Source organism: Telluria sp. LT1R51-2 (assembly GCF_059685775.1).
Map to the genome: position 1 here is coordinate 1 of NZ_JCASIM010000002.1, position 113,584 is coordinate 113,584.

The window sequence follows — 113,584 nt, forward strand, 5'->3', positions numbered from 1 at the left end:
TTGGCATTTCTGCCACCCTGCCTTGCGGCAGGGGTCGCTCACTCAAAATACTGACCGTTACTCATTGCTGAGCAACGTATTTCTTTTTTGTGAACATTTGATAATTTAAGTAATCAAGAACCGAAGTTCTTGGCACCTTCATCAAACGCCCACACTTATCGACTGTTAATTTTTAAAGAACTTATTCGGTACTGCCTTGCCGCATGGTGCGAATCGTTTTGTTCGCTGCAGCAGAGAAGAGAGATTATGCTGCAATCCTACAATCTCGTCAACCCCTTATTTTCGCTTCGTCCCGATTTCTCTGGAGACCTTGCTCCCGTAACCACTTGATTACGTTAACATTTTCGGTCAGTGCCGAAGCGGAGGCGAACTATACCAAACCTGTTACGCACTCCGCAAGGCCTACAAGAAAAAGAATTTGTCCTACAAGAGCCAGTCGATCGGTAGCCAGCCCAGGCCATGTACTGCAGCCCGCTTCCACCAGCTCGTCCCAGGCTCGACGTCGTGCCGGATGATCTTGCCGTCGCGTCCCTCCAGCCAGTAGACATTCCCCTTCTCATCCAGCAGCACTTCATAGGCGCGCATCGGCAAGGTCTCGTCCAGCGTCTTACTCAGCCGATCGGCCAGCTCGACACTGTCGATCACCATGCCCATTTCGGTATTCAAATGGATCGAGCGCTGGTCGAAGTTGAACGAGCCCACGAAAATCCGGTTGCCATCCACGCCAAACGTCTTGGCATGCAGGCTCGCATCCGAACTGCCAAAGCCGGCGCCGCTGCGTTTCTTCTTGCGGGATGGCTCGTCGGTCGATGCACGGCGCAACTCGTATAACGCCACGCCCGCCTCCAGCAGCGGCTTGCGCCACTTGGCATAACCCGCATGGACGGCAGCAACGTCGGTGGCCTCGAGCGAATTGGTGAGCACCCGGATTTTCGCGCCCTTTTTGGCCATCTCGACCATTGCAGCCGCCCCGTCCTTGCCTGGCACGAAATACGGGGACACCAGGTCCAGATTGCGTTCCGGCTGGCCGAACAATACCGCGAGCCTGGCCGCGATGTTCTCATCCGGCGACGACTGGTCCAGCACTTTGGCCGGATCGTCGCTCAGGAAACGCGCATGCGCCCATTCCAGGGGCAGCGTCCCGCTCATGACCTTATTCAGGAAGGCCGATTGGCCGATCGCATCCAGATACGCTTTGGTTTCGGCATCGACCGTGGCCGGCGGCGGTGCCTTGGCTTCTTTTACCATCAGCGCCAGCGGATAGGCCGACGGACAATTCCAGTACAGGTCGAAATCCGCAGAAACTTCTTTCACCACCGGGCCGGTAGCGATCACGTCGAGGTCGGCAAACGAGATATCGCCCGCTGCGCCGAAATACTCGTCGCCCACATTCCGGCCGCCGATGATCGTGGCCTTGTTATCGGCGGTGAACGATTTATTGTGCATGCGCCGGTTCATGCGCCAGAAATCGGCGACCATGCCGAGCGGACGCATCGAGCGAATACCATTCGGATTGAACAGCCGCACTTCGATGTGTGGATGCGCGTCGAGCTCCGACAAGATCGCATCCAGCCCACCCGTGTTGTTATCGTCCAGCAGAAGGCGCACCCGCACGCCACGATCAGCCGCCTTGCGCAAGGCGTTGAACATCAGCATGCCGGTGGTGTCGTGACGCCAGATATAGTACTGAACGTCGAGGCTGCGATCGGCCGCCTGCGCCAGCACGGCGCGCGCGGCGAACGCATCGCGCCCATCGGGCAGGCTGTGAATGCCGACCAGGCCGGGATGCGCCGTGGTCAACGGCAGCAGCGCCTTGCCGAGACGGGTGTTGTCCGTATCGGTCAAGGCCGTGCTGGCAACGCGGCCCTCCAGCGGTGGCAGCGTCGAGCAACTCGACAGCGTCAATGCGCCCGCAAGCAGCGCCGTTGGCAAGAGCAGCCACAATTTGGCGCGCTTTTTCATGGTTCAATGTCCTTCGAAGTCAGGTTTGCGCTTTTCAAGGAATGCCGACATGCCTTCTTTTTGGGCAGGCGTGCCGAAACCCGCATGGAAGTAGCGGCGTTCGTAGGCCACGCCCTGGCTCAGCGTCATCTCGTAGGCCTGGTTGACGCAATCCTTGATCTGCATGGCAACCGACACGGGCATCTCGGCAATCCCTTGGGCGATCTTGATTGCCTCGTCCATCACCTCGGCCGCCGGGTACACGCGCGACACCAGCCCGGTCCGCTCTGCCTCGGCGGCGTCGATCATGCGCGTGGTCAGCAACATGTCCATCGCTTTCGACTTGGAAATTGCGCGCGGCAAGCGCTGGGTGCCGCCGGCGCCCGGCGTCACGCCAACCTTGATCTCGGGCTGTCCGAACTTCGCGCTGTCCGCGGCGATCAAAAAGTCGCACATCATCGCCAGCTCACAGCCGCCACCCAGGCAATAGCCCGAAACCACGCCGATGACTGGCTTGCGGATGTCGAGGATGTGTTCCCAGTTGCGGCCAATATAGTTATTGCCGTAGGTTTCCTGGTAATCGTACTGCGCCATGGCCGCGATGTCGGCGCCGGCAGCGAAGGCTTTCTCGCTACCAGTTAATACGATGACATTGATGGCCGGATCCAGGTCGAACGCGCGCAGCGCCTTGCCCAGCTCGTTCATCATGTTGTCGTTGAGCGCATTCATCGCCTTTGGACGGTTCAGCCGTACCACGGCGACCTTGCCGTGGTTCTCGATCAACAGGTCAGCATATTCCATGGGACACCCTCATCTGGTTGGATAGTATCGTCGCGATTGTAGCGCTTTCCGTGCACGTCAAGTCGAGCGCGCCGATCGGTCGGCTGGCAGAAATGCGACGCGGCCACATCACGGCGCTGCGGGCGGCAGCACGACCGGGAATTCCGGGCAGCCCATGCCCTGACAACCATCGGGCCGTGTCCGCAGCCAGGTGACAATCGACTCCACCGACACGGTCTGGATCCGTCCCTTCCAGCGCAAGCTGGACGGATGATCGTCAAACGCAATATTCGCCTTCGATATCCGCGCGCCCAGGCGCGTCATTGTCCCCAATGCCAGCTCGGTTGGCTGGTAGCCATTCGAGGCCAGCCATGTCTGCGCCGTGGCGCGGGTCGTGGCCGCGCCCTCGGGTGCGATGGCGTAGGCCAGCATTTCCAGGACCCAGCCGTTTGAATTCTGGTAACGGGTGCTGAATGGATAGGCAGCCAGGCTGTATTGGGGCTCGTGGTAGTCGCGCGCCTTCGTGCCAAGCAACGCACTCTTGAGCCGGGCTTGCACGGCAGGCGCCAGGCGCCAGATCCCGGCCTGGTAACGCACCGGCGCGTCAGAGAAGAAATTGATCAGCCCTTCGTCGTACAGTGCCGACGTCGCCGTACCGCACGCATTGAGCTTGTGCACCACCGACCAGGCGCCGGCCGGATGTGCGCGCACGGCAAATGCCGCATGCGAATAGGTCAACCGGTACGCCGACAGGTCCTGCCCCACGCGCGCGATCAGCACGACCTCATCGCCGGTGCCTTCCAGCGCCGTGCGCGTGAGATCGGCCATCTGCATGCTGCGCACCAATAGCTCTGGAGAAGCGACCTGCTCCTCGCAGGGGGTGCCGGCGAAAGCCGTGGGCACCGCCAACGCCAGGGCGGCCGCAGCAACGGCGCGGCGCATCCTAGCTGCGCGGGCGCGAGTGTGCCATGCCGGTGCCTGGTTCCCCCAGCACGGCAATCGTCGACTTGCCTTTCTTGACGACGTAACCAGCTTTGCCGACCGCTTCAATGTCAATGCGATCGCCAACCTTGATTGCTTCGTTCTGCGCAATCCGGTTCTGGATCGCCATATCGATTTTCAACTGCTTATCGTCGCTATGCAGTTCCAGCGCAGTCTTGTCACCTTCGGGCCGCACTGCAGCGACGCTCCAGCGCTTGGAGACGTCGACTACGGCCGACGAGCCTTCCGCTAGTTTCGTTGCGCTCAGATAGACCACACTGAACGGCGCCAGCAGCACGATGCTGCCTACTGACAGTACGGTATCGGAGGGACCGGGCGCAGCAGCCTGGCTGGGCGCGGCGATGGCAGCGGCAAGGGTAATGGCAAGGAGGGAATGCAGACGCATGGATGAACCTGTCAAGAATGAGATCAGCGCCACGTCACCGCTGATCAAGCAGCGAACAATTGCAACGTGGAAATTGAAGCAAAAGGCAGAGTAGCCCGATTCCCCCATTTATGCAACGAAGGTTCACTTCGGCAACAACACCCACATCGTCCCGCTCTGCTTCATGAGCCCGGCATTTTCCGTCGCTTCCGGCCCGAAGCCGAAGAAGAAATCGGCCCGCACCGCGCCGCGAATCGCACCGCCCACATCCTGGCCCATGACCAGCCGTTGCAACGGCGCGCCATCCTTCGGCAGCGTCGTCGACAGCCATACGGGCGCGCCCAGCGGCAGGATCGTGCGGTCGATGGCAATCGAGCGGCCCGGCGTCAGCGGCACATTGAGCGCGCCACGCGGCCCGACGCCCGGGTCAGCCACCTTGGTCTCCGTGAAGAAGATATAGCTCGGGTTCACATTCAACAATTCCTGGCGCCGCGACGGATTCGCCGCAATCCAGGCCCGGATCGACTGGGCCGACACCTGGTCCGGCGTCATGATCCCCTGCTCCACGAACCAGCGCCCGATGGCTTTATACGGGTGACCGTTCTGGTCGGCATAGCCCACGCGCACGGTTTCGCCGGAATCGAGCTTGACGCGGCCCGAACCCTGCACCTCAAGGAAAAACGCATCCACCGGATCGCTCACCCACAGCAACTCCTTGCCGCTCAATGGCGCGCGGTCGATGTCGGCACGGCTCTGGTACGGAATCACGGTCTTGCCGGACAGCCGGCCCCGCAGGCGCCGGTTTTGCAGATCGGGATAGATGCTGCCCAGGTCGACCGTCACCAAATCATCCGGTACCCGGTACAGCGGCGTCTGGAACGCGCCGCCCCGCTTGCGCGCGCCAAACAGCATCGCTTCGTAATAGCCGGTAATCAACCCGGTCTCGGCGCCATCCGGATTGCGCACCTGGTTCGGCACGAAATACGTCTCGAAGAAGCGGCGCACGGCTGCGACGTCCTTCGCATCGATCGCGCCGGCCGCCGCACAGGGTGCCTTCCACGGCGCCTGGCGCGACGCCAGTACGCTGCACGATTGGAGGAAAGCCGGCCAGGCCTGACGCACGTCGTCCTGCTGCCAGCCCGGCAGCGCGGCAAAGGTGGTGGGTGTGAGGGGCGCGACCGGCGCTGGCGGCTGAACCGGCGGGGGCGCCACCACCACCGGCCCGACGGGCGGCGGCATCGTGACCGGCTGCGGCGCAGAGGGCGCCGTGGGCTTGGGCTCAGTCGAACAGGCGCTCAGCAGGCTGACGAGCGCGATCAGGACGGGTACACTGCGGCGTATTGTATACATGGGAACCATGGGGGCCGATATGTGGATCTTGATGGTGGAAGCCGGCGTGGCGCTGTTCCTGTTCGTGTTCATCGTCTGGTGGACCATGTTCGCCGGCCGCAAAGACAGCGACCGGGACGACGGCGACGACACCCCCGCCCCGTAGGATCAGTGCAGGGAGCGCGGCGGCGACAGCACGAATTCGGGAATGGTGGCCTCGAAGCGATGGCCATCCTCGGCCACGCAGAAGTATTCACCGCGCATCGTTCCCTGCGCGGTGCCCAGGTGCGTGCCGCTCGTGTACTCGAACTGCTCGCCCGGGGCCAGCAACGGCTGGTGGCCGACCACGCCCAGGCCTTTGACTTCCTGCATCTGGTTATTAGCGTCGAGAATTACCCAATGACGGGAAATGAGCTGGGCCGGAATGCTGCCGGTGTTCTTGATCGTGATCGTGTAGCTGAACACGAACTGGCTCCGGTCCGGGTCGGACTGCTCCGCCAGGTATTGCGTTCTGACGGTGACAGCGAAATCGTAGGCGGGCATCGAGGTTCCTTGCGTGATCGTGGACTCGGCCGCTGCGCCATTCGCAGGGGCCGGCGCGCCATGTGGCGCAAATAACAATCATACCGCCTGTGGCCGCCAAGCGCCGACGCGCCATGGCATCGCCAACGCTGGAGGCGCCAGCGCGACCGGCGTAGAATAGCGGATTCCCACCAAAACACGCATCGTCGCCCCATGACCACCTACCGCATCGCTCCCAGCATCCTGTCCGCCGATTTCGCCCGCCTCGGCGAAGAAGTGCGCAATGTCGTTGCCGCCGGCGCCGACATCATCCACTTCGACGTGATGGACAACCATTACGTCCCGAACCTGACCATCGGCCCGCTCGTCTGCCAGGCGATCCGCCCGCACGTGGACGTGCCGATCGACGTGCACCTGATGGTCAAGCCGGTCGACCGCATCATCCCCGATTTCGCCAAGGCCGGCGCCAACATCATCACCTTCCACCCGGAAGCGTCGGACCACATCGACCGCACGCTGCAGTTGATCCGCGATCACGGTTGCAAGGCCGGTCTGGTCTTCAATCCGGGCACGCCGATGCACTACCTCGAGCACGTGATGGACAAGATCGACATGATTCTGATCATGTCGGTCAATCCAGGCTTCGGCGGCCAGTCGTTCATCCCCGAAGCACTGAAAAAAATCGCCATTGCGCGCCGCCTGATCGACGAATCGGGCCGCGACATCCTGCTCGAAGTCGATGGTGGCATCAAGGCCGAGAACATCGCCGCCGCAGCAGCTGCCGGCGCCGACACGTTCGTGGCCGGCTCGGCCATCTTCGGCAAGCCCGATTACAAAGCCGTGATCGACGCCATGCGCGCCGAACTGGCCACGGTCGCGCGCTGATGCGGGCCGGCGCTGCAGGTATCCGGGCCGTCATCATCGACCTCGATGGCACCATGCTCGACACGGTGCCCGACTTCGAGGCGGCGCTGAACGGCATGCGCCACGACCTCGGCCTGGCGCCGATAAGCCAGGCCACAATCAAGCCGCTGGTCGGCAAGGGTTCCGAAAAACTGGTGCGCGACGCGCTGCTGCTCGACTGGGATGCCGCGCAGGTCGATGCGGCGTACACCGACGCGATGGCCGGTTACCAGCGGCATTACCTGGCCATCAATGGCGACCGCAGCACGCTGTATGACGGCGTGCTCGATGGCCTGGCGGCGATGCAGGCGCTGGGCCTGCGCCTGGTGTGCGTGACCAACAAGCCACTTGCCTTCGCACTGCCGCTGCTTGCCCAGAAAGGCCTCGCGCCGTATTTCGAGCACGTGTTTGGCGGCGACTCGTTCGCCAAAAAGAAGCCGGACGCCATGCCGATGCTGGGCGCCTGCGCGGCGCTGGACATCCCGCCAGCGCAGGTGGTGGCGATTGGCGACTCGTCGAACGATGCCGAAAGCGCCCGCGCGGCCGGCTGTTTCGTGCTCACAGTCCCGTACGGCTACAACCACGGCCGTCCTGTACAAGAAATTCAATCCGATGGTATAGTTGATTCGCTGCTGGATGCAGCACGCCGCATCGGCGCGCACAATACAACGGCCAGCTTAACCAACTAACTTCTCTCACCATGTTTTTCACCAAAAAACTCACTGTCAACCAAACCGGCGCCCCTGAGGCCTGGGTCTGGCGACGCTGGCAATCCTGGGCTGACTAAGCCGTACCGATTGCTGCCGGGTGTGCGCGCGACTGCGCGCCACCGGCGGGTTTTTTGAAGCACACCACCGCCCTCTTCCCCCGTGGCGGTCTGGAGAAAACATGACCGAACTCGAATTCAAGTCCCTGGCAAACCAGGGCTACAACCGCATCCCCCTGATCGCGGAAGCCTTCGCCGACCTCGAAACCCCGCTCACGCTGTACCTCAAGCTGGCGCAATCGCAGAACACCGGCAAGAATACCTTCCTGCTCGAATCGGTGGTGGGCGGTGAACGCTTTGGCCGCTACTCGTTCATCGGCCTGCCGGCCCACACGCTGCTGCGCACGACGGGCAACCTGACCGAGATCGTGAAAAACGGCGAAGTCATCGAATCGCACGAAGGCAATCCGCTCGACTTCATCGAGGCGTATCAGGCACGCTTCAAGGTCGCGCTGCGCCCTGGCCTGCCACGCTTCTGCGGCGGCCTGGCTGGCTACTTCGGCTACGACACGGTGCGCCACATCGAGCACAAGCTGGTCGCGAGCACCCCGCGCGATGAACTGGGCCTGCCCGACATCCATCTGATGGTGACCGAAGAACTGGCGGTGATCGACAACCTGTCGGGCAAGCTGTACCTGATCGTGTACGCCGACCCGGGCCAGCCCGAAGCCTATTCGCGCGGCCGCCAGCGCCTGAAAGACCTGCGCATGATGCTGCGCCGGAGCGTCGACGCGCCGGTCACGTCGGCCTCGGTGCGGACCGAATCGGTGCACGACTTCAGCAAAGAAGACTATCTGAAGGCCGTCGCCAAGGCTCACGAATACGTGATGGCCGGTGACCTGATGCAGGTGCAGATCGGCCAGCGCATCCGCAAGCCGTACGTCGATTCGCCGCTGTCGCTGTATCGCTCGCTGCGTTCGCTGAACCCGTCGCCGTATATGTACTACTACAACTTCGGCGACATGCAGATCGTTGGCTCCTCGCCCGAGATCCTGGTGCGCAACGAGTCGCTGCCCGAGGGCGGCCGCAAAGTCACGCTGCGCCCGATCGCCGGCACGCGCGGCCGCGGCGCCACGCCGGAACGCGACGCTGCCTTGGCGGCCGAACTGCTGGCCGATCCGAAGGAAGTGGCCGAACACGTGATGCTGATCGACCTGGCGCGCAACGACATCGGCCGCATCGCCGATACCGGCAGCGTCAAGGTCACCGATCGCATGGTCATCGAAAAATACTCGCACGTGCAGCACATCGTCTCGAACGTCGAGGGCAAGCTGAAAGACGGCATGTCGAACCTGGACGTGCTGCGCGCGACCTTCCCGGCCGGCACCCTGACCGGCGCGCCGAAGGTGCGGGCGATGGAAGTGATCGATGAACTCGAGCCGGTCAAGCGCGGCATCTACGGCGGCGCCTGCGGCTACCTGAGCTTCGGCGGCGAGATGGATGTGGCGATCGCGATCCGCACCGGCGTGATCAAGGACGGCAACCTGTATGTGCAGGCCGCCGCCGGCATCGTCGCCGATTCGATCCCCGAGATGGAATGGCAAGAGACCGAACACAAGGCGCGCGCCGTGCTGCGCGCGGCCGAGCAAGTGCAAGATGGCCTGGATGGAGAGTTCTGACATGCTGCTCATGATCGACAACTACGACTCGTTCACCTACAACATCGTGCAGTACTTCGGCGAACTGGGTGAAGACGTGCGCACCGTGCGCAACGATGACATCACGCTCGAAGAGATCGCGGCCATGAAGCCCGACCGCATCTGCATCTCGCCGGGCCCGAAGGCGCCGAAGGATGCCGGCATCTCGCTCGACGTGCTGCGCGAATTCGGCGGCAAGCTGCCGATCCTGGGCGTGTGCCTCGGTCACCAGGCCATCGGAGAAGCGTTCGGCGGCAAGGTCATTCGCGCCAAGCAGGTCATGCACGGAAAGACGTCGACCATCGCGCACATCGGCGAAGGCGTGTTCCAGGACCTGCCGAGCCCCTACACCGTGATCCGCTACCACTCGCTGGCGATCGAACGTGCATCCTTGCCGGCCTGCCTCGAAGTGACCGCATGGACCGACGACGGCGAGATCATGGGCGTGCGCCACAAGACGTTCGACATCGAGGGCGTGCAGTTCCACCCCGAGTCGATCCTGTCGGAACACGGCCACGCGCTGCTGAAGAACTTCCTGACGCGCTGATGCGCCCATGCATGCGCGCCGCATCCGGCGGCGCCATGCCCAAACCACGTTTGCACACTGGACCCATCATGGCGATCACCCCACAAGAAGCGCTGCTGCGCTGTATCGAACACCGCGAAATCTTCCACGACGAAATGCTGTCGCTGTTCCGTCAGATCATGTCGGGCGACGTGTCGCCGACCATGGTCGCGGCGCTGACCGTCGGCCTGCGCGTGAAAAAAGAAACCATCGGCGAAATCACCGCCGCCGCGCAGGTCATGCGCGAGTTCTCGACCAAGGTGCCGATGGCCGACACCACGGGCCTGCTCGACATCGTCGGCACCGGCGGCGACGGCGCCAACACCTTCAATATCTCGAGCGCGGCGATGTTCGTCGCTGCTGCCGCCGGCGCGCGCGTGGCCAAGCACGGCGGCCGCAGCGTCTCGTCGTCGTCCGGCAGCGCCGACCTGATTGAAGCCTTCGGCGCCCATATCGACCTGACACCCGAACAGATCGCGCAATCGATCGCGCAGACCGGCATCGGGTTCATGTTCGCACCAAACCACCACGCGGCGATGAAGCACGTGGCGCCGGTGCGGCGCGAGCTGGGCGTGCGCAGCATCTTCAACATCCTGGGCCCGCTGACCAATCCGGCCGGCGCGCCGAACATCCTGATGGGCGTGTTCCACCCCGACCTGGTCGGCATCCAGGTGCGCGTACTGCAGCGCCTGGGCGCCCAGCATGCGGTCGTGGTCTGGGGCCGCGACAATATGGACGAAGTCTCGCTCGGCGCCGGCACCATCGTCGGTGAGCTGGTCAACGGCGAGATCCGCGAATACGAAATCCACCCGGAAGACTTCGGCCTGCAAATGGTCTCGAGCCGCAACCTGAAGGTGGCCAACGCCGAAGAATCCAAGGCGCGCGTGCTCGAAGCCCTGCGCGGCGAGCCAGGCCCGGCGCACGACATCGTCGCGCTCAACGCCGGCACCGCGCTGTACGCCGCCGGCGTGGCCGACTCGATTGGCGCGGGCCTGGAGCAGGCGCGCGCCGCCATCGCCTCGGGCGCGGCGGTCGCCAAGCTCGAACAGTTCGTCCAGGTCACGCGCCAGCTCGGCGCGGCCAACTGATACCGAAAGCACCAGCATGTCCGACATCCTCGACAAGATCCTGGCCGTGAAGGCCGACGAAGTGGCCGCCGCGCGCAAGCACCGCGATTTGTACAGCCTGCGCCACGAAGTGGAAAGCGATGGCGATGCACGCCGCAGCCTGCGCGGCTTCGAGCAAGCGTTGCGCGCGAAAATTGCGGCAGGCCAGGCCGGCGTGATCGCCGAAGTCAAGAAAGCCTCGCCATCGAAGGGCGTGCTGCGCGCCGACTTCCAGCCGGCCGCGATCGCGCAGAGCTACGCCGAACATGGCGCCGCATGCCTGTCGGTGCTGACCGACGTGAACTTCTTTCAAGGTTGCGCCGACTATCTGCGCCAGGCGCGCGCCGCCTGCGCGCTGCCGATCCTGCGCAAGGATTTCATGGTCGACCTGTATCAGGTCTATGAAGCACGCGCGATGGGCGCCGATGCGATCCTGCTGATCGTGGCGGCGCTGGACCATGGCCTGATGGCCGAACTGGAAGCGTGCGCGCTGGAGCTGGGGATGGACGTGCTGGTCGAAGTGCACAACGGCGAAGAACTCGACGCAGCCCTGCAATTGCGTACGCCGCTGGTGGGCATCAACAACCGCAACCTGCGCACGTTCGATGTCACGCTCGACACCACGCTTGGCCTGCTGTCGGCGATCCCGCCAGAGCGCCTCGTGGTCACCGAATCGGGCATTCTCGGGCCGCAGGATGTGCAGCGCATGCGCGACGCAAACGTGCACGCCTTCCTCGTTGGCGAAGCCTTCATGCGCGCCGAAAATCCGGGTCAGGAACTCGCGCGCCTGTTCGCGTAAAAGATTGTAGGGTGGACGGGTTCCACGTCTACGCGTTTAACTAAACGGTATAAACAGTCAGCGATTGCACGGCGCAGCGGCTGCATGGCCGCCGTCATGCTGCGTACGCGTCGTGCAACGCTTGCAGAACCGGCGGTTGCGCAGGTGCGCGTAGAGCAGCATGAAACCACTGAGGACAGCGACGGCCGCTTCGGCATGCTCGCCCAGCAGCGGGCTGACAATGAACACGGCCGCCAGGAACAGCGCCAGACCGGCGCAGCCGACCAGCAGCGTCGTCTTGTCGCGGTGTCGCAGATAGCCGGGCACCAGCGCCAGCAGCACCGGCAGCGTGATCGCTGCGATCAGCGTGTCATGGAAGGTGTCGTGCGCGTGCGCGAGTCCCAGCATCGGAAACGCGAGGATCACGAGCGGCATTGCCAGGCAATGCAGCAGGCACAGGACCGATGCGGTCATGCCGGCGATATCGCCGAATTTGATCATTGCAGTTTTGGTCAGAGCGTTCTTGCCTGGGTGGTTCATAGCCCTGTTCCAATCATCATTAGAATATAATGATAACCCATTATCGTTAGCGATTCAACGCGCATGACGAATCGTGCGTGCGATACCAGAGCCCAAACGACAAACGGCGCACGGCAATATCTGCCGTGCGCCGCTGTGGGCATTGCAATCAGCGTCAGAACATCACGCGAATCCCTGCCGTGATATTGCGGCCGGTAAGGGGCGCCGCATTCTTGATGAACGACGTGTGGCTGAACGCCAGTTCGTCGGTCAGGTTGTTCAGGCGCGCATAGAACTGCGTCGGCACACCGCCGATGCGGGTCGAGTAATGGGTGCCCACATTGAGCATGTTGTAGCCACCCGTCTCAGTCTCGTATTCGGCCAGCTTGTCCTGCTTGCCGACGCGGTACAGCTCGACCATGCCATGCCAGCCGTTCCAGTCGCCATCGAACTTCACACCGATGCGGCTGGCCGGGATGCGTGGCAGGTTGCGGCTGCCGTCGCCACCATCGAAGCGGGCGCGCACGTAATCACCGAACACGGTCGCGCTCAGGCTGGACGACAGCTTCTGGCGGATTTCGCCTTCCAGGCCGGTGAACAGCGCGTCACGCTGCGTGTACTGCACCAGCTGGAAGCCGTCCTGGCTGTCCAGCGTGCGCGCATAGATGTAGTTGTCGACCTTGTTGCGGAACGCGCTCACCGAGAACGTCGTGTCGCCGTCAAACTTGCGCAGCGTGAGGTCGACGTTGTTCGAGGTTTCCTTGTCCAGGTCCTGGTTGCCGATCTCGTAGGTGGACGTGGCCAGGTGGGCGCCGTCCGCATACAGTTCTTCGGCGGTCGGCAGGCGATGGCTGCGCGAGAGCGACGTGCCCAGCGAATAGCCCGGCGTGAGCTTCCACACCGCGCCGACCGACGCCGACGTGCCGCGCGCATCGGTGTTGGCCAGACCCGGGGCATCGACCTCGATGTCCTGCCACTCGTGGCGCAGGCCGGCCTCGAAGCGCCAGTCCTGCAGCTTGTATTCCTCGGTCAGGAACGCCGCATGCTTTTTGGTGAGGGTCGGCGGCACGTACGCTTCTTCGCCCAGCGCCGAGAAATCGCGGCGCGTGGTTTGCAGGCCGAACACGCCGCGCACACCGGCAATCGGCGCATGCACCGCTTCGAGGCGGGCATCAATGCCCTTGTTGCGGAACGACGTCGAGACGACGTTCTCTTCCAGCTCGTCGTGTACGTACTCGGTGAACGAGGCGCGCATGCGCACACGCTCGATGCCGGCCACCGGATTGCGGTACTCGCCGCGTACATCCCAGCGCTCGCTGTCGAGTTTCACGACCGGCACGTCGCTGTGCTCGTGCTCATGCTCGTCGCCATGACCTTCTTCCTCGTGGTCATGACCCTCTTCTTCTTCATGACCGCCGCAGTGCAGCTGGACGCCATGCGGATGGCAGCCTTCGAATTCGTGGTTGTGGCCCGGGATGCCGTATTCGGTGCGCTCTTTGGTGAAGGCCGCGCCAAGGTAACCGTTCTTGCCGATCCACGACAGGCCGACGGTGCCGGTCTCACCTTCCTTGTAGCTGCCCAGCACGCGGCGGCCATCCACCCAGTCCTTGCCGACGCGATAGTCGCCCGCATCGCGCTTGACGCCTTCCAGGTGCAGCGCGACGTTGCTGCCGGCCGCCGTGGTGAATTCAAACGCGCCGGTCTTTTCGCGCGCGGCCGAATTGGCGCGGATTTCCGCGCTGCCTTCCAGGCCGTTTTCCGGCATCGCCGTCGGAATCTTGCGGTCGATGATGTTGACGACGCCACCCACTGCGCCGCCGCCGTAGGCCAGCGCCGACGGGCCGCGCAGCACTTCGATGCGCTCGGCCAGCACGGGCTCGAACGCAACGGCGTGATCGGGGCTGATGGTCGACGCATCCTGGATCTCGGCGCCGTCCGACAGGATTTTCACGCGCGGGCCATCCATGCCGCGGATCACCGGGCGGCTGGCGCCGGCGCCGAAGTGGCTCGACGTGATGCCCGGCTGGTGCGCCAGCGTTTCGCCCAGCGTCGATTCACGGGCGCGCACCAGTTCTGCGCCACCGAGCGACGTCACCGGCGTGATCATGTCGTCGTGCACCACGCCCAGCGCGCTGGCCGACACCACGACGGTCGGTACGCTGTCCGGATCCGCCGCCATACGGCCCGTCGTCGTCTGGGCATGGACGGCCAGCGGCGCGCCGAAGGCCAGCATCAGCGCCAGGGTCAGTGGCGTGCGCTTGCAGGTGAAATGCGACATGGTGAAATCCTTGGTGATGAGATGAACGGCAGGCGGCAGGTCACCGGGCGCGGACGCGTCTAGTGATAAGCCATTATCATTAACGCCGAGATGATAGGCCATTATCAATAAGGATTCAAGCCCCTTCTGGCCGAAGGGTCGCGCTTTCAGGTATTCTTCGGCTATGCAACGCAATACACGCCAAAAATCAGCCATCCTGCACGCGATCGAGCATGCACGCCGTCCACTGTCGCCACAGGAGATCCTGGCGGAAGCCAGCCAGGCCGTCAGCCAGATCGGCATGGCCACGATTTACCGCAATCTCAAGTCGCTGGTGGACGACGGCGCGCTGAAGGTCGTCACGCTGCCAGGCGACGGCGCCCGCTACGAATCGACCAGCGTGGCCGAGCACCATCACCACCACTTCCAGTGCACCAACTGCCAGCGCGTGTTCGACGTGCATGCGTGCCCGGGCGACATCGACCACATGGCCCCGAAAGGCTTCAGCGTCGAGCGCCACGAACTGACGCTGTACGGCCGCTGCGCCGATTGCATCAACGCCTGACGCCAACAGCAGCGCGGCCCGTCGAGGGCCGCGTCATCGTTCTTATTTACCCAGCACGTTCAGCACCGCCAGCGTCATCGCCTGGGCGCTCGTCTTGATCGACGGCTCCGGCACCGGCGCATAGAACGGCGAGTGGTTGAACGCGATCGGCTTGCCGCCGGCCTGTTCGGCTGCCGCGACATCCTTCGGGTCATACACGCCGGTAAAGAAGAACATCGACGGCACGCCTTCGTTCGCGTACAGCGAAAAGTCTTCGCTGGCCGTCATGGCCGGCATGCGATGGGCCTTGTCGGCGCCGAACGCTTCCTTGAATACCACTTCGGTCTTGTTGACCAGCTCCGTGCTGTTGACGATGGCCTGGCCACCGCCGCCGATCAGCATCTCCGGCTTCGGTGCGCCGGCCATCGCGGCCGACCCTTCCGCCACACGGCGCACGCCCTCAAGCAGCTTGGCCCGTACCTGCGGGCTGTAGGAGCGGATGGTGCCGCGCACCTGCACGCTGTCGGGGATGATGTTGCCCACCGTGCCGCCCTGGATCGAACCAATGGTGACGACGCCGAATTCCTTCGGGTCCTTCTCGCGGCTGACGACCGTCTGCACATCGACGACGAAGCGCGCCGCGATGGCGATCGGATCGACCGTCTTGTCGGGCGCCGAACCATGGCCGCCACGGCCCTTGAAGGTGATCTCGAGCGAATCGGAATTGGACGATACCGGGCCGTCGTTGTAGCCGATCGTGCCGTGCGCCAGCGGCCACGAATGCAGCGCGAACGCGTAGTCCGGTTTCGGGAAGCGCTTGAACAGGCCATCGTCCAGCATGGCCTTGGCGCCGGAGACGATTTCTTCGGCCGGCTGGCCGATGAACACGAGCGTGCCCTTCCACTGCCCTTTCAGTTCGACCAGCGTGCGCGCGGTGGCGAGCCAGCTGGTCATGTGGATGTCGTGGCCGCAGCTGTGCGTCACGAAGCTGTCGCGGCCTTCGCTGGTGGCGCGGGCGCGGCTGGCGTACGGCAAGCCGGTTTTTTCTTCCATCGGCAGGCCATCCATGTCGGTGCGCACCAGGACGGTGGGGCCGGCGCCGTTCTTGAGCACCGCGACGATGCCGGTCTTGCCGACCTTCTCGGTGACGGTGAAACCGAGTTTGCGCATCTCGGCGGCCAGCTTGCCGGCGGTACGCACTTCCTGGAAGGCGATCTCGGGATGCGCGTGCAGGTCCTTGTAGATCGTGTCGAGCCACGGATACATGGCGTCCACGCGCGTGACGACATCGCTCTTGAGCGGGGCGGCCGGTTGGGCCAGGGCGGATGTTGCGGACAGTGCCAGGAGCGGCGCACAGGCTGCGGCGGCGATGCGGGTCAGGATCGGCATGGGCTCTTGCGGTCGTGTTGAACAGGCCACAACGATAGCATGCTGCATTGCGATATGGTACGGGCGGCGGGTCGTACCCGCCGCCCGGTGCGACTAGACGGCGCTCGGCCGCTTGAGCGCTGCCGGCTTGCGCCCTGCCACTGCCTGCGACAGCGTGATCACCGGCACGCGGTCGCCCTGCAGCGTAACGTCGAACGCCATCAATTCATCGCGCCGGAACGCGTGGACGGGTACGCGGTCGCCGACGCGATAGCGCGCCAGCAGCGCATCGACATTCGATGGATTGCCATTGACGCGCAGTCCATCGATCGCAATGACCACGTCGAGCGCCGACAACCCCGCCAGGTGCGCGGCGCCGCCTTCGTGCACCTGCGTGAGCTTGGCGCCCAGCGGATCGCGCCCGATACCGGCGTCGAGCGAGGCCTTGCCGGTCTTGCGCTCGTCGACCAGCTTGACGCCGAACGGCGCGTACAGCTTGGCCAGCGGCAGGTCTTCGACGCCGCGCACATAGCGCTCGAACAGGTTCCTGAGTTTCAAGCCGCTGACTTCATCGAACAGCGCTTCGACTTCGTGCTCGGTCACGCCGCGCCCAACGCTCGGATAAAAGTCGCGCCCGTAACGGTCCCACAGCGCCAGCATCACGTCGTCGAGCGACTTCGCGCCGCCCGTCTTGGCGCGGATCGTCAGGTCGAACGCCAGCGCGATCAGCGAACCCTTGGTGTAGTAGCTGATGATCGCATTGGGCGAGTTTTCGTCCTGGCGGTAGTACTTGCTCCAGGCGTCGAAGCTCGACTCGGCCACGCTCTGCTTCAGGCGCCCGCTGCCGCGCAGCACGCCGCACACGGTCTTGGCCTGCAATTTGAAATACGTCGTTTCGCCGATGATCCCGGCGCGCACCAGCATCAGGTCGTCGTAGTAGCTGGTGAAGCCCTCGAACAGCCACAGGAGCGGCGTGTAATTCTCGACCTGCAGGTCGTACGGCGCGAACACGGCCGGCTTGATGCGCTTGACGTTCCAGGTGTGGAAGTACTCGTGGCTGCACAGGCCCAAAAACTGCAGATAGCCTTCGCCCGGCTCGCCGGATTTCTGGTTCGCTGTGGTGGGCAGGTCGGCGCGCGCGCAGATCAGCGCGGTCGAGGCGCGGTGTTCCAGGCCACCGTAGCCATCGCCCACGGCCATCGTCATGAACACGTAGCGCTCGAGCGGGGCGCGTTTGGTCAGCGGTTCAAAGAAAGCGATCTGGGTTTCGCAGATGGCTTTCAGGTCGGCCTGCAGGCGCGCCATGTCCAGATTCGGCACGCGGCCCGTGATGACGATGTCGTGCGGGATGCCGTGCGCCTCGAACGTCGCCAGTTCGAAGTTGCCCATCTCGACCGGATGGTCGATCAGCTCATCGTAGTTGGCCGCGCCATACGTGCCGAAGCCGTAGCGCTTGGCGCCCGCTTCCTTCATCGAGGTCGCCACGCGCCAGGTGCGGGCCGCCGCATCGCCCGGCCGCTGGATGTCAACCTGGTGCGCCGTTGCTTCCTGCCCCACCACGCGCAGGAACACGCTGGTGCCGTTGAAGAAACCGTGGGTCTGGTCCAGGTGCGCCGCGCGCACCGACAAATCCCACGCATATACCTCGTAGTGCAGCGTCAGCGGGCCGGCGCCTGATGCTGCGCGCCACGTGTGCTTGTCGAGTTTTGTCAGTGCCACCGCAGCACCGGCCCGCTCGGCGCGGATGCGCACGATATTGCGCGCGAATTCGCGGATCATGTAGCTGCCCGGGATCCAGGCCGGCAGCGCGAAGATCTGCCCGTCAGGATCGGGATTGGCCACCGTCAGCGTGACGTTGAACAGGTGACCGGCCAGGTCCCGCGGGACGATGGTGTAGAAAATTGCGCTCTGTTTTTTTTGCGATGGCTTTTTCATGATCTGGGGTTGGTCTCGGGTCGCGCCGTATGGACAATAGTGTAAGCGGATTCAGTCGGGCAGATCGCCCTGGGTATCGATGTCGCGCAGGATGCCGGGATCGGGCACGGCGATCGTGGTCACCGGGCTGCTCGCCAGCAGGCGCCGCGCGCCCTGGTCGCCGTCCAGCGCCAGCAAGGCCTCGTGATGGATCGCGCCAAACGCGACCGGATTGCCACGCTGCCCATCGAACAGCGGCGCCGCAATCCCGGCGCCTTCTTCAATCGCACGCACCAGCGCCTGCAGCGTGGCGTCGGCCACGAACGGCATGTCGCCCAGCGCCACGAGCCAGCCACTGGCGCCATGCGCATCAAGCGGCGCATGACGGATCGCATGCGCCAGCGACAGGCCCATGCCGCTGTCAGCATCCGGGCACACGGTGACAGTGCAGCCAAGCGCGCGCAGCGCATCGGCCACGCCACCATCGCTTGGTGGCACCACCGCCACCACGCGCGGCAGCACCGCAAGTAGCTTGCGGGCGCTGGCCACGACGACGAAGTCGCCGCCCGGCAGACGCTGGAGCAGCTTGTTGCGTACACCTGCCGGATCGAAACGCCGGCCGCGCCCTGCGGCCAGCAGGATGCCGGTGAGCGTGATGCCCTCGCGCAGCGGCACGCCGGTTACTTCCCGGCCTGGCCTTCGAGCGAATCGAACTTGCCTTCAAGCGCCTTGAGGTCGATCGCGCCTGGGATGCGCGAGCCGTCGGCGAAGAAGATCGCCGGCGTGCCCGTGATGCGCAGCTTCTGGCCCAGCGCGAGAACCTTCTCGTTCGGCGATTCGCACGCGGCCGGCGTGGTCGGCGGCACCTTGCCTGCGATCATCCAGTCGTCCCAGGCCTTGTTGCGGTCGGACGCGCACCAGATGTTCTTCGACTTTACCGACGAATCCTCGGACAGGATGTTGTACATGAAGGTGTAGATCGTGACGTTGTCGATCTCCTTGAGCGTGGTCTGGCGCAGGCGCTTGCAGTAGCCGCAGTTCGGATCCTCGAACACCGCGATCACGCGCTTGCCGTTGCCCTTGACCTGCTTGAGCGCCATTTCGAGCGGCAGGTCGGAGAACTTGATCTTATTGACTTCATCGATGCGCTCGCGCGTCAGGTTGCGCGAGCTTTTCACGTCGTACACCTGGCCGATGACGAGGTACTCGCCCTTTTTGTCGGTGTACAGGATGTCGCCCGCGACGCGCACTTCGTACAGGCCGGAATACGGGGTTTCCTTGACCGACTCGATCTTCGCGCCGCTCAGGCGTGGCTCGAGCGCCTTCTTGATGGTCGATTCGACGTTGGTCTGCGCATCGACGCACGAGGCGAGAAGGCCAGTCGCCAGCAGGACGGCGATCTTCATTTTAAGCATGCTTGTAATTCCTTAGATTGATGACTTGCCCATGGCATGAGCCATCAGGCGCCGCTTCAGTGCCGGCATGTTATTGAGCAGGTTCAGACCGATATTCCGGACCACGCGCAGTGGTTCCAGGTTCGCGCCGAACAGGCGTTCGAGTCCGTCGGTGGCCAGTTGCATCAGCAGCACCTCTTCCTTGCGCTTGCGGGCATAGCGCGCCAGCACCCGCTCGTCGCCGATGGCGCGCCGCTCTTCGCGGTCACGCACGATGGCCAGCAGGTCGACGATGTCGCCAAACCCCAGGTTCATGCCATGCCCGGCCAGCGGATGCACGGCGTGCGCGGCGTCGCCCACCAGCGCCACGTGCGGCGCCACCATCGCGTGCGGCTTGATCAGCGCCAGCGGCACGGCGGCCACGGCGTCGGGCTGCAGTGGCCGCAGCTTGCCCAGTGTCTCGTCGGCGTACGCGCCAAGCCGGATCGCCAGTTCGCCCAGCGACTCTTCCATCAACGTGGCGGCCAGGGTCTCCGGCGCCGACCACACGAGCGAGACGCGGTTACCCGGCAGCGGCAGCAGCGCGATGATCCCGTCCGAGCCGGTGAACCACTGGTGCGCGACGCCGTGGTGCGGCTTGTCGCAGGCGAAGTTGGTGACGATGGCGCTCTGGTGATACATGCGGTAGTCGACGCCGATATCGCACTGTCCGCGCACCCACGATTCGCGCCCGTCCGCGCCGACCAGCAGCGCGCACTCGACACGGCGCCCGTCTTCGAGGCGCACGGCGGCGCCGCTATCGCTGCAGGTCAGTTCGCAGGCGCGCCCCTCCACGCGCTGCACATTGTGCGCGAAGCGGAGCGCGGCATCGAGCGCGCCGTTCAAGTTCTGGTCTTCGACGATCCATGCGAGCGTGCCGACCCGGGCGCCGAAGGCATCGAAGCCCAGGTTGCCGCCATCAGCGCCGTCGCCGTGCACGTCCATCGCATCGACCGGGGCAACGCGCGCCATGTCGAGGGCGTCCCATACCTTCAGTGAGGCCAGCAGGTCGTGCGCTGTGTGGTTGAGCGCATACACGCGCACGTCCCACGGCCGCTCCGCCGCCGGTGCAGTGGCTGCAGCGGGCGCCGGCCGGGCCGGCGGCGCCAGCAGCGTCACGCTGTGGCCGGCCTGGGCAAAGCCGAGGGCTGCCGTCTTGGCGATGGCGCCATTGCCGACGATGCAGACGTCGGTCCGGATGGTAGAGGTCGTGGGCGTGGTCATGAAGGCATTATAGCGATATGCCGGTGCCGGGGGCCGGGCGGCGGGTTCGCGGCGGCGCAGGTGAGCGGGACAAGCGGCTCAGCCGGATAATCACGCACAGACCACGTTTGCGCTGCTACGCGCGCAAGAGCACTTGCGCAACTGAAAAACGCTGGCTATAATCGTGCCTCTCTTGGCCTGGTAGCTCAGTTGGTAGAGCAGAGGATTGAAAATCCTTGTGTCGGTGGTTCGATTCCGCCCCGGGCCACCAAGAATTCAGCAACACGCAAAAAACGCCACCACCGAGTGGCGTTTTTGCATTCCAAGGCCACTCATGCATACCCTTCCGCCCTGCCCCCTCTGCCAATCGGCCTACACCTATGACGATGGCGCCGGCCAGTACGTCTGCCCGGAATGCGCGCACGAGTGGCCGATCGCGGGCGCAGCTAGCACCGAGACCGCGCGCGTCTACAAAGATGCGTCGGGCAACATCCTCCAGGACGGCGACACCGTCACTGTGATCAAGGATCTCAAGCCAAAGGGCTCGGGCGGCGTGATCAAGCAGGGTACCAAGGTCAAGAACATCCGTCTGGTCGACGCCGACCACGATATCGATTGCAAGATCGATGGCTTCGGCGCCATGAGCCTGAAGACGGAGTTCGTGCGCAAGGTGTGATGGCGTTGTGCTGTAAACCATGCGACACCATGGCGGTTTTGTCATTATTCTGTGAACCTTGAAGATCACAAGAGGTTCCCATGTTTGCCAAGCCATCGTTCCTTGCCGCGTGCGCCACGCTCGCCCTGTCTGGCCTCTGCGCCGGGTCGGCATTGGCTGCTGACGCCGCCAAGCCATTGCAGCCGATCGAATCGCTCGCGGTGCCCCGCTATATGGGCGTCTGGTACGAAATCGCCAAGTTCCCGAACGAATTCCAGAAGAAATGCGTGGGCGACACCAGCGCGACCTATAACCTCGACAAGGACGGTCGGGTCAAGGTGATCAACCGCTGCCGCACAGCCGACGGCAAGGTCGATACCGCCGAAGGCGTCGCGCGCCAGCCGGGCGCGGCCACGTCGCCCAAGCTCGAGGTGCGCTTCGCACCGGCGATCCTGTCGTTCATCTCGATGGTGTGGGGCGATTACTGGGTGATCGATCTGGACAACAAGTACCAGCTCTCCGCCGTGAGCGAACCCAAGCGCGAATACCTGTGGATCCTGTCGCGTACACCGCAGGTCCCCGCGGCCGAATACAACGCCTTGCTGGCACGCCTGAAGGCCCAGGGCCTCGACACCTCGAAACTCGTGCTTACCCCGCATACGGTGGCGCCGCAAGCCGGGCAGTGACCGTTCGGTGAAGCGATCGGTCATGCGCGGTGCCCTCTTCGGGCTGGGCCTGCTGACAACGAGCGCACCGGGCTGGACCCAGCCCCTTGCTGCCGATCCACTGGCAGCACTGATCAATGCCTACCGCGCCAAACCGACCGACTGCGACGGCGCACGCGTCGCGCCGGTGACGCCGCTGGTCGCCGAACCGGTCCTGGCGCAGATCCGGATCGGTTTCGGGACCTTCATCGAATCAGCCCTGGCGCAGGCCGGCTACGCCGCCGATAACGCGGATTCCGTTGACGTCACCGGTCCGGAAGATGCCGTGGCCGCCATGAAGGTGCTGCAGCAGAGGTATTGCGAGGTGCTGCGCAGCGAACAATTCTCGGCCGTGGGCAGCTACCGTGAAGGCGCAACCTGGACCGTCGTGCTGGCCCGGCCGGCACCGCCCTTGCCCTCGACCACCTACCCGGACTGGCGCGACGCCGGCCGCGCCATCCTCGAGGCAGTCAATGTTGCACGCGCCAGCGCACGCATGTGCGGCGAGCGCGCATTTGCGGCGGCGCCGCCCTTGCAGTGGAACGCACTGCTGGGCGACGCCGCACTGGCCCACAGCCACGACATGGCCACGCGCCGCTACTTCAACCACTACGCGCAGGACGGCAGCAACCCGGCAGATCGCGCCACGCGCACCGGGTACCGCTGGGACCGGTTAGGCGAAAACATCGCCTTCGGCCAATATTCGCCACAGGAAGCGGTCGATGGCTGGATCGACAGTCCGGGGCACTGCGCCAATATCATGCAAGCCGACTTTACAGAAATGGGCGCGGCCTACGGCGTGACGGCCGACCAGCAGGCGGGCATCATCTACTGGACCCAGGTCTTCGGCACGCCGCGCCAAGGTGCCGCCAACCTTCCCCTGCCCCGGTTTCGACCCTGCCTCCGAACCCGCGCGCGCCCTGCGCCACCCTGCTTCGGCTAGACTTGCCTGCACCATGACCCTGATCGCCACGCAACCACACCTCGGCCTTGTCTGCATCACCGTCTCGAAAGAGGTGCGGTATCGCACGATCACGCGCAAGCGCCTGCTCGACCTGTCCGAAGACGGCCAGCAGCGCACGCTGGAAGACATCTACCGCGACAATATCCAGACGTTCGACAACGCCCTGCGCTACTGCGAGCGCGAAGGCATCAGGTTGTACCGGATGCCGTCGTCGATCTTCCCGTTCGCCGACGAGCCGTTCGGCCTGGCGATTCTGGAAAAATTCAAGGAAACCCTGGGCCGCTCGGGCCGGCGCGCGACCGAACGCGGCATCCGGCTCGTGATGCATCCCGACCAGTTCGTGGTGCTCAGCTCGGACTCGGAGAGCGTCGTCGCCAACAGCGTCAAGATCCTGCAGATGCACGCCGACATCATGGATTTGCTGGAGCAACCGCGTTCGCCCTGGGCGCTGCTGGAAATCCACGGCGGCAAATCCGACCGCGAAGACCAGCTGGTGGCCCGCATCGCTGAACTGCCCGAGGCAATCCGCAGCCGCCTGTGTCTGGAGAATGACGAATACGCCTACAGCGCCGACGAAATCCACGCCGTCTGCGTGCGCGCGGGCATCCCGATGGTGTTCGACGCCCACCACCACATCGTTCACGAAAAGCTCGACAGCTACGACCACCCGAGCGTCGCCGACACACTGACCAAGGCCCGCGCCACCTGGCCCGATCCCGCGCACCAGCTGGTGCATATCTCGAACGGCCGCGAAGGGTTCAACGACCGCCAGCACTCGGATCTGATTTCGGTGATGCCGTCGTCTTACCTGCAGGCGCCCTGGATCGAGATCGAGGCCAAGCACAAGGAAGACGCGATCCGCGGCCTGCACGGCTGGTGTGAGAAAGTCACGCCCGCCGCGGCGTAGTCATTCAGCTGGCGTGCAAGGCTGACACGCTTTCCAGCCACGGTACCAGCACCTCCGCCAGTGCCTGCGGCGCTTCGAGCGGGATCATGTGGCCGCTGTCGTCGATGACGGCAAACGTGGAGCCGGCAATCCCCGTATGCAGCTCCTGCGATTCGTCCAGGCTGCGCAGGCGATCGTGCCCGGCCGCGACGATCAGCGTCGGGCAGCGGATCTGGTCCAGCAGGTGCAGGTCGCCGGGCCGCTCGACCATCGACTGGTTGCGAAACGCCTCCGCCCCCAGCCGCACACCCATCTGGCGCACGCGCTCGATCAACGCGTCATCGCCCGCATTTTCAGGATGCAGCGATGTGGCAATCGCCGTGCGGCTCAGGCCCGCGAACGACACCGACGGCGCCGAGCGCGCCACAGAGCGTTTGCCCTGCTTGACCGCATCCGTATCGGGCCGGGTCGAGCTGGCGATCAAGGCCAGCGCCTCCACCCGTTCGGGCGCCTGGCGCACGATCTCGCGGGCGACATAACCACCCATTGAAAAGCCGACGAGGATGAACGACGGCGGCGCATCGCGCAGCACGCGTGCCGCCATTGCTTCGAGCGACGTGTCGTGGCGCAGGTCGGCATGCACGAGCGGGCCGAATGGGGCTAGTGGCGCGCGCAGGTCGTCCCATAACGTGTCATCGGCCATATAGCCGGGTACCAGCAGAATCGTCATCCTTGAGGCTCAGGTATTGCGCATCTGCGCCTGCGAGACATTGCTGCCCGGCGGGACGCTCTGTGTGAGCCACACATTACCGCCGATGGTCGACCCGGCGCCGATGGTAATCCGGCCCAGGATGGTGGCGCCGGCATAGATGACGACGTCGTCCTCGACGATCGGATGCCGTGCAATGCCTTTGACCAGGGCGCCGCTGTCGTCGACCGGGAAGCGCTTGGCGCCGAGCGTAACCGCCTGGTACAGCCGCACGCGCTCGCCGAGGATCGCGGTTTCGCCGATCACGACGCCGGTGCCGTGGTCGATGAAGAAGCTGCCGCCGATCTGCGCGCCGGGGTGGATGTCGATGCCGGTGAGCGAGTGGCCGATGTCGGCCACCACGCGCGCCAGGAACGGCACGCCCAGGCGCGTCAGGCAATGCGCGATGCGGTGGTACAGGATGGCGATGGTGCCGGGATAGCACAACATGATCTCGGCGACCGACGTTGCCGCCGGGTCGCCCGCGAGCGCGGCCTGCACGTCCGATACCAGCAATGCGCGCAAGGCAGGCAGCCTGGCCGCGAACTCGCGCGTGATCGCGCGGGCGCGCTCGGCCAGCACCAGGTCTTCACGCTGGGCGTCCGCACCGGTCAGTTCGGACGGCGCCGCCGGAGAAAACCGCAGCGCACGCCGCACCTGCTCGACCAGGCGATCGAGCGCCACGTTGAGCGTATCGGCGACGTAGTAATCGATGCTCTCGTCATTCAGGTCGGGGCGCCCGTAATGCGTGGGAAACAGCGCGGCCGACAGGCCATCGACGATCTGGCGCAGCACATCGCGCGACGGCAGCTCGCGCACGCGCCCTTGGTGCCGGATATTGTGGGTCGACTCGCGCGACGTGCGCAATGCATCGATGACGGGACCAAGGTGCCACTGCACCGATCCACCTTGGTATGGGAGTTCGCTGTTCATTTGCCGAGCCTAGCGGGTTTGCATGGTGATGCCACGATTTTATGGGTATTTCGGCAAGCGCGTTTGTCGGACTACTTTTTCGGCGGGTCAGCAGATCTCGGATGGCGGCGGCAGACCTTGCCGCGTGGCAGTTTCTAAGGCAACATCAGCACTCGCCCAGCCACTTGTATTGATTGCACCCATGAACCTGCCCTCCCACCAGCTCAGCATGACAGTGCTGATGACGCCCGACACGGCCAATTTCTCCGGCAACGTGCACGGCGGCACCATCCTGAAACTGCTCGACCAAGCAGCCTACGCCTGCGCCAGCCGCTACGCCGGGCGCTATGTGGTGACGATGAGCGTCGACCAGGTGACCTTTCGCCAGCCCATCCATGTCGGCGAACTGGTGACCTTTCTGGCCGCAGTGAACTTTACCGGCCGCAGCTCGATGGAAATCGGGATCAAGGTGATTGCCGAAGATATCCGCAGCAAGGCGGTGCGCCATGTGAACAGCTGCTTTTTCACGATGGTGGCGGTGGGAGACGACAAGAAGCCGGCCTCGATTCCGCCGCTGGTGCCGTCGACGCCGGATGAAGTGCGCCGCTTCGAAGAAGCCAAGGGGCGCCGCGACCTGCGTCTGGCGCTCGAGCGGGATCATGCGCAGCGGATCAGCAGCAAGGGTTGAGGTTCGGCGCGGGAGGATTGTCTGCTTGCCAAAAACGCTGCTATAATTGCGCGCTCTTGGCCTGGTAGCTCAGTTGGTAGAGCAGAGGATTGAAAATCCTTGTGTCGGTGGTTCGATTCCGCCCCGGGCCACCAAGAATATCCCTAACAAAACGCCAACCATCACTGGTTGGCGTTTTTGTTCGTCTAAGTCACAGTTCTTGTGTCTGGTCCATTTCTGGCCGCTCGTCAATTTCAAGGAACGAGGCGACACATGCCAGCACGAAGGACTTTTCCCCTCAGGCTCGAGCTCGTTGCTAAACATCGGATGTGTCTGCACTTCCTTAGCGTTGAACTGCTGAGACATTGAGCAGAGACCATCGTTTCCTAGAATCAGAATATTCTTCTAGATCAGCCTTTTGTAAGCAAACATTCTGTTCTAACGAACGTTTTACATTGTCACGTTTTTCCTTCGGTTTCCACCAACACATCCTACTAAAAATCACAACTCAGCCATAACCGCATATGGAATAATGCTTTGCTTCACTATGAAATATGGGTTTCGTACTGATACTCCAGAAAGCGGGCAATAAGTGGGATTTTTTGATAAGAAGCTGTCTTTTGGCGCACTCAGAGATGCGGTGGCAGACGCGGCAGCACAGGTCTCGGAAAAAGTAAAAAGCGTCGACGTGGCAGGCACAATCGCCAGCGCTAAGGAAACGATCGTCGAGGCCGGCGAACGGACGCTGGAAGTAACACATGCAGCGTACGAAATTACCAAAGAAAAGGCTGCCGTCGCATATGATTCAGCGGCCGAGGAGGTGCGCAATTTCGATTACACGCAGTTGAAGAGTGCCGAGTTCTACCAGGAGAATTTTAAGCATTACAAAGATCTCGGCCAGACAAGGTCTCTGAATACTTCCGCAGCACCTTCGAAATCGACAAATCGACTATGCAGATGGTCGACGACTTACGCAAACAGTTGCCGGTGCCAGCAACCACGGTCGACGATATTTTTGCCCAATGCAAGAAGGAAGCGATCCGCCGCGCAGTCGCGTCATTTGGGCTAGGCACCCTTGTAGATGATATCGACCAGCATAGCGCGGACAAGTACAACAACCTGTCTGAGAGTTACAAAAAATTCAAAGTTCGCTCCCCAGGCCTGAGCCTCCACGACAATTATGGAGAGATGCAAGACATTCGCGAGGCGGCTGCAATACGGGAAGGCATGCTTGGGACCGTGGAAAATGGCTATAACAAGGCGGAACCACTCATTATCAGCAATGCCGACATTGAACACGTCATCGCCAAGAAGGAATATTTCGATGACATCCTGATCCGCATGGGTACCACCGATGACCAGATGATCGACGCGATTAATTCGAAGGACAACCTGATCTTCGCCGATTCTTCGTTCAACAGCAGTTTGGGTGCAAAAAATCTGCTAGAGCACATCTCAGCCACAGGTAGGGAAGATGGCGACATCATCTGGATGACGATCGAAAGCACGGGCCAGGAAGTCGCGCTGAACAAGACCGACGTCCAGGAAGCTTACGAGCGCGCGAACGCCCAGCGTAACCAGCAACGGCTTGATGCGGCGGTTGAGGTTGGCACTACCGTCGTGAAAACGGGCGCGGCGCTGGCGGCCCAACAAGTGGTTGGGCTAATAGTCGTCGAAACTATCGACATTTTCGTAGACGAAATCCGCGACTTTGCCGCCAATGGCAAGCTGATCAATTCGGATGGCTGGCTGCAAAACACCAAAGATGCCACCGACAGGATCAGCCAACGCCTAGAACAGCGCTTTAAGGAACGCCATATCTGGGCACGCGCCAAGGAATTGGGCATTGAGGCAGGCGTGGCAGGTGCGCTGAGTGTGATTCCGCAGATTATTATTTCGCTGATCGTGCGAATGCCGGCTTTTGTGCTGGCGATCATTCGTGAATCCACATTGAGCGTCGTGCGTTGCGTACGCATCCTGGCAAGCAGCGACGCTAACAAACTTGCAAGCATCAGCGTTATCCTCGCTGGCACGGCGTCAGCGATTGTCAGTGTGTATGTCAGCCATGTTGTCAGCAAGGCCGTAATGACCGTACCACTGCTTAAAACTTTCGACCGCCAGGTAAGCGAAGTTTTTGCCGCATTACTCGTGACGGCTGTACCGCTGACCGCTATCTATACGTTCGATCAAAACAAGCGCAAAATGCAATTCATGCTCAACAAAGCTGCCTAACATATCGGTCACTGCTCTGTATCAGCAACAACCATAACGAACTGGAAGACAGGAGTACACCCTAGCCCGGCAATTCGACGTTGTGCTGTCAGGGGCAATGATTGAAATCTTTGTGTCGGTGATTCGATTCCGCCCTGGGACACCAAGAACTTCCCTTACAGAACGCCAACCGATCAGGTTGGCGTTTCCGCTTCTACTCCCAGGAAATCCACGCCTCCGATCAAGCCCTCATTTCTCCACAGGCTGGCGCCCGCACCTATGCGCAAAATTATAAGGACATGGTGCTGGCAACCTGTATGACACAGGCTTACCGGAATGACACGGGTGCGGCTAGTGATGCTGGAAGCAGTGCCAGCGCGTTGCGTGATTGGACCTACTTCGATATGGAGAAGAGTCCCGATGCGGTCAAGTTGCTGGTGAACCGCTATCTGGCACGGGACTATTCCAATCCGCTCGTCGAATCGGAAATCAAGGGAGTCAGGTTCGATTTTCTGAAATGCATGGACCTGTACCATAGCAAAGCGCTGGAAGACCTGGTCAAGCGGTTGGTCATTCACCCGAAGCGTACTTACAGGCAGGAAAACCCTTCGCGGGCAAGGGCTCCCGGCGCAGCCGCCAGGTAACAACTGGCTAGCTACGAACACCGTCATACCAAGGTCAAGTGCATGCGTTATCGCGGCGATGCTGGCCGCAAGGGTACTTACCGCATAGACTAGACCAAGCGGGCTTTCTGGCATCCGCTATCCTTGTGTCCGGTCTAGAAATAATTTCCCTGATTAGTTCCCAGGAGAAACAGCTGTGCTATCGTGAAATTTCAATGTCATTCCATCGCGCGACCGTCAACCTGTCGCAGCGGCGATGTTCTGTTGGAGAATTGCCATGAGCGAGTTATCGTCTTTTTTTCATGCAGTAAAATTGCCCGTCATTTCAGAAGTTGCCCATGCATTGATCAAAACCCTCGATGATGAGGATGCGTCGGCCACTCAAATCAGCGCGATCATCGCGCGCGATCCCGCCCTCACCGCCAAGCTGATGCGCCTGGCCAACAGCGCCCGCTTCGGCGCTGCGCGTGGCGTAACGTCACTCGACGATGCCATCGCGATGGCGGGCCTTGGGCACGTGCGCACCCTGGCCCTGGCTGCCTGCTTCGCCGAAACTTTCCCGGACCTGCCGGGCCTCGATAGCGACGAGTTCTGGAAAAGCAGCATGGCCTGCGCCGGCTACGCCAAGTGGCTGGCCGTCTGCCGGGGCGACGATGGCCAGGATGCCTGGCTCGCAGGCATGATGATGCGGCTTGGCGAACTGCTGATCTACCAGGCGGCGCCGGCAACGTTTGCCGAGATCGAGGAGCAACCCCACCTGCCAGGCGGACGGTGGGAACGCGAGACGCGACTGCTGGGCTTTTCGGAGGGGCACATTACCGCCGAACTTTGTCGTCGCTGGAATTTTCCTGTCGTCATTGTGAACGCATTACAAAGCGCATCCGATCCAATGGCGGCCCACCCGTTCAGCAAACTCGGGGCCATCATCCACCTGGCCAGCCTGCTGGCCGACACACCGAGCGACGATCCGGCCATTCTCGAGAGCTTGCCGCACGACGTCGTCACCGCTTTGCAGCTGAACCGCGAGTGGATGCACAAAAAATTTCCGTCCCACGCTTCCTTCTCGGCCGCGCCATGACGCGCCTGGTCGCGCTCACCGGCAAAGCCGTCTGGCGATGCGCGCGACCGGCAGCCTGGGCAATCAACTCACAAGCCTGCGTGCGACCGGCGTTATTCGGGTCATCGGCTACGCGGGACTGAAACGCCACGCCCCACATTCGAGATTCGCCAGTACGGGGCCTACACAGTCGCCGAGGTGGTGATGCCGCCCCACCGCCGAGGATGCGGGAAACCGCGCTTTTCCCATTTTGGCCGGCTATATCTTTGGCAAGAACAAGGGCGAACGCAAGCTTGCCATGACCTCCCGGTGACCCAGGCGCCGGTCCCGGCCAAGCTGGTCGTTTGTAGCCGATCGCCCCAGCTCGTCATCCCTGGCCAACGTCCCTACCGGACGCAGTCGTTATGCCCGTTGCGGTACGCTTATCGCATATGCACACCAGTGCGATGAGAGGATCAATCATGCATCACATTCGCTGCGGCGCAGGCAAGCCCTTGCTTCTGATTCATGGCCTGGGCGGCCATTGGCAGAGCTGGAATCCCATCCTGGCCGATCTCGCGACCCGGCGCGAAGTCATCGCGGTGGACCTGCCAGGCTTTGGCCAGACACCGAGACTCAATGGCGAAACCTCGATCCACACGCTGGCGGATGAAACAGCCGCCTTCCTGCACGCCCAGGGCTTGACCGGTATCGACGCCGTCGGCAGCTCGATGGGCGCGCGGCTGGTGCTGGAACTGGCGCGGCGCGGTGGCGTCGTTGGCGGCGTGGTGGCGCTTAATCCGGGCGGCTTCTGGCAAGGCTGGGAGCGGCACGCGTTCTTCAGTTCGATCTACCTGTCGATCCGGCTGCTGCGGCTGCTGCGCCGCGTATTGCCAGAAATCTGCGCCAGCCCGATTGGCCGCGCGCTGCTGCTGGCGCAATTCTCTTCCCGGCCAACCAAGCTGGCGCCGGACATCGTGACCGATGAATTGTGCAGTTACGTGGCCTCGCCGGTGTTTGACGAAATGCTCGCTCAGCTTGCTTATGGCGAAGAGCAGCAAGGCGCGCCCCGCAACAGCATCACGCAGCCGCTTGTCATTGGCTGGGGACGACGTGACCGGGTCTGCTTCCCATGGCAGGCCAGGCGGGCACTGGCTCTGTTCCCGGATGCCCGACTGCACTGGTTCGAGCGATGCGGCCATTTCCCGCATTGGGACGCGCCAGCGGAAACCGCACAGTTGATCCTCAGCGCACTGGCCGGCACGCACGCCACTGCTGCTGCCGGACTTGCCTATGCGGGCGATAGCCCCCATCTTGAACAATCCCTGAGTCTGCAACTGCCCGCCCGCTGATATTAACGGCCTGGCACGTTGATCGCCACGCAGCGTCGCCCGCATCGTTGCCCGGCTTGGTTGAATGCAACGATGCGGTGGGCTGCGAGACTGTCATGTGGCAAAAATAGGGCAGGTGCGACGACGAACGCGTCAACGTGGGAAGATAGACGCTATCGACTCACGACTTATTCAAGCAAAGGAACTCAATGACACAGCAAACTGAAACCGCGATCCTGGCCGGAGGCTGTTTCTGGGGCATGGAAGATCTACTGCGCCGCATGCCGGGCGTGCTGTCCACGCGCGTCGGCTACACCGGCGGCGACGTGCCCAACGCGACCTACCGCAACCATGGCACGCACGCGGAAGCGCTCGAACTGGTGTTCGATCCAAGCCAGATCAGCTATCGCCGGATTCTCGAATTTTTCTTCCAGATCCACGATCCGACGACCCCGAACCGCCAGGGCAATGACCGGGGCATGAGCTATCGCTCCGCCATCTATTATCTCGACGATGCACAAAAGCAGATGGCCGAGCAGACCATTGCCGACGTCGACGCATCCGGCCTCTGGCCCGGCAAGGCTGTCACCGAGATCGCTGCAGCAGGGCCTTTCTGGGAAGCCGAACCGGAACATCAGGATTATCTGGAACGCATTCCGAACGGCTACACCTGCCACTTCATCCGCCCGGACTGGAAACTGCCGGCGCGCCCGGAATCGACGTAATCCCGGCTCGGCCGGGTCATTGGGTGCCGGCCGAGGATGCAATATCCTCGGCCTGGCCGCTCGATGGAAAAGCGGATAGGGCGACGTCAAGTCAAACCACATCCGATTGATCCTGACCATCGGTTGCACGCTGAAGCGGAACTCCTACGGATGAACATCAGTCCAAAAGGACGTTCATCCGGAGGTGCAACCATGAGATCGATCCTGAAATGGCTTGGTGCGTTAAGTTTGGCAGTTCTTCTGTCGTCCTGTGGAAGCAGTGACGACGATCTCGGCAATGTCGCCGAGGTCGCTCAAAAGAATGGATTCACAGCATTGCTGGCAGCGGTCGACAAGGCAGGCATTGCCAGTACATTGACCGCCGCAAATGCCGACCTCACGGTTCTGGCACCCACCGATGCGGCCTTCGGCGCACTGGCGACACAACTCGGCTTTGCCAATGCCGGCGCCATGGTGGCGGCACTGCCGGCGGCCGACCTGGGCAAGATACTGCGCTACCACGTGATCCCTGGCGCCAGGTCCTCGGCGGCACTGGGCACCACCGGTGCGACCCTGGCGACAGCCTACTTCTTCGACGGCGCAGCTGCCCGACTCGCACTGAACACCTCTTCCGGTGTCGCGTTCACCGACGCCGTGCTGGCCAGAGCCAGCGTGACAACGGCCAATGTGTACGCCGACAACGGCATCATCCACGGGATCGACAAGGTCCTGATACCGCCCGGCGTGCTCAATATCGTGCAGATGGCCCAGGCCAATCCAGCCTCTTTCAGCTCGCTCGTCGCCGCAGTCGTGGCAACCGGCCTGGCGCCTGCGCTCAGTGCAAGTGGCCCATTTACCGTCTTTGCACCCAACAATGCCGCATTCGCCTCGGCGCCCACGGGCCTGACGACGTCACAGCTCACATCGGTCCTGACTTATCACGTGTTGCCGGCACAGGTCCTGTCTGGCGCCATACCGTTCGGCACGCCAGTGGCGACGCTGGCGACGACAGCCCTCGACGGATCGACGGTGCCGGCCCAGTCCATCACGATCAACCGCAATCTGACGATCACCGACACCACGGCAGCGCCGGCCACCATCCTGGCAACTGACGTACGCGCCAGCAACGGCGTCATTCACGTCATCGGAAAGGTGTTGATTCCCAAATAGGTACCGTCTGGCCATGACAACGCCGGCCGCCTCTCGCAAGCCAATATCGGCGCGGCAGCATCGGCGCCAGTGGTGGCCAGCGCCTTCCACCCGGCGCTCGCGCCGGTCGGCGTGTTGCTCGCCGTGCTGGGCTATGCCCTGGGCACCTATGGCGCCTACATCACGGGGATTTTCCTGCGCGCGATTGCTGGCGGGTAAACCTAGCCGCTGGCACACGCGGCTTAAGGGTGACCTCATCAGCGGGCTGTTAGAATTTGCGACAATCTTTCCCTATTTATTTGCAGGAGTATTCAAATCCTCGGCTTTCTCGTCAAACTGGCAATCGGCAAGCCAAAACTGGTGCTTGCCTTGGTGGTGGCGCTGCTGGCAGTGTTGGCTGGCACGATCACCTATACCGGCTACCTCGTGATCGGGGTCGTGGCCGAGTATCTCGGCACGGGCCGGTTCGCGGCCGGCTTTCTGCTTGGTATTCTGTTCGCCAGATTTCCTTCGGTTAGCCAGGGCAAGCTGCGCCTTGTTGGCCTGCTGCCCAAGCCTGTCCGTCGCCCGCTCATGGTGACCCTGGTCGCACTCTGCCTGCTGCACTTCGTGTGGCAAGGCGACTACGTGCCGGCTTTGTTCACCGGGTTTGTAACGACCTTTCTTGTTGCCTTTCCCTGGTTGCGCAAGACCCTGTTCGACCGGGTGTCCTCGTCGTTCTTCAAGTTCATGCCTGGCCGGCGCCCGCAAGAACGCAACGACGACATGGTGATCGAGGGTGAATTCAAGGAACGCAAAGAGTAAGGCCTGAGCGCCGTCGGCAATGGGCGACGACGCGTGCAGAAGGTGCAGCCGCATCCCTCTTGCATGCAAGCCGTATGGCGCTCAGTGGTATGCTGCGCCCTTAAACTCCGAAGCCAATGCCATGACCAATAAAAAACAGCCTTCCGCCCGTCAGCCAGCCGAGATGCCCGCCGGCCGGACTGAAAATCCTTTCCTCGACCTCGAGTTCTACCAGCGCATGCGCGACTACACCGAGCGCGATGCCGCCTTTTCGAAGGAGCTGAAGGCCATTGGCGACAGCGGCGCAGGCAAGCACAGCACCGACATTCGCGAGGCGCCGTCACTGGCATTGCTGCGCGCCGTCGTCAAGAAAGGCTTGTCGCTGGAAACCATGTTGGGCCGCATGACGCAGGGTGTGGAACTGGGCTTGTGGGAACCATGGATGAGCGCCTTCGGCATCGAGATCCGCGGCGTCAACTACGCAAAAACAGAGCAGCGCAATGCCCGCCTGGCGCTCGACATGAGCCTGGCGTGCAAGGTCAATTCGGTGTTTGCCAATGCAGGCGTCGTCAACTGGCGCAGCCTGGTGGCGCAGGATTGTGCGCAGATCCAGATCGACAAGCCGACCGAGAAATCCGGCGCCAAGGTGTACGCCATTTTCTTTCTGGATGCGCCAGCGAAATGATGTGTACCGGCGTGACGTGTAGCAGCGTGACGCCTGCCAGCTGATCATCCAAACCATCCAACGATCCCCGCCACCAGGAGCCCTCATGGACCGACGCCACTTTCTGGCCGCACTGGCGGCATGCGCAGCGCCCGTTGCCGGAGCCGCCACATCGCCTTGGTCGCTGCTCCAGCGCGGCGGCTACGTGATCCTGATGCGCCACGCCGCCACGGTGCCGGGCATCGGCGATCCGCCCGGTTTCAAGCTCGGCGTGTGCTCTACCCAGCGCAACCTGTCGCAGGCGGGTCGTGCGGATGCCACCAGGATCGGCGCAGCCTTTCGCAAGCATGGGGTGCCGCTCGGCCCGGTGCTGTCGAGCCGCTGGTGCCGCTGCGTGGACACCGCCCGGCTCGCGTTCGGCCGGGTCGAGCCCAGCGAGATGGTCGATTCAATGTTCCAGGACGACGACGCGGCGCGCGAGCGCAAGCTGGCGCAGCTGCGCACCTATCTGGCGGACTACAAGGATCCCGGTAACCTGGTGCTGGTGACCCATGACGTGAATATTCGCGCACTGGTTGGCAAATATGTCGAACAGGGCGACATCGTCATCGCTGCGCGCAGCCCCGATGGCGCCTTGCGCATCGAAGCGACGGTGCCGGTGGCGCAGCTCGCTAGCTGACCGGCTCGGTACGCGCTCCCATGGCGCGACCGGGCCTGCCGCTCTACCAGGGCAATTCAGCACCGTTATAGGATCTGAACGAACCGCTGTCGGCCGGCGTCAGCGCATCGAGTACCTGCAGCATGTCGGCGGCGGCGGCCTGGGCCGGTCGGCCGATGATCTCGCCACGAAACGGCTTCGACAGCCGTGAATTCACGGTCCCCGGATGCAGGGCGACCAGCACACTGTTCTTCTGCGTGCGCGCGACTTCGATCGCCGCGGTTTTCACCAGCATGTTCAGGGCCGCCTTCGACGCGCGGTAGCTGTACCAGCCACCCAGGCGGTTGTCGCCGATGCTGCCCACCTTGGCCGACAACATGGCCATGATGGCGCGCTCGCCTGCCAGCAACGGCGCAAAATGACGCATGACCAGCGCCGGACCGAACGTGTTCGCCATGAAGGTTGCCTGCATCTGCGGATAGTTCAGGTCGGCCAGGCGCTTCTCGGGCATCGTTGCGCCGTCGTGCAGCACGCCGGTTGCATTCACGATCAGGTGATAGCGCGGTCCGCTGGCGAGCGCATGTGCCGCAGCGGCGACACTGGCCTCATCCGCGAAATCGATCGCGGGCGCCGACTGGCGGTGCAGCCCCCGCACCGAGGCGCAGCGTGGCGACTGTTCCAGCAGATCGACAAAGGCCGCGCCGATCGTCCCCGAGGCGCCGATGACCAGCGCGTGAAATTGATCCGGCAAACTGTTCATCATGATGTCGTGCTCCGCGGTTGTACGTGCATCGAGTGTACCGAAGGCAGGTCGTGTCATCACTGTGCTGCGACGACAACGCCGGGTCAGTGCACGGGCTGACCCGTGCTGCTGCACGATCATTCCCCGGCAGCCCCATGCTATTCTTGCATCGCCCCGACCACCACGAGACCCCATGACCCGCTCGCTTTCCCTGCTCCTGTGCACGCTGCTGTGCGCCGCCCTCCCCGCCATGGCCCAGGTCAAAACGCCAGCCACGCCGGAAACAATGAACCAGCTGTATGCCGCCTACTGGGAAGACTACCTGCGCGAAAATCCGATCGCCGCGACTTTCAATGGCGACGCGCGCTACAACGACCGCTTCGGCCCCGTCTCGTCGGCCGAGGAGCGCAAGCAAAGCCGCGCGCTGTCGGAAAAATATCTCGCGGCCAGCGCCAAGTTCGATCCGGCGCCGCTGCCGGCCGAAGACCGCATCAGCTACGATCTGCTGCGCTACCGCCTGCAGCAGGTGCTCGACGGCCTGCGTTTCCCGTCCGACCTGGTGCCGGTGGACCAGTTCTCGGGCCTGCACCTGATGATGGCCCAGCTGGGTTCCGGCGCCTCGACGCAGCCGTTCCAGACGGTCCAGGATTACGACAACTGGCTGGCGCGCGCCGTCGGCTATGCCCCGGCCGTCGACAACGTGATTGCCGACATGCGCCTCGGTATCAAGCAGGGCATCGTGATGCCGAAGGCCTTGATCAGCCGCGTCTTGCCGCAGCTCGAGAGTGTCGGCAGCGACGATCTGGCCACCAGCACCTACATGGGCCCGGTAAAGAAGTTCCCGGCCTCGTTCAGCGCCGCCGACAAGGCGCGCCTGACCGACGCCTACGGCAAACTGGTGCGCGAACAGCTCGCGCCCGCCAACCGCAAGCTGCTCGCGTTCATGCGCGACACCTACCTGCCAGCCGGCCGCACCACGGCCGGCATCGGCGCCCTGCCCGGCGGCAAGGAATGGTATGCGTTCCGCGCGCGCCAGTCGACCACGACCGACCTGACGCCGGCGCAGATCCACGACATTGGCCTGTCGGAAGTGGCGCGCATCCGCACCCAGTTCGAAGAGGCCAAGGTGCGTGTGGGCTTCAAGGGCACGCTCAGGCAATTTTTCGACCACCTGAACAATGCGCCCGAGCTGCGCTTCAAATCGCGCGAGGAAATCCAGGCCGCCTATGAAGGCGTGCGGCCGCAGGTCGAAGCCAAGGTGGGCCAGCTGTTCGCGAATGTGCCGAAAGCGCCGTTCGAGATTCGCCCGGTCGAAGCGTTCCGCGAAGTGAGCGCGGCGCCGGCGTCGTACCAGCGCGGCTCGGTCGACGGCAAGCGGCCCGGCATCTTCTATTACAACGCCTACAAGCCCGAGACGCGCACGCGCTTCACCACCAATGCGTTCTTCCTGCATGAGGCGATTCCCGGCCACCACTTCGAGCGCAGCCTGGCGCAGGAAACGACCGGCCTGCCGGCCTTCCGCCGCTTTGGCGGCAGCACCGCTTTCTCGGAAGGCTGGGGCCTGTACAGCGAAATGCTGGGCCAGGAAATCGGCATGTACGACGATCCGTGGCAGTGGATCGGCCGCCTGACGGCCGAGATCTGGCGCGGCGTGCGCCTGGTGGTCGACACCGGCATCCACGAAAAAGGCTGGACGCGCGAACAGGCCATCGCCTACTTCATGGACAACGTGCCGCAGAACGAAGTGACGGCGGTGCAGGAAGTCGAGCGTTATATCGCGGTGCCGGGCCAGGCGCTGAGCTACAAGATCGGTGAACTCAAGCTGCGCGAACTGCGCTCCCGCGCTGAAAAGACGCTGGGCAAGGACTTCGACCTGCGCGCCTTCCACAACGAGGTGCTGTCGCACGGCGCGGTGCCGCTCGACGTGCTGGAAGCGGCGACCGACCGCTGGATTGCGGCGCAGAAGAAAGGCTGAACCGCAGCTAGTTACCGCCCTGCGCCTGCACCATCTCGATCGCGGGCAAGGTGACCGTCAGGAATGACGACACCTGCCCGATGAGTTCGGCAGCCTGCTGCCGGACTTGCCCCATCTGCAGAATCGACAGCTCGGCTTGGCGCACTGCCTGCTGGAGCAGCGTGCGGCGCTGCACGAGCGCGTCGAGCAAGGCGACATCGGCCGAATCGCCGGCCAGTGTCGAGACCACCGCCAGCGCGGCCGAATGCAGGCTCAGATTCTGCGCCGACGCTTCCAGGTCGCGCGTGGCGACATCGCTGTCGGCGATCAGCTGCACCAGTTGCGCGCGGGCAGACGTCAAGGCTGGCTTGAACTCCACGGGCGACGTCGCGCGCCGAAACAGCTTGCCGAACATGCCCGCCGGCGCGCGGGTAGTCTCGAGCGCCGCATCAAGCAACACTGGCACTGCCATCTGCGTGAACGTCAGCACCAGCTCGATCACGGGCCGCAGCAATGCAGCCTGCTCCATCAGCGGCGCCTCGCCCCATTCCGTTACCAGAGACAGCCTGACCGGCAAGATGCGGCGGAACAAGGCGGCAAAGCGTTGTTCGGCGTGCGCAAACAAGACTGGATAGTCGGCCCTGGCAATGGCCAGCGCATCACGCACCGCCGGATGATCTTCGCTGTCGAACAGCGCCCTGGGCGCAGCCTTCGCAGTAGCGCCTGACGCCGCCGGGACGGCTGGCAGGTCGTCGAATGACAGCGGCCTGGGCGGGCTGTGGCGTACGGGCGGCACCGCTTCGACATGCGCGTCGCCGAAATCGAGCGCGCGCGGCGTGGCCGGCGCCTCCACCGGATCGGGAGGCGCCTCGGCCGCCTCACCGAAATCAAATGGCTTGGGCATCAGCGAACGGTGGTCGACCAGCGCGCGTGACCGGCCTCAGACCGTGCCGCCCAGCTTGCGGATGAACGTCGCCAGATTGAGCTTGAAACCGGCGCCGACCGCCTGGAAGCGCCATTCGCCATCCCGGCGATACAGCGAGCCAAACTGCAGCGCGGTCTTGTCCGAGTAGTCTTCGTTCAGGTCGTATTGTGCGATCGTCTCGCCGGTGTCGTCGTTGTACACCTTCACGTAGGCGCCACTGACGCGGCCAAAATTCTGCTTGCGCACCTCGGCGTCGTGGATCGTGACGACGATCGGCATTTCCACCACGGCCGCTTCGACCCTGGCCAGGTCGACGATGATGACTTCGTCGTCGCCATCCTTGTCGCCCGTGCGGTTGTCGCCCGAGTGCACCACCGCGCCATCGGGCGACGTGGTGTGGTTGTAATAGACAAAGTGGGCGTTGCTGATCATGACCGGGTGGTCGTCCGCGTCCTTCTTGCACAGGAAGACAGATGAATCGAGGTCGAACGCCTGGCCTTCGGCCGCATTGACCTTCCAGCCCAGGCCGATACGAACGCGCTTCAGGCCCGGCGCCGTCTTTTCGAGGTTGATGCGGTGGCCGGTTTCGAGCGTGGTCGACATGGATATTCCTTTATGAATGTGATGGGTCGGGTCGTGATTACTGCGCGCCGGGCGTTGACGCCGACGAGAAGCGCGTGATCAGTTCGCGCTCGAGTTCCTGCAACTTCGGTAGCTCGTCCCTGCGGCGCTGCTGGCCTTCGTTCGAGATTTGCTCGAGCTTGTCGAATGCGGTCATCAGCTGCGTCTGCACGTGCTGGGCGGTTTCCAGGCTGACGATCGAACGCTGCTTGACGCGCGCCACGGTCTCGGTATTTTCCAGCAGCATGTCGGCCTGGGTGCGGAAGGCAGCGTCGGTCGCGTCGTAGGCGGCGTTGGCCACGGCTGCGCTCTGCTTGGCTTCGAGCTGCAGAAGGTACAGCGAGAACACGTTGCGCCAGGCCGGGATGGACACGTTGACGATATCGGTGAAGGTGTCGGTCAGCGCGCGCGCATTGTCTTGCGACAGCCGGATTTGCGGCACCATCTGCGTGGCCATCAGCATGGCGCGGCGCAGGTCATCGATGCGCTTTTCGAGCCGCTCCAGGCGCCGCCGCAGTTCGGTCGCCTGCTGCGCCTCGAACGCATTGGCGGGCGCTGCCTGCTGCGCAACAGCCTGCTGCAATTTGGCGGCCCATGCCTCGCCCTTTTTGACGTCGGCGTCCAGGCCCTGGTAGTAGATTTCCAGGCCCTTGTACATTTCGTCGAAATCGCTAATGCGGCCGCGGTGCACGTTGGCATGGCGCGTCATTTCGGCGACCAAGGTGTCCATGCGCGATTCGACCACCTGGTACTGCGACAGCATCTTCTCCTTGACCGAGCCAAACATGCCCGTCACGCGCGCCATCAGGCCACCCGAACGCAGCTTGGCCGGGTCGAGCCCCTTGGCAGTGGCGATCAGTTCGTTCAGCTGCGCGCCGAAGACATCGGCGTCGGATGCGCGCACGGTGCCCAGCAGCTTGGCCGACACCTTGGCCACGCTCGCACCGGTCGCGCCGCCCAGGGACTCGATGGCCTTGTCGTCAATGCCCGAGATATCGACGCGCACCAGCGGCGCCGCGCTTGCCTCGGGCCGCAATGCCGGCAGCACGTCGGTGCCGGCAGGACTGAACAAGGGCGGCAGCGCCGGCGCCGTGGTTGCCGGCACTGCGGTTGGCATTGCGCCCGGCGCTGCGGATGCTGCGTTCGCTTCTTCTTCGGCGGAGAACAGCGGCTTCATGGCATTCCTTCGGGTATGAGGTGACAATATTGATAGCTTACCACCGGTCAAACCGGCTGAGCGAGTGTCACCTGACGGCTGCGCCTGACGTCGTTGTCACGATACGGATGCCATGTGTCGGGGCGCGCCCGCAACCGCTACAATCCCTCCATGAAAATGCGCAAGAAATCCGAGCTGCCTACCAAGATCTGCGCCCACTGCGCGCTACCGTTTGCCTGGCGCAAGAAGTGGGCGCGCGACTGGGAGCAGGTCAAATATTGCTCGGAACGGTGCCGGCGTGCGGCGCCGCCGGACCGGTCACCACCACAGTCCGGCTGACGGTCGTCCTGCGCCCGTCGCGCCCCACCACCGTCGCCGTCACCGCATACACGCCGGGCGTTGAAAAGCTGTGACTGGCGCTCGCGCTGCCGACGCCACCGTCTTCCACGATTTTGCGCGCCGCCCCGCTACTGCCGTCACCCCACGCCCAGTCGACGCTGCGCGTGCCGGTCCGGTCGCCATCAACGAAGCTGACCGATGCCTGCAACGGCATGCCTGCCTCGACCTGCGCAGGCAGGATCAGCGGCCCCAGCGTGTGCCCGCACTTGCATTCCTGATCTGGCCTCAGCAGCACCAGCCCCGCATTCGATCCCGCCACGATCGCGCCGCTGTCATTGATGGCCAGCGCCTGGTCCAGCACGAGACCCGGCGGCGCATGGCGCAGCGCCCGGTTCAGGTCAAGCATGCCGCCTGCGGCGCTCCAGACGAAGGCGCGAGCGGTACCAAACCGGTCTTCGGCAAAACCGGCGATCTGGCCACGGGTGTTGACATCGAGCGCGACCGACGTCCTACCACCCAGTGTGCCGAGTTCGCGCATCCCGCGCTGGCGCGTCCACGACATCGCTCGTTGACGCCCATCCGGATACCCGATGCTCCCGGCGATGTGAAGACCGGGCGTCATCGCGTGGACCGATGCCGTGGAACCGCGGCCGGTGCCAAGGTCGACCATACCGGTGGCGCGCGTCCATAGAAACGGGCGCTCGCCGTCGTCGTCGAACGACGCGAGCCGGTTGCCGGCCACCTCGCCCCCTGCCCCGACGGCCACCGGTGACGATTCGACGCTGCCCAGCGTGTCGATGTCGATGAGCCCATCCGAACGTGTCCAGACGAAGGCGCGCGTGAACTCGTCATCGATCGTCGTCACGCCGGCAACCAGGCCGGCGTCGCCCAGCACACGGCCGGCCGCAGGTGCCGGGATGCCGGGCGTGACGCCCAGGTCTTCGACGCCGCTCGCAACGCTCCAGCGAAACGGATGCGCGGCATCGCCCATCGCACCGGTGACGACACCGCGGTTGTTGATGGCCCAGCCATACGAACGACCACGGGATGGGGCGGCGCGCAGGTCGAGCATGCCGCCGCGCATGCTCCAGACGAACGCATTCTCGACGCCAGCGTTATTGAGCGAGGTGCCGGCGACCTGCCCGGCATCGTTCAGGTCGTTCACATACACGGTGCGGCCGCCCAGTGAACCCAGTTCTCGAACGGCATTGCCATCGTAAAAGTAACCGTCCGTATGATCGCCATGGATCAGCGAGAACGCGACCTGCTCGGACGCATTGATGCGTGGATAGGCCGCGATCGCGCCCGTGCCCAGATTGATTACGCGGTAGGCGGCAGGCGATACGCGCGCGCTGCCATCGGCATGGATCGACGCTGGTGCCGACTGCGCCAGCGCGGGACTGGTTGCCGCGAGTACCAGCGACCCTGCCCGCAAGCCCATGCACGCCAGCCACCGCATGGCGCTGGCAACCGATACCACCTTCCCCCAAATCCAATGCATGATTTCTCCAGTCAATGTTAAGCAGCGCAAATCGGTCGAGACCCGGCACCATCGGCGATGTCGGGCAGCGCGCCAATCATGCACGGCGCCGCGCACGTACGGTACGGCGCGCGCCGGAATCTCGCGCTGGTTTGTGCAGCGCCAATGTACGCGCGGGCGGTCAATTTTCTGCAGACACGAGATGCACAGTCCGTGGAACCTCGGGTGGCGCACGGTGTCCTATCAACACCTGCGGCCGTCGACACTGCCACCATGTTCTCCACCGGTATCCGCTGGTGTCCGCTGCTGTCGACTGCTGCTGTCGGCTGCTGTCGGCTGCTGTTTCACATTGCAATAGTGATCCGAAGGAGACCACGATGAAAATCTACGGCGCCGAGTTTCTCGGCACATTCTGGCTGGTCATGGGCGGGTGCGGCAGCGCGGTGCTGGCTGCCGCATTTCCCGAACTGGGCATCGGCCTGCACGGCGTCGCCCTCGCCTTCGGTTTGTCCGTGCTGACGATGGCGTACGCGATCGGCCATATCTCGGGTTGTCACCTGAATCCGGCGGTCTCGATCGGCCTGTGGGCCGGGGGCCGCTTTCCCGCGCGCGAGCTGTTTCCTTATATCGTGGCGCAGGTCGCCGGCGGCCTCCTCGCCGGTGGCGTGCTGTATGTGATTGCCAGCGGCGCCCCTGGGTTTGACAGCGCCAATGGCTTTGCTGCCAATGGCTACGGCAATCATTCGCCAGGCGGCTATTCGCTGCTGGCGGGGCTGCTGAGCGAAGTGGTCATGACCACGTTCTTCCTGCTGATTATCCTGGGGGCGACCGACCAGCGCGCTCCCGCAGGTTTTGCGCCGGTTGCAATCGGCCTTGCGCTGACCCTGATTCACCTGATCAGCATTCCGGTCACAAACACGTCGGTCAATCCTGCGCGCAGCACGGCGGTCGCCGTGTATGCCGGCGACTGGGCCGTGGTGCAGTTGTGGCTGTTCTGGATCGCGCCCATCGCGGGCGCCTTGCTCGGCGCTGCGCTCTACCGCGTCATCGGTGCGCAGGCGCCTGTGCCGGAGGCAGCCGACGCGCGCGCCTACGGCCACGTGGAGCGACGCCAGCGACAGGTGCGCGGCAGCGGAGGCGGTCGCGAGCAAGGTCAACATCTGCGTCCAGGCACCTGATCGGCGCGGACTACCTGGCCGTCGGGCCAGCAGACCACGCCACTTTTTTGGCGTGATCTGTTGTTTTTTCTGCACATTTTTAATGCTTACACTATGCGTGTATCAGGCCTGTACCGTGGGCGTATGAGGGGGGCGCACACGATATGAGGCATTGTCTTACATGATGAAACCCACATTGCATTTACTGTTAGATTGTTAATACACCTTCACCTCCAACCTCTCTATCAGTGCTGCTATGAAAACCTTTCACTGCGACAAATGTTCGCATCAGATCTTCTTCGAGAACACCCTCTGCTTCAATTGCGAAAGTACCCTGGGCTACCAGCCGTCCCAGCGTTCCATCAACAGCTTCGAACAGGCTGAAGACGGCCTGTGGCGTAGCCTGAACCGCAAGGATGAAGGCAAGCTCTACAAGCAGTGCAGCAATTATGTGCAGCACAATGTGTGCAATTGGATGCTGCCGGCCGACGATCCGCATGAGTTGTGCGAATCATGCCAGCTCACGGTGGTGATCCCGGCGCTGACGTCGGAGAAGAACCGTGTCCTGTGGTCGCGTCTCGAAACCGCCAAGCGCCGCCTGCTGTTCTCGCTGGCGCAGCTGAACCTGACCCCGGCCTCGAAAGAAATCCAGCCGGATACCGGCCTGGCATTCCAGTTTCTCGAAGATGGCGTGACCGACCAGTGCGTGATGACCGGCCACGACAATGGCCTGATCACGCTGAACATCGCCGAAGCCGATCCGGCCGAGCGCGAGCGCACGCGCGAACAGATGCACGAACGTTACCGCACGCTGCTGGGTCACTTCCGCCACGAGAGCGGCCACTATTATTTCGACCGCCTGGTTGCCGATACACCATGGATCGACAGCTACCGCGCGCTGTTCGGCGACGAGCGCCAGGATTATGGCGACGCACTCAAGCGGCACTACGAGAACGGTCCGGTCGCCGACTGGGAAGAGCGCTTCGTCAGCAGCTACGCTGCATCGCACCCGTGGGAAGACTGGGCTGAAACCTGGGCCCACTACCTGCACATGATCGATACGCTGGAAACGGCCCACTCGTGCGGGCTGTCGCTCAAGCCGGCCAAGGCCGACGAACCGGAACTGGACAAGATCACGCTGCCGACGAAATCCGGCGCGTTCGAAGAAACGCTGAGCGACTGGTTCGCGCTGACCTACGTGCTCAATAGCCTGAACCGCAGCATCGGCATGCCGGATTCGTACCCGTTCAAGCTCAGCACGCCTGTGCTGGAAAAGCTGGAATTCGTGCACAAGGTCGTGCGTGATCAGATGGGCAAGCCGTCGCTGGCTGCGCAGGCGGCGCAAGCACCGGCGGCTGCACCTGCTGCACCTGCTGCACCAGTAGCACCTGCACCAACCGCACCAGCGGCCGTCTGACATTGCGTAGGGTGGACGGGGGCGCCGAGCCGGCGATGCCGTCCACGCGTTCGAATCAACGTGATTTTGTGGCGGTCCAAGGATTGTTGAATGCGTGGACGCGGAATCCGTCCACCCTACAGCCGGCATAAGCAAACACGGAGCGTCAACCCGGCGCTCCCTCCAGCATCTCTACCGTCACCTGCATCTCATGCAGCGCCAGCGCGGGCCCGAACTGCGTGAAGATCGCCACATCTGCTGCATCGCGCCCATACCCTATCGTCACCCGTCCACCACGCGGTCCATCCTGCGTCGCATCGAACGTGTACCAGCGCCCGCCCACATACGCCTCGAACCACGCATGCAAGTCCATCGGTACCAGCCCATGCAGATAACCAGCTACGATCCGCGCCGGAATGCTCAGCGCGCGGCACAACGCGATGCCCAGATGCGCCAGATCGCGGCACACGCCTTCGCGATATTCATTGACCTCGGTTGCTGCCATCTGCGTGTGATTCGCCGCCGGATTGAAGCGCACCTCGCGCCTGATCCAGTCGGTAATGCAGGCCACCTGGTCGTAGCCTGGCGCGACACCCGCCACGATCGCACTGGCCATCTCGGCAAACCGGTCGGATTCGCAATAGCGGCTTGGTAGCAGATACAGCAGCACGTCCGCTGGCAAGGTTGGCACCTCGTCAAACGGCGCACCGGGCGCAACGCTGATGACCTGGTCGGTCAGCACATCGGCCGACGTCTGGATCGAAAATTCGCCGGGCGGCGCCGTCAGGCGCTGACACAGGTTGCCGTACGCATCCGTGTATTCAAGCACCTGCACGCTCGGGGTGAGCGTATAGGATTCGCGCGCCACCCATTGCTGCGCACCGCTGCGGGGACGCAGCATCAGGATGAATGGCGTGGGGGTCTCGACGCTGAAACTGAGCTTGCAACCGGTTCGCAGCCACATCGCAGGCCCGCCTTCCTTCGTTAAAGTGAGCGCACCGCCATGGCGCAGGCTGGCCATGGCGGTGCGCCGCGCCACTGTTTGGTGCGCGGATTGGTCAACGCGTCTGCGACTGTGTTTGCGACTGGGTCTGCGTCTGTGACGAGGTCTGCGACTGCGTCTGCGACTGGGTCGGCACCGGCACTGGTACAACCTCCGGCAACTCCGGCGCCACCGGCAGCAGGAAGTCACGTCCGATGCCGTTACCCAGCTCGCCAATACACGCCAGGAACTTGGTCAAAAATTCGTGCAAACCTTCGTCGAGGATCTCATTGATCTCGGCCGACTTGAGCGATGCAAGCAGTTTTTCCGCCAGCCGCTCGGTATCATGCGACAGCTCGTTGCGCACGTCCTGCAGCACGGCGACGACGGCGGCCATGCAGGCCACCAGCGAGCGCGGCATCTTGCCCTGCAGGATCAACAGCTCGGCCACGCGGGTCGGCGTAATCGCGTGGCGATACACCTTGCGATACGTCTCGAACGCAGACACCGAACGCAGCAGCGCGGCCAGGTAATAGTATTCGCCCTGCGCGCCTTCCTGGATCGTGTCGGATGCCAGGAACCTGAACTTCACGTCGAGGATCCGCGCCGTGTTGTCGGCCCGTTCCAGGAAGGTGCCCAGGCGGATGAAGTTGAACGCTTCATCCTGGAACATCGTGCCCAGCGTGACGCCGCGCGACAGGTGCGAGCGGTACTTGACCCATTCCAGGAACTGGCCGGGATCGCGTTCGAACATGCGCTCGCTCAGGTGCTTTTGCAGCACGAGCCAGGTGGTGTTCTCGGTTTCCCAGACTTCGGTGGTCAAGGTGCCGCGCACGGCGCGGGCATTTTCGCGCGCGGCGCGCAGGCAGCTGGCGATCGACGACGGATTGTCCGGATCGCGCACCATGAAGTCGATGACGTTCTTTTGCGTCAGCGCGTCGTACTTGGCGTCGAACTGGGCTTCGAGTTCGGACACGCTCAACATCGTGCGCCAGCCCTGCTGCTCGGCCTGGACCGATTGCGGCATCAGCGAATACTGGACGCGCACGTCGAGCATGCGCGCCGTGTTTTCAGCCCGCTCGGTGTAGCGGGCCATCCAGAACAAATGATCTGCGGTGCGGCTCAACATGCTAGTTCTCCAGTATCCAGGTGTCCTTGGTGCCGCCGCCCTGCGACGAATTGACCACCAACGAGCCTTCTTGCAACGCCACGCGGGTCAGCCCGCCCGGCACCATCGACACGCTCTTGCCCGACAACACGAACGGGCGCAGATCGATGTGCCGCGGCGCGATGCCCGATTCCACATAAGTCGGGCACGCCGACAGCGCCAGCGTCGGCTGGGCAATGTAGCCGTCCGGATTGGCCAGCAGGCGACGGCGGAAATCTTCGATCTCGGCCGTAGTCGACGCTGGCCCGACGAGCATCCCGTAGCCGCCGGCGCCGTGCACTTCCTTGACCACCAGTTGCGGCAAGTTCGCCAGCGTGTAGTCCAGATGCTCTTTTTTGCGACATTGATAGGTCGGCACGTTGTTCAGGATCGGCTTTTCGCCGAGATAGAACTCGATCATGTCCGGCACGAACGGGTAGATCGACTTGTCGTCGGCCACGCCGGTGCCGATGGCATTGGCCAGGCCGACGCGGCCGGCACGCACGGCGTCGAGCAGGCCCGGCACGCCCAGCGTGGATTCGGGGCGGAACGCACGCGGATCGAGGTAATCGTCGTCGATGCGGCGATAGATGACGTCGACCTGCTTCGGGCCGCGCGTCGTGCGCATGTAGACAGTGTCGTTGCTGACATACAGGTCTTGCCCCTGCACCAGCGCCACGCCCATTTGCTGGGCCAGGAACGCGTGCTCGAAGTAGGCCGAATTATGCATGCCGGGCGTGAGCACGACCACGGTCGGATCGTCGCCGCCATGCGGCGCGACGGTGCGCAGATTGTCCAGCAGCAGGTCGGGATAATGGTCGACCGGTGCCACGCGGTTGCGCGCGAACAGCGCCGGGAACAACCGCATCATCATCTTGCGGTTTTCCAGCATGTACGACACGCCCGACGGCACGCGCAGATTGTCTTCCAGGACGTAGAACTCGCCCTCGCCGGCGCGCACGATGTCGACGCCGGCAATGTGGGCGTAGATATCCAGGGGCACCTTGACGCCTTGCATGGCCGGCCGGTACTGCGCGTTATTCAGGATCTGTTCGGCCGGGATGACGCCTGCCTTCAGGATGTTCTGGTCGTGGTAGACGTCGTGCAGGAAGCGGTTCAGCGCGGTTACGCGCTGCACCAGGCCGGCCTGCAGCTTGGCCCACTCGGCGGCGTTGATCACGCGCGGAATGATGTCGAATGGGATCAACCGTTCCTTGCCGGCGTTGTCGCCGTACACAGCGAACGTGATCCCCACGCGCTGGAAGTTCAGCTCGGCTTCTGCCCGCTTCTGATCGATCAGATTCGGGGGTTGCTGGGCGAGCCAATCCGCGAACGCCTGGTAATGAGGTCGTACGGTTGCTGCCGTGGAATACATTTCATCGTAAAAGTTCGACATCATTGCCTCCTGTGCCAGAATACTAACAAGAAACGTGCCAGCCACCCCGTCCGACTCGCAAGTCAAACGAACGCAGGTATGAATCATGCTTAAATGCTTCTATCTTGCGCACGCTTAGTTGCGCGCAAACCAATACGACCAAATTCAGAGCGCCGGCATCGATCGCGCCCCAATCGAAAGGCACCACCGCATGGCTATCCGCGTTGCGCTTCATCACAAGACCAGCTACCGTTACGACCGTCTGGTCAATCTGTCACCGCATGAAGTGCGCCTGCGTCCGGCGCCACATGCGCGTACACCGATCCTGTCGTACTCATTGGCCGTCCTGCCGAAAGAGCATTTCATCAACTGGCAGCAAGACCCGTATGGCAATTACATCGGCCGTTTCGTGTTCCCCGAACAAACCGACGTGCTCGAGTTCACGGTCGACCTCGTTGCGGACATGACGGTGATTAACCCGTTCGACTTCTTCGTCGAAAAATACGCCGAGACCTTCCCGTTCGCCTACCCGGACCTGCTGCAATCCGAGCTGAGCCCGTACACCAAATCGCAAGAGCCTGGCCCGCTGCTGACCGAGTGGGTCGCCAGCGCGCGGCGCGAACTGCTGGCGCAGCCGATGGGCACGAACGACTTCCTGGTAGCCATCAACCAGCGCCTGCAGCGCGACATCGCGTACCTGTTGCGGATGGAGCCGGGCGTGCAGGAGCCGGAAGACACGTTGCAGAAGCGCTCCGGCTCGTGCCGCGATACCGGCTGGCTGCTGGTACAGATCCTGCGCGAGATGGGCCTGGCGGCGCGCTTCGTGTCCGGCTACCTGATCCAGCTCACCGCCGACCAGGAAGCGCTCGACGGCCCGAGCGGCACCACCGTCGACTTCACCGACCTGCACGCCTGGACCGAGGTGTATGTGCCGGGTGCCGGCTGGATTGGCCTCGACCCGACCTCGGGCATGCTGGCCAGCGAAGGCCATATTCCGCTGGCCTGCACGGCGATGCCATCGTCGGCCGCGCCGGTGACGGGCTTTACCGACAAGGCCGAGGTCACGTTCGTCCACGAAATGACGATCACGCGCATCCACGAAGATCCGCGCGTGACCAAGCCGTACACGGAACACGACTGGGACAAGATCAACCGCCTGGGCCAGCAAGTCGATGCCGACCTGGTGAACCAGGACGTGCGCCTGACGCAGGGCGGCGAGCCCACCTTCGTGTCGATCGACGACATGGACGGCGCCGAATGGAACACGCTGGCGCATGGCGACAAGAAGCGCGAGCTGGCGGGCAACCTGATGCACCGCCTGAAGAACCATTTCGCACCGGGTGGCATGATCCATTACGGCCAGGGCAAGTGGTATCCGGGCGAGCCGCTGCCGCGCTGGGCACTGAACATCTTCTGGCGCGTCGACGGCCAGCCGATGTGGTTCGATCCGTCGCTGTTCTCGGACGAGCACATCGATGATGGCTACGGCAGCGAGGATGCCGGCCGCTTTGCTGCGGAGCTGGTGAGATCGCTCGGCCTGCCGGCCGGCAGCGCTATTCCCGCCTACGAAGACGTGCTGCTGCAAGCGCAGCGCGAGCAGGCGCTGCCGCGCAATCTCGATCCGCTGGACGCCGACCTGAAAGCACCGGAAGAGCGCCGCCGTCTGGCGCGCCTGCTCGAACGGGGCCTGGGCCAGGTGGCCGGCTACGTGCTGCCGCTGAAAGCCCGCGAACACGATCCGTCGGTCATGCTGGGCACCAGCTGGCGCACGTCGCCGTGGCCGCTCAAGCGCGAAAACCTGTACCTGATCGAGGGCGATTCGCCGATCGGCCTGCGCCTGCCGCTGGCCACGCTGCCGTGGGTGCTGCCCGAAGAGCGCGATCCTGATTTCGATGTCGACCCGTTCGCGCCGCGCGGTCCGCTCCCGGTTGGCAAAAAGGATAAGCGCCCGGTCCTGAGCGTGGCGCCTGGCAAGTCGGCGAACAAGACGGCATCTGCATCGGCCGACCCGGAAGCGCGCGAAGTCATTCACACCGCGCTGTGCCTCGAAGTGCGCGCGGGCCGCCTGTACATCTTCATGCCGCCGCAAAAGCGTATCGAGGATTACCTGGCGCTTGTCACGGCGGTCGAGAACACGGCCGCCAAGCTGAAGATGAAGCTGCGCATCGAGGGTTACGCGCCACCGCGCGACCCGCGCATCAAGCTGCTCAGCGTCACGCCCGACCCGGGCGTCATCGAGGTCAACATCCATCCGGCAGCAAGTTGGCATGAGCTGGTCCACAATATGACGACGCTGTACCAGGAGGCGCGCCTGACCCGCCTGGGCACCGAGAAATTCATGCTCGACGGCCGCCATACCGGCACGGGCGGCGGCAACCACGCGACGCTGGGCGGCGCCACGGTCGAAGACAGCCCGATGCTGCGCCGGCCCGACCTGCTGAAAAGCCTGATCACGTACTGGCAGATCCACCCTGCCCTCTCATATCTGTTCTCGGGCACCTTCATCGGCCCGACCAGCCAGGCGCCGCGCGTGGACGAAGCGCGCGACGACAATCTGTATGAACTGGCGATCGCGTTCCAGCAAATGGACAAGGTGCTGCCAACGATGCATCCCGGCGACAAGCCGTGGATGGTCGACCGCCTGCTGCGCAATATGCTGGTCGACCTGACGGGCAACACGCACCGCTCGGAGTTCTCGATCGACAAGCTGTATTCGCCCGACGGCCCGACCGGCCGCCTGGGCCTGGTGGAATTCCGCGCCTTCGAAATGCCGCCGCACGAGCGCATGAGCCTCTTGCAAATGCTGCTGCTGCGCGCCCTGGTCGCGCGCTTCTGGCGCCAGCCGCTGCAGGCCAAGCTCGTACACTGGGGCACGGCGCTGCACGACCGCTGGATGCTGCCGCACTTCGTCGCGCAGGATATCCGCGACGTGGCGAAAGACCTGCGCGCGGCCGGCTATGCGTTCGAGGATCACTGGTTCGAGCCTTTCATCGAATTCCGCTTCCCGCGTTTTGGTACCGTCGTCTACGAAGGCGTCGAGATGGAACTGCGCCAGGCGATCGAGCCGTGGAACGTGCTGGGCGAAGAAGTCAGCGCCGGCGGCACCGCGCGCTACGTCGATTCGTCGGTCGAGCGCATGCAGTTGCTGGTGCGCGGCCTGACCGACGGGCGCCACGTGGTGGCCTGCAATGGCCGCATGCTGCCGCTGCATCCGACCGGCGTGCCGGGCGAATACGTGGCCGGCGTGCGCTTCCGCGCCTGGAGCCCGTGGTCGGCGCTGCATCCGAGCATCCGGGTGCAGGCGCCGCTCGTGTTCGACCTGGTCGACACCTGGAGCGGGCGGTCGATCGGCGGCTGCACCTACCATGTCGTGCATCCGGGCGGGCGCAGCGAAACCGGCTCGCCGGTCAATGCCAACGCCGCCGAGGCACGCCGCTTTGCCCGATTCTGGCCACACGGTCACACGCCGGGCCCGTTCACGGTGTACAAGGAAGACCTCAATCCGAGCTTCCCGATGACCCTCGATTTGCGCTGGCAACCGATGTAACGCTGGCATTCGTTTCAACCGTAAAGCTGCACGCCAATGCCCAATCAACTGCTTGCCCCCTATCTGGCCGCGCCGGATGGTTTCGATGAAATGCTGGGCGCCGACAAGGCGCCACGCGCGCACTGGCGTGCGATGCTTGCCAACCTGGAGCACGAAGCACCGGACATGATGCGCCAGCGTCTGGAGATGGTGCAGCGCCAGGTGCGTGAAAACGGCGTCAGCTACAACGTGCTGGCCGATGCCGGCACCAGGCCGCGCCAGTGGGACCTGAACGTGCTGCCCCTGATCCTGCCGCACGAGGAATGGAGCGGCATCGAAGCGGCCGTGATCCAGCGCGCCACCCTGCTCAACAAGATCCTGGGCGACGTGTATGGCGAGCAGGCGATGCTGCGCGAAGGCTTGCTGCCGTCGGCGCTGATTCATGGTCACGCGGGCTTTCTGCGCCCGTGCCACGGCATGCGCCACCACGACGACGTGGCGCTGCATTTCTATGCGGTCGACCTGGCGCGTGCGCCCGATGGCCGCTGGTGGGTGATGGCCGACCGCACGCAGGCGCCATCGGGCGCCGGCTATGCACTCGAAAACCGGTCCATCATCGCCCCCACCTTCCCCGACCTGCTGCGCGAACTGAAGGTGCAGCCGGTGTCGCCGTTCTTCCGCACGATGCACGACAGCCTGGTGCACTGGGGCCGGCTGTGCGCGGCCCATGGCGACAAGCCGGCGCCGCTGCGCGAGGGCGAAATGCCGCTGATCGTGCTGCTCACGCCGGGTCCGCGCAGCGAAAGCTATTACGAGCAGGCCTATCTGGCGCGCTACCTGGGCCTGACGCTGGTCGAAGGGGGCGATCTGACGGTGCGCGACGGCGTCGTCTTCATCAAGACGCTGGCCGGGCTGCACCGGGTGCACGTGATCATGCGCCGGGTCGACGACGAATCGTGCGATCCGCTCGAGCTGCAAAATTCGCTGCTCGGCGTGGCCGGTCTGACCCAGGCCGCCATGCGTGGCAATGTGGTGGTGGCCAACAGCCTCGGTTCGAGCCTGCTCGAGTCGGGCGCCCTACTCGGCTTCCTGCCGGCGCTGTCCAAGCGCCTGCTGGGCGAGCCGCTCAAGATGCCCTCGGTGGCCACCTGGTGGTGCGGCGAGCCGGCCGCGCTCGAAACCGTCATCGCCCGGCTCGATCGCCTGGTCATCAAGCCAAGCGGCGCGATCCCCTTCCAGCCGGCCGTGTTCGGCCAGGATCTCGACGGCGAGGCACGCGCGGCGTTCATTGCCACTCTGCGCGCCAATCCCAACCATTACATCGCCCAGGAACTCGTGCGCCTGTCGCAGGCGCCGGTATGGAAGGATGGCCGCGCGCCCGGCCTGCAGGCGCGCGCAGTGGGCCTGCGCGTGTTTGCCTGCGCCACGCCGAATGGCTATGTCGTGATGCCGGGCGGCCTGACCCGCGTGGCCACCGGGCCCGATGCGCGCGTGCTGACGATGCAGATGGGCGGCGCCAGCAAGGACACCTGGGTCCAGGCGCGCGCCCGCGTCGAGACGCACCGCCTGCAAAAAAGCAGCATCACGGGCGAAGACCTGGTGCGCGAAGATAGCAACCTGTCGAGCCGCGTGGCCGAAAACCTGCTGTGGTTCGGCCGTCATGCCGAGCGCAGCGACAATATCTGCCGTCTGCTGCGGGTGGCACTGAATATTCTGTTCAATGTGCGCTTCGACCAGCGCGGCGCCGAGTGGCCGACAGTCGAGGCGCTGTGCATCTGGTTCGGTTTGCTGGATCCGCAGCGCAAGCCGGCCACGCCGGGCACGCCGGCCGTGGTGGGCTCGGCCAAATTACCGGGCACCGCCAGCGCCCTGCCGGCCCCGATCTTCACCGATGCCGAGATCGAATCGGCGCTGCTGCAGGCGGTGGTGTCGCCTGCCGTTCCGGGCCTCGCGCGCCAGCAGCAGCAATTGCACCGGATTGCCGGCCAGCTGCATGAGCGCTTCTCGGTCGACAACTGGCGCGCCCTGAACCGCATGGTGCAGCCGGTCGCGCCGCCCGGCGAGCGGCCATCGCAGTCGGGCGTGATGACGATTCTCGACGATGCCGCCGCGGCGCTGATGACGCTGGCCGGCTTTGCCCTGGACGGCATGGTGCGCGACCTCGGCTGGCGCTTCATGTCGATCGGCCGGCGCCTCGAACGCCTGCAGTTCCAGGCGGTCGTGCTGCAGCGCGCACTGGCGATGGACGAAAACGGCAATCTCGACTGGGTGCTCGAACTGTCCGACAGCATCATCACGTACCGCGCCCGCTACCGCGCCCAGCCCGAGTGGCTGCCGGTGCTCGACCTGCTGCTGCTGGACGAAACCAATCCGCGCTCGATCGTGTTCCAGTTGAATGGCATCATCGGCACGCTGGGCAAGGTCACGCAGGCGCAGGGCGCCGGGGGCCTGGACCTGCTGACGCCATTGAAGGCTGAGCTGACGGCGCTCGATCCGAACGTCGATCTGAACCACGGCAATGCGCTGCTCAGCGACCTGCTCAGCCGCATCGGGCAGGCCAGTGCGGCCTTGTCCGAGCAGATCGGCGTCCAGTTTTTCAGCTACACCGCCAACGGCCGGCAAAGGAACCGTACCTCATGACCGATTTGCTGCCGGGCGCCGTGGGCGCCGATGTGGTCGCGCGCTATCGCGTGGTGCACGAGACGCGCTACAAGTACAACAGCATGGTGACGCTGTCGCAGCAATACCTGCACCTGACGCCGCGCTCGTTTTCGTGCCAGCAAACTGAATCGCACCTGATCTGGCTCGATCCGGTGATCAACGACAGCAACGAGGGCGTCGATTACTTCGGCAATATCACGCGCCACGTGGCGCTGACGGTGCCCCATGACAGCCTGCTGGTGCACGCTGAATCGACGGTCTCGCTGCGCGCGCGCTACACGCTGGCGCAGATCGCCGGCACGTTATCGTGGGAATCCGTGCGCGACATGATGGGCAAGGAGAAAAGCGCAGCCACGCTCGAAGCCTGCCGCTACCTGTACGCGTCGCCCCATGTCGCCCTGTTCCCGGAACTGGAAGCCTATGCGCGCGAGAGCTACATCCCGGGCCGCCCACAGCTCGACGCGGCGCTCGACCTGACGCACCGGATCTTCGACGACTTCGAATTCGACAGCAAGGCGACCGACATCTCGACGCCGCTCGACCAGGTGCTGCGCGGCCGGCGCGGCGTGTGCCAGGATTTCGCGCAGCTCATGATCGGCTGCCTGCGCAGCATCGGCCTGCCGGCACGCTACGTCAGCGGCTACATCCTGACGCACCCGCCGGAAGGCAAGCCGCGCCTGATCGGCGCCGATGCGTCGCACGCGTGGGTCTCGGTGTTCTGTCCAGCGCTGGGCTGGGTCGATTTCGATCCGACCAACCGGTGCCTCGTGCAACATGAGCACATCACGCTGGGCTGGGGCCGCGACTTCAGCGACGTGACACCGATGCGCGGCATCGTGCTGGGCGGCGGCAAGCAGGAGCTCGACGTGCAGGTGACGGTCACGCCGCTGCCGTTGTTGGCTTGAACCGCAAGCGCTGGCAATCAATAGCGGGCCCGGAAATTTCGGTGACCGACAGGTAGCCAGGATCACAGCCGGCGTCAACAGCCGGGGTCAGGTCTGACATTTGGACACGGACTCTTCCTTAACCCATCTACCAGGCATTTCATAGACAGGTTTATGTCGAGCTCGTGTCTGAATGTCAGACCTGACCCCGATTGTGCGCAGGTTTATGTCGAGCTCGTGTCTGAATGTCAGACCTGACCCCGATTGTGTGACCCCGATTGTGCGATTGTGCGATTGTCGGCCATGCTGCTTGCGGCAGCATGGCCGGTGCAGCGTCGATTACATCGGCAATTCCGTGCTGCGGTAGCCGATCGCGCCTTCGCCGTTGTAGGTCATGCCGCCATGGAGGTTGTTACCGTGGTTGCCGGACGTGACATTGAGTGCCACGCTGTGCTGGCCAACACGGCAGCCGATCAGCCAGACGCCGCCCGGATGCCATGCCGACGACATATCGCCCCACTGGTTTTCGACCTGGTAGTTGTTGCCGGCGACCGCGGTGGCGCGCACGCGGATGGGGCCTTCGCCCGCATACGTCATGGTGCCGGTCAGGGTCTTGCCACCATCGGTCGAGCTCAGGTCGACCGCGAGCACCGCCTGGTCGCGGCAGCCGAGCACGGAGATGCCGCCCTGGTGCCAGGGCGCGAACGCGCCGCCCCACTGGTTTTCGACAGCGTACACGGCGCCATCGGTCGTCTGGCTCTGGAAACCGACCGGCCCTTCGCCGCTATAGGTCATCGTCCCCTTCAGCGTGGCGCCGTTGTCGCCCGATTCGACATGGATGGCGACCACGCTCTGGCCAGGGCGGCAGCCGATGACCCACGTCCCGCCCGGGTGCCAAGGCGCCGACGAACCGCCCCACTGATTCTCGACGGTGTAGGTGTTGCTCTGGGTCAGAGTGGCGCGAAAGCCGATGGCGCCTTCGCCTGCGTATTTCATTTGCCCGGTGAGCGTCTTGCCGTTGTCGCTCGAAGTGAGATCGAGCGCCACCACGTGCTGACCGGGCCGTGCACCGATGATCCACATGCCGCCTTCATGCCACTGCGCGGAAGTCCCGCCCCACTGGTTCTGCACGTGATGCAGATTGTTCGTGGCCTTGCTTGTTTTGGACATGCCTGACTCCTTCTTGACCTGCGCAGCAGAACGGCGCTGCCCCGATAACGCGCAGGCTGGCTGCGCCTGACGACCCTGTCGATGGTGTTGTTTTGAAGTAGATAAACGTCTTGAGCGAACTTTATTTTGCTCTAGTTATCCGGGTAAATTATTATCAAAACCGCAGGTTTTTCAAAACCGGAATCTTCCTACAGAGGTGCTTCGTGATTGCCTGAACCGATACCCGGTGGGCATCACGGGAGGCCTGTACTGACACACCGGATTTCCAAAGCAAATGTCATTTAGAATATGTTCATGGAATACACCGTCCGCGCCCCGATTGCCAACTTCACGGACCTGCTGCTCGACGCGGTCTGCATGGTCGATGCCGGCGGGCGGTTCGTGTACGTCAGCGCGGCCGGTGTCAATATCTTCGGGTATACGCAGCAGGAAATGATTGGCCTGCGCGTGATCGACCTGGTCGCCCCCGCCGACCGCGAGCGCACGCTCGCCGTGGCGCAAGACATCATGAATGGTCAGGCCCACACCAACTTTGAAAACCGCTACCTGCGCAAGGACGGCAGCATCGTCCATATCATGTGGTCGGCGCGCTGGTCCGAGGCCGACCAGCTGCGCGTGGCCGTCGCGCGCGACGTGACCGCCCTGAAGCAGGCCCAGGCGATGCAGTCGGTGCTGTACGCGATGTCGGAAGCGGCCCATGCAAGCGACGATCTGGCCGACCTGTTCGGGCGCAGCCATGCCATCGTCCGCGAGCTCTTGCCGGCCTCGTGCTTCGGGGTGGCCCTGTGCGACAAGGCAGGCCAGGACATGGAGTTTACGTACCTCGTGGACGATGGCGCCCCGTGCGACGCATCGCTGATGCCGCTGCTGTGCGAGACAGTGGCGCAGTGCGCTGCGCCGCTGCTGCTCGCACCGGGCGCAATGGACGGCCTGCCGGCGCCCTTGCGGGCGGCTGCGGCGACCATGGCAGGCGGCGCGCTGGCCGTACCGATCACCACGCCCGATGGCGTCGTCGGCGTCATCGCGCTGCGCAATGGTCCGGATGACACGCCGTACCGGACGCAGGACCGCGACCTGCTGGTGTTCGTGGCCGATCAGCTCGCCGCCGCCATCGGACGCCGGCAACTGCATGCGCAACTGCAGTTCATGGCCCTGCATGATGAGCTGACCCGCCTGCCAAACCGGCGCCTGTTCTATGACCGTCTCGACACCGCGCTGGCGCATGCCCGACGTCAGCAGGAGCGGTTGTCCCTGCTGTTCATCGACCTGAACCGGTTCAAGCAGGTCAACGACAACTTTGGTCATGCCTGCGGTGACCGGTTGTTGCAGGAGGTCGCGCGTCGTGTCTCAGCCTGCCTGCGCAACAGCGATACGCTGGCGCGCCTGGGTGGTGATGAGTTCGTCGTCCTGCTGGAAAACGTCACGCTGCCGGCCGATGCGGAGCTGGTGCTGGACAAGATTCATCTGGCGCTGGCACCGCCGGTCGATCTGGGCGAAGGACAGCGGCTGCAGATGTCGGTCAGTGTCGGCGTTGCGCACTATCCCGAGCACGGCGGCAACCGCGACGAACTTCTTTCGCACGCCGACAAGGCGATGTATGCCGCCAAGGCGGTCGCAGCGCTGGCCGGATCAGGTACGCATCAGCCGGCGTGATCGGCATCCTTGCGCCCCAACCCCGGCGCCAGACCCATCCCCATGCCGCCACCGCCGCCGCCGCCATCCGCATTGCCCCCGCCATTGCCCCCGCCATTGCCACCGCCCCGGTTACCGCCCGCCTCGCCCTTGCCGCGTGCCACGCCGCCCTGGGTACGCGTCGGTCCCTGCAGCGGAATCAGCACATCGGCCGGCATCGGCCCCAGGTCCAGTGCGCTGCGGATGAAGCCGCGCAGGCTGATCACCAGATCCGCCGTGTGGATCGGTCGGCCAGCCGCCATGTCGGCCGCAGCCTGCCCCGCAAGCCGGCAGTGCTCTTCGGTGCCCAGCAGCAGGATGTCCGCCAGTGCGGCCTCGACCGCATCGCGCATGCGGCGCGAGCGTTCAGAGCTGAAGGTTTCCTCGGCCACTGGCAGCGCACCCTCCCCGGCCCGGGTGCGCTCGTGCAGATCGCGCAAATGGGTCGGGTCGACCGTCAGCTGACCGGTGAACGAGCCGCCCAGCGTGCGGTAGGCCGCGATCAGCGTCTTGAGCCGTTCGTTGATCTGGCGGTTCATGCGCTCGCGCCGCTGCTGGATCGTCTGCATGATGATGAGGCGAATGCCCACCCCGAGCAGGGTAATGACGGCAAGTCCGATGATGGTCGTCATCGCACCTTGCCACGAGCTGAAATCCATGGAACGCATGCTTGCCTCGACAAAGTCCGGAGAATGCCAGTGTACCGATTCGGGGCTCGCCGCACGCTGGTCAGCAGTGCGTGCGTGTGAGACTATCGTCTTCGCGGCGCAACTATCCCGGGAGATGAGCGATGACGATCAAGCATGTTTTCATTGTCGGCGTTGCAAAATGTGGCACCACGGCGCTGTCGGAATGGATGGTCGTCAATGGCCTTGCCGAAGACCGCGTTCCCGGCGAAAAAGAGCCCTATCTGTATGCGAACGACGAGCCCCACGCAGCGCGCTCGCGCCGGGGCGATGTGCCGCTGCTCGATGCCAGCGCCGGTTACGCCTTCGATCCGGCTACCGTGCAGCGCCTGCCGCAATACGACACCCGCCTGGTCCTGTGCCTGCGCAATCAGTTTGAGCGGATGTGGAGCTTCTATAAGATGTTCAAGCTCGACTCGCTGGGCGGGGACCAGGCACGGGATTATTTTTCATCGTATCAATCCGAGGGCAGCGGGACAGGCCGCAGGCCGCGCGAGGCCAGCACGTTTTCGGACACCGTGATCCGTATCTGCCAGAGCTATTTTCCGAGACGCTCGCACCTGATCGTCGAAGGCTATGCGCGGCGGGAACTGGACCATCTTCGTACGCAGACCTTCATGCAGCGCATCGAGTACGAGCTCGCGTTCTACCTGTCGCGCAAGCAGTTTCCATTTTTTTCCATCCTCTCCAACAGCTTTTACTACACTCCGCTGCGCACGCTGCTGGAACGCTACCTGCCGTCCGACCTGTCCGTCATCTGCGTCAGCCGACTTGACGATACCGACGCGCGCCGCCGTTTCGTCGAGGCCGTGTTCGAGAAATCGGTCGACACGCCGCCGGTTCCCGTCGTCTTCAGCAGCACCGACATTGCCATCGACGAAGCACGGCCCGATTTCAACGACCGCGCATTCGACACCCTGCGCGCCTGTCTGCGCTACGACCTGCTCCAGGCACGCAGCCTGATCGCCTCAACACGCCTGGGCGACAGCCTGTTGGACCACGCAGAACTGGACCGTTACCTTGCGGCCACGTAAGCGCGCAAGCGCGCCGTTTGTCACACCCCTGTCATGACAGCGCCCGATGATGACGTACAGTGAGCACCGGCAAGGTTGGCATGCCGGTCCGGTCAACGGCATCGGGAGCGCTGCACATGTACAACAGTGATAAACGGCTTCTCATTCTCGACGCGGATGGCACCACCATCGATGCTTTTTCCGCGATCGCCATGGCCTTCAACCAGCACGGCTGCGTGCTCGGCGCCGAAACGGCATTCCAGAAACGGCACCACCTGCTCAAGTACGTGGGCGGTCTGAAGCAATTCCCGTCGATCATCAAGAAAAACCTGCGCAAGAACAGCCGCGCCAAACTGGTCGACACGCTGACCGACATTTACCGGCAAGAAGCCCGGCTGTATGACGGCATTCCCGACCTGATCCGCGAGCTGATCGCCGCGCCCGGCATCACGGTAGGCATCGTTACGCGCAATATCACGATCGAGCCGCTCGAAACGCTGCGCCAGCTGTTCCTGCGCCACGACATCGATATCGGCGCACTGGATTTTCTGGAGCATATTCCACTGAAGGACAAGAAGACGGTATCGTTTCGGGCCGTGCGCGAGCGCTTCGGCGTCAATCCGGCGCGTGGCTATATCTGCGGCGACGAGCACAAGGATTTCACGGCGGCGGCCCATACCGGCATGCACCCGTTCATGGTGTCGTACGGGTTCGAAGACTACGATCGCCTGACCAACAAATTCGCGATTCCCCCGGAGCTGATTTCGCGCACCTCGGGCGAGTTATGCGATCGCGTGCGCCATGCACTGGACCTGGCTCAGGCACCGTACCAGAACAGCAGCGCGCTGATGGCGCCGAACAGCCAGTAATCGATCGGCGCGCCCAGCGCCCAGCGCTTGTGCCACGCCACATGCACCTGCTTGAAACGGCGCCAGCCGAAGGCCGGATTGATGACGAACCACAGGTAATCCTCGACGATCCAGAACAGCATGATCGACGCCATGATCGTCGCCTCGAGCTGCCACGACCACTGGCCCATGACAAACAGCGGAAAGTGAAACACCAGCCCGATGAACGAAAACATCCACAGGTGGTAACCGGTCAGCGCGCGGCCGCCCCAGAAGATGTCGAGCAGCAGATGCTCCTCGATGCGCCAGGTCGGCAGATTCGCCGCCCAGCCGGCCTCGCCTTCGATTTCCACTTCCACGCGCGCAAACAGATACGCCAGTGCCAGCACGGCACACACCATCGCCACGAGCCTGGCGCCATCGGCCAATTCAAACATGGGCGGCATCCTGTTGGCGGGCGGCTTGCACCAGGACGGTTTCGACGACATGGCGCGCAGCCTGCGGGCGGCCAAGGGCGCGAGCACAGGCGGCCATGTCGGCCAGCTTTTCCGGATGCGCCATCAGGTAGCGGATGCGGTAGTCGAGCGTCGGCAGATCCACCGCCTTGAGCGCGGCGCCATGCTCGAGCAGATAATTGGCGTTGTGTTCTTCCTGGCCCGGGATCGGTGCATTGACGATCATCGGCACGCCCATCGCCAGGCATTCGGCCGTGGTCGCACCGCCCGGCTTGGTCACCACCAGATCGGCGCACGCCATCAGGCGTTCGACGTGGTCCGTGTACCCATGCGGCGCCAGCCGGCCCGGAAAGCGCACGGCCAGCCGCTGCAGCGCAGCCAGTTCGGCAACGTTCTTGCCGGCCAGCGCGATGAGCTGAAAATTGCCCGGAATCGCCAGCAACTGCTGCGCCACGCGGTGCAGGCCGCCCAGCCCGGCGCCGCCGCCCATCAGCAGGAAGGTAGGCAGCGCCGGATTCAGGCCCAGTGCGCGCGCACAGTCGGCGCGGTCGTGGGTAAGCGAAAATGCCGGCATCGTGGGAATGCCGGCGACATAGATGGCATGCGCGGCGACGCCCTGCCCGTGCATGCGAAACGCCACCTCGTCGTTGGCGGCAAAATAGCCGGTGACGTGCGGCTGCAGCCACATGCGGTGCAGGTCGAAGTCGGTGACTTGTACCCACAGCGGGCACGCGAGTTTTCCGGCGGCGATCTGCTGCGACAGTATTTCGGCCGGCTGAAAATGGGTGCAGATGATCGCGTCGGGTTTCAAGACCGCGATTTCATCGATTAACAAACGGCACGCATGCCGTTCGATCCGGCGCCGCAGCCGGCTGGTCAAGCCATCCGGTTTGGCCGCATCGGTCCAGCGGTAGATGTAGCGCCACAGGCCTGGCGCGCGGGTGATCAGGCGCAGATAGAAATCCGTGTAGACCTTGCGCAGCAGCGGCGTGGCAAACGCCATCGCATCCAGGTGGATGACGGTGGCGTCCGGGTGTTCGGCCGCAGCGCAGGCGCGGATGGCCTCGGCGATCCGGGTGTGACCGGCGCCAGCCGGGACGCTGAGCAGGACGATGGTCTTGCCGGCCATGCTGCGCTGGAGTTCGCCCTCTTTCACGAGGGGCGCTTTCCGGCCTGCGCCAACGCTGCCAGCCGGTCAGGCGAAGATTTCTGCTTCATGCACACTCCATCGCAAGGTGATGCGACGAAGTGTGAAGGCCGATTATGACCCGGCCATGACGCCTATGCAGTTAGACGACGCTGTTCCACGGCTTGGACAGGCGCATCGCGCAATTGATCAGGCCCACCATCGAATACGTCTGCGGGAAATTGCCCCACATTTCGCCGGTGTCCGGATGCGTGTCTTCCGACAGCAGGCCCAGGTGATTGCGCGCCGCCAGCATCGCCTCGAACACGACGCGTGCTTCGTCCTCGCGGCCGATCCGCGCCAGCGCATCGATACGCCAGAACGTGCAGATATTGAAGGCTGTTTCCGGCTTGCCAAAGTCGTCCGGCGCTTCATAACGGCGCATGTATGGCCCGTCGCACAGCGACTTTTCCAGCGCGTCGACCGTGGCGACGAAGCGCGGATCCATCGGATCGATGAAGTTGATCTCGGCCATCAACAGCACGCTGGCATCGAGGTCGCGTCCACCCAGGCTTTCGGCAAACGCCTGGCGCTCTTCGCTCCACGCTTCGGTCAACAGGCGATTGCGGATGATTTCCGCGCGTTCGCCCCAGAACGTCGCGCGCTCGGGCAAGTCCAGTTCTTCGGCGATCTTGGCCAGGCGGTCGCACGCTGCCCAGTTCATCAGCACCGACGAGGTGTGCACACGGGCGCGCGTGCGCAGCTCCCACATGCCGGCATCCGGCTCGTCGTACAGGCGGAACGCCTGCTCACCCACGGCTTCGAGTTGCACGAACTCGGCATGCCCCGCACGGCGGAACAGGCGGTGATCAAAGAAGGCCTGCGCCGCGCCGAGCACGATATTGCCGTACACGTCGTGCTGGAAGTGTTCCTGCGCCTGGTTACCCACGCGCACCGGCCCGTTGTTGCGGTAGCCGGGCAGGTGCTCGATGATCGATTCGGGCAGCTCTTCCTCGAGGCCGATGCCGTACAGCGGCTGGATATGCCCGCCCTTGGCGCGCGCCACGACATTGCTCAGCCAGCGCAGATAATCTTCCATCGTGCCGACTTCGGACAGGCTGTTCAGCGCGCGGATCACGAAGAACGCGTCGCGCAGCCAGCAATAGCGGTAATCCCAGTTGCGCTCGCTTCCCGGTGCTTCCGGGATGCTGGTCGTCATCGCGGCGATGATCGCGCCCGTGTCTTCGTACAGCGAGAGCTTGAGCGTGATCGCGGCGCGGATGACGACGTCCTGCCATTCGAGGGGCAGCGCCAGGCGGCGCGACCAGGTACGCCAGTACGAAATCGTCTCGAGCTCGAAGCGGTGCGCCGTGTCCTTGATGCCATCGGCCAGCGTTTCGTCCGGTCCGAGCATGAAGTTCAGCGGCCGGTCGAGCAGGAAGAACGACTCGGACATCACGTAATTGAGCGACGCGTCCGTGTTCAGGCGCAGCGTCTGGTCGGGACCGACGTAACGGATGTGGTGGCTGCCCTGCGTGATCTCGGGCGCCTTGGCGCCGTATTCGAAGCGCGGCCGCATGATCACGCGCACGCGCACGCCGCTGCCCAGCGGACGCACGCGGCGTACCAGCATCAGGGGGCGGAACATGCGGTCGCGGCTCAAAAAGCGCGGCGCGAAGTCGGTGATCTCGATGCCGTTGCCGCCGCTGTCGAACAGGCGCGTGCGCAGCACCGCCGTGTTCGGTTCGTACACCTGCTCGCTACGGGCGAAGTCTTCCAGCTCGACGCTCCACAGGCTGCCCTTCTCGCTCGGATCGAGCAAGGCATTGAAGACCGGGTCGCCGTCAAAGCGCGGCAGGCAGCACCAGACCATCCGGCCCATGCGGTCGACCAGGGCGCTGAAGGCGCAATTGCCGATCACGCCGCAATCGAGCGAACCGGTGGGGTCAATCGTGCCCCGTGCTTCGAGGGCGTTCGGTGGTGCTGTATTCATTGTCGACTCGTGGGAATCATCATTCATGGGGTATGTCCTTTCCAATGGTTGGCGCGGCGGCCGCTTGCGACAGTACGATGCGCAATTGTTCCGCCGACGCGATGCGGCACTGGGCCACGGTGGGGCCCGGGCCGACCTTCAGGCCGATCCCGCCAATACTTTGTACTTGTGCAAAACCTGCTTCGTCGGTCGTGTCGTCGCCGATGAACAGGGGCCGGTAGCCGGCGAACGGCGCGTCGGCCAGGAAGTCGCGGATCGCCGTGCCCTTGCTGACAGCGTTCGATTTGACCTCGACGATCATCTTGCCTTCCATCAGCAACAGACCCGGGCTGGCATCCACCGCCACGCGCATCGCGTCGGTGCACAGTGCCTGCAGCTCGGGCGCCTGGCGGAAGTGCAGCGCCAGCGCGCCGTGTTTTTCTTCGACCCACAGGTCGGGATGGCGCGCCGCCAGCCCCTGCGCGGCCTGGCGCACCAGGTCGAAGTCAGGCGGCGTCAGGCGGCGCACGACGCCGTCGACACCGCGCCGCTCCATCCCATGCACGCCGGCCGCAGGGAACGTCAGCGGCGCCAGCAGTTTGTCGAGCTCGTTGATCGGGCGGCCGGACACGAGGGCCAGCCGCCCTTCCAGGCGCGCCTGCAGCAGCGGCAGCGCGCTGCGCAGCACGTCGGTGACGATCACCTGGTCGGGCAGCGGCGCAATATCCACCAGCGTGCCGTCGAAGTCGAGAAACAGCGCGCAATCGGGCGCGGCCAGCAAATCGAGTGCGGCCTGCAGGTTGTCGGTGGCAGCGGTCATGCTTCCCCCCTGCGCACGCGATCCTGGCTGAGCGAGACGATGCGCGACTTCACGCGCTCGCGCTGGCGCAGGCGCGCTGCATCCTGCAGCATGCGCCCGGCCCAGCGATACACGTTGAAGTCGCGCACCCGGCGGCGCATGCTGCGCATCCGTTCGCGCTGCTCGTCGCGCGGCATGCGCAGCGCCTGGTACAGCGCTTCGGCGCCTTCTTCGATGTGGTACGGGTTGACGATCAGCGCTTCATGCAGCTCGCGCGCTGCGCCGGTGAACTGGCTCAGGATCAGCGCGCCGCCTTCGTCGTCGCGGGCAGCGATGAATTCCTTGGCCACCAGGTTCATGCCGTCGTGCAGACTGGTCACGCTGCAGACGTCCGACGCGCGGAAGTACGTGCGCAACTGGCGCTGTTCGTGGTGCTCGGTTTTCAGCACGATCGGCAGGTAGCTGCCGCTGGCATAGCGGTCATTGATCCGCTGGGCCAAACCGCGCACGCGCGTTTCCAGGTTCTGGTATTCGTCGAGCGACGAGCGGGTGGGCGCGGCGATCTGCACGAACGTGAATTTGCCGATCATTTCGGGATACAGCTCGAACATGCGCTCGACCGCTTCAAAGCGCTCGACGATGCCCTTGGTGTAGTCGAGGCGATCGACGCCGATGCCCAGCAACTGGTCGGCCGGCAGCGACAGGGACTGGCGGATTTCGGCGCGGCAGGCGGCGATATCGGGTTCGCCCGGGATCTCGTCAGGCCAGGCGATGGAAATCGGGTATGGCTTTACTTGCGTCAGTTGGTTGCCATAGCTGACGGTCGAAGCTTCGTCTTCGATGCGGGTTTCCAGATAGCGATCGACCGTGTCGAGGAAATTCTTGCGGTGGAACGGCGTGTGGAAGCCCAGGATCGTGCTGCCCAGCATGCCGTCGAGGATTTCTTCGCGCCATGGGCAGATGCCGAACGACTCCGGATTCGGCCATGGGATGTGCCAGAACGTGATGATGGTTGCCTTTGGCAGCACCGCACGCACCATGCGCGGCAGCAGCGCGAAGTGATAATCCTGCACCAGCACGACCGGGTTGTCGGAGCGCGCTTCGGCGATCACGGCGTCGGCGAAGCGCTGGTTCACGCGCACATATTCGGCCCAGTCGGTCGAGCGGAACACGGGGCGCACGTGGGCGATATGGCACAGCGGCCACAGGCCTTCGTTGGCAAAGCCATAGTAATAGCCCTGCTCTTCTTCCTTTGACAGCCAGACGCGGCGCAGGGTGTAGCTCGGGTTGTCGGGCGGGACCGGCACATGGTCGTTGGCGTCGACCGTCTCGCGGTCGGCCGAACCGGCGCCATGCGCGATCCAGGTGCCGGAGCAGGCGCGCATCACGGCTTCCACCGCCGTGACCAGGCCGCTGGCTGGTCGTTGCACTTTCACGCCATTGGGCGTGGCCACGTGGATATAAGGCTCGCGGTTCGAGACCACGAGGATCTGGTCACCGGCCAGGTCTTGGTTCAGCAGCAGCTTGAGCGTTTCGGGACTCCAGGTCGTTGACTCAACCGGGCTGGCGGCCAGCTCGCGCTGGTAATCGTTGAGCATGGCGCGGAACTCGCTGGCCAGCGGCGCCATGTCGCCTTCAACCGGCGCCGGCTGCACCGCACCGCGGCGTGGCGAGCGCGGCAGCAGTTCGCCGCGCAGCATTTCACGCATGCCGGCCACCCAGCCATGCCAGCTCAGGTGGGCGATGATCACGGTGATCATGGAAATCGCGCCAGCCATCAGCACGAACAGGCCGAGGATGTATTTCTTGGTATCGGCGCTGCGGCGCTCGATGAAACTCATGTCCTGCACGAGCACCAGGCGGCCGGCAGAGACACCATCCTGCATCAGTTCGCGTGTGGAAACGTGGACCGGCCCCTCGGCCAGGCGGACGACCGGATTGGACGTCGAACCATCCTCCTCGTTGCTGATCTGCCCGTCGCGGCAACCGAGCGTGGCCGGATAGGTCGAGGTTTTGTACAGCAGCATGCCGTCAGTCGAGCACAGGGCCAGCGCATACAGGCGCTCGTCCTGGATTGCGCGCTCGAACGCATCGTTGATGCGTTCACCCGAACCATCTTCGAGATAGGTCAGCAGGGGCTGTTGCAGCGTGCTCGACACGAGACGCGAGCGCGTGTCCAGGTCACGCACGAACCAGCGCTGGGTAAGATTTTCCATCCACGGAATGGCAAAGTACCCGAAGAGTGCCAACACGATGGCAAGGGGAACGATGAACCGCAGGGACAATTGAATGGATCTGAAGCGCATGAAGCTCTTTCAATAGGACGAAAACGCCGACCGATTGATTATAGCTATCTAAAAATTATCTTGTCGCTATGGCATGCAACGGTGTCGAACCGGGCGGGATTGGCTGGCAAAAGCGCCGCCACCTTCATGCATCACGCCGGGAAGACGATCTGGTCAGCAATCGCAGCAAGCGTGATACCGCGCATGCGCTCGAGCATGAACGCTTCTGTCGCCGCAAACAGCGCACCAAGTTCACCGACCACGGCATGTTCGACCGGACATACAGGATGATCGACCGTGGCCGCGATCGCGATTGCCTGCGGCGAGCCCAGCGCCTCATGGACATCGAGGACCGTGATGCTGCCGATGTCCCGCTGCAGCGACCAGCCGCCACCGGCACCACCATCCGAGCTCACCAGGCCGGCGTGCTTGAGGAAGCCCATCGTACGTCGCACAACGACCGGGTTGGTATTGAGCATCAGCGCGATCGTGTCGGACGTCGTCCTGCCACCGCGTTTGCTCATGTGAATCAGCACATGCAGCATGCGTGACAGTCTGGCGTCATATCTCATCATTACTCCACATCGCAATTTTCAAAATCCGTAACACATGATGTTACGCCACTTGACCCGATTCAATCCGAAACATATGATGTTACGCATCGATTGAACAATGGAGGGCAGCATGCGACGCAACTCGGCCAAGGTCAACGGCATCACGGTGTCTTATCTGGAAGCGGGCAACGGCCCAACCCTGCTGCTCTGCCACGGTTTTCCGGAAACCGGCGACACATGGCGCGCGCAGATCCCGGTACTCGCCGCGGCTGGGTACCGCGTGCTGGCGCCGGATCTGCGTGGGTTTGGCGCGTCATCGGCGCCATTGGCAATCGATGCTTATACGGTGTTCCATGCGGTGGGCGACCTGATCGGCCTGCTCGATACGCTGTCGATCGAACGTGCCATCGTTGTCGGTGCGGACTGGGGCGCGACGATCGCGTGGCAACTGGCCCTGATGCGGCCGGACCGCATTGCAGGTATCGTGGCCCTGGGCGTGCCGATGATGGCGCGCTCGCCCATCCCACCCACCGGCCTGTTTCCCCGCACGGATGACGCGCTCTTCTACACGCTGTATTTCCAGGAACCCGGTATTGCAGAGCAGGAACTGGAGCGCGACATCCCGGCCACCCTGCGCAAGATCTATTACGGCGCGTCGGGCGACGCCGGCCCGCGCTGTGCGGGCGACGGCACACCCAATCCGTTCGGCATGGTCGCGCCCGCGCGCGGCATGCTCCCTAATCTGCCCGACCCTGCCCAGGTGCCCGACTGGCTCGCATCCGGCCTGGATACCGCAGTTGCAGCCTTCCAGCAGGCCGGATTCCGTGGCGCTCTGAATTATTACCGCAATCTGGACCGCAACTGGGAGTTGCAAGCCAGCCTCGATGGCATGCAGGTCAGCGTCCCGGCACTGTTTGCCGTCGGGTCACGCGATCCTGGCATGGCCATACCGGGCATGGACCGCATCATTCTTGATATGCCCCGGCTGGTGCCGCAACTGCACGAGCCAGTGACCGTCGATGGCGCGGGTCACTGGCTGCACCGGGAGCAGCCCGGCATCGTGAACGATTTGATCCTGTCATTCGCTGACACGGTGCGGGCCGATACGGCGATCTGAGCGCTGGATTAACCCGGCACGCGTTTCATGACGAACTCGGCGCGCGGCCGGGCGTGTCGCTCCAGGCGGTAAGTGAGCACGGCGCCATCCTCGCTGACGGTCACGGTCCACAGATTGGTGTCCGCGCCGGGAACCAATCGTGCCGTGTAGGCGTCTGGCAGAAATGCCTGCGAGCGTGCAGTGCCGCCGGGCTGCGCCATGCCGCCGTACATCGTTACCCTGTCCGGCGTGCCGTCAGCGTGGCGATGGTCATGGCGCAATGCCAGCCCGGCTACAGGGCGCGTGAAAATCCATGTACGCGAGCGATCTTCACCCACCTTGACTGGCATGCGCACATCGGCCGTGTTGCAGATCACCTGGGTCGAGATGGTCTTGTTGGCAAACTCGCTGTGCGGATCGACGGCATAGGTCTGGCCACCTTCGAAGCGCTGGCCGCACATCGTTCTGAGTGTTGGCATGAAGCTGTCGGCAGCGACGGGCGCTGGTCCGGCAGCACAACCGGCCGCCAGGCATGTGACCGCCAATACAGGAAAAAGTGGATGCATCGTCGCTCCATCGCAAAAAAATCACTGTAAACACAGCAAGCCATCACACTGCCAAATCATTAACAAAACCTACCCAATGGCAACAAAATAGCGTCAGTGCATGAAATGGAAAATAAAGTGTCGTTATTTATGTGACAAACGTATGAAATTTGTCGGAAAATCTTACAATTATTTACGAACTTTTCATTTTGAAAAATATTCTTCATAGAAATCAACGCTCTGTTTTGCTGGCACGTAATATGCATTGACTCCCATAGTCGTCGAATGATCGTTACGACACCCGATACAGGGGCTGTGACACGAATGCAGCGCCGTTCATCGTAAACACTTGGAGCGCATCAGAATGAAGAAAGCACTTGTTGCATTGCTGGTTTCCGGAATGATGTCCTCGGCGTTCGCCGGGGTCGTGATTGAAGAAGGTTTTGATGATGTAAGCAGCCTGCAGGGCAAAGGCTGGGTTGTGGAGAACAAGAGTTCCCCGGCTGGTACCACCAGCTGGTTCCAAGGCAGTGTCGGCTTCAACGGCCAGGGCGCGGCTGCAGGCTCCAACGATTACAGTTATGTCGCGGCAAATTACAGCAGCGCTGCCGATGGCGGCACGATCAACAACTGGCTGTACACCCCCGAATTTTCGACCCTGATTGGCGCAACCGTCTCGTTCTGGCTGAATGCCGACGACGCCGCCACCTACGACGACAACATCGCATTTGGCTTTGTCAACGCCGCTGGCACCATGATCGATCTGATGCCGAGTATCAGTGTCGGCTCCGGCTGGACGCAGTATTTCGCTTATATCGGCCCAACTGCCGGCAGCGCCCGCTTCGCCTTCCAGTACACCGGTGACTATGCCAGCGCGAACTACGTCGGCATCGACTCCCTGGTCGTCGACGTACCTGAACCGTCGAGCATCATGATCCTGGCCGCTGGCGCCATGGGCCTGGTTGCCGCACGCCGCCGCAAACGCGCCTGAGCGCTCCACGCCACGTTGTCCGCCGAAGCGCGCTGCGCTTCGCACATTTTGCATCGAATATGTTTTTCCAGGAGATTGTCATGTTCCAGAAACAACAAACCGGCCTGCGCGCACTGCGCGCCGCCGGCATTGCCCTTGCCCTGATGGGTTTCGCCGGCCAGTCCGCCATTGCCCAGGAAGCTGTCGTCTCGAATGAGTCGCAGACCGTCGTGCGCGATGCCGAAACGGGCAAGCTGCGCGGCGCCACCCCTGCCGAAGCAGTCGCGCTGAAAGCGCAGTCCGTCAAGGCCAATGCACGCATCGCACCGAAAGCAACGCTGCAAAAATCCCACAGCAGTGGCGCGCGCGGCGCCCGCCTGACCGATGAATTCCTGACCTCGTCGGTAGCGGTTCGTAACGCCGACGGCAGCATCAGCGTCACGCACGGCGACACCCAGAATGCCGATTCGACCGGCCACGTTCACACCATTACGCCTGTCACGGAGTAATCATGCGCACCCCATCGTTCTCGCTCACCGCTGCACGCACCGTACTGGCCACCGCCAGCATCCTGACCTGCATCGCTGCGCAAGCTGCAACCATCACCATCCAGAGCCGCGATGCGGCCGGCTTTGGCTTCAACGATCCGACCCCGGTGGCGCCGGTTGGCGGCAATAACGGCACCACGCTCGGCCAGCAACGCATGAACGTGTATCGTTACGTTGCCGATATCTGGGAACGTAATCTCCAGAGTAACGTGACGATCACCGTGTCGGCCGGCTGGGAAGCACTGACCTGCACCGCCACCTCGGCCACGCTGGGCAGCGCCGGCGCCTGGAATATCTGGAATAACTTCCCAGGCGGCAAGCCAAACACCTGGTATCCAGCGGCACTGGCCAACAAGCTGGCCGGTGTCAACCTGACCAATGGCATCCCTGACGATGGCACCGGTTATGGCAACGTCGACATCAAGACCCAGTTCAACGTCAACCTCGGCCAGCCGGACTGCCTCGCAGGCAGCAGCTTCTACCTCGGCCTGGACGGCAATGCCGGCGGCCAGGTGAACTTCGCAGCAACCCTGCTGCACGAACTGGGCCACGGCCTGGGCTTCTCGGTCGTCAGCGTGCAGACCTCGACTGGCTACCGCATCAGTGCAACTGGCTCGGGGTATGTCGCCAATGGCGGCCTGCCAAGCGTCTGGGAAGAGTTCATGTACGACAACACGGCCAAGAAGAGCTGGCTGAACATGACGTCAGCCGAACGCCGCGTCTCGGCGATCAACCCGCTGGGCCTGGCCTGGACCGGCGCCAACTCGGTTGCCGGCGCCAGCATCCTGCGCTCGCAGCCAATCCTGAAAGCGGCAACGCCAACTGGCGTGCTGCCGGTCATCAGCTATACGGCTTCGACTTTCGGTCCGACCCTGCCTGCGGTCGCCTCGCTCGGCGCCCTGGCCACGATCACGCCACAAGATGGTGAAATCGGTCCTGGCTGCGACCCGTTCAATGCCGCCAACGCCGCAGCAGTCCGCGGCAAGGTGCCGATCATCAGCCGCGGCTCGTGCGGCTTCGCCGTCAAGGTGAAGAATGCACAGAATGCTGGCGCAGTCGGTGTTCTGCTGGCGAATAACGTTGCCGGCGACGTCGCACCGGGCGGCACCGATCCAACCGTCACCATCCCGTCGGCCGGTATCACGCAAGCTGCTGGCGATGCACTGAAAGCCGCTGTCGCCGCTGCCAAGCCGTACGGTACGCGTTCGCAGCCAGGCGTGGTGATCGCGTCGCTGGCCACCGATCCGACCCGCAAGGCCGGCGCCGACGCCCTCGGTCGTCCGCTGCTGTACACCCCAGCAGTGCTGGCGCCAGGTTCGTCGGTCTCGCACTGGGACGTGACGGCATCGCCAAACCTGCTGATGGAGCCAAGCATCAATTCGGACCTGACCCTGTCGGTGTCGCCACCGCAGGATCTGACGCTGCCACTGCTGAAGGATATCGGCTGGTAATTGACTGTCGACCAACACGGCGCGAAGGCGCCGTGATGTATGGATGCAAAAACGCCACCTCGCAAGGTGGCGTTTTTTTTGCTGCTACCGCGATCGTCGATTAGAAGATCAGATACAGGATGACCAGTACAACAACCGGGATACCCAGGAGCCAGCCAATGAAGAATTTACCCATGATAGTGTTCCTTCCGTGTTTGCAGTGTCGATGGGTCTATCTTGCTCTCCGCAGCGCCTCCGTTCGGTACGCTACTGCACGTCCACCAGAAAATTGATCCATTTGGTATCTCGCCACCTTCCCAGGCGCGCACGGCAGGAACGCGGTGCGACGTGGATTTTTTGACGGGGCTATACTAAATCATCACTTGTCGCCAGGCAGGGAACGCGGGCCGATGCTGTGCATTGCTCGTGTCCGCCACTGCCGGCGATGGCCTTCATGCGCATCGCGCCAGCCGGGGCCCAGGCTCCGCAGCGCCAGATGCGCCCACCCACCATTCAATCAGGGGACTCTATGCCTACAACCTGGATTATCGCGGCCAATGCCGGTCGTGCACGTATTTTTGCCGATGCCAAATCTGCCAAGTCGCTGCAAGAAGTGGAAGACATGGTCAATCCTGCTGCGCAGGGGCGCGTGAGCGACATCGTGACCGACCGCCTGAGCCCGCGCTCGGCCGGCAATAGCGGCCACAATATCGGCGGCGGTCAGGGCGGCGGCTTCGAGCACGCCACACAGGCAGGCGCGCCGGGCAGCGACTACCAGCCAGCCGTCACGCCGGCCGAGCACGAAGCGCAAAAGTTTGCCAAGGATGTTGCCGCGTACCTGTTGCAAGGCCAGCAAAAGGGCCAGTACCAGCATCTGATCGTGTCCGCATCGCCCGAGTTCCTGGGACTGCTGCGTTCGGCGATCGATCCGCAGGTCAAGGCGCTGATCACGCATGAGCTCAACAAGGATTACACGCACTCAAGCGGTCACGAACTGCGCGGCCAACTCGCAGCGCATCTCGAAAAAGCCTAAGGTCCAAAGACCGCAAGGTAGTTCCACTCCTGACAGGCCCGCCACTCTAGCGGGCCTGTTGCGTTATGGCCGTGTGTGTTCGACCGGCGAGAAGATCTCGCGCAGGTCGTCGGCCCCGATGGCCGGCGCCAGTTCGGTGTCCCCCGCCAGCAGGGCGTTGGCCAGATCGCCTTTGCGGCGCTGCATGTCCTGGATCTTTTCTTCCAGCGTGCCGCGCGCGATCAGCTTGTAGACGAACACCGGCTGCGTCTGGCCAATGCGCCAGGCGCGGTCGGTAGCCTGGTTTTCGCTGGCCGGATTCCACCAGGGATCGTAGTGGATGACGGTGTCGGCCGCCGTCAGGTTCAGGCCCACGCCGCCGGCCTTCAGGCTGATCAGGAACACGCCCACCTGCCCCGCCTGGAACGCAGCGACCGGCGCGGCGCGGTCTACCGTGCTGCCCGTGAGTTCGACATAGGCGATGCTGCGCGCGTTGAGTTCATCGGCGATCAGCGCCAGCATGCTCGTGAACTGCGAAAACACCAGCACCTTGCGCCCTTCGCTGATGAGCGTATCAAGCAATTCCATCAGCGCCTCGAGCTTGGCCGAACCGTCCGCCGCACCCGTTTTAAGCAGGCGCGGATCGCAGCACACCTGGCGCAGCTTGAGCAGCGCCTCGAGAATCACGATATGGCTGCGCGCCAGGCCCTTGCGGTCAATCTCGTCGCGCACCTTGCGGTCCATCGCCACGCGCACCGTTTCGTACAGGTCGCGCTGCACGCCACCAAGCTCGACCGGCAGGATGATCTCGGTCTTGGGTGGCAGTTCGGTCGCCACCTTGTCCTTGGTCCGGCGCAGCATGAACGGTTTCAGGCGCCGCACCAGCAGGTCCTTGCGGCCCATGTCGCCGCCCTGCTCGATCGGCTTGCGAAACACGGTGTTGAAGCCCCGCTCGTCGCCCAGCAGGCCCGGCATCAAAAAATGAAACTGCGACCACAGTTCGCCCAGATGGTTCTGCACCGGCGTGCCGGTCAGGCACAGGCGATGGCGCGCGTCGAGCAGGCGCGCCGTCTGCGCCGCCTTGCTGCGGCTGTTCTTGATGTACTGCGCTTCATCGAGGATCAACAGGTGATAGCGGTGACCGCGCAGCGCCACTTCGTCGCGCCCGAGCAGCGCGTAGGTGGTCAGGACCACGTCGACGTCGCCGATGCCATCGAACAGCGCCGTGCGCTCCTTGCCGTGCAACAGCAGCACGCGCAGGCCGGGCGTGAAGCGGGCCGCTTCGGCCTGCCAGTTGGGCATCAGGCTCGTGGGCGCCACGACCAGTGCCGGGCGATCGAGCCGCCCCGCTTCTTTCTCGACCAGGATGTGGGCCAGCGCCTGAATCGTCTTGCCCAGACCCATGTCGTCGGCCAGGATGCCGCCAAATTCGTACTCGCGCAGAAATTGCAGCCAGGCCAGGCCGCTGCGCTGGTAGGGCCGCAGGTCGGCCTGCAGGCCAACGGGCAGTTCGACGGGCCGGATGCCGTCGAAATCGCTGAGCTTGCGGCCCAGTACGCGCAGGCGCTCGCCGCCCATCCAGCGCAGGTGCGCGGCGCGCTCGAGTTCGGCCAGGCGCGCTGCATCCATCACCGGCAGGCGCACCCGGCTGCCCATGCGCTCGCTGAAATACAGCTCGCCCAGCGTAACCAGGATCGGCTTGATGCGGCCCCAGGTCACGGCCACGCGTGTTTCGTCGTCGAGCTCGATCACCAGGTCGCCCTCATCGGCGCGCGTGGCCAGGACCACCGGGTCGAACTCCTGCGGCGCGGCGCGGATCATCTTGAGCAGCAAGGGCAGCAGCGCGTGCCGCTGGCCGTTCACGACAATGCCCAGCTCGAGCGCGAACCAGGCTTGCCCGCCCTCGCCTTCTTCATCGAGTTCGGCGTACCAGTCATCCACCTCGGCCAGGTGGTAGCGATAATCGGCTTCGATCTCGACCTGCCAGCCGGCCGCCTCCAGGCGCGGCAGCGTATCGCGCACGAAGCCGACCCAAGCGGCCTCGTCGGCAAGCTGCAAGGCACCGGGCAGATCCAGCAGTGGCGAGTCGGATGGCGGTTCGGCAAACCCGAACCCGGTCAGCAGCGCCCGCGCCGCCGCCTCGAGCGCGGCATCGCGCACGATGAGCTGGACCCTGGTGTTCTCGACGCGGCGCAGCACCGGCCCGTCGTCAGGCTCCGCGATCCAGCCGTCGTAGTCGAACATCAAGGTGGCATGGTCGTGCCAGCGGTAGTCGCCGCGCTGCCTGGCCAGCATGCTGTCGAGCACCAGCAGGGGCACCGGCGCCACGTCGCTGCGCTCATGCGTTTCCAGCACCTGCGGCAGCGGGAACACGCCATCCAGGCCAAGCTCGGCCATGCGCGTCGCCACGCTGGCGCGGTGCTCCGGCCACAGCAGCGGCGCCTGCTCCACCGCGCCAAGCAGCATTTCCAGCGGCAAGGGCGCCAGCAGGGCCGGCAGCGTCAGTTCCCCGATCAGGTCGCCATCGATGTAGCAGGCCGGTTCGGTTGGCAATACTTCGTCGGGAATCTGCTGGTCGCGCGCGCCGCCACCGGCAAATTGCCAGCTCAGCTGAAGCGCATCGGGAGCGCCGTCCAGGGGATGCCAGTCGATCACGGCCGCGCGCTTCGGGCCGGCCAGCAATGGCGCGACCCGGCCGCGCGCCAGATCCTCTGGCGTGTGGGCGCGCAGCAGCCGGTCTTGCGCGACAAGCTGGGCCAGCAGGCGTGCGCCCAGCGCGCCTTGCGGCCGCGCAACGCCCAGGCCGCCCGAAGCTGCGGCCAAGCCGGCAAACTGCCGCAGCAGCTCGACGTCGCCGGTTGCGATCCAGGCGGGTGGATCGCGCAGCAGGCCATGATGGTTGACGTCGCCCGAGCTGGCGCCAATGCCGCCGCGCTTGCCCTGGCGGCCCTTGCGCAGATGCAGCCGGGAGTGGCCCTGCAGATCCGGCACCAGGACCCAGGCCAGGATGGTCACCGCGCCCGTGCCCGACAGTGCCGGCTGCGTGATCTGGCTCAGCTGCGAGAGCTGCATGAGCCAGTGCTGCGCGACGGCGTTGGCCGCGCCGGGGGCCTGCCGGGCTTCGCGTTCGCGGCACTCGATGTCCTTGATCAAAACCGATACCACGTGCTTGCAGTTGTAGCCCACCGGACAGGTGCAGCGACCGTCGAAGTTGACCTGCTCGCGGCGGGTGAACACGCGGATGGTCTGATGGTAAATCGCCCCGCCACTGCCGGCAACTTCGCCAATCAGCCGGTCGGCCTGCCACTGCGCGACCAGCACATGGCCATCATCGGCGTAATCGTGGCCACGCTTCATGGCGCCGGGGTCGAAGTTGTGCGTCAGGTCGGCGTAATCGTAATGCATGGGCGAATCGGACAATCATGGCGGCGAAGCCACCATTATCGCCCGAACACGTCCATTCTTACTGCGCGACGACCTTGATCTGCTCGACGTCCACGGTAGAGTCGCCGAACATTTCCTTGTCGAACTCGCCGGTGAGTTCCACCAGCGTGTTGTGATCGACCGTCACGCCGGCCGGAAATCGATCAGCGTCGATCTCGACCATGATCTTGCCGCTGGCGTCGGTGAACTCGTAGTTCTCGTCGCCCTTGTGGCTGGTGAGCTTGCCCTTGAGGCGCACGTACTGGTCATCCTTGCCATTGGCCAGCAAGTCCTTGGCGGTCATCAACGGCGCGCCCGATGGACCGGCATAGCCCGCTGGCGCGGCCTTGGTGGCCGGGGCGGCAGTTGGCGCTACGGTGGCGGTTGCGGCCGGCGTTGCAGTCTGGGTTGCCGGGGTCTGGGCGACGGCAGCGGCCGAACCGGTGATCAACAGGGCGATGCAGGCGATGTGCGAAATACGTTTCATGGTCAGTCCTCGGTAGTTGGTGGGTCATTGCCTGCACAGCGTTGGCAGGCACAGACGCATTACACCGGCGGGACATTAAACCGATCTTAAGGACGCATCGAAGTCGAGCGTGACACCGAGACCGCGCCCGTCCAGGCCGGTGCCGAAGGTCAGCGCGATGCCATGCAGATCGGCGATGCGCCTGACGATCGACAGCCCGAGCCCGCTGCCCGGCTGGCCCTGCCCCAACACGCGGAAGAAGCGCTCGCTCAAGCGCGCGCGGCTGGCTGCATCCACGCCCGGGCCGTTGTCACGCACGGCAATGCGGTCGAACCCGCCGTGCCGGCACGCATCGATTTCAATGCGGCTGCCGTCCGGGCAGTAGCGCAACGCGTTGTCGAGCAGATTGCGCAGCACGATGTCGAGCATCTGCGGGTCGGCTTCTACGTAGTCGAGCTCGCAGTGCACGGCGATCGTGATGCCTCGCGCCGCCGCCTCCTGCGCATGCGCGCCCACGAGGCGCTCAAACAGCGCCGGCAGAGGCACCGGCTGGCGCACGAGCTGTTCGCGCGCCAGCGGGTCCAGACGCGCCAGCGTCAAGAGGCTGTCGACCAGCCCGGTCGTGCGCGCAATATCGTGGCGCAGTTTCTGAAACGGCGCGGCCAGTTCCGGATGCTGGCGCTGCAGCAGCTGCACGTGCATGTGCAGGCCCGCCAGCGGCGTGCGCAGCTCGTGCGCGGCGTCGGCAGTAAAGCGGCGCTCGGCCTGTAACGCCGCTTCCAGGCGCCCGAGCACGCCATTGAGCGCCTGCACGATCGGCAGCACTTCGCGCGCCTGGCCGGCGGTGGGCACCTGCGTCAGGTCGTGCGGCGTCTTGGCCGCGATGCTTGCCGCCGTCTGGCGCAAGGGTTTCAGCACGCGCCCGGTCAGCACCCAGCACACGAGCGCCAGCAGCAGCAGGAAGCCCAGCACGGGCAGCCACAGCGATTCGGCCAGCTCTTCGAGAATATCGAAACGCTTGCTCTGCTGCTGGCCGACCTGGACCTCGACGCTGCGCGTCGCGTCGCGCACGACGAACACGCGCCACGGATCGCCGTTGTTGCGCACGTCGGCGAAGCCGTCCTCCTCATCGAAATCCGTCACGAACGGCTGCGCGGGCGCGCCGCCGGTGCGCTGGACGACGCGCCCGTCCGCCACGATCTGGTACTGCATGTCGACCTTGCGGCCAGGCCGGCTCTCGAGACCCGGCCGCAGCAACAGGCCGCGCTCGTTCCAGTCGGTGGTGGCAGCCATGATCATGTGGCCCGATTCCTCGAGCGCATCGTCGAACACGTCGTTGGTTTCCTGCCACGCGATGACGGTGACGATGCCAAGACTGGCCAGCCACAGCACGGTGCTGGCGGCAACGATCGCCGTCAGCAGGCGCCGGCGCAGCGACCATGGCTGCACAGGCGATTCATTCACCATCGGTCTTCAGCCGGTAACCCAGGCCGCGCACCGTGACGATGCTGTCGCTGCCGAATTTCTTGCGCAGGTTGTGCACGTAGACCTCAATGGCATTGCTCTCGACTTCGTCGCCCCAGCCATACAGCGTTTCTTCGATCTGGGCCCGGGTGACGATGCTGTTCTTGCGCAGCAGCAGCGCGTACAGCACGTTATATTCGCGCGCCGTCAGCGCGACGGGCACGCCGCGCAGGCTGGCCGCCTTGGTATCCAGGTTCAGGGCGATTTCACCGTGCATGAGGTCATTGCTCACCTGGTTCGCGCCACGGCGCACGGCCGCGCGGATGCGGGCCGACATTTCCTCGAGCTCGAACGGCTTGACCAGGTAGTCGTCGGCGCCCAGGTCCAGGCCTTCGACGCGATCGGCCAGGGCATTGAAGGCCGTGATCAGGATGACGGCCACGCCGTTGCCGGCGGCGCGCAACTGGCCGAGCAAGGTATCGCCGGACAAGCCTGGCAAGCCGCGGTCGAGCAGCACGCAATCATAGTGATGCGTCATCAGGGCCGTCTGCGCCGAGTCGCCGCGCTGGACCCAGTCGACGGCATGGCCATCAAGGCGCAACCAGGCCTGGATGGTGTCGCCAAGGGAGAGGTCGTCTTCAACGAGCAGGATGCGCATGGTGTGGAATCAATGAATGGAATGCCTTGCCATACTTGCCCGACAAGATGAACCGAATCTTAAGGCATGGGCGACGCGGATGAGAATGCGTGAGTTTTCAGCACGATCGATGCCGTAGACTGGCATTTTCCACGTTCGACTTCAAGCCATGACATTCCGACTTGTATTGACTCGCTTGTTCCCGCAAAGAGCGTCGCTGATTGCGTGCCTCGGCATGCTGGCAACCGGCCCGGCGCTGGCTGCTGACACGAATTTTTGTACCTCGATGTGCGAATCGACGCAGCGCGAATGCCGCGTCGAAGCTAGCTCGGATGTCAGGAAGCGCTTTGTCCCACCACCGGAGACCTCCGCCCGCAATCCGCTGGCGCGAACGGCCGAAAGTGAAGTGCCTGGACAAGGTGCGCGCGCACTGCAAGCAGCCGGGGACACACACCGCCGGCTGGACCGGACTGGCGCCTGTGACAACGCGTATCAGCAGTGCAAGCGCACCTGCATCATCCAGACCGCGACGAAACAGCAGGCTGCACCGGCGCAGCGCTGATCCTCAGACCAGTACGGGCAACTACGCTTTCTTCAGCGCCGACGCCTTGTGCGCCGCCTCGGCCCCGGTCTTGTCGCTGATCACCAGGTATTCCGGATGCTCTTTGGACGCCGCGACATGGTGACTCTTGATGTCGGTTGGCGCCGTCAATTTCTTCTTGATCTTGCCGGTGACCGTGCCCTGGGATGACTCCCACTCCACCTTGTCGCCGGCCTTGAACGTCGTCGTCATGGCCCTGCTCCTTTCAGCGATACGATAGACCGGGCTGGCCCGGTCCACGTTGCAACTTACTGGCCCGGCTTGAGGATCACCTTGGTCCAGCCATCAGCGCGCTCGTCGAACTTCTTGTACGCGTGCGGCGCTTCGTCCAGCGACAGCTCATGCGAGATGATCTGCGACGGCTTGGCGCGGCCGGCATGGATCAGCTTGGCGAGGCTGCGGTTGTAGGCCTTGACGTTGGCCTGGCCGTTGCCGATGCGCTGGCCCTTGAACCACAATTTGCCGTAGTCGAACGCCAGCTTGCCTTCCTTGGCCAGCTCGTCCTTCGCACCCGGATCTTCCGGCAGGAACACGCCCACCACACCGATACCGCCGGTTGGCTTGACTGCTTCGACCAGATTGTTCATCGTCAGGTTTGGCACTTCCTTGCCGTGCTTGTCGCAGCACTGGTAGCCCACGCACTCGCAACCGCAATCGGCGCCCTGGCCATCCGTCAGTTCCTTGATCTGCGCAGCGCCATCGCCTTCGATGTCATTGATGCCGATCGCGCCCATCTTCTCGGCCAGCGCCAGGCGATCCTTGTTCGGGTCCACGACGAACACGCGGCTCGCACCCTTGAGGAAAGCCGACATCGCCGCCATCAGGCCCACCGGACCGGCGCCATAGATGGCCACCGAGTCGCCCGGCTTCATCTGCGCCAGTTCGGTTGCGTGATAGCCGGTCGGGAAAATATCCGACAGCATCACGTAATCGTTTTCCTTTTCTTGCGCATCCTTTGGCAGCACCAGGCAATTGAAGTCGCCGTATGGCACGCGCAGCAGTTCAGCCTGGCCACCGCTGTACGGGCCCATGCCAGCAAAGCCGTAGGCCGCGCCCGCGTTGCCCGGGTTGCAGGTCAGGCAAAAACCAGTCAGGCCGCGCTCGCAGCTTTCGCAAAAGCCGCAACCGATATTGAATGGCAGGCAGACCATGTCGCCGACCTTGACGCGGTCGACGGCCTTGCCGACGGCGATGACTTCACCCATGTTCTCGTGACCCAGGATGCGGCCCGTTTCCATGCTGGTGCGACCTTCGTACATGTGCAGGTCGGAACCGCAGATGTTGGTGGTCGTGATGCGCACCAGCACATCGGTCGGCTTCTCGATCGTGGCGTCCGGCACGTTCTTGATCTGGACATCGCATGGTCCGTTGTAGACAAGTGCTTTCATTGGGTTCCCTTCGTGAGGCGTTCGGTGAATAAAACACCTACTTTGGGAGGCGCACGATTGATGCTCTGTTCGTTAAGTCACAGACCGGGCGGCAGCGGCGCATGCGCCTACGTGACATTGGCCATCAGCGCGCCAAGTCGATAACCACAGGAAATTTGACAGCGCGCCAGAGCACCTGCGCCCAAGAAAAACGGCCAGCCCGCAACTGCGGCTGGCCGTTCGTGTCGTACGAAATGAACGCTTACTTTTCGACGATCTGGCGCACGCGGCGGCGCAGTTCGCGTTCCTGCTTCTCGTGCGCTGCCCAGTCTTCGCGCACTCCGCGCCAGAGCGAGATCAGCATCAGAATAATCACCAGCGAGAACGGCACGGCAAACACGATGGTCGCTGTCTGCAGCGCCTTCAATCCCCCTGCCAGCAACAGGCTGATCGCAATACCGGCGATCAGGCCGCCCCACAACAGCTTGGTACGGGTCGACGGATTCGGATTGCCACCGCTGCTCATCATGCCCAGCACCAACACGGCCGAATCGCCCGACGTGACAAAGAACACCAGGACCAGCACCGTGGCCACGGCTGACATGATCATGCCAAACGGCAGCGCGTCGAACATTGCGAACAGCGCGGTGGCCGTGTCGGCGCGCACGGCGTCGGCGATCGGGATCTGCTGCCAGATCTGCATGTGCAGCGCGGTGCCGCCAAAGATCGAGAACCAGATGAACGCGGCCAGTGTCGGCGCCAGCATCGTGCCCAGGATGAATTCACGGATCGTGCGGCCACGCGAGACGCGGGCGATGAACAGGCCCACGAATGGCGACCATGAAATCCACCAGGCCCAGTAGAAAATGGTCCAGCTGCCAACCCAGGTGCTGTCGCGGAACGGTGTCGCGCGCAGGCTCATGCGAACGAATTCGGTGACGTAGTTGCCCAGCGTGCTGGTCAGCGTGTCGATGATCGCCACGGTCGGGCCAAGGATGAACACCGCCAGCGCCAGCAGCGCGGCCATGATCATGTTGGTGTTCGAGAGGATTTTCACGCCGCGCGTCACGCCGCTGACGGCTGAAGCCAGGAACATGATGGTGGCCAGTACGATGATGCCGATCTGGGCAGGCTCGCTCACTTGCAGGCCAAACACGGTATTCAGGCCATTGTTGATCTGCAGCGCGCCCACGCCAAGCGACGCCGCCACGCCGAAGGCAGTCGCGACCACGGCCAGTCCATTGAAGAACCCGCCCATGTGCTTGACGATCGGCCATGGCAGCGCGTCCGTCACGGTGCTGACCAGGGCAACACCGCCGCGCCGGTACTGGAAGAAAGCAATCGCCAGGGCCACGGCGCTGTACACGGCCCACGGGTGGATACCCCAATGGAAGAAGGTGTAGCGCATGGCAGCGCCCGCCGCTTCCGGCGTGTTCGACACGGTGCCGGGCGGCGCGTCGATGTAGTGCGAGATCGGTTCAGCCACGCCAAAGAACACGAGGCCGATGCCCATGCCAGCAGCAAACAGCATCGAGAACCAGCTGCCGAGCGCGAATTCCGGCTCGTCGTCATCGCCGCCGAGTTTCAGGTTGCCATAACGGCTGAAGGCCAGGAAGGCAACAAACACCACCATGCCAAGGACGACCCAGAGGTAGAACCAGCCGAAGTTGCGGGTGACGGTGGCAAGCGCGGTCTCAAAGATCGGGCCCATGGTGTCGGGCGAGATAACGCCCCACAGAACGATGGCGAGGATGAAGCCCGCCGATAATGCTGTCTGCATAATTTCTCCAGAGACAGAACGCGCGGGGCGTTGTGATAATCAAATGACCACGCAATTGTAAGTGAATTGCTAACTTACTGCGGCGCAACAATTCTCCCGTGCTGCCTGTCCATACGTGTCATTTTTGTATTTTCCAGGCTACACATAGTTCGCCACGGCAGCGGCTTTGGTCGCATAATTCATCAACGCTGTCATGACGATCTTCGATATGCCACTGACCCACGCCGCCCTTGCCCACTGTATGCCACCTGCCGCCCCCTGCGTGGCGCCCCGGGTGCCGGTGTCGCGTCTGTCGCGCCTGTACGAAGTCATGGACCTGATGCTCGATTCGGTCGGCGACCCGCTGGCCCTGGGCAGCCTGGCCGCATCGGCCAGCTATTCGAGCTACCACTTCGACCGCATTTTCCGAGAGCTGACCGGCTTTTCGGCGGTGGAATACCAGCGCAAGCGGCGCCTGCGCCGCGCCGCGCACCTGCTGCGCCACGAACCGGACGTGCCAGTCGGGCGCATCGCGCAGGATTGTGGCTTTCCATCCAACGCAGCGTTCGCCAAGGCCTTCCGCCAGCAGTTCGGCATGCCGGCCAAATCCTGGCGCGACGGCGGCTGGCGCATCTACATGGATGCCCAGGTCGGGCGCGAAAGCGATGTCAGTTTCTTTGTCGCCGAGCCGGGCGAACTCACCGCACTGAACGCCCCTTACTGCGCGCCCGCGCCTGGCAGCGTCGCCGCGCGCGTCACGCTGCGCCAGTTACCTGCCCTGCAGCTGCGCTACCAGCGCTTCTTCGGCCAGTCCGGCGCGGCGCTGTCGCTGGCCTGCAATGCCTTCATCTGCGCACAGGAAAGTGCCGGCATCCCACGCGGGGCGCCGTGGTACGGCGTGTTCGACGAAGATCCAGGTTTTACGGGCGAGCGAGAATACTGCTACGACTTCGGCTTTGACGCCGGCGTGCTGGCCGACCCGGGGCTTGGACTGCGCGTGCTGCCAGCCGGGATGGTGGCGATCCTCGAGTTTCGCGGCGAGTGGCCGCGCTTTCGGGCGATGTACGAAGACTGGCTCGAACACCAGAACGTGTGGCGGCTCGATGCGACGCGGCCCCATGTGCAAAAGGTCGCGCGCACCGAAGATGGCGGCTGGCAGGGCTGGCTGGCCCTTCCCGTCAAGCGGCGCTGATTTCGCCAGGCGCTTCGATACGCATGAAGCGACTGAGCACCAGCACCGGCAGCGCCGCCACCAGCACCCACAGAAAGAAATCCCGATAACCCAGCGCCTGCTGGATGTCGCCGCTGATCGTGCGAAACAGGACAAACCCCAGTTGCATGAAGCCGGTGCCCAGCGCGTAGTGCGCCGCCTGGTACGGGCCGCTGGCGACCACCTGCATGATGAACAGGATTACGCCGACAAAGCCGAAGCCATAGCCGAACATCTCGAGCCCCAGCGCGCTGACGATCAGCGGCATCGAGACGGGCTGCGCATCGCTCAGGTACCAGAACACGGCATTGGGCACGTTCATCGCCAGGATCAGCAGCGGCAGCGCGCGCTTGAGGCCCAGCCACGCCGTGAAATATCCACCGGCAATGCTGCCTATCAAAAATGCCGCCGTGCCGACCGTACCGTACACCCAGCCCACCTGGGCGGTGCTCAAGCCCAGGCCGCCGGCCTCGCGCGCGTCGCGCAGGAACAGCGGGCCGATCGACTGGATCTGCCCTTCCCCGGCGCGAAACAGGATGATGAACAGGATCGCCAGCCAGATCCCGCGCTTGGCAAAGAAGGTCTTGAACACGTCGACCAGCGTAGCCTTGACGTCGCGCGCATGACGGATCCGCCCCGCGAGCTTGGGCGTGGCGGGCAGCGCGTGCCAGTGGTACAGGCCCAGTGTCACCATCAGGCCACCGAGCAGCAGGAACACAACGGTCCAGGCAGAAGCGATGCCGAAGCGTTCCTCGAGTTCGCCCGCCAGGATCAAGAGCCCGCCAAGCGAGAGGAATTTGGCGGCATTGAAGAAGGCACCCTGCCAGCCCGCATACGCCGCCTGCTCGCGCGATGTCAGGCTGCTGATATAGATGCCGTCGGCGACGATGTCATGGGTGCTCGAGGCCAGCGACACGATCGCCAGCAGCGCCAGGCACACCGCAAACCACATCGGCAGTTGCAGGGCCAGCGCAACCAAAGCAAGGCAGGCGCCGCCGAAGATCTGGCAGGTGACGACGGCCATGCGCGGGCTCGGCGCCAGTTCCAGGAACGGACTCCACAGCGCCTTGAAGGCCCAGGCCAGGCCCAGCAGGCCCGTCCAGCGGGCGATCTGGTCATTCGGTACGCCCATGCTCTTGAGCATCTGGCCGGCGACCAGCGCCACCGCATAGAACGGCAAGCCCTGCGCCAGGTACAGCGTGGGCACCCACGACAGCGGATGGCGCCGTGGCGCATGGTGGACCGGGGCAGCGACCAGCGTCTCGTTCATGGCGATTCCAGATGTAGGGTGACGATGCGGCTCACGCGACCGTGCGTGTCGATGCTGGCCAGTTTCACGATGCGCACGCCACGCACAGGCACCGGGTCGGCGTAGCGCGGGCTGGTGGTATCAGGGTCGCGGCCATCGACAGTGTAATGCAGGCCCAGGCCGGGAAAGGCAGTATTCGCCTGCAGCATGCCGTTCTCCACCAGCGCGCCCGGCGGCGGCAGGCGGTAGTGCCAGCCGTGGCGATCGAGGCGCGGCAATTCGCGCCGGCCAAGACGGTTGGCGAATTCATTCCAATCCGGGGCGCTGTCCGGTGGCGACCACGCGCGTTCAGCCAGACCGAGCAGGCGCGGCATCGCCAGATACTCGAGCCGCGCGCGTGAGCACACGTTCTCGCCCCAGAGCTGGCCCTGCAGGCCCGTGACGCCGGCGCTCGGCGCCAGTTCGAACGCATCGCGCGTGCCGACGAAACCGGCCCAGTAGTAGCCCGGTTCCAGCGGATGCTTGGCGTGGGCAAAATCGAAATACAGGCTGGTGGCATTGGCCAGCACGACGTCGAAACCGGCGGCGGCCAGCTCGGTGGCGCAATCGCGTTCGTGCGGCAAGCCGCCGTTGTTCCAGACGTAGACGTGAAAATCGCGCCCGGCCTGACGCCGGTCGGGCGCCAGCACGCCATCGGCGCGGGGTGTCAGCGCCGTTTCCTCCCAGCCGGCGAACGCGATGCCGTGACGCGCCAGGATCGCGCGGCAGCGCGCCTGGAAGTCGTCGCGCAGCTCGCGCACATCCGTCCAGCCATGCGCACGCATGCTGGCCTGGCAGACGGGCGAACCGACCCAGGCGCCGCCAGGCACTTCGTCGCCGCCGGTGTGCAGCACGGTCAGCGGCACCTCTGCTTCCCGGTACAGCGCGGCCACCGCAGTGACGACGGTGTCGATGAAGCGATCGACCGACGGCAGCGCAATGCACATCACATTGTCGTGCCACAGCTGCACCGATTCGTAGGCCGACGTGTCGGCCGGGTCGCTGAGCAGATATTCTTCGGCGCCGGCAAGGTCACCTGCCGCCACCAGGCGCGCATGCCGCACGCGCATCGCTTCGACCGCCGCGCGTGCGTGGCCCGGCAGATTGAATTCTGGGATGACGTCGATGTGGCGCGCTTTCGCATGGCGCAGGATCGTGACGAACTGGTCGGCCGTATAAAAGCCACTGCCGCTCGATGCATCGACGGCGGCGCCGGAGCCGAACGACGGTGGTAAACAATCTCCGACGCCGCGCTGCGCGCCAATGGCGGTCAATTCGGGCAAGGCGTCAATCGCCAGGCGCCAGCCCTCGTCATCGGTCAGGTGAAAATGAAAGCGGTTGAGTTTATACGCGGCCATGCAATCGAGCAGGCGCAGCACGGTGTCGACGCTGGAGAAGTGGCGGGCAACGTCGAGCATCATGCCGCGGTAGGCGAAGCGCGGTGCATCCTGCACGACTCCCAGCGGCAGCGCGCCATCGGGTGAGACCAGCTGCGCCAGGCTTTGCAGGCCGTTGAAGACGCCGTGCGAGCTGGCGCCCGTGAGCACCACGCGCTGCGCATCAATGTCGAGCGAATACGCTTCATCGCCGGCTTCAGTCACCGGTCCGACGGCGAGCGTCACCACGCCCTCACCCGGCGGCAGGTCGGCCAGCAGCGCGCGCAAAAACCGCACTTCGTTGTCCAGCCCTGTACCGTGCACGACCGCCGCGTCGCGTCCCAGCAGGCACTGGCCGCCCGTGAAGCATGCCGAGCGTGGACGCGGTGTGATGCGCCCGACCTCGGCCTCGGGCAGGTATGACAGCGCTGCGTTCTGCGCAAAGCGCCACGCCGCATCGGCGGTGGGCACCGCGTCGCTCCGGTTGCGGTGCCGCTGCTCTGGCCGCACGAACGGCGCGATGACCGGGTCGCCCAGATTCACGGCCGCCCCGCCTTGCGCCGGCAGCAGGTAAAAGCCCAGCGGCGCATCGGTGATGCTGATCGCCCAGTGCAGCGCTTCGTAGTCGAGCGTGTGTGTCTGCCCCGGCAGCCAGGCGTCGCCCCCCGGCATCGACAGCGCGAACAAGTCGCCATTGACGTGCGCGATGGCGTAGCCGGCGCTGACCGTCTCGGCCAGGATCTTGCGGCAGGTGTTGAAGCACAGCGTCCAGCCGGGCGCGATGGGCGCACCGCCATCGTTGCGCAGCACGAGGCGCGCGGCAAACGCGTCGTCGCGGATGAAATTGCTCAGGCATTCCCAGGCGATGTGGATCGCCGGGCCGCCATCGGATCGGTCCGTCATGGGTGTCCAGTTGAATGCGGGGCGGCCGAAGCCGCCCCTGGGCTGATTACAGCTTGCCGCGCAGGCCGAGATAGAAGGTACGACCGTTCGAGTAGAAGGCGCGTGGCCGGTCCTTGTTTTCGGCGTACATCTTGATGGTCTCGTTGGTGAGATTGAGCGCGTCGAACGTGAGCGTGAAGCGTTCACTCAGCTTGACGTTGATGGAGCCGGCCAGCGACGGCATGTCGTCCACGTGCTGGCTTGCGCCACGATCCACGCCGGCCTTGTACTTCGAGCGCCAGTTGTAGGCCAGGCGCGCCGAGAAGCGTTCGTTCTCGAAGTAGCCGGTCACGTTGTAGGTGTTGCGCGACGAGTTGATGAGTTCACCACCATCGTCGAGTTCACCATCGGCGAACGTGTAGTTGACCAGGAAGCCGAAGTCACGCGCCACCGGCTGCTGCCAGCTCAGCTCCACCCCGCGATTGCGACCGCTCGTGTTGTACGGCGACGTGATCTGGTACTCGGTCAGTGTGCTGCGCTTGTTGTTGTAATAGGTGCCGGTCGACGTGCCCTGCGCCACGATCGAGCGCAGGTCCATGTAGAACAGGCCTGCGGAGAGCAGCGCCTTTGGTGCGTAATACCACTCGGCGCCGATGTCGAAGTTGGTCGAGCGCACCGGCTCCAGATTGACGTTGCCACCGTTGCCGCTCAGCGCGTCGTCATTCAGCGACACCGAGCCGCCCAGCGCGCTGTAGTCGGGGCGCGCGATGGTCTTGGCCAGCGCTGTGCGCAGGACCAGGTCGGGCGTCACGTTGTACTTCAGGTTGGCGCTTGGCAGGTAGTCGCGGTAGGTGCGCTTGAACATCGTCGGGGTGTAGGCGCCGAAGGCCGAACCGGTGATCGGCGCCGGGCCGCCCGGCAGATTGACGATCGTGTTCTGGCGCGTCTCCACGGCGCGCAGGCCGACGTTGCCGCTCCAGCCGTCGCCACCGAAGTCGACCATGCCGTACAGCGCGGCCGTCTTCTCAGCCACCTCGAATTCGTTCATCCAGTTATGGCGCAGCACGTAGTCGAGCAGGCGGTTGCCGGGGATCGCGCCCCAGGCGCCCAGCGCCGCGCCGTCGTACTTGAAGTAGTTCGATGCGACATTGCCGCCCAGGTCATTGCCGAAGTCGCTCGGGTACAGCTGGCCGTTCCAGGCCGGGCCCGGATTGGTAAAGCCCAGCGGACCCGGACGGGTTTCCAGCGGATGCTCGGCATTGCGCTGGTGATCGGTCCAGCGCGCGCCGAAGCGCACGGCCTGGAAGGTCGGATTGTCCAGGCGCAGCTCGCCATCGAGCTGTGCGTACTGTTCCTTGTCCACCGACTGCGATTCGCCGCCGCCGGCCCAGGCGGTCGAGCCGGGCGAGACCGTGTTGCCGCCGGGGTAGCTGACCGATGCCGGCGACAGACCGTTCAAGCCATACACCATGCGGCCATCGACATTGTTCTGGTAGTAGACGTCGTCGCGGTCCCAGCCCACGCCGTGGGTCTTGCCAAGCTTGCCCGAGAGCGAGAACCGCTCGTTGACGCGCCATTTGCCGTTGAAGTCCAGATACCACGATTCGCCGCCCGCATCCGGACGGTAGATGTTGTCGACCTCGCCCGCATTGCGCGTGAACCCGGCCCCCACCAGCGTGTTGTTGCGCACGACCGGGTTAATGGGAATCAGGTTCAGGCTGTTGATCGAGTTGGCCGGCGCGGCCAGCCAGTTGGTGTTCTGGTGCGGCGCTTCGAGCTTCGAGTAAAAGCCGTTGACATCCAGCGTCAGGTCGCGGTTCGGGCGCACCTCGATGTCGAACGCGCCGCCTTCGCGCTTCTTCTCCTGTTCGAACAGCGCGGCGCCGATGAAGGTCGGCACGACCACGCCGGCCAGCGCCGGGTTGGCGAGCGCCGCGGCGCTGGTCGCGCTGATCGGGGTGTAGCCGAGGATTTCCTGGCCATCGCGCCGCACGGACGATTTCTCGGAGAATCCCTGGATCAGGATGCCGGCCGTGTTGGCGGCGTTCTTCCAGTTCACGAGGCCCGACAGATGCGGCTTGGTCTCGCCCGACAAGTCGTTGTAGTTGGCCTGGACCGAGCCTTCGACGGTCAGTTGCTGGCGGAAGTCGAGCGGGCGACGCGTGATGACGTTGATGGCGCCGGAGACACCGCCTTCGACCAGATCGGCGGTCGGGCTTTTCTGGACCACGATCGAGCCGACCAGCTCGGACGGCAGCAGCGAGAAGCTGCTCGAGCGACCGACATTGCCGCCGATCTGGTTCAGCACGAACCAGTCGCCGGTGCTGATCGCGTGGCCGTTGAACAGCGTCTGCTGCAGGCTCGGGCTGGTGCCGCGCAGGCTGACGCGGTCGTTTTCGCCGAAGCCGCCTTCGCCGCCGGCGGACGATTGCGTGTTCACGCCGGGCAGGCGCTGGATGGCGTCGGCCACGTTTTTATCAGGCATCTTGCCGATGTCTTCGGCCGTGACCACCTCGACGACGGCGTCGCTGTCGCGCTTCTGGCGCAGCGACTGTTCGAGCGCGGCGCGCACGCCCGTCACCACCACGGTCTGGGGCGCCAGCACCGGCGCCTCCTGCGCGCCGGCCCCGCTCATCGCCAGGATTGTCACCGCCGCTGCGATCGCGGTCCGCTGATACTGCCGTGCCTTCAACTCATTCATGTGCGCTCCAAACCAGGTTGGCCAACGGTTGTTAGTGAGCGCATTGTGGTGGCATCCGGGATGCCGTGTTTGTCAAATCTTGCTATCCGGCAGAGGAATTCATCATGGTGACATGTGACTGTGGCAGCGAACGCTTCACCTCAGGGCGCCGGGAACGGCACCAGCGCTAACCCGCGCTTGAGCGCATCGAAGCAGGCCGGGTCGAGCGCAGTGCCCACGGTCTTTTCCATCATCTCGAGCGCCTGCGGAATCGGGATCGCGCCGCGGTACGGGCGCTCGGCGGTGATGGCGTCGAAAATGTCGGCCGTGGTGATGATGCGCGTCTCGAGCCGGATGTCGTCCGCATGCAGGCCGCGCGGATAGCCATTGCCGTCGAGGCGCTCGTGGTGGGCGCCGGCAATCGACGCCAGTTCGGCAAACGCCGCAATGCGGCCCAGGATCGTTTCGGTGTACTCGGCGTGCTGGCGCACGGCGGTCCATTCGTCGCGGTCGAGCGAGCCCGCCTTGTCGAGTACGCTGTTGCTCACGCCCAGCTTGCCGACGTCGTGCAGCAGCGCGCCACGCTTGAGCCAGCGGCGGCGCTGCGCCGACAGTCCGAGCGCCTCGCCGATCATGTCGGTGTACAGCGCCACGCGTGCGCTGTGACCGCTCGTGTACGGGCTCTTGGCGTCAACGACCTGACCAAAGGCAGTGGCGATATCGTCGAGGTAATCTTCGTCGAGCGCGACTTCGTGGCCGGCCGGCTCCAGTGCGAACACGGCGCGGTCCAGGTCGGGCGCGGCGAGCTTGCGCCAGAAGGCATCCTCCAGCGCGACCTGCTCGAACGCCGCAACCAGCTGCGGATCGAACCAGCTGCCGGCGCGCGCGGTGGCTTCGTGCAGCGCAGCCTCGCGGCCGCCATCGGTGTGGAACACGTCGATCACCTGCGCCAGCAGCGCGATGCGCGCATACACGGGGATCGCGTCGCCCACGAGCTGGGCCGGTTTGCCCTTGCCATTCACGTGTTCGTCGAGTGAGTAGATGCCTTCGGCCACGCCTTCGGGGAAGCGCAGCAGGCGCGCGATGTCGGCGCCGCGCTGGCACCGGGTGGCGATCAGGCCCTGCGCGATCTCGGGACCATCACGCAGGATCGTCATGACGCTGCGGAACCGCTCGGCCAGGCCCGCTTTCAGGCCGGTATGCTTGAGCACGAAACCGAGCACCTGCGGCAGGCTGTCGCCCACCGTCTTGAAGCTGCGCTTGAAGTCGAGATCGTCCGTCATATACAACTCGCAGATGCGGGCCGCGTTGCTGCTGCAGCCAAGGTCCTTGAGCAGCAGCGTGTAATACAGTTCCCACAACTGATCTTCGTTCAGGCCAGCGACGCGGCCGATATGCATTCCGATCCAGCAGCAGCGCACGCAGTGGCCAGCCGGCTGGCCTTCGGTGATGTCGAGCGCATAGCTCAACGCGCCAATCAGCTCGGAGAGCTTCATGGCGCTGGGGGCCAGCATCTCCTGCGGCGCGTCGGGGTGCATCATAATTAGTTCCCTATGGCAATAATTATGAATGGTACGCCACAACCCCCGTGGAAAATCACCCGCGCCATAAAATTGACCACGGATGCGGCGCCGATACCACAGACAAAACGACAACACCGGCGCGAGGCCGGTGTTGTGCTGGTGGCGACTAAGCCACCCTTATTGCTGACGCATTGCTGGTGCTATCAATAACCGCGGCCGGTGGTGCCGGTGGTGCCGGTGGTGCCCGTACCAGTGGTGCCGGTACCGGTGCCAGTTGCACCCGTGGTGCCGGTGCCTGCTGCACCGCTGGCGCTGCCGGTCGTACCGTTACCCATCGTACCGGTCGTGCCGGTGGCACCGCTGGTGCTGCCCGACATGCCGGTGCTGCCACTGGTACCAGTCGCACTGCCGGTCGCGCCGGTCATGCCACTATTACCCATCGAGCTGCTGGCGCTGCCCGTCACGCCGGTGGTGCCGGTAGTGCCGGTGCGGCCCGTAGCGCCGACCGTGCCTGCACGGCTGTCGACAACGCCTGCGGAGCCGGTGGTACCGGTCATTGGCGTGGCGCTGCTGCGACGGTCGGTTTGCGGATTCATCGTGCTGGTGCCGGTGGCGCTCATCGACGAGCGGCCTGTCGCATCCTGCATGCTGCTGCCGGTCTGGCTACCGACCTGGCCCGACGCGCCTGCCATGCCAGTGCCCGTCGCGGTACCGGTACGGCCCGTGGCGCCTGCCGTCGTGCCCGTTTGTGCATGGACCGCAGTCGCGCCCAGCATGGCAACCGTCAGTGATGCGCCGATCATTCCTTTGAGTAGCTTGTTCATGGTGTTCTCCTCAATATGTTTTTTGTCGCGTGCCCGACACATCATTGCGTCAAGTCATGAATTGAGTGTACGGGCAGCGCAGATATAGGCGCGCACAATACCGCTTGGAAATATTAAATCGTCGCCCAACATCATGCAATGTGCGGCCATCTGCACGCATTTTTTTGTTTATTGTTGAGCTGATAATACGGCTTCCGCCGACAGCGTACCGATCTCGGCGTAGAGCGGCAGGATACTGTTGCGATCGTCCGGATACACCCGGTTGGACAAGAAGACATAGAAGCTGCCGGACACCGGATCGATCCACAGGATGCAGCCGGTAAAGCCCGTGTGCCCATAGCTGCCGAGCGGGTAGTGCCGGCCGCGCGGCCGCCGCGCAAACGGCGAATCGATGTCCATCCCCATGCCGCGCAGCGCGGTGATGCCCGGTGGCGACTGTGCGGTGCACAGCAGGCGCACGCTGTCGGCATGCAGCACGCGCACGCCATCGAGTTCACCGCCCGCGAGCAGCATGCGGGCAAAGCGCGCGACATCCCGCGCGGTCGAAAATACACCGGCCGAGCCGGCCACGCCGCCCATCCGGCGCACGGTCGGATCATGCACGTGGCCTTGCAGCACGGCGCCGGGCGCCAGGCCACGCTGTGCTTTCGACAGCACCGCGTTTGCATCCACCGCACCACGCTGGGTCGGTGCGATCGGCCGCCCGTCGCCGCGCGTCAACGGCCGATAGCCGGTGTCCTGCATGCGCAGTGGCGCAAAGAGGCGCTGCCCGGCAAACACGTCCAGCGGCACGCCAGCCATGCGTTCGATGAGCAGGCCAAGCAGGATGTAATTGATGTCGGAGTAGCGAAACAGACTGCCCGGCACGTGCGTCACGCGCTCGAGCGAGGCCAGCAGCAACGCCGCTTCCCTGCCCTGCCACGCCGGACTGGCAGGCAACCCGGCCAGCAAGCCCGACGTGTGGGTCAGCAACTGGCGCACCGTGATCGCATCCTTGCCGCCGCCCGCGCACTCGGGAAGGTAGCGCAGCAGCGGCGCTTCGAGGTCGATCTCGCCGGCCTCGTGCAGCAGCAGGATCGCCGGCGCCGTGACCAGCACCTTGGTCAGCGAGGCGACGTCAAATACGGTGTCGAAGCTGACGGGCGCGGCATCCGTCCCGAAGTCGAGCCGCCCGTACGCGCGCTCGGCATGCGCGGCGCCACGTTCGAGCCAATACACGGCGCCGGGCAGCGAACGGGCCGTAATGGCAGCGCCGATGGCAGCGTCGATTGCGGCCAGATGATGCGCGTTGAAGCCACGTTGCACGCTCATGACGACAGACTGTACTGACAAGCGGCCAGTGCAGTTTTGGGCACTCTCGCACGCGTTTTTTCGCATCGGCGTATCATTGTTCCATGATCCCTTTATCGATACTCGACCTCTCGCCGATCGTTCAAGGCAGCGATGCGGCAACTTCCTTCAAAAGCTCCCTCGACCTCGCCCAGCATGGCGAACGCTGGGGCTACAACCGTTACTGGCTGGCCGAACACCACGGCATGCCGGGCATTGCGAGCGCCGCCACCGCGGTACTGATCGCCCATGTCGCGGCCGGCACGTCCACGATCCGTGTGGGCGCCGGCGGCATCATGCTGCCGAATCATTCACCGCTCGTGATCGCCGAACAATTCGGCACGCTCGCGTCGCTTCATCCGGGCCGGATCGATCTGGGCCTGGGCCGCGCGCCTGGCTCTGACCATACCACGGCGCGCGCGCTGCGCCGCAACCTGGCGTCGGACGCCGACGAGTTCCCGCAGGACGTTGTGGAACTGATGGATTACTTCGCCGGCTCGAGCCGCCGGCAGGTGCTGGCCGTGCCGGGCGCAGGCCTGGACGTGCCATTGTGGATTCTCGGTTCGAGCCTGTTCGGCGCGCAACTGGCAGCGCACCTCGGCCTGCCATATGCGTTCGCGTCGCACTTCGCGCCGCAAATGATGATGCAGGCGATCGACATGTACCGCAGCAACTTCCGTCCATCGGCGCAGCTGGCCGAGCCGTACGTCATGCTCGGATTCAATGTCTTCGCGGCCGACACCGATGAAGAAGCGCATCTGCTGGCCACGTCAATGCAGCAGGCGTTTGTCGCACTGCGCACGGGCAATCCGGGCAAACTCAAGCCACCTGTCAGCGGCTACCTGGAAGCGCTGGACACGCCCGAGCGCATGATGCTCGACAGCGTGCTGGCCTGCTCGGCAATCGGCTCGCGCGACACTGTGGCGGCTCAACTGCACGCATTCATCGACAAGGCCAGGCCGGACGAGATGATGATCACGTCGCAGATCTACGACCATGCGGCCCGCCTGCATGCGTACGAGATCACGGCCGACATCCGGCGCAACAGCTAACGTCAGCACTGATGTTTCAACGATAAAAAAGCCCACCCGGCGCATGCCGGGTGGGCTTTTTTACGTTCGTGCCACGTGATTACAACGCCTTGCCATCCGCATCGATGCGGCGCACCTCGCCCAGGTTCAGCGCGCGCACGTCCTTCTCGACCTTGCTCATGTCACCGACGACGACCCACACCAGGCGATCGGTCAGGAAGCTGCGCGCGGCCAGGGTGTTGGCCTGCTCGGGCGTGAGCGCCAGCGCCTTCTCGGTGTAGGTGTTGTAGTAGTCGTCCGGCAGGCCGTATTGCACGATGGTCGTGTAGGCGCCGCCCAGCTGGCCAGCCGTCTCGAAGCTGCCCGGCAGGCGCAGCGTGCGGTTGTCCTGCGCGAACTTCAGCTCGGCGCCGGTGATCTGGCGCTCACCCGCAACGCCCTTGTATTCGCGCACCAGTTCCTTGAGCGCATCGCCCGTCTTGTCGGTCTGCACCGGCGAGATGCTCATGAACGTGCGCTGGCCGACGGCCGGCTGCACCAGGCTGCGTACGCCATACGACCAGTGCTTGTCCTCACGCAGGTTCATGTTGATGCGCGAGCTGAAGGTGCCGCCGAACACGTCGTTGACGATTTCCAGCGGCAGCGACTCGGGGCTGTTGCGCGGCGGCGCCAGTTGCGCGCCGACGATCACGCTTTGCAGCGCGCCCGGCCGGTCGACCAGGTACACGAGGGGCTTGCCTGGTGCGGGCACGGTGGCGATCACCTTCTTCGGCACCGCGCCGCCCTTCCAGCCGCCGAACGTTTTTTCGAGCAGCGGCGTGATCTCGGCCAGCGTCGTGTCCCCCACGACCAGCAGCGTCGCGTTGTTCGGCTTGAACCACGTTGTGTGGTAATTGGCCAGGTCGGTCCGGGTCATGCGGCCCACGGCGTCCTCGGTGCCGTTCGCCGTGCGCGCATACACGTGGCCTTCGCCATACATCAGCGCCGGCACGACGCGCAGCGCGATGCCCTGCGGATCGACCTTCTCGCGTGCGATCGCGGCCAGGCGGTCTTTCTGCAGGCGCGCGAATTCGTTCTGCGGGAACGCCGGATTGCGCACCAGGTCCGCGTACAGGCCGAGCGCCTGCGGCAGCGTCGCCTTGAGCGCATTCATGCCGACAAAGGCGCCATCGAGATTGATGCTGGCGCCAAAGGTCGCGCCCAGGCGTTCGAGTTCTTCGCCGATCTCGAGCGACTTGCGCGTGGCCGTGCCTTCTTCGAGCATGCGCAGTGTGAGGCTGGCCACGCCCGGCAAGGCGGTGCTGTCGGCGGCGTAACCACTATCGACCAACATCTGCAGATTGACGACCGGCGCCTCATGGCGCTCGGCCAGCACCACCTTCAGGCCGTTGGTCAACGTCATGCGCTGCATCGGCGGCAATTTGAGCGACATCGCCTTGCCGGCGACCGGTTCCTTGCTGCGATCGAGCCCCGTATCGGTGGCGGCCAGGCCGGTCGGGAACGGATCGATCTGCAGCACGTAGTCGCCGTCGCTGAGCCAATCGTTCATCGCCTTTTTCACCGTGGCCGGCGTGGCGTCCTTGATGCGCTGCAGGTAGACCTTGTAGCAGTCCGGATTGCCGGTGAAGGTCTGGCACGAGGCCAAGAGGTCGCTCTTGCCGCCGAAGCCGCCGACGCGCTCGATCATGCGCGTGTACTGCGCCAGGATCGTGGTCTTGGCCAGGCGCAGCTCGGCGTCTGTCGGACCGCTCTTCATCAACGCGCGCAATTCCTCGTCGGCGGCCTGCTCCATCTTTTTCACGTCGGCACCGGGGCGGGCCGTCAGCGTCAGGTCGAACTGGCCGCCGATTTCCGACGCATCGTCGCTCGCGGTCGCGCTGGTGGCCAGTTGATCCTTGTAGACCAGGCGCTTGTACAGGCGCGAGGTCTTGCCGCCACCCAGCACACGCGCGCCCAGGTCGAGCAGCGCTTCTTCGGGCGTGTTCGCGCCCGGCACGTTCCAGGTGCGGTAGATGCGCGTTTGCGGCACGCGGTCCTGCGCCAGCGTGCGGTGCGTGCCGGTGCGCTTGGCGATCCACGCATCGTGCTTGGCCAGCGGCGGGCCTGGCGGAATCGCGCCGTAGTATTGCTCGACTTTCTTGCGCGCTTCTTCCGGCGAGATGTCGCCCGACAGCACCAGCACCGTGTTGTTCGGGCCGTAGTTCTGCTTGAACCAGTCCTGCACGTCCGTCATCGAGGCCGCATCGAGGTCAGCCATCTTGCCGATCACGGTCCAGGAATACGGGTGGCCGACCGGATAGGTGTTTTCCACCAGCAGCTCGTAGGCGATGCCGTAGGGCTGGTTCTCGCCCTGGCGCTTTTCGTTCTGCACGACGCCGCGCTGGATGTCGAGTTTCGTCTTGTCGACCGTTCCCAGCAGGTAACCCATGCGATCGCTCTCGGCGAACAGCGCATAGTCGAGCATCGAGGTCGGCACGTTCTGGAAGTAATTCGTGCGGTCCTGGCTGGTGGTGCCGTTCAGATCAGTCGCGCCAACCTGCTCCATCGCATTCAGGTAAGTTTTTTTGAAGTTGTCGCTGCCGCTGAACATCAGGTGTTCGAACAGGTGCGCAAAGCCGGTCTTGCCCCGCTGCTCGTTCTTCGAGCCGACGTGGTACCAGGTATTGACGGCCACCACCGGTGTCTTGCGGTCTTCGTGCACCAGCACGGTCAAGCCGTTCTTGAGCGTGAACTTGGTGTACTTGATGTCCGGGATCGGGATGTCGGGCGTGCTGGCAGGGGCGACGGGCGCAGCCTGCAGCGTCGATACGCCGAAGATCAGTGCAAGTGCTGCCGCGAGATGGGTAATGCGACGAACGGGAACTGCCATGCTGCGCCTCCTGAATGGTTCGGGAAAGAACCATTCTAGGCAGGTTTCAGTTAGTCAACAAACAAAACAGCGTATGCATGTCTCGATGAGCGCCAAACCATGCATGGCGCATGCGCTGCTGAATTACTTTGGCACGATCCGCAGCAGCGTGCCCTTGGCTTCATCGGTCAGCACATACAACTGGCCATCCGGCCCCTGGCGCACGTCGCGCACGCGCTGGCCAACCGGGATCAGCTCTTGCGCCGTGACCTTGCCGGCAGCGTCAAACCCCACACGGCGTACGTCCTTGCCGGCCAGGCTGCCGCTGAACAGGCTGCCCTGCCATTGCGGGAACGCCTTGCCGGTGTAGAACGCCAGGCCCGACGGCGCCGGCGACGGGGTCCAGACAACGATCGGCTGCACCGTGCCCGGCACGACTTTCTTGCCGATCGGCTCACGCGTCGTGTAATCCAGCGTGTAGCTCTGCAGCGGCCAGCCGTAGTTATTGCCCGCTTCGATCAGGTTGATCTCGTCGCCGCCGCGCGAACCGTGCTCGCTGGCCCAGACGCGGCCGGTTTTCGGGTCGAGCGCCAGACCCTGCACGTTGCGGTGGCCGTGGCTGTGGATTTCGGCCAGGCGGTTCGGCTGCGCTTCGGCTGCGCCGGTGCCGACCGGCTTGCCGGCATCGGTCAGGTGCAGGATCTTGCCCTGGTGCGTGGCCAGGTTCTGCGCCTGGTCGCGCGCAAGCATCTTGCCCACGCGCTGGGGCGTGTTGCCGCCATCGCCAATGCTCATCAGTAGCGTGGTATCGGGCAGGAACAGGATGCGCGAGCCGAAGTGCTCGCCGCCGTTCTTGGCTTGCCTGACGGAGAACACCTTCCTGATGCCGGTGACGCGCTTGCCGTCGAACGTGCCCATCACCAGCGCCGTGCGGTTGCTGGCGTCGGTGCCGCTGGCCATCGTCATGTAGATGCGGGGATTGGTCTTGTCGCCGGGGTGGACCGCGATGTCGAGCAGGCCGCCCTGCCCGCCCACGAACAGGTTCGGCAGCGGGTCCATCTTCACCTGCCGGAACGTCTTGCCATTGAGCATATGCAGCGTGCCGCCCTTGCCCGTGACGAGCATGCGGCCATCGGGAAGCCAGGCCATACCCCAGCCTTGTGGCACGCCGATGGCGACGGTTTCCAGTTGCCAGCCGTTGGCCAGTGGCGGCTTGTCGACGGGTGTGACCTCCTGGGCCAGCGCAGCGCTCGCCAACTGGACCAGTACAAATACGAGCGTGGCCTGCAAAACCCGGTTTTTGCGCATGAATTTTGCGTCCGTACTCGGCATAAGCAAATCTCTCAAAAACAGTTAAATACTTGACATCGTAGCTGAAATGTCGCGATTTTCTGCACATTGTCTGCACGAATGCGGCAAATGGCGTATCATCGATTGCTCACTGAACCAGCGCAAGGACTCCCTTCAATGATTCAACGACGTACCATCCTCAAAAGCGGTCTCCTCCTCGCAGCATCCTCCCTCAGCCTTCCTACCCTTGCCAAAAATTCATCGATTGCCACCGGCGATTGCTGTCTGCGTTTCTACAATACGCACACGGGTGAAAAGCTGACGAGCACGTTCTGGGCGCAGGGTGAATTCATCCCTGATGCGCTGGGCGACATCAACAAGGTGCTGCGCGACCACCGCACCAACAAGATTGCGGACATCGATCCCGAACTGCTGCTGCTGCTCGGCCAGCTCAATGGCAAGCTCGGCAACAGCAAGGAATTGCACATCATTTCGGGCTACCGCGCGCCAGAGTCGAATGCGTTCCTGCGTGGCCATGGCAGCGGCGGCGTCGCCAAGCGCAGCCTGCACATGGAAGGCAAGGCCATCGACATCCGCCTGCCGGGCACCGACCTGCGCAATCTGCAAAAAGCGGCCATGTCGCTCCAGGGCGGCGGCGTCGGCTATTACGACAGCTCGCAGTTCGTCCACATGGATACCGGCCGCGTGCGGTATTGGTAAATCCATTGATGCGGCCGTCCATCGTCCGTGTCGTTGCCGGACTGGCCATGAGCGGCCTGTTCATGGCTGCGGCTGCAGGCCTGCCGGCGCACGCCGCTGGCCAGAGTACCGTCACCGTCAAGTCCACCCGCGACCCGGTCGACAAGTCGTATCGCAAAATGATCCGCGGCATGGAGCGCTTCGAACGCGAGCGCGCCTTCGCGCCGAACGCGACCCTGCGCTTCCAGCTGCTGCCGCGTCTGCCGAACGTCGACATGCGCGGCATCACGCTGCGCGTGGCGGGTGATACCGTGTCGGTGCCGGTCCCCGTCGACGACAACAATTTCTTTGTCCTGCCCCGCAACGCGCAAGCGTTGCAGGAAGACGCTGCCGTGCTCGCCAGTCGCAAGACGGCCAGCATGACCTGGCGTGCACGCATCGAAACGCCGAGCGTCCCGGTGGGCATGCGCCGCCTGGGTGACCTGCGCCTGGAATGCCGCGTGGGCAAGGAGGCTGGCCTTGTCTCCAACAGCTCGCCGCTGTTCGGCTGGATCTCGGATGCGCTCGACTCGCCCGAGGGTGTCTGCACGAGCCCGGATGGCAATTACCTGTTCTTCGCCGAGCGCCCGATCTTCGCGGTCACGCTGCGCGCCGGTGAACGCAGTGAAACGCTGCCGTTTTCGATGCTGTACGCGGGCGGCGACCAGACGCCCGACATGTTGCCGTTCTGCGATTGCCAGGTGCTGCTCGACCGCACCTATTACGTGCCGTTGTGGGACGCCAGCTGGCCGGACGACACGCTCGTCGAATTTACGTACATGGTCGATCCACCAGCGGGGGTGACGCCATGAGGGCGCTTCCACTCCTTTTCGCTGCGCTGCTGGCCGGCTGCGCCACGCAGAATGCCGTGCCGCCCGGCGCGCAAGTGCCTGCCGAGCGGCTGCAACAGACCGTCATTGCCGGCCAGACCACCAAGGCGCAATTGCTGGCCGCGTTCGGACCGACGAAAAACGTGCGCTTCGACAGCGGCTTTGAGGCCTGGGTCTACCAGTCGCCGGCGGGTGACGGCCAGTTTGCGGAGTTCGTCGTGCTGATCGACCAGGCGGGCGTCGTCACAAAAACGCGAACACGCGCCCCTACTCCGGCACGCTGATCCATTTTTGTTAACGACTGACGCGCAAATGTGTCATAGCTAACAAACGGTACCCATCAATTCTGCCATTCTGGTTGTACCTATTCACCAGCGGAGAAACTCATGGCAACTGCAATCGACGACAATCTGAACGACTGGCTACGTGACGCTCATGCAATGGAAGAGCAGGCAGACAAGATGCTCAACGCGCAGGCGGACCGCCTCGAGCACTATCCGGAACTGCGCGCGCGCATCGTCCAGCACATCGAAGAAACGCGCTGGCAGCGTGGCGTGCTGGACGAGATCCTGGCGCGCCGTGACATCAGCAACTCGGTCGTCAAGGATATCGGCGCCAAGCTGATGGCCTTTGGCCAGGCTGTTGGCGGCATGACCGTCAGCGATGAAGTGGTCAAGGGCGCGATGGCCGGCTACGTATTCGAGAACCTCGAAATCGCCACCTACACGTCGCTGATCGCAGCGGCCAAGGCGGCTGGCGACAGCGCCACTGCAGCTTCATGCGAACAGATCCTGGCGCAGGAAAAAGCGATGGCGGCCTGGCTGCTCGAGCATCTGCCGCAAGTCACGCAAGCCTTCCTGACTCGTTCGGCAACGCCGGGCGTGGAAGCGAAAGTCTAAATCCGTACCACCCGCGGTCGGCGCGGCGCAACATGCGTGCGCCGTCCTGTATCCTGTCCTGCATCCCCTCCCGTATTCCGTCCATCTTTCCCGCCCATGCCCCGCGTACAACTCGACTTTCCCGACGACCAGTTCTACTTTTCGACCGTGCTCACGGTGCGGGCCACCGATATCAATGCCGCGAACCACGTCGGCAACGAATCGATGATCGCAATGGTGTCCGAGGCCAGGTCGCGTTTCCTGTTCGAGTTCGGCGTGCCGGAAACCAGCCTCGATGGCCCTGGCATCATCGTCACCGACCTGGCCACCATCTACCGCGCCGAGGCGTATCGCCGCGACGAACTGCTGTTCGACGTGGGCGTCATGGACTTCAACAAGTATGGCGGCGACCTGATCTACCGTGTCACGCGGCCGCGCGACCAAAAGCTGATCGCCATGGCCAAGACCGGCTTCGTGTTCTACGACTACAAGGCGGGCCGGGTATGCCCGATGCCGGACGACTTTCGCGCCAGGTTCGAGCGTGTCAACCGGGTCGACTGAGCCACAATGAAACGGCGCCCCGCAGGGCGCCGTTTTGTTACACACGCGACAAAAGTAACTTAACCGCCGCGCTTTTTGCCGATGATCGTTTCATCGAACCACTCATCGATCATGCGCTTTTCGGCGCGCAGGCTGTCGCTGTCGCTGAAGCGCCCGATGCGCTGCATATAGTTCATGTCTGCCAGTCGTGCATCGCCGCCCTTGAGCACCTGGCCGTTTTGCGTCAGCGAATAGCGCAGATTGATGATTGGCCAGTCGGCCATGCCTTTCAGGATGCGCAGATCGCGCCCGTTGCTGACATTCGGATATTCGCGTCCGGCCAGGTCGATGTCCGTGACCTCGATCGCCAGGTCCTGGCCTGCGGGCAGTTTCTCGCCAAGCTTGGTGAAATAGGTGCTCAGTTCTTCCAGCACCTGCTTGCGCTCCCATGGCGCAAATGGCAGGTCGGCGAACTTGTCGGACTCGATGTAATTGACGGTCACGCCCGCCGAGGCGGCACCAGCAGATAGCGCGAACAGGCCAGCCAGAGCAGTTTTTATCAATATGGATTTCATTGCTGGAACTCCTTCTCAATGCATCTCGTGTGCGATCTTCGCTTACCAATATACGCCGCTTCGCCTTGCTCTGCTCGTGGCGAAACGTTGGAACTTGTATCCAAATGTTAGGTCCCGAACATGACCAAAAGATGGTGCCATATAAGAATGCATCAAGGAGGCCACCATGCCAGAAGGTCCAACGCTGTACATGCTCAAGGAACAGACGACGCGCTTCGTAGGACAAACCATCGTGCGCGCCAGCGGCAACCTGAAGACGCTCGATCCGGCGCGCCTGGTGGGCCAGCGCATCACCGGACTGCACACCTGGGGCAAGCACTTCCTGATCGAGACGCCCGACGTCATCCTGCGCGTCCACTTTCTGCTGTTCGGCACCTACCGCATCGACGAGGACCGCGACAAGCCACCGCGCCTGTCCATCGGCGTGGAAGACGGCGGCGCCATGAATTTCTATGCCTGCGCGATCCGCGAGATTGACCGCGCCACCTTCGACGCCTACGACTTCAGCGCCGACGTAATGGGCACAACCTGGGACCCGGTCAAGGCGCGCAAGAAGCTGCGCGCCGCACCGGACATGCTGGCCTGCGACGCCCTGCTCGATCAGGAGATCTTCTCGGGCGTGGGCAATATCATCAAGAACGAAGTGCTGTTCCGGATTCGGGTCCATCCCCTGTCGACGATGGGCGCGCTGCCCGCGCCCAAGCTGCGCGCACTGGTGGACGAAGCGCGGCAGTACAGCTTCGACTTCCTGGGCTGGAAAAAAGCGTTCACGCTCAAGGAGCACTGGCTGGCCCACGCCAAGAAGATCTGCCCGCGCTGCGACATCCCCTATTCAAAAGCCAAGCTCGGCACCTCCGACCGGCGCAGCTTCTACTGCGAGCGTTGCCAAAAACGCTATACCTGACGCGTTCTGTAACGCTGCTGCAACATCATGACCAGCCCATTGGGCCAGTTGTTACATCCCCCTCTCACAATTTAATATTGCTTCTTGTTAAGGGTCATGCGCCGTACTACAATCGGCTTGACTCCAGGCTACTTTTGTTGTGAAAAAAATAGTCTGTTCGCTTAACTTCGACCCCTCCCAAAATCGGAATCGTCCATGTCCTTCTTGTCGTCCGCTGCGCCCAAACTCGCACCCTGGAAAGTCTTGCTGGTGGACGACGAACCCGATATCCACGACATCACCAAGCTGACGCTGACGCGCTTTCGCCTCGACGGGCGCGCATTGTCGTTCGTGCATGCCTACAGTGGCGCCGAGGCCAAGGAAATCCTGGCGCGTGAAAAGGACATCGCGCTGGTGTTTCTGGACGTGGTGATGGAGCGCGAAGACAGCGGTCTGGAAGTGGCGCGCTGGATGCGCCAGGACCTGGACAACCAGTTCACCCGCATTGTGCTGCGCACCGGCCAGCCCGGCCAGGCGCCGGAAGAACGCGTGATCGTCGACTACGACATCAACGACTACAAGGAAAAGACCGAGCTCGATCGCACCAAGCTGTTTACGACGACGTTCGCCGCACTGCGCGCCTACCGCGACATCATGAAAGTCGAGGAATCGCGCCGCGTCCAGCAAACCTACCGTGAGGGCCTGGAACGCGTGATCGCCGCGTCCGCCCACATCTTCCAGCAACGCAACCTGAAGGACTTCGCCAACGGCCTCTTGCTGCAGGTTGTGGCGCTGCTGCGCTTGGAACAGAGCATGCTGCTGCGCCTGAAAGCGGCCAGCGTGATCACCGGCCAGAGCCAGTACGAAGTGCTGGCCCAGATCGGCGACATGGAAGGCGACGAGATCGGGCCGGAACTGGTGGCCCAGCTGGACGATGCGCGCCACAACCGCATTTCGCGCCTGCACGGCGACACCTATGTCGGCTACTTTCCGAACAACAGCGGCAAGGCGTCGCTCCTGGTGCTCAAGGGCGTGGATGAGATTTCGGACATCGATGCACAAATGCTGGAAGTGTTCTGCTCGGGCGTGGCCATCGCGTTCGACAATATTTTGCTGAACCAGGAAATCACGGATACGCAGGCCGAGCTGATCCTGCGCCTGGGCGACGTCGTCGAATCGCGCTCGCACGAGGCGGGCAACCACGTGCGCCGCATGTCCCAGGTCTGCTACATGCTGGCCCAGGCCTCTGGCATGCCCGAAGACGAGACGGCAGTGCTGATGCACGCCGCGCCGATGCACGACATCGGCAAGATCGCCACGCCCGATGCGGTGCTGCTCAAGCCCGGCAAACTGACCGATGCCGAGTGGACCATCATGAAGCAGCACCCGACCGTGGGGCTGCAGATTCTGGACGGCTCGCAGCGCCCAATCCTGAAGGCGGCGGCGGTGATCGCGCACCAGCACCATGAAAAATTCGATGGCACCGGCTACCCGCAGGGGCTGCGCGGGCAGGACATCCACCCATACGCGCGCATCGTGGCGGTGGCTGACGTGTTCGACGCCCTGAGCCACGCGCGCTGCTACAAGGAAGCGTGGCCGGCCGCGAAAGTGACCGAGCACCTGCGCGAGGTGGCCGGGCACCACCTCGATCCGACCTATGTCGACCTGTTGATCCGGAATATGGACAAGGCGTTGGCGATCAACGCGCAGTGGCCCGACTGAGCGGCGCGCCGGATCGCCTCCTGGTTACTTGAACGCAGCGCGCAGCGCCGACGCATCGAAATAGATTTGACGGATCACCGGATGCTCGGCGGCCACCGCAGCCTCGATGCGGCCGATCGCCGCCTCTACCTTGTCAATCGACAGCCCCCGGCGAAACTGGACCGAGGCGGCCAGCAGCACTTCTTCCGGCCCCAGCTGCATCGTGCGCAGGCTGGCCACGCTGTCCAGCGCCGGCTCGCGCAGGAACAGCGCCTTCAGTGCGGCCAGCTCGTCGTGGTCGATCGCTTCGCCCACGAGCAGGCCACCGGTCTCGCGCGCCAGCATGAAGGCGGCGCCGATCAAGAGCAGGCCGATCACGATCGAGGCGGCCGGATCGATGTACGGGTTGTTGAAATAGTGGCCCAGCGCGATGCCGGCGGCGGCGATTCCAAGGCCAAGCAGCGCCGCGGAATCCTCGATGAAGATCGTGAAGACCGATGCATCCTTGCTCGCACGGACGGCTTGCCACAGCGACGTACCGGGTTTGCGGGCCGTGTTGAGTTCCTTGCGCGACACGTTCCAGCTATACCCTTCGAACAGGGCAGCCACGCCAAGCACGACGTAGCTCCACATCGGATCTTCCAGTGGCGGCGGGTTTTGCAGCGCGTCGACGCCGTGGTAGATCGATAAGCCGCCGCCCAGCGAAAACACCGACAGCGCAACGATCAGCGCCCAGAAATACAGCGACTTGCCGTAACCGAACGGATGCTTGCGGTCGGGTTCGCGGGCGCTGCGGCGTTCGCCCAGCAGCAACAGGAATTCATTGCCGGTATCGACAGCCGAGTGGATGCCCTCGGCCACCATCGCCGCACTGCCGGTGATGCCGGCGACGATGAATTTGGCCACCGCGATGCCCAGGTTGGCGGCGATTGCCGCATAGATGACTTTTTGCGAGCCCTGGCGTGGCGCGTCTTGCTTGTTTTCGTTCATGGACTCTCCAAATGGGGAGCCAAGCGTAGAGAACCTTCAGCAACCTATCTGTACGGCGACGCACGTGCCCGCTCGATCGTGGCACTAGGCCGCGAGTTTTTCCTTGCGCTGCGAACGGGGAAAGCGCATATGGTACGTCAGCCCCTGCCCCGGCGCGCTCGTGGCCCGTACGGTCCCGCCCAGCGCGCCGGTCACCAGGTTGTACAGGATGTGCGCGCCCAGGCCACTGCCACCGGTCCCGCGCCGCGTGGTAAAGAACGGATCGAACAGTTTGTCGAGCGTCGCGGCATCCATCCCTGCCCCGTCGTCGGCGTACTCCATCACCACCCAGCCGTCGCTGCCGAGCGCGGCGCGCAGCGTGATATTGCCGGCCTGCTCGTGCTCAAAGCCGTGCACGAGCGAATTCATGACCATATTGGTGAGGATCTGCGACACGGCCCCGGGGAAGCTGTCGAGCATCAGGTCGGGCGGGCAATCGACCGCCACCTTCACCGGACGGCCCTTGAGCTTGGGGTGCAGCGACAGGAGCACCTCGTTCAGGTATGCGCCCAGGTTGAAGCTGCGGATATCGTCCGACGACTGGTCCACCGCCACCTGCTTGAAGCTGCGCACCAGGTTCGCGGCGCGCTGCGTGTTGGTGGTCATGATGCGCAGCGACTGGTCGACGATGTCGAAGAAACTCTCCAGGCTCTCTGCGGTCATCTCGCCCGCTGCCAGTTCTTCGCGCGTGAGTTTCAGCTCCTGTACCAGGTGGCTCGTGGCCGTCACGCAGATGCCCAGCGGCGTGTTGATCTCGTGCGCCACGCCAGCCACCAGGCGGCCGAGCGAGGCGAGCTTTTCCTGCCGCACCAGTTCGGACTGCGCCTCTTGCAGCGCGTGCAGCGCGTCGTTCAGCGCCGCGTTCTGCTGCTCGAGGGCTTCCTTGGTCTTGCGGATCCTGCGGTCGGCCTGCATGCGCGCAATCGCCACGGCCACGTGGCTGGCCATGAACGCCAGCAGGTCGAGGTCGGCCTTGCTGTAGACGATGGCCGGGTCGTAGCTCTGCACCACGATCACGCCATACGGCTGGTCGTTGACCAGCATCGGCGCACCCATCCAGCTCGCGATATCGGTGCTGCCCATTGGCTCGGCCACGGTGCCGGCATCAACGAGCGCCCTGAAGCTGGCCACGTCGTGCAGCTGCGCCTGCTTGGTCGTCAGGATGTGCGAACACATCGCCTTGCCGAACGGGAAACGCAGCAGCGGCGGCGCGCTGTCCTTCTGGTCGACGAAGTACGGGATGCTGATCTCTTGCGTGCGCTGGTGGTACAGCCCGATCAGGAAGTTGTCGGCCACCATCAGCTCGCCGATGATGCGGTGCAGGCTGGCGCTGAGCTGGTCGGTGTCGAGCGCCTGCGCCGACAGGTCGGCGATCTCGTACAGCGCATGCTGGATCTTTTCGGCGCGGCCACGCTCGGCCACCTCGTGCGCCAGCGCAGCCGTGCGCGCCGACACCGCGCGTTCCAGCCGGTCCATGCTCTGCAGGCCCTGCAGCGCGTTCGAGACGTGGTTGGCGATCAGCCCGAACAGCGCAATGTCTTCCTCGCTGTAGGTCTGGTCGGCACAGTAGCTCTGGATGACGATCGCACCCAGCGCCTGGTGGTTCTGGTCGAGCAGCGGACAGGCGACGAAATGCTCCGGCGTGCTGCCACTGCCCCAGCGTCCGGCCGCCTTGCGGTGGCGCTCGTTGAAATCGGCTGCCGTCAGCACCAGCCTCTGGCGGTTGAGCAGTACCCAGGCCGTGGGCGACTGGTCGGGCGAGGCGAGCTGGATGCGCTCGAGCGGATCTCGCGCGCCGTCGGCTTCGTCGACAAAATAGGGAAAGCGCACGGTGCCGTCTTCGCGGTCGGCCAGCGCTACATAGAAGTTGGCCGCATACATGATGCGGCCCAGCGCGCCGTGCACGGCCCGGATGAATGCGGTGATGTCGCTGCAGCTGGTCGAGAGTTGCCCGATATCGAGCAACATCGATTGCACCGCTTCCAGCCGGTCAAGACGTTCCATACTTTCCCCCACCTGTTCGCAGAATGCATCCAAAGATGCGCAGGGGAAATAGTAGCAGCTTGGGACCGGGCGCAGCGGCTTGCCGCGCCCGGCTGTGGCTTTTTAGCGCGGTGCGCGGAAGTCGTTCTCGACCCAGGCCTGGGCCGAGCTTGGCGTAAGCTTGAAGGTGGGCGCCACGCGCACGCGCGCCACCTGCTCGCCCATCTCGTCGGTGGCGGCCAGCATCGCGTACGGGTCGTCGTCGTCCGGGACGATATCGAGCGTCACCTTCAGTTCGCCCTGCTCGGTGAAGATGTACAGGTTCTTGTGCAGGATCGCGTGCATGTGCTGCTCGTGGCGGCGAATGACTTCGGACGCCGTCTTGATCAGCGTGTTGAAGGCATTGGTGTCGAGCGGCTTCGGGTTCTTCTTGTCGCGGCCCATGGTCCAGGGACCGACCAGCGCCGGTTCGGGCTCGCCATCCTTGTACATTGCCACGGCCCAGCCTTCATCGTCGTCGTTCTTGATCACGCGCGCGGTCCAGCCATTGCCCTGCCACAGCCGGGGTTGCTGCACGGGGCCGGTGTCCTCGGTGCCGTCGTCGCTATCGGGGTCCAGCATCTGGTCGTTCATGGGTCGGTGTCCTCGGCGCTTGCGCGCCCAAAACCACGATCATAGAGGAAACCGGCCCCATGAAAAAGGCCGCACGCCACTGCTGCGGGCGATTGGCTGAAATAGTCTGGAATCAGGCTGGAAATCGCTAAGCCGGACAATCGTCGACAATGCGCGGACAACGCCACGACGGGCCGGGTGGCGGCACGATCGGCGGACCGACGGGAATCGGTCGCGGATCGCCGTTGGGCGCCGGCGTATCGCGGTTGAACGGCGTGATGATGATGGGCGGAATGGCCGGTGGCGCCGAGGGCGGATCCTTCGGTCCACCGGACGCGCGGGCCAGGTCGTGGAAGGCGTTGGGCACAGCGTACATGGGGTCCCCCTGAAACAGAGCAGGCTGTCAGTATAGGAAACGCTGCCGTGATTACAAGGACGGATTTGGCAGCGATTCTGCCCGACCCGACACATGCACATTTCATCCCGTTAAACATGCAGCCTGTCGCACGCGGCTGGCTGCGTGTGTACGCCGCGCTTACAGTTCGAGCATGCAAGACCAAACAGCTCAACCCAACCATTCGCGAGGACTGTCATGAAAAAATATGCCCCCTACGTCATCCTGTTCCTGTTTGCCGCCATGCTGTGGAATCTGTTCGACTGGAACGGCGACATGACGGTCAATCTCGATGGCGACCAGATCGACGGCCCGCTGGGCTTCCTGCTGGCCACGCTGTTCACGGGCGGCGGCATGCTGCTGGCCGTGTTCATCTCGGTGATCACGGTGGCGGTGCTGGCGGTGGTGTTTGCCGGGGTCGGCGTGATCCTGATCGGCTCGCTGGCGATCGGCGCCCTCGTGCTGGCGCTCGCGATGTCGCCGCTGCTGCTGCCGCTGGTACTTGTCGTGGCGCTCGTGTGGTACGCGATGCGCCGGCCGCGCCCTGTCGTGCTGGACAAGGCCGCGGCAGCGTAAAAACTTAGCGCGCCACGTACTGCGCGTAACCCCGCGCACGCAGGGCGCACGCCGGACACGTGCCACAACCGTGGCCCCAGGCGTGCGCCTCGCCCCGCTCACCCAGGTAGCAGGTGTGCGTATCGAAGCGAATCAGATCGACCAGCGCTGCGCCCCCCTCCTGCTCCGCCAGTTCCCAGGTCTGGGCCTTGTCGATCCACATCAGCGGCGTTTCCACCTTGAGCCGTGTGGCCATGCCCAGGTTCAGCGCCACCTGCAGCGCCTTCATCGTGTCGTCGCGGCAGTCCGGGTAGCCCGAGAAATCCGTCTCGCACATCCCGCCCACCAGCACATTCAGCCCGCGCCGGTACGCCACCGTCGCCGCCACTGTCATGAACATCAGGTTGCGGCCCGGCACGAAGGTGTTCGGCAAGCCGTTTTCCTGCATCTCGATCGCGACATTGCTGGTCAGTGCAGTGTCGGAGATTTTGGAAATCAGGGACAGGTCGATCATGTGATCCTCGCCCAGGCGCGTGTCCCAGTCGGGATTGAGCGCGCGCAGCTTGGCCAGCACGCCGGGGCGCACCGCCAATTCGATCGCATGGCGCTGGCCATAATCGAAGCCGATCGTCTCGACCCGCGCATAGCGCTGCAGCGCCCAGGCCAGGCAAGTGGTGGAGTCTTGGCCGCCACTGAACAGGACGAGCGCGGTATCGGTAGAGAGGATGGTCATGGTGGTAAAAAGAGGTAAAAAAACAGGGGTCAACCGTCAATTCTGGCACAGATTCCGGGCACCGTGGCCGATAAAGCCCTGTTTGTCCAGACGCGCGCGCGCAACATTTCACATCCGCCATCGACTTTGCCAATCAGTTAAGATGCGAACGAGTCACCCAATGGAGCGTCACGTTGTCACGATCGAATCCCCACCCGCGCAAGGGTCCCCGCCAGCGCACACTTCCTCCGCTGTTGCAACGCTCCCTGCTGGGTGTCGGCGCATTCGTGTTTGCCACCACTGTCTATGCGCAAAGTACGACGGGCGTCGATTACACGGTGCGCATCGATGCGCCGCGCGCGCTCGAGACACTGCTTGAAGAGAACCTCGACCTGATGCGCTGGCGCGGCAATTCGCGCGTCGACATCGACCAGCTGCAGCGTCTGGTCAAAGAAGCGCCGGCGCAAGCCACCAGCCTGATCGCCACCGAAGGTTATTATTCACCGAAAATCTCGGTTGGCCTGGATACCAGCGGTGCCCGTCCGGTCGCGCGCGTGATCGTCGATCCGGGCCAGCCGGTGCTGGTCGGCGACGTCGACCTGGTGTTGCAGGGCTTCGCAGCCTTTGAAGAAGGCGGCGCCCCGTTCGACGCCGGCGCCCTGCGCAACCGCTGGACGCTGCCGGTGGGCAGCCAGTTCCGCCAGTCCGACTGGGAAGGCGCCAAAAAAGGCCTCGTGCGCGACATCGCACAAAGCCGCTTTCCCCGTGCGCGCCTGGTCGAGACCAGTGCGACCGTCGACCCGGATTCGCGCCGCGCGCTGCTGCGCGTGGTGATCGATTCGGGCCCCGAGATGCGCTTCGGGAACCTGCGCATCCGTGGCCTGAAGCGTTACCCGGCCGAAGTCATCACCAACCTCAACAAGATCAACCCGGGCGACCAGTACAGCGAGGCCGCGCTGCAGGCGCTGCAAGCGCGCGTGCAGGAGACCGGCTACTTCGCCAGCGTCGAAGTGAGCGCCGACATGCGCGCCGTGCTGAACGCCGAAATCGCCGACATCAAGGAAGACGCCGACAGCGACGCCAATCCGGCCACGCCCGAACCGGCGACCGGCCCGACCACGCTGCCGGTGATCGTCAACGTTACCGAAAACAAGCAGAAGAACGTCGAGGCCGGCGTGGGCTTTTCGACCGACACGGGCGGCCGCGCGCAGCTGAGCTACGACGACCTGAACGTGTTCGGCAAGCGCTTCAAGAGCGACCTGATCTACGAACAGAAGCGCCAGACCGCCAAGGGCGAACTGTTCTGGCCAACCACGGCCAAGGGCTACAACGACAGCATCAGCGCCGGCGTCACACGCGAAGACCTGCGCGGCGAACTGACTACGCTGGCCAGCGTCGCCGCGCGCCGTGCCTGGGGCTCGCCGCTGCTGGAACAAAGCGTCACGCTCGAAGCGCTGACCGAAGAACGCGAAGTGCAAGGCCTGGAGCCCACCCGCGCCAAGAGCCTGCCGCTGACCTACAGCGTCACGCGCCGCAAGCTCGACAGCCTGATCCTGCCGACCAACGGCTATGTGGTCAACGCACAGTTCGGCGGCGCCGTGCTGCCGATCCTGACGGACGAAAAATTCCTGCGCATGTACCTGCGCGGCATCTACTACAAGCCGCTGGGCACGGCCGGCACGCTGATCCTGCGCGGCGAAACCGGCGCCGTGGCCTCGAAAGAGAAGCTGGGCGTGCCGAGCACTTTCCTGTTCCGCGCCGGTGGCGATCAGTCGGTGCGCGGCTACGGCTATCAGGAACTGGGCGTGCAGGAAAACGGCGCGACCGTGGGCGGGCGCTACCTGGCCACCGCCAGCGCCGAGTACCAGTACTGGTTCAAGCCGCCCTGGGGCGTGGCCGTCTTCTATGACGTCGGCAATGCCGCCGACAAGTTCGGCGACCTCAATCCCAAGTCGGGCTACGGCGTGGGCGCGCGCTGGCGCAGCCCGGTCGGTCCGATCAATGT

Annotated in this window: 103 protein-coding genes and 2 tRNA genes (1 of these 105 cut by a window edge); 52 read left to right on the forward strand and 53 right to left on the reverse strand. The window is 63.9% G+C overall.

What is annotated here, in order from left to right; genetic code table 11:
• Positions 1–423: 423 nt before the first annotated feature.
• The 5 genes from AC56LH_RS18180 to mltA all read right to left on the reverse strand — a co-directional run bounded on the left by AC56LH_RS18180 (position 424) and on the right by mltA (position 5,437).
• Positions 424–1,962, reverse strand: a complete 1,539-nt coding sequence (locus AC56LH_RS18180; RefSeq protein WP_499648555.1) for a phospholipase D family protein — start codon at positions 1,960–1,962, stop codon at positions 424–426.
• Positions 1,963–1,965: 3 nt separating this feature from the next.
• Entirely contained in the window at positions 1,966–2,742 is a 777-nt protein-coding gene (locus AC56LH_RS18185; protein WP_499648557.1) for an enoyl-CoA hydratase, read from the reverse strand.
• Positions 2,743–2,850: 108 nt separating this feature from the next.
• A complete protein-coding gene (locus AC56LH_RS18190; RefSeq protein ID WP_499648559.1) occupies positions 2,851–3,663 on the reverse strand; it encodes a DUF2145 domain-containing protein in 813 nt (270 codons plus the stop codon).
• A 1-nt stretch (position 3,664) separates the two neighbouring features.
• Entirely contained in the window at positions 3,665–4,216 is a 552-nt protein-coding gene (locus AC56LH_RS18195; protein ID WP_499648561.1) for a hypothetical protein, read from the reverse strand.
• A gap of 15 nt (positions 4,217–4,231) precedes the next feature.
• Positions 4,232–5,437, reverse strand: coding sequence for a murein transglycosylase A (gene mltA / locus AC56LH_RS18200; protein WP_499648563.1), 1,206 nt, complete (start codon positions 5,435–5,437; stop codon positions 4,232–4,234).
• Positions 5,438–5,456: 19 nt separating this feature from the next.
• On the opposite strand from mltA, the gene AC56LH_RS18205 reads away from it, so the two are divergent.
• Positions 5,457–5,582, forward strand: a complete 126-nt coding sequence (locus AC56LH_RS18205; protein ID WP_258837389.1) for a hypothetical protein — start codon at positions 5,457–5,459, stop codon at positions 5,580–5,582.
• Positions 5,583–5,584: 2 nt separating this feature from the next.
• Here AC56LH_RS18205 and apaG read toward each other — a convergent pair whose 3' ends face one another.
• A complete protein-coding gene (gene apaG, locus AC56LH_RS18210) occupies positions 5,585–5,959 on the reverse strand; it encodes a Co2+/Mg2+ efflux facilitator ApaG/CorD (protein ID WP_482897252.1) in 375 nt (124 codons plus the stop codon).
• A gap of 192 nt (positions 5,960–6,151) precedes the next feature.
• Between apaG and rpe the strand changes: the two genes are divergently transcribed.
• From rpe to trpC, 6 genes are all read left to right on the forward strand, one after another.
• The gene (gene rpe, locus AC56LH_RS18215; RefSeq protein ID WP_499648565.1) at positions 6,152–6,823 is read left to right on the forward strand and encodes a ribulose-phosphate 3-epimerase; all 672 of its coding nucleotides are present in this window, start codon (positions 6,152–6,154) and stop codon (positions 6,821–6,823) included.
• Positions 6,823–7,530 (forward strand): phosphoglycolate phosphatase, encoded by a 708-nt coding sequence (locus tag AC56LH_RS18220; RefSeq protein WP_499648567.1) that lies wholly within the window; start codon positions 6,823–6,825, stop codon positions 7,528–7,530. Before rpe ends, AC56LH_RS18220 begins: the two co-directional genes overlap by 1 nt.
• Before the next feature lie 199 nt (positions 7,531–7,729).
• Entirely contained in the window at positions 7,730–9,226 is a 1,497-nt protein-coding gene (trpE, locus tag AC56LH_RS18225) for an anthranilate synthase component I (RefSeq protein WP_499648569.1), read from the forward strand.
• Position 9,227: 1 nt separating this feature from the next.
• Positions 9,228–9,791, forward strand: coding sequence for an anthranilate synthase component II (locus AC56LH_RS18230; RefSeq protein WP_499648571.1), 564 nt, complete (start codon positions 9,228–9,230; stop codon positions 9,789–9,791).
• Positions 9,792–9,859: 68 nt separating this feature from the next.
• Positions 9,860–10,897 (forward strand): anthranilate phosphoribosyltransferase, encoded by a 1,038-nt coding sequence (trpD, locus tag AC56LH_RS18235; protein ID WP_183553784.1) that lies wholly within the window; start codon positions 9,860–9,862, stop codon positions 10,895–10,897.
• A 16-nt stretch (positions 10,898–10,913) separates the two neighbouring features.
• Positions 10,914–11,714 (forward strand): indole-3-glycerol phosphate synthase TrpC, encoded by an 801-nt coding sequence (gene trpC / locus AC56LH_RS18240; protein WP_499648573.1) that lies wholly within the window; start codon positions 10,914–10,916, stop codon positions 11,712–11,714.
• A 57-nt stretch (positions 11,715–11,771) separates the two neighbouring features.
• On the opposite strand, the gene AC56LH_RS18245 is transcribed toward trpC, so the two are convergent.
• Together AC56LH_RS18245 and AC56LH_RS18250 are read right to left on the reverse strand one after the other, a co-directional pair.
• Entirely contained in the window at positions 11,772–12,194 is a 423-nt protein-coding gene (locus AC56LH_RS18245) for a MerC domain-containing protein (RefSeq protein ID WP_499648575.1), read from the reverse strand.
• 193 nt (positions 12,195–12,387) lie between these two features.
• Entirely contained in the window at positions 12,388–14,490 is a 2,103-nt protein-coding gene (locus AC56LH_RS18250; protein WP_499648577.1) for a TonB-dependent receptor domain-containing protein, read from the reverse strand.
• Positions 14,491–14,653: 163 nt separating this feature from the next.
• Here AC56LH_RS18250 and AC56LH_RS18255 point away from each other — a divergent pair, with 163 nt between their 5' ends.
• Complete coding sequence (locus tag AC56LH_RS18255) at positions 14,654–15,034, forward strand: Fur family transcriptional regulator (protein ID WP_332530446.1); 381 nt, start codon at positions 14,654–14,656, stop codon at positions 15,032–15,034.
• Positions 15,035–15,076: 42 nt separating this feature from the next.
• On the opposite strand, the gene AC56LH_RS18260 is transcribed toward AC56LH_RS18255, so the two are convergent.
• The 5 genes from AC56LH_RS18260 to AC56LH_RS18280 form a co-directional block, all read right to left on the reverse strand.
• Positions 15,077–16,402, reverse strand: a complete 1,326-nt coding sequence (locus AC56LH_RS18260) for an amidohydrolase (protein WP_499648579.1) — start codon at positions 16,400–16,402, stop codon at positions 15,077–15,079.
• A gap of 93 nt (positions 16,403–16,495) precedes the next feature.
• The gene (locus AC56LH_RS18265; protein ID WP_499648581.1) at positions 16,496–18,316 is read right to left on the reverse strand and encodes a M61 family metallopeptidase; all 1,821 of its coding nucleotides are present in this window, start codon (positions 18,314–18,316) and stop codon (positions 16,496–16,498) included.
• A gap of 51 nt (positions 18,317–18,367) precedes the next feature.
• A complete protein-coding gene (locus AC56LH_RS18270) occupies positions 18,368–18,970 on the reverse strand; it encodes a nucleotidyltransferase family protein (RefSeq protein WP_499648583.1) in 603 nt (200 codons plus the stop codon).
• Positions 18,971–18,975: 5 nt separating this feature from the next.
• A complete protein-coding gene (locus AC56LH_RS18275; protein ID WP_499648585.1) occupies positions 18,976–19,710 on the reverse strand; it encodes a DsbC family protein in 735 nt (244 codons plus the stop codon).
• A gap of 12 nt (positions 19,711–19,722) precedes the next feature.
• A complete protein-coding gene (locus AC56LH_RS18280) occupies positions 19,723–20,952 on the reverse strand; it encodes an FAD-dependent monooxygenase (RefSeq protein ID WP_499648587.1) in 1,230 nt (409 codons plus the stop codon).
• A gap of 174 nt (positions 20,953–21,126) precedes the next feature.
• Here AC56LH_RS18280 and AC56LH_RS18285 point away from each other — a divergent pair.
• From AC56LH_RS18285 to uvsE, 5 genes are all read left to right on the forward strand, one after another.
• Positions 21,127–21,202: transfer RNA gene (locus AC56LH_RS18285), tRNA-Phe, on the forward strand.
• A 63-nt stretch (positions 21,203–21,265) separates the two neighbouring features.
• Positions 21,266–21,607, forward strand: coding sequence for a zinc ribbon domain-containing protein YjdM (locus AC56LH_RS18290; RefSeq protein WP_499574384.1), 342 nt, complete (start codon positions 21,266–21,268; stop codon positions 21,605–21,607).
• A gap of 80 nt (positions 21,608–21,687) precedes the next feature.
• A complete protein-coding gene (locus AC56LH_RS18295) occupies positions 21,688–22,272 on the forward strand; it encodes a lipocalin family protein (RefSeq protein WP_499648589.1) in 585 nt (194 codons plus the stop codon).
• A gap of 22 nt (positions 22,273–22,294) precedes the next feature.
• Positions 22,295–23,233, forward strand: a complete 939-nt coding sequence (locus AC56LH_RS18300) for a CAP domain-containing protein (protein ID WP_499648591.1) — start codon at positions 22,295–22,297, stop codon at positions 23,231–23,233.
• Between the two features lie 13 nt (positions 23,234–23,246).
• Positions 23,247–24,161, forward strand: a complete 915-nt coding sequence (uvsE, locus tag AC56LH_RS18305) for a UV DNA damage repair endonuclease UvsE (RefSeq protein WP_499648593.1) — start codon at positions 23,247–23,249, stop codon at positions 24,159–24,161.
• A gap of 4 nt (positions 24,162–24,165) precedes the next feature.
• Here the strand turns inward: uvsE and AC56LH_RS18310 are convergent, their stop codons facing one another.
• Both AC56LH_RS18310 and epsC read right to left on the reverse strand, forming a co-directional pair.
• Positions 24,166–24,870, reverse strand: a complete 705-nt coding sequence (locus AC56LH_RS18310; protein ID WP_499648595.1) for an alpha/beta fold hydrolase — start codon at positions 24,868–24,870, stop codon at positions 24,166–24,168.
• A 9-nt stretch (positions 24,871–24,879) separates the two neighbouring features.
• Entirely contained in the window at positions 24,880–25,821 is a 942-nt protein-coding gene (gene epsC, locus AC56LH_RS18315) for a serine O-acetyltransferase EpsC (RefSeq protein WP_183553807.1), read from the reverse strand.
• A 181-nt stretch (positions 25,822–26,002) separates the two neighbouring features.
• Between epsC and AC56LH_RS18320 the strand changes: the two genes are divergently transcribed.
• The 12 genes from AC56LH_RS18320 to AC56LH_RS18375 all read left to right on the forward strand — a co-directional run bounded on the left by AC56LH_RS18320 (position 26,003) and on the right by AC56LH_RS18375 (position 35,647).
• Entirely contained in the window at positions 26,003–26,488 is a 486-nt protein-coding gene (locus AC56LH_RS18320; RefSeq protein ID WP_258837374.1) for an acyl-CoA thioesterase, read from the forward strand.
• A 58-nt stretch (positions 26,489–26,546) separates the two neighbouring features.
• A tRNA-Phe gene (locus tag AC56LH_RS18325) sits at positions 26,547–26,622 on the forward strand.
• Positions 26,623–27,418: 796 nt separating this feature from the next.
• Positions 27,419–28,699 (forward strand): hypothetical protein, encoded by a 1,281-nt coding sequence (locus AC56LH_RS18330; protein WP_499648597.1) that lies wholly within the window; start codon positions 27,419–27,421, stop codon positions 28,697–28,699.
• Between the two features lie 230 nt (positions 28,700–28,929).
• The gene (locus tag AC56LH_RS18335) at positions 28,930–29,322 is read left to right on the forward strand and encodes a type VI secretion system amidase immunity protein Tai4 (RefSeq protein ID WP_499649791.1); all 393 of its coding nucleotides are present in this window, start codon (positions 28,930–28,932) and stop codon (positions 29,320–29,322) included.
• Between the two features lie 235 nt (positions 29,323–29,557).
• The gene (locus tag AC56LH_RS18340) at positions 29,558–30,379 is read left to right on the forward strand and encodes an HDOD domain-containing protein (RefSeq protein ID WP_499648599.1); all 822 of its coding nucleotides are present in this window, start codon (positions 29,558–29,560) and stop codon (positions 30,377–30,379) included.
• 440 nt (positions 30,380–30,819) lie between these two features.
• Positions 30,820–31,689: an alpha/beta fold hydrolase gene (locus AC56LH_RS18345; protein ID WP_499648601.1), complete on the forward strand. Its 870-nt coding sequence runs from the start codon at positions 30,820–30,822 to the stop codon at positions 31,687–31,689.
• Between the two features lie 188 nt (positions 31,690–31,877).
• The gene (msrA, locus tag AC56LH_RS18350) at positions 31,878–32,393 is read left to right on the forward strand and encodes a peptide-methionine (S)-S-oxide reductase MsrA (protein WP_499648603.1); all 516 of its coding nucleotides are present in this window, start codon (positions 31,878–31,880) and stop codon (positions 32,391–32,393) included.
• Between the two features lie 150 nt (positions 32,394–32,543).
• Positions 32,544–33,542 (forward strand): fasciclin domain-containing protein, encoded by a 999-nt coding sequence (locus tag AC56LH_RS18355; protein ID WP_499648605.1) that lies wholly within the window; start codon positions 32,544–32,546, stop codon positions 33,540–33,542.
• 45 nt (positions 33,543–33,587) lie between these two features.
• On the forward strand, positions 33,588–33,740 hold the full coding sequence (locus tag AC56LH_RS18360) for a DUF819 family protein (protein WP_499649793.1): 153 nt from the start codon (positions 33,588–33,590) through the stop codon (positions 33,738–33,740).
• A gap of 141 nt (positions 33,741–33,881) precedes the next feature.
• A complete protein-coding gene (locus tag AC56LH_RS18365; protein ID WP_499648607.1) occupies positions 33,882–34,325 on the forward strand; it encodes a hypothetical protein in 444 nt (147 codons plus the stop codon).
• 121 nt (positions 34,326–34,446) lie between these two features.
• Entirely contained in the window at positions 34,447–34,989 is a 543-nt protein-coding gene (locus AC56LH_RS18370; protein ID WP_499648609.1) for a hypothetical protein, read from the forward strand.
• 85 nt (positions 34,990–35,074) lie between these two features.
• Positions 35,075–35,647: a histidine phosphatase family protein gene (locus AC56LH_RS18375; RefSeq protein WP_499648611.1), complete on the forward strand. Its 573-nt coding sequence runs from the start codon at positions 35,075–35,077 to the stop codon at positions 35,645–35,647.
• 43 nt (positions 35,648–35,690) lie between these two features.
• On the opposite strand, the gene AC56LH_RS18380 is transcribed toward AC56LH_RS18375, so the two are convergent.
• Entirely contained in the window at positions 35,691–36,386 is a 696-nt protein-coding gene (locus tag AC56LH_RS18380; RefSeq protein ID WP_499649795.1) for an SDR family NAD(P)-dependent oxidoreductase, read from the reverse strand.
• A 175-nt stretch (positions 36,387–36,561) separates the two neighbouring features.
• Here AC56LH_RS18380 and AC56LH_RS18385 point away from each other — a divergent pair, with 175 nt between their 5' ends.
• Positions 36,562–38,343: a DUF885 domain-containing protein gene (locus tag AC56LH_RS18385; RefSeq protein WP_499648612.1), complete on the forward strand. Its 1,782-nt coding sequence runs from the start codon at positions 36,562–36,564 to the stop codon at positions 38,341–38,343.
• Positions 38,344–38,350: 7 nt separating this feature from the next.
• Here the strand turns inward: AC56LH_RS18385 and AC56LH_RS18390 are convergent, their stop codons facing one another.
• From AC56LH_RS18390 to AC56LH_RS18400, 3 genes are read right to left on the reverse strand one after another with little or no spacing between them, the layout of a single operon-like run.
• The gene (locus tag AC56LH_RS18390) at positions 38,351–39,226 is read right to left on the reverse strand and encodes a hypothetical protein (RefSeq protein ID WP_499648614.1); all 876 of its coding nucleotides are present in this window, start codon (positions 39,224–39,226) and stop codon (positions 38,351–38,353) included.
• Between the two features lie 36 nt (positions 39,227–39,262).
• The gene (locus AC56LH_RS18395) at positions 39,263–39,850 is read right to left on the reverse strand and encodes a TerD family protein (protein ID WP_367612690.1); all 588 of its coding nucleotides are present in this window, start codon (positions 39,848–39,850) and stop codon (positions 39,263–39,265) included.
• Between the two features lie 37 nt (positions 39,851–39,887).
• The gene (locus tag AC56LH_RS18400) at positions 39,888–41,045 is read right to left on the reverse strand and encodes a toxic anion resistance protein (RefSeq protein WP_499648616.1); all 1,158 of its coding nucleotides are present in this window, start codon (positions 41,043–41,045) and stop codon (positions 39,888–39,890) included.
• Between the two features lie 156 nt (positions 41,046–41,201).
• On the opposite strand from AC56LH_RS18400, the gene AC56LH_RS18405 reads away from it, so the two are divergent.
• Positions 41,202–41,363, forward strand: coding sequence for a DUF2256 domain-containing protein (locus AC56LH_RS18405; protein ID WP_499649797.1), 162 nt, complete (start codon positions 41,202–41,204; stop codon positions 41,361–41,363).
• Here AC56LH_RS18405 and AC56LH_RS18410 read toward each other — a convergent pair.
• Complete coding sequence (locus AC56LH_RS18410; RefSeq protein WP_499648618.1) at positions 41,296–42,864, reverse strand: PKD domain-containing protein; 1,569 nt, start codon at positions 42,862–42,864, stop codon at positions 41,296–41,298. The genes AC56LH_RS18405 and AC56LH_RS18410 overlap by 68 nt on opposite strands.
• Before the next feature lie 356 nt (positions 42,865–43,220).
• Between AC56LH_RS18410 and aqpZ the strand changes: the two genes are divergently transcribed.
• The gene (gene aqpZ / locus AC56LH_RS18415) at positions 43,221–44,021 is read left to right on the forward strand and encodes an aquaporin Z (protein ID WP_499648620.1); all 801 of its coding nucleotides are present in this window, start codon (positions 43,221–43,223) and stop codon (positions 44,019–44,021) included.
• A 235-nt stretch (positions 44,022–44,256) separates the two neighbouring features.
• Positions 44,257–45,417, forward strand: a complete 1,161-nt coding sequence (locus AC56LH_RS18420) for a zinc-binding metallopeptidase family protein (RefSeq protein ID WP_499648622.1) — start codon at positions 44,257–44,259, stop codon at positions 45,415–45,417.
• A gap of 145 nt (positions 45,418–45,562) precedes the next feature.
• Here the strand turns inward: AC56LH_RS18420 and AC56LH_RS18425 are convergent, their stop codons facing one another.
• From AC56LH_RS18425 to AC56LH_RS18435, 3 genes are read right to left on the reverse strand one after another with little or no spacing between them, the layout of a single operon-like run.
• Positions 45,563–46,417: a transglutaminase domain-containing protein gene (locus tag AC56LH_RS18425; RefSeq protein ID WP_499648624.1), complete on the reverse strand. Its 855-nt coding sequence runs from the start codon at positions 46,415–46,417 to the stop codon at positions 45,563–45,565.
• Positions 46,418–46,454: 37 nt separating this feature from the next.
• Positions 46,455–47,507, reverse strand: coding sequence for an alpha-E domain-containing protein (locus tag AC56LH_RS18430; RefSeq protein WP_499648626.1), 1,053 nt, complete (start codon positions 47,505–47,507; stop codon positions 46,455–46,457).
• Position 47,508: 1 nt separating this feature from the next.
• Entirely contained in the window at positions 47,509–48,921 is a 1,413-nt protein-coding gene (locus tag AC56LH_RS18435; RefSeq protein ID WP_183553864.1) for a circularly permuted type 2 ATP-grasp protein, read from the reverse strand.
• A gap of 190 nt (positions 48,922–49,111) precedes the next feature.
• Here AC56LH_RS18435 and AC56LH_RS18440 point away from each other — a divergent pair, with 190 nt between their 5' ends.
• Genes AC56LH_RS18440 through AC56LH_RS18450 form a run of 3 tightly spaced genes read left to right on the forward strand, consistent with a single transcriptional unit; the run spans position 49,112 to position 55,992 of the window.
• Positions 49,112–52,447: a transglutaminase family protein gene (locus tag AC56LH_RS18440; RefSeq protein WP_499648628.1), complete on the forward strand. Its 3,336-nt coding sequence runs from the start codon at positions 49,112–49,114 to the stop codon at positions 52,445–52,447.
• A gap of 36 nt (positions 52,448–52,483) precedes the next feature.
• The gene (locus tag AC56LH_RS18445) at positions 52,484–55,066 is read left to right on the forward strand and encodes a circularly permuted type 2 ATP-grasp protein (RefSeq protein WP_499648630.1); all 2,583 of its coding nucleotides are present in this window, start codon (positions 52,484–52,486) and stop codon (positions 55,064–55,066) included.
• Positions 55,063–55,992, forward strand: coding sequence for a transglutaminase family protein (locus AC56LH_RS18450; RefSeq protein WP_499648632.1), 930 nt, complete (start codon positions 55,063–55,065; stop codon positions 55,990–55,992). The genes AC56LH_RS18445 and AC56LH_RS18450 overlap by 4 nt, the downstream gene beginning before the upstream one ends.
• A gap of 318 nt (positions 55,993–56,310) precedes the next feature.
• Here the strand turns inward: AC56LH_RS18450 and AC56LH_RS18455 are convergent, their stop codons facing one another.
• Positions 56,311–57,141, reverse strand: a complete 831-nt coding sequence (locus AC56LH_RS18455) for a lectin OAA family protein (protein WP_499648635.1) — start codon at positions 57,139–57,141, stop codon at positions 56,311–56,313.
• Positions 57,142–57,435: 294 nt separating this feature from the next.
• Here AC56LH_RS18455 and AC56LH_RS18460 point away from each other — a divergent pair, with 294 nt between their 5' ends.
• On the forward strand, positions 57,436–58,794 hold the full coding sequence (locus AC56LH_RS18460; protein ID WP_499648637.1) for a sensor domain-containing protein: 1,359 nt from the start codon (positions 57,436–57,438) through the stop codon (positions 58,792–58,794).
• Here AC56LH_RS18460 and AC56LH_RS18465 read toward each other — a convergent pair.
• Positions 58,782–59,480 (reverse strand): hypothetical protein, encoded by a 699-nt coding sequence (locus AC56LH_RS18465; protein ID WP_499648639.1) that lies wholly within the window; start codon positions 59,478–59,480, stop codon positions 58,782–58,784. The genes AC56LH_RS18460 and AC56LH_RS18465 overlap by 13 nt on opposite strands.
• Positions 59,481–59,602: 122 nt before the next feature.
• Between AC56LH_RS18465 and AC56LH_RS18470 the strand changes: the two genes are divergently transcribed.
• A complete protein-coding gene (locus tag AC56LH_RS18470; RefSeq protein WP_499648641.1) occupies positions 59,603–60,532 on the forward strand; it encodes a sulfotransferase domain-containing protein in 930 nt (309 codons plus the stop codon).
• A 116-nt stretch (positions 60,533–60,648) separates the two neighbouring features.
• Positions 60,649–61,380 (forward strand): HAD family hydrolase, encoded by a 732-nt coding sequence (locus AC56LH_RS18475; RefSeq protein ID WP_499648643.1) that lies wholly within the window; start codon positions 60,649–60,651, stop codon positions 61,378–61,380.
• Here AC56LH_RS18475 and AC56LH_RS18480 read toward each other — a convergent pair.
• From AC56LH_RS18480 to AC56LH_RS18505, 6 genes are all read right to left on the reverse strand, one after another.
• The gene (locus AC56LH_RS18480) at positions 61,329–61,796 is read right to left on the reverse strand and encodes a hypothetical protein (RefSeq protein ID WP_499648646.1); all 468 of its coding nucleotides are present in this window, start codon (positions 61,794–61,796) and stop codon (positions 61,329–61,331) included. The genes AC56LH_RS18475 and AC56LH_RS18480 overlap by 52 nt on opposite strands.
• Positions 61,789–62,943 (reverse strand): MGDG synthase family glycosyltransferase, encoded by a 1,155-nt coding sequence (locus tag AC56LH_RS18485; RefSeq protein ID WP_499649799.1) that lies wholly within the window; start codon positions 62,941–62,943, stop codon positions 61,789–61,791. Before AC56LH_RS18485 ends, AC56LH_RS18480 begins: the two co-directional genes overlap by 8 nt.
• Before the next feature lie 160 nt (positions 62,944–63,103).
• The gene (locus AC56LH_RS18490; protein WP_499649801.1) at positions 63,104–64,933 is read right to left on the reverse strand and encodes a glycoside hydrolase family 15 protein; all 1,830 of its coding nucleotides are present in this window, start codon (positions 64,931–64,933) and stop codon (positions 63,104–63,106) included.
• Positions 64,934–64,952: 19 nt separating this feature from the next.
• Complete coding sequence (gene otsB, locus AC56LH_RS18495) at positions 64,953–65,732, reverse strand: trehalose-phosphatase (protein WP_499648648.1); 780 nt, start codon at positions 65,730–65,732, stop codon at positions 64,953–64,955.
• Entirely contained in the window at positions 65,729–68,017 is a 2,289-nt protein-coding gene (locus tag AC56LH_RS18500) for an alpha,alpha-trehalose-phosphate synthase (UDP-forming) (RefSeq protein WP_499648650.1), read from the reverse strand. The genes otsB and AC56LH_RS18500 overlap by 4 nt, the downstream gene beginning before the upstream one ends.
• 131 nt (positions 68,018–68,148) lie before the next feature.
• Entirely contained in the window at positions 68,149–68,571 is a 423-nt protein-coding gene (locus tag AC56LH_RS18505) for an Rrf2 family transcriptional regulator (RefSeq protein WP_499648652.1), read from the reverse strand.
• 109 nt (positions 68,572–68,680) lie between these two features.
• Between AC56LH_RS18505 and AC56LH_RS18510 the strand changes: the two genes are divergently transcribed.
• Positions 68,681–69,667 (forward strand): alpha/beta fold hydrolase, encoded by a 987-nt coding sequence (locus tag AC56LH_RS18510; protein ID WP_499648654.1) that lies wholly within the window; start codon positions 68,681–68,683, stop codon positions 69,665–69,667.
• A gap of 8 nt (positions 69,668–69,675) precedes the next feature.
• Here AC56LH_RS18510 and AC56LH_RS18515 read toward each other — a convergent pair whose 3' ends face one another.
• Positions 69,676–70,125 carry a hypothetical protein gene (locus AC56LH_RS18515; RefSeq protein WP_499648656.1) on the reverse strand — a complete coding sequence of 150 codons (450 nt, stop codon included), beginning with the start codon at positions 70,123–70,125 and terminating at the stop codon, positions 69,676–69,678.
• Positions 70,126–70,540: 415 nt separating this feature from the next.
• On the opposite strand from AC56LH_RS18515, the gene AC56LH_RS18520 reads away from it, so the two are divergent.
• The 4 genes from AC56LH_RS18520 (at position 70,541) to AC56LH_RS18535 (ending at position 74,172) form a co-directional block, all read left to right on the forward strand.
• On the forward strand, positions 70,541–71,182 hold the full coding sequence (locus tag AC56LH_RS18520) for a choice-of-anchor J domain-containing protein (RefSeq protein WP_499648658.1): 642 nt from the start codon (positions 70,541–70,543) through the stop codon (positions 71,180–71,182).
• An 80-nt stretch (positions 71,183–71,262) separates the two neighbouring features.
• Entirely contained in the window at positions 71,263–71,670 is a 408-nt protein-coding gene (locus tag AC56LH_RS18525) for a post-PEP-CTERM-1 domain-containing protein (RefSeq protein WP_258837338.1), read from the forward strand.
• A gap of 2 nt (positions 71,671–71,672) precedes the next feature.
• The gene (locus AC56LH_RS18530; protein ID WP_499648660.1) at positions 71,673–73,160 is read left to right on the forward strand and encodes a PA domain-containing protein; all 1,488 of its coding nucleotides are present in this window, start codon (positions 71,673–71,675) and stop codon (positions 73,158–73,160) included.
• A gap of 508 nt (positions 73,161–73,668) precedes the next feature.
• A complete protein-coding gene (locus AC56LH_RS18535) occupies positions 73,669–74,172 on the forward strand; it encodes a host attachment protein (protein WP_499648662.1) in 504 nt (167 codons plus the stop codon).
• A gap of 63 nt (positions 74,173–74,235) precedes the next feature.
• Here the strand turns inward: AC56LH_RS18535 and AC56LH_RS18540 are convergent, their stop codons facing one another.
• The 4 genes from AC56LH_RS18540 to AC56LH_RS18555 all read right to left on the reverse strand — a co-directional run bounded on the left by AC56LH_RS18540 (position 74,236) and on the right by AC56LH_RS18555 (position 80,162).
• Entirely contained in the window at positions 74,236–77,556 is a 3,321-nt protein-coding gene (locus tag AC56LH_RS18540; RefSeq protein WP_499648664.1) for a DEAD/DEAH box helicase, read from the reverse strand.
• Positions 77,557–77,614: 58 nt separating this feature from the next.
• Positions 77,615–78,061, reverse strand: coding sequence for a YgiW/YdeI family stress tolerance OB fold protein (locus tag AC56LH_RS18545; protein ID WP_499648666.1), 447 nt, complete (start codon positions 78,059–78,061; stop codon positions 77,615–77,617).
• A 75-nt stretch (positions 78,062–78,136) separates the two neighbouring features.
• A complete protein-coding gene (locus AC56LH_RS18550) occupies positions 78,137–79,504 on the reverse strand; it encodes an ATP-binding protein (RefSeq protein WP_499648668.1) in 1,368 nt (455 codons plus the stop codon).
• Entirely contained in the window at positions 79,497–80,162 is a 666-nt protein-coding gene (locus AC56LH_RS18555) for a response regulator (protein ID WP_499648670.1), read from the reverse strand. Before AC56LH_RS18555 ends, AC56LH_RS18550 begins: the two co-directional genes overlap by 8 nt.
• 214 nt (positions 80,163–80,376) lie before the next feature.
• Here AC56LH_RS18555 and AC56LH_RS18560 point away from each other — a divergent pair, with 214 nt between their 5' ends.
• Positions 80,377–80,703: a hypothetical protein gene (locus AC56LH_RS18560; protein WP_499648672.1), complete on the forward strand. Its 327-nt coding sequence runs from the start codon at positions 80,377–80,379 to the stop codon at positions 80,701–80,703.
• Positions 80,704–80,724: 21 nt separating this feature from the next.
• On the opposite strand, the gene AC56LH_RS18565 is transcribed toward AC56LH_RS18560, so the two are convergent.
• The 3 genes from AC56LH_RS18565 to AC56LH_RS18575 form a co-directional block, all read right to left on the reverse strand.
• Positions 80,725–80,934 carry a hypervirulence associated TUDOR domain-containing protein gene (locus AC56LH_RS18565; RefSeq protein WP_499648674.1) on the reverse strand — a complete coding sequence of 70 codons (210 nt, stop codon included), beginning with the start codon at positions 80,932–80,934 and terminating at the stop codon, positions 80,725–80,727.
• Between the two features lie 56 nt (positions 80,935–80,990).
• A complete protein-coding gene (locus AC56LH_RS18570; RefSeq protein ID WP_332530513.1) occupies positions 80,991–82,130 on the reverse strand; it encodes a glutathione-independent formaldehyde dehydrogenase in 1,140 nt (379 codons plus the stop codon).
• Between the two features lie 241 nt (positions 82,131–82,371).
• Positions 82,372–83,889 (reverse strand): BCCT family transporter, encoded by a 1,518-nt coding sequence (locus AC56LH_RS18575; RefSeq protein ID WP_499648676.1) that lies wholly within the window; start codon positions 83,887–83,889, stop codon positions 82,372–82,374.
• Between the two features lie 193 nt (positions 83,890–84,082).
• Here AC56LH_RS18575 and AC56LH_RS18580 point away from each other — a divergent pair, with 193 nt between their 5' ends.
• A complete protein-coding gene (locus AC56LH_RS18580) occupies positions 84,083–85,060 on the forward strand; it encodes a helix-turn-helix domain-containing protein (RefSeq protein ID WP_499648678.1) in 978 nt (325 codons plus the stop codon).
• Here the strand turns inward: AC56LH_RS18580 and AC56LH_RS18585 are convergent.
• The 6 genes from AC56LH_RS18585 to AC56LH_RS18610 all read right to left on the reverse strand — a co-directional run bounded on the left by AC56LH_RS18585 (position 85,047) and on the right by AC56LH_RS18610 (position 94,962).
• Complete coding sequence (locus AC56LH_RS18585; RefSeq protein ID WP_499648680.1) at positions 85,047–86,348, reverse strand: MFS transporter; 1,302 nt, start codon at positions 86,346–86,348, stop codon at positions 85,047–85,049. The genes AC56LH_RS18580 and AC56LH_RS18585 overlap by 14 nt on opposite strands.
• On the reverse strand, positions 86,345–88,645 hold the full coding sequence (locus AC56LH_RS18590; RefSeq protein WP_499648682.1) for a family 20 glycosylhydrolase: 2,301 nt from the start codon (positions 88,643–88,645) through the stop codon (positions 86,345–86,347). The genes AC56LH_RS18585 and AC56LH_RS18590 overlap by 4 nt, the downstream gene beginning before the upstream one ends.
• A gap of 46 nt (positions 88,646–88,691) precedes the next feature.
• Positions 88,692–91,325 carry a TonB-dependent receptor gene (locus tag AC56LH_RS18595; protein ID WP_499648684.1) on the reverse strand — a complete coding sequence of 878 codons (2,634 nt, stop codon included), beginning with the start codon at positions 91,323–91,325 and terminating at the stop codon, positions 88,692–88,694.
• A gap of 140 nt (positions 91,326–91,465) precedes the next feature.
• Complete coding sequence (locus AC56LH_RS18600; RefSeq protein WP_499648686.1) at positions 91,466–92,845, reverse strand: HD-GYP domain-containing protein; 1,380 nt, start codon at positions 92,843–92,845, stop codon at positions 91,466–91,468.
• Between the two features lie 185 nt (positions 92,846–93,030).
• On the reverse strand, positions 93,031–93,651 hold the full coding sequence (locus AC56LH_RS18605; protein WP_499648688.1) for a hypothetical protein: 621 nt from the start codon (positions 93,649–93,651) through the stop codon (positions 93,031–93,033).
• Between the two features lie 168 nt (positions 93,652–93,819).
• Complete coding sequence (locus tag AC56LH_RS18610) at positions 93,820–94,962, reverse strand: serine hydrolase domain-containing protein (protein ID WP_499648690.1); 1,143 nt, start codon at positions 94,960–94,962, stop codon at positions 93,820–93,822.
• A gap of 83 nt (positions 94,963–95,045) precedes the next feature.
• On the opposite strand from AC56LH_RS18610, the gene AC56LH_RS18615 reads away from it, so the two are divergent.
• Positions 95,046–96,032, forward strand: coding sequence for an LLM class flavin-dependent oxidoreductase (locus tag AC56LH_RS18615; protein ID WP_499648692.1), 987 nt, complete (start codon positions 95,046–95,048; stop codon positions 96,030–96,032).
• 79 nt (positions 96,033–96,111) lie between these two features.
• Here AC56LH_RS18615 and AC56LH_RS18620 read toward each other — a convergent pair whose 3' ends face one another.
• Positions 96,112–98,880, reverse strand: a complete 2,769-nt coding sequence (locus AC56LH_RS18620) for a M16 family metallopeptidase (protein ID WP_499648694.1) — start codon at positions 98,878–98,880, stop codon at positions 96,112–96,114.
• A gap of 123 nt (positions 98,881–99,003) precedes the next feature.
• Complete coding sequence (locus tag AC56LH_RS18625; protein WP_499648696.1) at positions 99,004–100,167, reverse strand: PQQ-dependent sugar dehydrogenase; 1,164 nt, start codon at positions 100,165–100,167, stop codon at positions 99,004–99,006.
• Positions 100,168–100,326: 159 nt separating this feature from the next.
• Here AC56LH_RS18625 and mepK point away from each other — a divergent pair, with 159 nt between their 5' ends.
• From mepK to AC56LH_RS18650, 5 genes are all read left to right on the forward strand, one after another.
• A complete protein-coding gene (gene mepK, locus AC56LH_RS18630) occupies positions 100,327–100,869 on the forward strand; it encodes a peptidoglycan L,D-endopeptidase MepK (protein WP_183553928.1) in 543 nt (180 codons plus the stop codon).
• 47 nt (positions 100,870–100,916) lie between these two features.
• Entirely contained in the window at positions 100,917–101,699 is a 783-nt protein-coding gene (locus tag AC56LH_RS18635) for a hypothetical protein (protein WP_499648698.1), read from the forward strand.
• Positions 101,696–102,001 carry a hypothetical protein gene (locus AC56LH_RS18640; RefSeq protein WP_499648700.1) on the forward strand — a complete coding sequence of 102 codons (306 nt, stop codon included), beginning with the start codon at positions 101,696–101,698 and terminating at the stop codon, positions 101,999–102,001. Before AC56LH_RS18635 ends, AC56LH_RS18640 begins: the two co-directional genes overlap by 4 nt.
• A gap of 102 nt (positions 102,002–102,103) precedes the next feature.
• Complete coding sequence (locus AC56LH_RS18645; protein ID WP_183553934.1) at positions 102,104–102,616, forward strand: ferritin-like domain-containing protein; 513 nt, start codon at positions 102,104–102,106, stop codon at positions 102,614–102,616.
• Positions 102,617–102,712: 96 nt separating this feature from the next.
• The gene (locus tag AC56LH_RS18650) at positions 102,713–103,156 is read left to right on the forward strand and encodes a thioesterase family protein (protein WP_499648702.1); all 444 of its coding nucleotides are present in this window, start codon (positions 102,713–102,715) and stop codon (positions 103,154–103,156) included.
• Positions 103,157–103,215: 59 nt separating this feature from the next.
• On the opposite strand, the gene AC56LH_RS18655 is transcribed toward AC56LH_RS18650, so the two are convergent.
• Positions 103,216–103,710, reverse strand: a complete 495-nt coding sequence (locus AC56LH_RS18655; RefSeq protein WP_499648704.1) for a DUF3016 domain-containing protein — start codon at positions 103,708–103,710, stop codon at positions 103,216–103,218.
• Positions 103,711–103,876: 166 nt separating this feature from the next.
• On the opposite strand from AC56LH_RS18655, the gene AC56LH_RS18660 reads away from it, so the two are divergent.
• Both AC56LH_RS18660 and AC56LH_RS18665 read left to right on the forward strand, forming a co-directional pair.
• Positions 103,877–104,614, forward strand: a complete 738-nt coding sequence (locus AC56LH_RS18660; RefSeq protein ID WP_499648706.1) for a DNA-formamidopyrimidine glycosylase family protein — start codon at positions 103,877–103,879, stop codon at positions 104,612–104,614.
• Positions 104,615–104,809: 195 nt separating this feature from the next.
• Positions 104,810–106,315, forward strand: a complete 1,506-nt coding sequence (locus tag AC56LH_RS18665) for a DUF3369 domain-containing protein (protein ID WP_183553941.1) — start codon at positions 104,810–104,812, stop codon at positions 106,313–106,315.
• A gap of 24 nt (positions 106,316–106,339) precedes the next feature.
• Here the strand turns inward: AC56LH_RS18665 and AC56LH_RS18670 are convergent, their stop codons facing one another.
• The 4 genes from AC56LH_RS18670 to AC56LH_RS18685 all read right to left on the reverse strand — a co-directional run bounded on the left by AC56LH_RS18670 (position 106,340) and on the right by AC56LH_RS18685 (position 110,294).
• The gene (locus tag AC56LH_RS18670) at positions 106,340–107,284 is read right to left on the reverse strand and encodes a cation diffusion facilitator family transporter (RefSeq protein ID WP_499648708.1); all 945 of its coding nucleotides are present in this window, start codon (positions 107,282–107,284) and stop codon (positions 106,340–106,342) included.
• A gap of 84 nt (positions 107,285–107,368) precedes the next feature.
• Positions 107,369–109,327 carry a GAF domain-containing sensor histidine kinase gene (locus AC56LH_RS18675; RefSeq protein ID WP_499648709.1) on the reverse strand — a complete coding sequence of 653 codons (1,959 nt, stop codon included), beginning with the start codon at positions 109,325–109,327 and terminating at the stop codon, positions 107,369–107,371.
• Between the two features lie 102 nt (positions 109,328–109,429).
• Positions 109,430–109,939, reverse strand: a complete 510-nt coding sequence (locus AC56LH_RS18680) for a hypothetical protein (RefSeq protein ID WP_499648711.1) — start codon at positions 109,937–109,939, stop codon at positions 109,430–109,432.
• A 127-nt stretch (positions 109,940–110,066) separates the two neighbouring features.
• Entirely contained in the window at positions 110,067–110,294 is a 228-nt protein-coding gene (locus AC56LH_RS18685; protein ID WP_499648713.1) for a hypothetical protein, read from the reverse strand.
• Between the two features lie 216 nt (positions 110,295–110,510).
• On the opposite strand from AC56LH_RS18685, the gene AC56LH_RS18690 reads away from it, so the two are divergent.
• Positions 110,511–110,888: a hypothetical protein gene (locus AC56LH_RS18690; RefSeq protein WP_499648715.1), complete on the forward strand. Its 378-nt coding sequence runs from the start codon at positions 110,511–110,513 to the stop codon at positions 110,886–110,888.
• A gap of 4 nt (positions 110,889–110,892) precedes the next feature.
• Here the strand turns inward: AC56LH_RS18690 and queC are convergent, their stop codons facing one another.
• Positions 110,893–111,600 (reverse strand): 7-cyano-7-deazaguanine synthase QueC, encoded by a 708-nt coding sequence (queC, locus tag AC56LH_RS18695; RefSeq protein WP_183553952.1) that lies wholly within the window; start codon positions 111,598–111,600, stop codon positions 110,893–110,895.
• A 233-nt stretch (positions 111,601–111,833) separates the two neighbouring features.
• On the opposite strand from queC, the gene AC56LH_RS18700 reads away from it, so the two are divergent.
• Positions 111,834–113,584: the 5' portion of an autotransporter assembly complex protein TamA gene (locus AC56LH_RS18700; protein ID WP_499648717.1), read on the forward strand. It continues 67 nt past the right edge of the window; only the first 1,751 of its 1,818 coding nucleotides appear in the window; the start codon lies at positions 111,834–111,836; the stop codon falls past the right edge of the window.

What these genes read in the sequence shown, in the direction of transcription:
- AC56LH_RS18180 (WP_499648555.1), bottom strand. Translation starts at nt 1,962, where the DNA reads ATGAAAAAGCGCGCCAAATTGTGGCTGCTCTTGCCAACGGCGCTGCTT.
- AC56LH_RS18185 (WP_499648557.1), bottom strand. Translation starts at nt 2,742, where the DNA reads ATGGAATATGCTGACCTGTTGATCGAGAACCACGGCAAGGTCGCCGTG.
- AC56LH_RS18190 (WP_499648559.1), bottom strand. Translation starts at nt 3,663, where the DNA reads ATGCGCCGCGCCGTTGCTGCGGCCGCCCTGGCGTTGGCGGTGCCCACG.
- AC56LH_RS18195 (WP_499648561.1), bottom strand. Translation starts at nt 4,216, where the DNA reads ATGGGGGAATCGGGCTACTCTGCCTTTTGCTTCAATTTCCACGTTGCA.
- mltA (WP_499648563.1), bottom strand. Translation starts at nt 5,437, where the DNA reads ATGTATACAATACGCCGCAGTGTACCCGTCCTGATCGCGCTCGTCAGC.
- AC56LH_RS18205 (WP_258837389.1), top strand. Translation starts at nt 5,457, where the DNA reads ATGTGGATCTTGATGGTGGAAGCCGGCGTGGCGCTGTTCCTGTTCGTG.
- apaG (WP_482897252.1), bottom strand. Translation starts at nt 5,959, where the DNA reads ATGCCCGCCTACGATTTCGCTGTCACCGTCAGAACGCAATACCTGGCG.
- rpe (WP_499648565.1), top strand. Translation starts at nt 6,152, where the DNA reads ATGACCACCTACCGCATCGCTCCCAGCATCCTGTCCGCCGATTTCGCC.
- AC56LH_RS18220 (WP_499648567.1), top strand. Translation starts at nt 6,823, where the DNA reads ATGCGGGCCGGCGCTGCAGGTATCCGGGCCGTCATCATCGACCTCGAT.
- trpE (WP_499648569.1), top strand. Translation starts at nt 7,730, where the DNA reads ATGACCGAACTCGAATTCAAGTCCCTGGCAAACCAGGGCTACAACCGC.
- AC56LH_RS18230 (WP_499648571.1), top strand. Translation starts at nt 9,228, where the DNA reads ATGCTGCTCATGATCGACAACTACGACTCGTTCACCTACAACATCGTG.
- trpD (WP_183553784.1), top strand. Translation starts at nt 9,860, where the DNA reads ATGGCGATCACCCCACAAGAAGCGCTGCTGCGCTGTATCGAACACCGC.
- trpC (WP_499648573.1), top strand. Translation starts at nt 10,914, where the DNA reads ATGTCCGACATCCTCGACAAGATCCTGGCCGTGAAGGCCGACGAAGTG.
- AC56LH_RS18245 (WP_499648575.1), bottom strand. Translation starts at nt 12,194, where the DNA reads ATGATCAAATTCGGCGATATCGCCGGCATGACCGCATCGGTCCTGTGC.
- AC56LH_RS18250 (WP_499648577.1), bottom strand. Translation starts at nt 14,490, where the DNA reads ATGTCGCATTTCACCTGCAAGCGCACGCCACTGACCCTGGCGCTGATG.
- AC56LH_RS18255 (WP_332530446.1), top strand. Translation starts at nt 14,654, where the DNA reads ATGCAACGCAATACACGCCAAAAATCAGCCATCCTGCACGCGATCGAG.
- AC56LH_RS18260 (WP_499648579.1), bottom strand. Translation starts at nt 16,402, where the DNA reads ATGCCGATCCTGACCCGCATCGCCGCCGCAGCCTGTGCGCCGCTCCTG.
- AC56LH_RS18265 (WP_499648581.1), bottom strand. Translation starts at nt 18,316, where the DNA reads ATGAAAAAGCCATCGCAAAAAAAACAGAGCGCAATTTTCTACACCATC.
- AC56LH_RS18275 (WP_499648585.1), bottom strand. Translation starts at nt 19,710, where the DNA reads ATGCTTAAAATGAAGATCGCCGTCCTGCTGGCGACTGGCCTTCTCGCC.
- AC56LH_RS18280 (WP_499648587.1), bottom strand. Translation starts at nt 20,952, where the DNA reads ATGACCACGCCCACGACCTCTACCATCCGGACCGACGTCTGCATCGTC.
- AC56LH_RS18290 (WP_499574384.1), top strand. Translation starts at nt 21,266, where the DNA reads ATGCATACCCTTCCGCCCTGCCCCCTCTGCCAATCGGCCTACACCTAT.
- AC56LH_RS18295 (WP_499648589.1), top strand. Translation starts at nt 21,688, where the DNA reads ATGTTTGCCAAGCCATCGTTCCTTGCCGCGTGCGCCACGCTCGCCCTG.
- AC56LH_RS18300 (WP_499648591.1), top strand. Translation starts at nt 22,295, where the DNA reads ATGCGCGGTGCCCTCTTCGGGCTGGGCCTGCTGACAACGAGCGCACCG.
- uvsE (WP_499648593.1), top strand. Translation starts at nt 23,247, where the DNA reads ATGACCCTGATCGCCACGCAACCACACCTCGGCCTTGTCTGCATCACC.
- AC56LH_RS18310 (WP_499648595.1), bottom strand. Translation starts at nt 24,870, where the DNA reads ATGACGATTCTGCTGGTACCCGGCTATATGGCCGATGACACGTTATGG.
- epsC (WP_183553807.1), bottom strand. Translation starts at nt 25,821, where the DNA reads ATGAACAGCGAACTCCCATACCAAGGTGGATCGGTGCAGTGGCACCTT.
- AC56LH_RS18320 (WP_258837374.1), top strand. Translation starts at nt 26,003, where the DNA reads ATGAACCTGCCCTCCCACCAGCTCAGCATGACAGTGCTGATGACGCCC.
- AC56LH_RS18330 (WP_499648597.1), top strand. Translation starts at nt 27,419, where the DNA reads ATGCAGATGGTCGACGACTTACGCAAACAGTTGCCGGTGCCAGCAACC.
- AC56LH_RS18340 (WP_499648599.1), top strand. Translation starts at nt 29,558, where the DNA reads ATGTTCTGTTGGAGAATTGCCATGAGCGAGTTATCGTCTTTTTTTCAT.
- AC56LH_RS18345 (WP_499648601.1), top strand. Translation starts at nt 30,820, where the DNA reads ATGCATCACATTCGCTGCGGCGCAGGCAAGCCCTTGCTTCTGATTCAT.
- msrA (WP_499648603.1), top strand. Translation starts at nt 31,878, where the DNA reads ATGACACAGCAAACTGAAACCGCGATCCTGGCCGGAGGCTGTTTCTGG.
- AC56LH_RS18355 (WP_499648605.1), top strand. Translation starts at nt 32,544, where the DNA reads ATGAACATCAGTCCAAAAGGACGTTCATCCGGAGGTGCAACCATGAGA.
- AC56LH_RS18370 (WP_499648609.1), top strand. Translation starts at nt 34,447, where the DNA reads ATGACCAATAAAAAACAGCCTTCCGCCCGTCAGCCAGCCGAGATGCCC.
- AC56LH_RS18375 (WP_499648611.1), top strand. Translation starts at nt 35,075, where the DNA reads ATGGACCGACGCCACTTTCTGGCCGCACTGGCGGCATGCGCAGCGCCC.
- AC56LH_RS18380 (WP_499649795.1), bottom strand. Translation starts at nt 36,386, where the DNA reads ATGAACAGTTTGCCGGATCAATTTCACGCGCTGGTCATCGGCGCCTCG.
- AC56LH_RS18385 (WP_499648612.1), top strand. Translation starts at nt 36,562, where the DNA reads ATGACCCGCTCGCTTTCCCTGCTCCTGTGCACGCTGCTGTGCGCCGCC.
- AC56LH_RS18390 (WP_499648614.1), bottom strand. Translation starts at nt 39,226, where the DNA reads ATGCCCAAGCCATTTGATTTCGGTGAGGCGGCCGAGGCGCCTCCCGAT.
- AC56LH_RS18395 (WP_367612690.1), bottom strand. Translation starts at nt 39,850, where the DNA reads ATGTCGACCACGCTCGAAACCGGCCACCGCATCAACCTCGAAAAGACG.
- AC56LH_RS18400 (WP_499648616.1), bottom strand. Translation starts at nt 41,045, where the DNA reads ATGAAGCCGCTGTTCTCCGCCGAAGAAGAAGCGAACGCAGCATCCGCA.
- AC56LH_RS18405 (WP_499649797.1), top strand. Translation starts at nt 41,202, where the DNA reads ATGCGCAAGAAATCCGAGCTGCCTACCAAGATCTGCGCCCACTGCGCG.
- AC56LH_RS18410 (WP_499648618.1), bottom strand. Translation starts at nt 42,864, where the DNA reads ATGCATTGGATTTGGGGGAAGGTGGTATCGGTTGCCAGCGCCATGCGG.
- aqpZ (WP_499648620.1), top strand. Translation starts at nt 43,221, where the DNA reads ATGAAAATCTACGGCGCCGAGTTTCTCGGCACATTCTGGCTGGTCATG.
- AC56LH_RS18420 (WP_499648622.1), top strand. Translation starts at nt 44,257, where the DNA reads ATGAAAACCTTTCACTGCGACAAATGTTCGCATCAGATCTTCTTCGAG.
- AC56LH_RS18425 (WP_499648624.1), bottom strand. Translation starts at nt 46,417, where the DNA reads ATGGCCAGCCTGCGCCATGGCGGTGCGCTCACTTTAACGAAGGAAGGC.
- AC56LH_RS18430 (WP_499648626.1), bottom strand. Translation starts at nt 47,507, where the DNA reads ATGTTGAGCCGCACCGCAGATCATTTGTTCTGGATGGCCCGCTACACC.
- AC56LH_RS18435 (WP_183553864.1), bottom strand. Translation starts at nt 48,921, where the DNA reads ATGTCGAACTTTTACGATGAAATGTATTCCACGGCAGCAACCGTACGA.
- AC56LH_RS18440 (WP_499648628.1), top strand. Translation starts at nt 49,112, where the DNA reads ATGGCTATCCGCGTTGCGCTTCATCACAAGACCAGCTACCGTTACGAC.
- AC56LH_RS18445 (WP_499648630.1), top strand. Translation starts at nt 52,484, where the DNA reads ATGCCCAATCAACTGCTTGCCCCCTATCTGGCCGCGCCGGATGGTTTC.
- AC56LH_RS18450 (WP_499648632.1), top strand. Translation starts at nt 55,063, where the DNA reads ATGACCGATTTGCTGCCGGGCGCCGTGGGCGCCGATGTGGTCGCGCGC.
- AC56LH_RS18455 (WP_499648635.1), bottom strand. Translation starts at nt 57,141, where the DNA reads ATGTCCAAAACAAGCAAGGCCACGAACAATCTGCATCACGTGCAGAAC.
- AC56LH_RS18460 (WP_499648637.1), top strand. Translation starts at nt 57,436, where the DNA reads ATGGAATACACCGTCCGCGCCCCGATTGCCAACTTCACGGACCTGCTG.
- AC56LH_RS18465 (WP_499648639.1), bottom strand. Translation starts at nt 59,480, where the DNA reads ATGCGTTCCATGGATTTCAGCTCGTGGCAAGGTGCGATGACGACCATC.
- AC56LH_RS18470 (WP_499648641.1), top strand. Translation starts at nt 59,603, where the DNA reads ATGACGATCAAGCATGTTTTCATTGTCGGCGTTGCAAAATGTGGCACC.
- AC56LH_RS18475 (WP_499648643.1), top strand. Translation starts at nt 60,649, where the DNA reads ATGTACAACAGTGATAAACGGCTTCTCATTCTCGACGCGGATGGCACC.
- AC56LH_RS18480 (WP_499648646.1), bottom strand. Translation starts at nt 61,796, where the DNA reads ATGTTTGAATTGGCCGATGGCGCCAGGCTCGTGGCGATGGTGTGTGCC.
- AC56LH_RS18485 (WP_499649799.1), bottom strand. Translation starts at nt 62,943, where the DNA reads ATGGCCGGCAAGACCATCGTCCTGCTCAGCGTCCCGGCTGGCGCCGGT.
- AC56LH_RS18490 (WP_499649801.1), bottom strand. Translation starts at nt 64,933, where the DNA reads ATGAATACAGCACCACCGAACGCCCTCGAAGCACGGGGCACGATTGAC.
- otsB (WP_499648648.1), bottom strand. Translation starts at nt 65,732, where the DNA reads ATGACCGCTGCCACCGACAACCTGCAGGCCGCACTCGATTTGCTGGCC.
- AC56LH_RS18500 (WP_499648650.1), bottom strand. Translation starts at nt 68,017, where the DNA reads ATGCGCTTCAGATCCATTCAATTGTCCCTGCGGTTCATCGTTCCCCTT.
- AC56LH_RS18505 (WP_499648652.1), bottom strand. Translation starts at nt 68,571, where the DNA reads ATGATGAGATATGACGCCAGACTGTCACGCATGCTGCATGTGCTGATT.
- AC56LH_RS18510 (WP_499648654.1), top strand. Translation starts at nt 68,681, where the DNA reads ATGCGACGCAACTCGGCCAAGGTCAACGGCATCACGGTGTCTTATCTG.
- AC56LH_RS18515 (WP_499648656.1), bottom strand. Translation starts at nt 70,125, where the DNA reads ATGCCAACACTCAGAACGATGTGCGGCCAGCGCTTCGAAGGTGGCCAG.
- AC56LH_RS18525 (WP_258837338.1), top strand. Translation starts at nt 71,263, where the DNA reads ATGTTCCAGAAACAACAAACCGGCCTGCGCGCACTGCGCGCCGCCGGC.
- AC56LH_RS18530 (WP_499648660.1), top strand. Translation starts at nt 71,673, where the DNA reads ATGCGCACCCCATCGTTCTCGCTCACCGCTGCACGCACCGTACTGGCC.
- AC56LH_RS18535 (WP_499648662.1), top strand. Translation starts at nt 73,669, where the DNA reads ATGCCTACAACCTGGATTATCGCGGCCAATGCCGGTCGTGCACGTATT.
- AC56LH_RS18540 (WP_499648664.1), bottom strand. Translation starts at nt 77,556, where the DNA reads ATGCATTACGATTACGCCGACCTGACGCACAACTTCGACCCCGGCGCC.
- AC56LH_RS18545 (WP_499648666.1), bottom strand. Translation starts at nt 78,061, where the DNA reads ATGAAACGTATTTCGCACATCGCCTGCATCGCCCTGTTGATCACCGGT.
- AC56LH_RS18555 (WP_499648670.1), bottom strand. Translation starts at nt 80,162, where the DNA reads ATGCGCATCCTGCTCGTTGAAGACGACCTCTCCCTTGGCGACACCATC.
- AC56LH_RS18560 (WP_499648672.1), top strand. Translation starts at nt 80,377, where the DNA reads ATGCTGGCAACCGGCCCGGCGCTGGCTGCTGACACGAATTTTTGTACC.
- AC56LH_RS18565 (WP_499648674.1), bottom strand. Translation starts at nt 80,934, where the DNA reads ATGACGACGACGTTCAAGGCCGGCGACAAGGTGGAGTGGGAGTCATCC.
- AC56LH_RS18570 (WP_332530513.1), bottom strand. Translation starts at nt 82,130, where the DNA reads ATGAAAGCACTTGTCTACAACGGACCATGCGATGTCCAGATCAAGAAC.
- AC56LH_RS18575 (WP_499648676.1), bottom strand. Translation starts at nt 83,889, where the DNA reads ATGCAGACAGCATTATCGGCGGGCTTCATCCTCGCCATCGTTCTGTGG.
- AC56LH_RS18580 (WP_499648678.1), top strand. Translation starts at nt 84,083, where the DNA reads ATGACGATCTTCGATATGCCACTGACCCACGCCGCCCTTGCCCACTGT.
- AC56LH_RS18585 (WP_499648680.1), bottom strand. Translation starts at nt 86,348, where the DNA reads ATGAACGAGACGCTGGTCGCTGCCCCGGTCCACCATGCGCCACGGCGC.
- AC56LH_RS18590 (WP_499648682.1), bottom strand. Translation starts at nt 88,645, where the DNA reads ATGACGGACCGATCCGATGGCGGCCCGGCGATCCACATCGCCTGGGAA.
- AC56LH_RS18595 (WP_499648684.1), bottom strand. Translation starts at nt 91,325, where the DNA reads ATGAATGAGTTGAAGGCACGGCAGTATCAGCGGACCGCGATCGCAGCG.
- AC56LH_RS18600 (WP_499648686.1), bottom strand. Translation starts at nt 92,845, where the DNA reads ATGATGCACCCCGACGCGCCGCAGGAGATGCTGGCCCCCAGCGCCATG.
- AC56LH_RS18605 (WP_499648688.1), bottom strand. Translation starts at nt 93,651, where the DNA reads ATGAACAAGCTACTCAAAGGAATGATCGGCGCATCACTGACGGTTGCC.
- AC56LH_RS18610 (WP_499648690.1), bottom strand. Translation starts at nt 94,962, where the DNA reads ATGAGCGTGCAACGTGGCTTCAACGCGCATCATCTGGCCGCAATCGAC.
- AC56LH_RS18615 (WP_499648692.1), top strand. Translation starts at nt 95,046, where the DNA reads ATGATCCCTTTATCGATACTCGACCTCTCGCCGATCGTTCAAGGCAGC.
- AC56LH_RS18620 (WP_499648694.1), bottom strand. Translation starts at nt 98,880, where the DNA reads ATGGCAGTTCCCGTTCGTCGCATTACCCATCTCGCGGCAGCACTTGCA.
- AC56LH_RS18625 (WP_499648696.1), bottom strand. Translation starts at nt 100,167, where the DNA reads ATGCGCAAAAACCGGGTTTTGCAGGCCACGCTCGTATTTGTACTGGTC.
- mepK (WP_183553928.1), top strand. Translation starts at nt 100,327, where the DNA reads ATGATTCAACGACGTACCATCCTCAAAAGCGGTCTCCTCCTCGCAGCA.
- AC56LH_RS18635 (WP_499648698.1), top strand. Translation starts at nt 100,917, where the DNA reads ATGAGCGGCCTGTTCATGGCTGCGGCTGCAGGCCTGCCGGCGCACGCC.
- AC56LH_RS18640 (WP_499648700.1), top strand. Translation starts at nt 101,696, where the DNA reads ATGAGGGCGCTTCCACTCCTTTTCGCTGCGCTGCTGGCCGGCTGCGCC.
- AC56LH_RS18645 (WP_183553934.1), top strand. Translation starts at nt 102,104, where the DNA reads ATGGCAACTGCAATCGACGACAATCTGAACGACTGGCTACGTGACGCT.
- AC56LH_RS18650 (WP_499648702.1), top strand. Translation starts at nt 102,713, where the DNA reads ATGCCCCGCGTACAACTCGACTTTCCCGACGACCAGTTCTACTTTTCG.
- AC56LH_RS18655 (WP_499648704.1), bottom strand. Translation starts at nt 103,710, where the DNA reads ATGAAATCCATATTGATAAAAACTGCTCTGGCTGGCCTGTTCGCGCTA.
- AC56LH_RS18660 (WP_499648706.1), top strand. Translation starts at nt 103,877, where the DNA reads ATGCCAGAAGGTCCAACGCTGTACATGCTCAAGGAACAGACGACGCGC.
- AC56LH_RS18665 (WP_183553941.1), top strand. Translation starts at nt 104,810, where the DNA reads ATGTCCTTCTTGTCGTCCGCTGCGCCCAAACTCGCACCCTGGAAAGTC.
- AC56LH_RS18670 (WP_499648708.1), bottom strand. Translation starts at nt 107,284, where the DNA reads ATGAACGAAAACAAGCAAGACGCGCCACGCCAGGGCTCGCAAAAAGTC.
- AC56LH_RS18675 (WP_499648709.1), bottom strand. Translation starts at nt 109,327, where the DNA reads ATGGAACGTCTTGACCGGCTGGAAGCGGTGCAATCGATGTTGCTCGAT.
- AC56LH_RS18680 (WP_499648711.1), bottom strand. Translation starts at nt 109,939, where the DNA reads ATGAACGACCAGATGCTGGACCCCGATAGCGACGACGGCACCGAGGAC.
- AC56LH_RS18685 (WP_499648713.1), bottom strand. Translation starts at nt 110,294, where the DNA reads ATGTACGCTGTGCCCAACGCCTTCCACGACCTGGCCCGCGCGTCCGGT.
- AC56LH_RS18690 (WP_499648715.1), top strand. Translation starts at nt 110,511, where the DNA reads ATGAAAAAATATGCCCCCTACGTCATCCTGTTCCTGTTTGCCGCCATG.
- queC (WP_183553952.1), bottom strand. Translation starts at nt 111,600, where the DNA reads ATGACCATCCTCTCTACCGATACCGCGCTCGTCCTGTTCAGTGGCGGC.